94 protein-coding genes, 1 tRNA gene and 7 pseudogenes (2 of these 102 cut by a window edge) are annotated in these 115,343 nt (G+C 33.1%); 28 read left to right on the top strand and 74 right to left on the bottom strand.

Annotation, left to right across the window (positions count from 1 at the left end; all coding sequences use genetic code 11):
• The 3 genes from AC0L5U_RS18190 to AC0L5U_RS18180 all read left to right on the top strand — a co-directional run.
• Positions 1 to 304, top strand: the final stretch of a protein-coding gene (locus AC0L5U_RS18190) for a hypothetical protein (protein WP_473417854.1). The gene continues 1,196 nt to the left of window position 1, outside the view; the window shows 304 of its 1,500 coding nt (coding positions 1,197-1,500); the start codon falls outside the window, past its left edge; the stop codon is at positions 302 to 304.
• A gap of 42 nt (positions 305 to 346) precedes the next feature.
• Positions 347 to 1,546, top strand: coding sequence for a hypothetical protein (locus AC0L5U_RS18185; protein WP_473417853.1), 1,200 nt, complete (start codon positions 347 to 349; stop codon positions 1,544 to 1,546).
• A gap of 98 nt (positions 1,547 to 1,644) precedes the next feature.
• Positions 1,645 to 2,091 carry a hypothetical protein gene (locus AC0L5U_RS18180; protein ID WP_473417852.1) on the top strand — a complete coding sequence of 149 codons (447 nt, stop codon included), beginning with the start codon at positions 1,645 to 1,647 and terminating at the stop codon, positions 2,089 to 2,091.
• Between the two features lie 83 nt (positions 2,092 to 2,174).
• Here the strand turns inward: AC0L5U_RS18180 and hemL are convergent, their stop codons facing one another.
• Genes hemL through AC0L5U_RS18160 form a run of 4 tightly spaced genes read right to left on the bottom strand, consistent with a single transcriptional unit; the run spans position 2,175 to position 5,504 of the window.
• Positions 2,175 to 3,461: a glutamate-1-semialdehyde 2,1-aminomutase gene (gene hemL / locus AC0L5U_RS18175; protein WP_473417851.1), complete on the bottom strand. Its 1,287-nt coding sequence runs from the start codon at positions 3,459 to 3,461 to the stop codon at positions 2,175 to 2,177.
• Positions 3,462 to 3,469: 8 nt separating this feature from the next.
• A complete protein-coding gene (locus tag AC0L5U_RS18170) occupies positions 3,470 to 4,261 on the bottom strand; it encodes a glucosaminidase domain-containing protein (RefSeq protein WP_473417850.1) in 792 nt (263 codons plus the stop codon).
• On the bottom strand, positions 4,261 to 5,175 hold the full coding sequence (locus AC0L5U_RS18165) for a 1-aminocyclopropane-1-carboxylate deaminase/D-cysteine desulfhydrase (protein WP_473417849.1): 915 nt from the start codon (positions 5,173 to 5,175) through the stop codon (positions 4,261 to 4,263). Before AC0L5U_RS18165 ends, AC0L5U_RS18170 begins: the two co-directional genes overlap by 1 nt.
• A complete protein-coding gene (locus AC0L5U_RS18160; protein ID WP_473417848.1) occupies positions 5,175 to 5,504 on the bottom strand; it encodes a hypothetical protein in 330 nt (109 codons plus the stop codon). Before AC0L5U_RS18160 ends, AC0L5U_RS18165 begins: the two co-directional genes overlap by 1 nt.
• Positions 5,505 to 5,568: 64 nt before the next feature.
• Here AC0L5U_RS18160 and AC0L5U_RS18155 point away from each other — a divergent pair, with 64 nt between their 5' ends.
• Positions 5,569 to 5,733: a DUF5522 domain-containing protein gene (locus AC0L5U_RS18155; RefSeq protein WP_473417847.1), complete on the top strand. Its 165-nt coding sequence runs from the start codon at positions 5,569 to 5,571 to the stop codon at positions 5,731 to 5,733.
• 95 nt (positions 5,734 to 5,828) lie between these two features.
• Positions 5,829 to 6,395 (top strand): DUF4136 domain-containing protein, encoded by a 567-nt coding sequence (locus AC0L5U_RS18150; RefSeq protein ID WP_473417846.1) that lies wholly within the window; start codon positions 5,829 to 5,831, stop codon positions 6,393 to 6,395.
• Positions 6,396 to 6,452: 57 nt separating this feature from the next.
• On the opposite strand, the gene AC0L5U_RS18145 is transcribed toward AC0L5U_RS18150, so the two are convergent.
• Entirely contained in the window at positions 6,453 to 6,812 is a 360-nt protein-coding gene (locus AC0L5U_RS18145; protein WP_473417845.1) for a hypothetical protein, read from the bottom strand.
• Positions 6,813 to 7,133: 321 nt separating this feature from the next.
• On the bottom strand, positions 7,134 to 8,237 hold the full coding sequence (locus AC0L5U_RS18140; protein ID WP_473417844.1) for a bestrophin family protein: 1,104 nt from the start codon (positions 8,235 to 8,237) through the stop codon (positions 7,134 to 7,136).
• A gap of 163 nt (positions 8,238 to 8,400) precedes the next feature.
• Here AC0L5U_RS18140 and AC0L5U_RS18135 point away from each other — a divergent pair, with 163 nt between their 5' ends.
• Positions 8,401 to 10,161, top strand: coding sequence for an aromatic amino acid hydroxylase (locus tag AC0L5U_RS18135; protein WP_473417843.1), 1,761 nt, complete (start codon positions 8,401 to 8,403; stop codon positions 10,159 to 10,161).
• On the opposite strand, the gene AC0L5U_RS18130 is transcribed toward AC0L5U_RS18135, so the two are convergent.
• The 7 genes and pseudogenes from AC0L5U_RS18130 to AC0L5U_RS18100 all read right to left on the bottom strand — a co-directional run bounded on the left by AC0L5U_RS18130 (position 10,148) and on the right by AC0L5U_RS18100 (position 14,803).
• Complete coding sequence (locus tag AC0L5U_RS18130) at positions 10,148 to 10,684, bottom strand: RNA 2'-phosphotransferase (protein WP_473417842.1); 537 nt, start codon at positions 10,682 to 10,684, stop codon at positions 10,148 to 10,150. The genes AC0L5U_RS18135 and AC0L5U_RS18130 overlap by 14 nt on opposite strands.
• Before the next feature lie 2 nt (positions 10,685 to 10,686).
• Positions 10,687 to 11,445 (bottom strand): phosphoribosyltransferase family protein, encoded by a 759-nt coding sequence (locus tag AC0L5U_RS18125; RefSeq protein WP_473417841.1) that lies wholly within the window; start codon positions 11,443 to 11,445, stop codon positions 10,687 to 10,689.
• The gene (locus AC0L5U_RS18120; RefSeq protein ID WP_473417840.1) at positions 11,420 to 11,809 is read right to left on the bottom strand and encodes a hypothetical protein; all 390 of its coding nucleotides are present in this window, start codon (positions 11,807 to 11,809) and stop codon (positions 11,420 to 11,422) included. Before AC0L5U_RS18120 ends, AC0L5U_RS18125 begins: the two co-directional genes overlap by 26 nt.
• Entirely contained in the window at positions 11,796 to 13,007 is a 1,212-nt protein-coding gene (locus AC0L5U_RS18115; RefSeq protein WP_473417839.1) for a nicotinate phosphoribosyltransferase, read from the bottom strand. The genes AC0L5U_RS18120 and AC0L5U_RS18115 overlap by 14 nt, the downstream gene beginning before the upstream one ends.
• The gene (locus tag AC0L5U_RS18110) at positions 12,998 to 13,249 is read right to left on the bottom strand and encodes a nicotinamide phosphoribosyltransferase domain-containing protein (RefSeq protein WP_473417838.1); all 252 of its coding nucleotides are present in this window, start codon (positions 13,247 to 13,249) and stop codon (positions 12,998 to 13,000) included. Before AC0L5U_RS18110 ends, AC0L5U_RS18115 begins: the two co-directional genes overlap by 10 nt.
• 113 nt (positions 13,250 to 13,362) lie before the next feature.
• Positions 13,363 to 14,040: an NUDIX hydrolase gene (locus AC0L5U_RS18105; protein ID WP_473417837.1), complete on the bottom strand. Its 678-nt coding sequence runs from the start codon at positions 14,038 to 14,040 to the stop codon at positions 13,363 to 13,365.
• Positions 14,041 to 14,055: 15 nt separating this feature from the next.
• Positions 14,056 to 14,803, bottom strand: a pseudogene (locus AC0L5U_RS18100) (enoyl-CoA hydratase/isomerase family protein).
• Between the two features lie 108 nt (positions 14,804 to 14,911).
• Here AC0L5U_RS18100 and AC0L5U_RS18095 point away from each other — a divergent pair.
• A complete protein-coding gene (locus tag AC0L5U_RS18095; protein WP_473417836.1) occupies positions 14,912 to 15,220 on the top strand; it encodes a rhodanese-like domain-containing protein in 309 nt (102 codons plus the stop codon).
• Here the strand turns inward: AC0L5U_RS18095 and AC0L5U_RS18090 are convergent.
• The 12 genes from AC0L5U_RS18090 to alaS form a co-directional block, all read right to left on the bottom strand.
• Positions 15,210 to 15,824, bottom strand: a complete 615-nt coding sequence (locus AC0L5U_RS18090; RefSeq protein WP_473417835.1) for a DUF4230 domain-containing protein — start codon at positions 15,822 to 15,824, stop codon at positions 15,210 to 15,212. The genes AC0L5U_RS18095 and AC0L5U_RS18090 overlap by 11 nt on opposite strands.
• Positions 15,825 to 16,001: 177 nt before the next feature.
• Positions 16,002 to 16,565 (bottom strand): response regulator, encoded by a 564-nt coding sequence (locus tag AC0L5U_RS18085; protein WP_473417834.1) that lies wholly within the window; start codon positions 16,563 to 16,565, stop codon positions 16,002 to 16,004.
• A gap of 154 nt (positions 16,566 to 16,719) precedes the next feature.
• Positions 16,720 to 17,910 (bottom strand): sensor histidine kinase, encoded by a 1,191-nt coding sequence (locus AC0L5U_RS18080; protein ID WP_473417833.1) that lies wholly within the window; start codon positions 17,908 to 17,910, stop codon positions 16,720 to 16,722.
• Positions 17,883 to 18,542 (bottom strand): 7TMR-DISMED2 domain-containing protein, encoded by a 660-nt coding sequence (locus AC0L5U_RS18075; protein ID WP_473417832.1) that lies wholly within the window; start codon positions 18,540 to 18,542, stop codon positions 17,883 to 17,885. Before AC0L5U_RS18075 ends, AC0L5U_RS18080 begins: the two co-directional genes overlap by 28 nt.
• Positions 18,543 to 18,592: 50 nt before the next feature.
• The gene (locus AC0L5U_RS18070; protein WP_473417831.1) at positions 18,593 to 19,207 is read right to left on the bottom strand and encodes a sensor histidine kinase; all 615 of its coding nucleotides are present in this window, start codon (positions 19,205 to 19,207) and stop codon (positions 18,593 to 18,595) included.
• A gap of 179 nt (positions 19,208 to 19,386) precedes the next feature.
• Positions 19,387 to 20,400 (bottom strand): tetratricopeptide repeat protein, encoded by a 1,014-nt coding sequence (locus AC0L5U_RS18065; RefSeq protein WP_473417830.1) that lies wholly within the window; start codon positions 20,398 to 20,400, stop codon positions 19,387 to 19,389.
• A gap of 615 nt (positions 20,401 to 21,015) precedes the next feature.
• Positions 21,016 to 22,881 carry an outer membrane protein assembly factor BamB family protein gene (locus AC0L5U_RS18060; RefSeq protein ID WP_473417829.1) on the bottom strand — a complete coding sequence of 622 codons (1,866 nt, stop codon included), beginning with the start codon at positions 22,879 to 22,881 and terminating at the stop codon, positions 21,016 to 21,018.
• Between the two features lie 63 nt (positions 22,882 to 22,944).
• On the bottom strand, positions 22,945 to 23,472 hold the full coding sequence (locus tag AC0L5U_RS18055) for a DUF6252 domain-containing protein (RefSeq protein WP_473417828.1): 528 nt from the start codon (positions 23,470 to 23,472) through the stop codon (positions 22,945 to 22,947).
• A gap of 138 nt (positions 23,473 to 23,610) precedes the next feature.
• Entirely contained in the window at positions 23,611 to 24,111 is a 501-nt protein-coding gene (locus AC0L5U_RS18050) for a DUF6252 domain-containing protein (protein ID WP_473417827.1), read from the bottom strand.
• Positions 24,112 to 24,154: 43 nt separating this feature from the next.
• Positions 24,155 to 25,120: a GSCFA domain-containing protein gene (locus AC0L5U_RS18045; protein ID WP_473417826.1), complete on the bottom strand. Its 966-nt coding sequence runs from the start codon at positions 25,118 to 25,120 to the stop codon at positions 24,155 to 24,157.
• Positions 25,121 to 25,200: 80 nt separating this feature from the next.
• Positions 25,201 to 25,578: a GxxExxY protein gene (locus AC0L5U_RS18040; RefSeq protein ID WP_473417825.1), complete on the bottom strand. Its 378-nt coding sequence runs from the start codon at positions 25,576 to 25,578 to the stop codon at positions 25,201 to 25,203.
• 148 nt (positions 25,579 to 25,726) lie between these two features.
• Complete coding sequence (gene alaS, locus AC0L5U_RS18035; protein ID WP_473417824.1) at positions 25,727 to 28,378, bottom strand: alanine--tRNA ligase; 2,652 nt, start codon at positions 28,376 to 28,378, stop codon at positions 25,727 to 25,729.
• A 210-nt stretch (positions 28,379 to 28,588) separates the two neighbouring features.
• On the opposite strand from alaS, the gene AC0L5U_RS18030 reads away from it, so the two are divergent.
• From AC0L5U_RS18030 to AC0L5U_RS18010, 5 genes and pseudogenes are all read left to right on the top strand, one after another.
• Positions 28,589 to 29,560, top strand: a complete 972-nt coding sequence (locus AC0L5U_RS18030) for a M23 family metallopeptidase (RefSeq protein WP_473417823.1) — start codon at positions 28,589 to 28,591, stop codon at positions 29,558 to 29,560.
• A complete protein-coding gene (locus tag AC0L5U_RS18025; protein ID WP_473417822.1) occupies positions 29,560 to 29,889 on the top strand; it encodes a MerR family transcriptional regulator in 330 nt (109 codons plus the stop codon). The genes AC0L5U_RS18030 and AC0L5U_RS18025 overlap by 1 nt, the downstream gene beginning before the upstream one ends.
• 81 nt (positions 29,890 to 29,970) lie before the next feature.
• Entirely contained in the window at positions 29,971 to 30,558 is a 588-nt protein-coding gene (locus tag AC0L5U_RS18020; protein ID WP_473417821.1) for a LemA family protein, read from the top strand.
• 24 nt (positions 30,559 to 30,582) lie between these two features.
• Positions 30,583 to 31,023, top strand: a complete 441-nt coding sequence (locus AC0L5U_RS18015) for a TPM domain-containing protein (protein WP_473417820.1) — start codon at positions 30,583 to 30,585, stop codon at positions 31,021 to 31,023.
• Between the two features lie 9 nt (positions 31,024 to 31,032).
• Positions 31,033 to 31,883, top strand: a pseudogene (locus AC0L5U_RS18010) (TPM domain-containing protein).
• A 5-nt stretch (positions 31,884 to 31,888) separates the two neighbouring features.
• Here AC0L5U_RS18010 and AC0L5U_RS18005 read toward each other — a convergent pair.
• Both AC0L5U_RS18005 and der read right to left on the bottom strand, forming a co-directional pair.
• Positions 31,889 to 32,512, bottom strand: coding sequence for a hypothetical protein (locus tag AC0L5U_RS18005; protein WP_473417819.1), 624 nt, complete (start codon positions 32,510 to 32,512; stop codon positions 31,889 to 31,891).
• Between the two features lie 2 nt (positions 32,513 to 32,514).
• Positions 32,515 to 33,819: a ribosome biogenesis GTPase Der gene (gene der / locus AC0L5U_RS18000; RefSeq protein WP_473417818.1), complete on the bottom strand. Its 1,305-nt coding sequence runs from the start codon at positions 33,817 to 33,819 to the stop codon at positions 32,515 to 32,517.
• Between the two features lie 142 nt (positions 33,820 to 33,961).
• On the opposite strand from der, the gene AC0L5U_RS17995 reads away from it, so the two are divergent.
• A complete protein-coding gene (locus tag AC0L5U_RS17995; RefSeq protein WP_473417817.1) occupies positions 33,962 to 34,468 on the top strand; it encodes a GTP-binding protein in 507 nt (168 codons plus the stop codon).
• Between the two features lie 168 nt (positions 34,469 to 34,636).
• On the opposite strand, the gene AC0L5U_RS17990 is transcribed toward AC0L5U_RS17995, so the two are convergent.
• The 3 genes and pseudogenes from AC0L5U_RS17990 to AC0L5U_RS17980 all read right to left on the bottom strand — a co-directional run bounded on the left by AC0L5U_RS17990 (position 34,637) and on the right by AC0L5U_RS17980 (position 38,023).
• Positions 34,637 to 36,205, bottom strand: a complete 1,569-nt coding sequence (locus AC0L5U_RS17990; protein WP_473417816.1) for a choice-of-anchor I family protein — start codon at positions 36,203 to 36,205, stop codon at positions 34,637 to 34,639.
• Between the two features lie 85 nt (positions 36,206 to 36,290).
• A pseudogene (gene era, locus AC0L5U_RS17985) lies at positions 36,291 to 37,174 on the bottom strand (GTPase Era).
• A 120-nt stretch (positions 37,175 to 37,294) separates the two neighbouring features.
• A complete protein-coding gene (locus AC0L5U_RS17980; RefSeq protein WP_473417815.1) occupies positions 37,295 to 38,023 on the bottom strand; it encodes an FKBP-type peptidyl-prolyl cis-trans isomerase in 729 nt (242 codons plus the stop codon).
• A gap of 518 nt (positions 38,024 to 38,541) precedes the next feature.
• Between AC0L5U_RS17980 and AC0L5U_RS17975 the strand changes: the two genes are divergently transcribed.
• From AC0L5U_RS17975 to AC0L5U_RS17940, 8 genes are all read left to right on the top strand, one after another.
• Complete coding sequence (locus AC0L5U_RS17975; protein ID WP_473417814.1) at positions 38,542 to 41,685, top strand: glycoside hydrolase family 2 TIM barrel-domain containing protein; 3,144 nt, start codon at positions 38,542 to 38,544, stop codon at positions 41,683 to 41,685.
• 13 nt (positions 41,686 to 41,698) lie between these two features.
• On the top strand, positions 41,699 to 42,823 hold the full coding sequence (locus AC0L5U_RS17970) for a glycoside hydrolase family protein (RefSeq protein WP_473417813.1): 1,125 nt from the start codon (positions 41,699 to 41,701) through the stop codon (positions 42,821 to 42,823).
• Between the two features lie 6 nt (positions 42,824 to 42,829).
• Positions 42,830 to 43,975 (top strand): family 16 glycosylhydrolase, encoded by a 1,146-nt coding sequence (locus AC0L5U_RS17965; protein ID WP_473417812.1) that lies wholly within the window; start codon positions 42,830 to 42,832, stop codon positions 43,973 to 43,975.
• A 127-nt stretch (positions 43,976 to 44,102) separates the two neighbouring features.
• Positions 44,103 to 45,383 carry a glycoside hydrolase family 117 protein gene (locus AC0L5U_RS17960; protein ID WP_473417811.1) on the top strand — a complete coding sequence of 427 codons (1,281 nt, stop codon included), beginning with the start codon at positions 44,103 to 44,105 and terminating at the stop codon, positions 45,381 to 45,383.
• 279 nt (positions 45,384 to 45,662) lie between these two features.
• Entirely contained in the window at positions 45,663 to 46,346 is a 684-nt protein-coding gene (locus AC0L5U_RS17955; RefSeq protein WP_473417810.1) for a family 16 glycosylhydrolase, read from the top strand.
• 43 nt (positions 46,347 to 46,389) lie between these two features.
• A complete protein-coding gene (locus AC0L5U_RS17950; RefSeq protein ID WP_473417809.1) occupies positions 46,390 to 47,685 on the top strand; it encodes a glycoside hydrolase family 117 protein in 1,296 nt (431 codons plus the stop codon).
• A 187-nt stretch (positions 47,686 to 47,872) separates the two neighbouring features.
• Positions 47,873 to 48,229 (top strand): alpha-L-fucosidase, encoded by a 357-nt coding sequence (locus AC0L5U_RS17945; protein WP_473417808.1) that lies wholly within the window; start codon positions 47,873 to 47,875, stop codon positions 48,227 to 48,229.
• Positions 48,126 to 49,433, top strand: a complete 1,308-nt coding sequence (locus AC0L5U_RS17940) for an alpha-L-fucosidase (RefSeq protein ID WP_473417807.1) — start codon at positions 48,126 to 48,128, stop codon at positions 49,431 to 49,433. Before AC0L5U_RS17945 ends, AC0L5U_RS17940 begins: the two co-directional genes overlap by 104 nt.
• Before the next feature lie 80 nt (positions 49,434 to 49,513).
• Here AC0L5U_RS17940 and AC0L5U_RS17935 read toward each other — a convergent pair whose 3' ends face one another.
• The 3 genes from AC0L5U_RS17935 to AC0L5U_RS17925 form a co-directional block, all read right to left on the bottom strand.
• Entirely contained in the window at positions 49,514 to 49,804 is a 291-nt protein-coding gene (locus AC0L5U_RS17935; protein ID WP_473417806.1) for a hypothetical protein, read from the bottom strand.
• A 113-nt stretch (positions 49,805 to 49,917) separates the two neighbouring features.
• Positions 49,918 to 52,401, bottom strand: coding sequence for a DUF5060 domain-containing protein (locus AC0L5U_RS17930; protein WP_473417805.1), 2,484 nt, complete (start codon positions 52,399 to 52,401; stop codon positions 49,918 to 49,920).
• Positions 52,402 to 52,481: 80 nt separating this feature from the next.
• Complete coding sequence (locus AC0L5U_RS17925) at positions 52,482 to 53,348, bottom strand: hypothetical protein (protein WP_473417804.1); 867 nt, start codon at positions 53,346 to 53,348, stop codon at positions 52,482 to 52,484.
• Between the two features lie 147 nt (positions 53,349 to 53,495).
• Here AC0L5U_RS17925 and AC0L5U_RS17920 point away from each other — a divergent pair, with 147 nt between their 5' ends.
• Positions 53,496 to 54,776 (top strand): Kelch repeat-containing protein, encoded by a 1,281-nt coding sequence (locus AC0L5U_RS17920; protein WP_473417803.1) that lies wholly within the window; start codon positions 53,496 to 53,498, stop codon positions 54,774 to 54,776.
• Positions 54,777 to 54,976: 200 nt separating this feature from the next.
• Here AC0L5U_RS17920 and AC0L5U_RS17915 read toward each other — a convergent pair whose 3' ends face one another.
• The 23 genes and pseudogenes from AC0L5U_RS17915 to AC0L5U_RS17805 all read right to left on the bottom strand — a co-directional run bounded on the left by AC0L5U_RS17915 (position 54,977) and on the right by AC0L5U_RS17805 (position 78,227).
• The gene (locus tag AC0L5U_RS17915) at positions 54,977 to 56,140 is read right to left on the bottom strand and encodes a glycoside hydrolase family 117 protein (RefSeq protein WP_473417802.1); all 1,164 of its coding nucleotides are present in this window, start codon (positions 56,138 to 56,140) and stop codon (positions 54,977 to 54,979) included.
• A 113-nt stretch (positions 56,141 to 56,253) separates the two neighbouring features.
• A complete protein-coding gene (locus AC0L5U_RS17910) occupies positions 56,254 to 56,577 on the bottom strand; it encodes a hypothetical protein (protein ID WP_473417801.1) in 324 nt (107 codons plus the stop codon).
• Complete coding sequence (locus tag AC0L5U_RS17905; protein WP_473417800.1) at positions 56,508 to 56,768, bottom strand: hypothetical protein; 261 nt, start codon at positions 56,766 to 56,768, stop codon at positions 56,508 to 56,510. Before AC0L5U_RS17905 ends, AC0L5U_RS17910 begins: the two co-directional genes overlap by 70 nt.
• A gap of 32 nt (positions 56,769 to 56,800) precedes the next feature.
• The gene (locus AC0L5U_RS17900) at positions 56,801 to 57,166 is read right to left on the bottom strand and encodes an L-rhamnose/proton symporter RhaT (protein ID WP_473417799.1); all 366 of its coding nucleotides are present in this window, start codon (positions 57,164 to 57,166) and stop codon (positions 56,801 to 56,803) included.
• 233 nt (positions 57,167 to 57,399) lie between these two features.
• Complete coding sequence (locus AC0L5U_RS17895) at positions 57,400 to 57,756, bottom strand: aldose epimerase family protein (RefSeq protein WP_473417798.1); 357 nt, start codon at positions 57,754 to 57,756, stop codon at positions 57,400 to 57,402.
• On the bottom strand, positions 57,731 to 58,342 hold the full coding sequence (locus AC0L5U_RS17890) for an aldose epimerase family protein (RefSeq protein ID WP_473417797.1): 612 nt from the start codon (positions 58,340 to 58,342) through the stop codon (positions 57,731 to 57,733). The genes AC0L5U_RS17895 and AC0L5U_RS17890 overlap by 26 nt, the downstream gene beginning before the upstream one ends.
• A 22-nt stretch (positions 58,343 to 58,364) precedes the next feature.
• Positions 58,365 to 59,460: pseudogene (locus AC0L5U_RS17885) on the bottom strand (mandelate racemase/muconate lactonizing enzyme family protein).
• A 3-nt stretch (positions 59,461 to 59,463) separates the two neighbouring features.
• The gene (gene aldA, locus AC0L5U_RS17880) at positions 59,464 to 60,918 is read right to left on the bottom strand and encodes an aldehyde dehydrogenase (RefSeq protein WP_473417796.1); all 1,455 of its coding nucleotides are present in this window, start codon (positions 60,916 to 60,918) and stop codon (positions 59,464 to 59,466) included.
• Between the two features lie 95 nt (positions 60,919 to 61,013).
• Positions 61,014 to 61,775 (bottom strand): SDR family NAD(P)-dependent oxidoreductase, encoded by a 762-nt coding sequence (locus AC0L5U_RS17875; protein ID WP_473418329.1) that lies wholly within the window; start codon positions 61,773 to 61,775, stop codon positions 61,014 to 61,016.
• 30 nt (positions 61,776 to 61,805) lie between these two features.
• Positions 61,806 to 62,045, bottom strand: a complete 240-nt coding sequence (locus AC0L5U_RS17870) for a hypothetical protein (RefSeq protein ID WP_473417795.1) — start codon at positions 62,043 to 62,045, stop codon at positions 61,806 to 61,808.
• Positions 62,032 to 62,823, bottom strand: coding sequence for a zinc-dependent alcohol dehydrogenase (locus AC0L5U_RS17865; protein WP_473417794.1), 792 nt, complete (start codon positions 62,821 to 62,823; stop codon positions 62,032 to 62,034). Before AC0L5U_RS17865 ends, AC0L5U_RS17870 begins: the two co-directional genes overlap by 14 nt.
• Before the next feature lie 175 nt (positions 62,824 to 62,998).
• Positions 62,999 to 63,727, bottom strand: coding sequence for an IclR family transcriptional regulator (locus AC0L5U_RS17860; RefSeq protein ID WP_473417793.1), 729 nt, complete (start codon positions 63,725 to 63,727; stop codon positions 62,999 to 63,001).
• A gap of 437 nt (positions 63,728 to 64,164) precedes the next feature.
• Positions 64,165 to 64,308, bottom strand: a complete 144-nt coding sequence (locus tag AC0L5U_RS17855) for a hypothetical protein (protein WP_473417792.1) — start codon at positions 64,306 to 64,308, stop codon at positions 64,165 to 64,167.
• Between the two features lie 88 nt (positions 64,309 to 64,396).
• The gene (locus AC0L5U_RS17850) at positions 64,397 to 64,960 is read right to left on the bottom strand and encodes a hypothetical protein (RefSeq protein WP_473417791.1); all 564 of its coding nucleotides are present in this window, start codon (positions 64,958 to 64,960) and stop codon (positions 64,397 to 64,399) included.
• Positions 64,911 to 65,423: an alpha-amylase family glycosyl hydrolase gene (locus AC0L5U_RS17845; protein WP_473417790.1), complete on the bottom strand. Its 513-nt coding sequence runs from the start codon at positions 65,421 to 65,423 to the stop codon at positions 64,911 to 64,913. Before AC0L5U_RS17845 ends, AC0L5U_RS17850 begins: the two co-directional genes overlap by 50 nt.
• 97 nt (positions 65,424 to 65,520) lie before the next feature.
• Entirely contained in the window at positions 65,521 to 67,398 is a 1,878-nt protein-coding gene (locus tag AC0L5U_RS17840) for an alpha-amylase family protein (RefSeq protein ID WP_473417789.1), read from the bottom strand.
• A 1-nt stretch (position 67,399) separates the two neighbouring features.
• Positions 67,400 to 68,362, bottom strand: coding sequence for an alpha/beta hydrolase (locus tag AC0L5U_RS17835; protein WP_473417788.1), 963 nt, complete (start codon positions 68,360 to 68,362; stop codon positions 67,400 to 67,402).
• Positions 68,363 to 68,449: 87 nt separating this feature from the next.
• Positions 68,450 to 70,322, bottom strand: a pseudogene (locus tag AC0L5U_RS17830) (glycoside hydrolase family 13 protein).
• A gap of 118 nt (positions 70,323 to 70,440) precedes the next feature.
• A pseudogene (locus tag AC0L5U_RS17825) lies at positions 70,441 to 72,557 on the bottom strand (glycoside hydrolase family 97 protein).
• 19 nt (positions 72,558 to 72,576) lie between these two features.
• Positions 72,577 to 74,886, bottom strand: coding sequence for a glycoside hydrolase family 65 protein (locus tag AC0L5U_RS17820; protein WP_473417787.1), 2,310 nt, complete (start codon positions 74,884 to 74,886; stop codon positions 72,577 to 72,579).
• A gap of 65 nt (positions 74,887 to 74,951) precedes the next feature.
• Positions 74,952 to 75,635: a beta-phosphoglucomutase gene (gene pgmB, locus AC0L5U_RS17815; RefSeq protein WP_473417786.1), complete on the bottom strand. Its 684-nt coding sequence runs from the start codon at positions 75,633 to 75,635 to the stop codon at positions 74,952 to 74,954.
• Between the two features lie 2 nt (positions 75,636 to 75,637).
• Positions 75,638 to 76,999: an MFS transporter gene (locus tag AC0L5U_RS17810; protein ID WP_473417785.1), complete on the bottom strand. Its 1,362-nt coding sequence runs from the start codon at positions 76,997 to 76,999 to the stop codon at positions 75,638 to 75,640.
• Between the two features lie 154 nt (positions 77,000 to 77,153).
• Positions 77,154 to 78,227 (bottom strand): annotated as a pseudogene (locus AC0L5U_RS17805) (LacI family DNA-binding transcriptional regulator).
• A 248-nt stretch (positions 78,228 to 78,475) separates the two neighbouring features.
• Here AC0L5U_RS17805 and AC0L5U_RS17800 point away from each other — a divergent pair.
• The 6 genes from AC0L5U_RS17800 (at position 78,476) to AC0L5U_RS17775 (ending at position 89,865) form a co-directional block, all read left to right on the top strand.
• Entirely contained in the window at positions 78,476 to 81,421 is a 2,946-nt protein-coding gene (locus AC0L5U_RS17800) for a SusC/RagA family TonB-linked outer membrane protein (protein WP_473417784.1), read from the top strand.
• 11 nt (positions 81,422 to 81,432) lie between these two features.
• Positions 81,433 to 83,034 carry a RagB/SusD family nutrient uptake outer membrane protein gene (locus AC0L5U_RS17795; protein ID WP_473417783.1) on the top strand — a complete coding sequence of 534 codons (1,602 nt, stop codon included), beginning with the start codon at positions 81,433 to 81,435 and terminating at the stop codon, positions 83,032 to 83,034.
• Between the two features lie 19 nt (positions 83,035 to 83,053).
• Positions 83,054 to 84,157 (top strand): SusE domain-containing protein, encoded by a 1,104-nt coding sequence (locus tag AC0L5U_RS17790; RefSeq protein ID WP_473417782.1) that lies wholly within the window; start codon positions 83,054 to 83,056, stop codon positions 84,155 to 84,157.
• Between the two features lie 24 nt (positions 84,158 to 84,181).
• Entirely contained in the window at positions 84,182 to 85,858 is a 1,677-nt protein-coding gene (locus AC0L5U_RS17785; RefSeq protein WP_473417780.1) for a SusE domain-containing protein, read from the top strand.
• A 73-nt stretch (positions 85,859 to 85,931) separates the two neighbouring features.
• On the top strand, positions 85,932 to 89,252 hold the full coding sequence (locus AC0L5U_RS17780) for an alpha-amylase family glycosyl hydrolase (RefSeq protein ID WP_473417779.1): 3,321 nt from the start codon (positions 85,932 to 85,934) through the stop codon (positions 89,250 to 89,252).
• Between the two features lie 130 nt (positions 89,253 to 89,382).
• Positions 89,383 to 89,865 carry a hypothetical protein gene (locus AC0L5U_RS17775; protein WP_473417778.1) on the top strand — a complete coding sequence of 161 codons (483 nt, stop codon included), beginning with the start codon at positions 89,383 to 89,385 and terminating at the stop codon, positions 89,863 to 89,865.
• A 332-nt stretch (positions 89,866 to 90,197) separates the two neighbouring features.
• Here the strand turns inward: AC0L5U_RS17775 and AC0L5U_RS17770 are convergent, their stop codons facing one another.
• The 18 genes from AC0L5U_RS17770 to AC0L5U_RS17685 all read right to left on the bottom strand — a co-directional run.
• A complete protein-coding gene (locus AC0L5U_RS17770; RefSeq protein WP_473417777.1) occupies positions 90,198 to 92,054 on the bottom strand; it encodes a family 43 glycosylhydrolase in 1,857 nt (618 codons plus the stop codon).
• Positions 92,044 to 93,708 (bottom strand): sulfatase family protein, encoded by a 1,665-nt coding sequence (locus tag AC0L5U_RS17765; protein ID WP_473417776.1) that lies wholly within the window; start codon positions 93,706 to 93,708, stop codon positions 92,044 to 92,046. The genes AC0L5U_RS17770 and AC0L5U_RS17765 overlap by 11 nt, the downstream gene beginning before the upstream one ends.
• Entirely contained in the window at positions 93,705 to 94,592 is an 888-nt protein-coding gene (locus AC0L5U_RS17760) for an alpha/beta hydrolase (RefSeq protein WP_473417775.1), read from the bottom strand. The genes AC0L5U_RS17765 and AC0L5U_RS17760 overlap by 4 nt, the downstream gene beginning before the upstream one ends.
• Positions 94,592 to 96,946, bottom strand: coding sequence for a glycoside hydrolase family 2 TIM barrel-domain containing protein (locus AC0L5U_RS17755; RefSeq protein ID WP_473417774.1), 2,355 nt, complete (start codon positions 96,944 to 96,946; stop codon positions 94,592 to 94,594). The genes AC0L5U_RS17760 and AC0L5U_RS17755 overlap by 1 nt, the downstream gene beginning before the upstream one ends.
• Before the next feature lie 8 nt (positions 96,947 to 96,954).
• Positions 96,955 to 97,215, bottom strand: coding sequence for a hypothetical protein (locus AC0L5U_RS17750; protein ID WP_473417773.1), 261 nt, complete (start codon positions 97,213 to 97,215; stop codon positions 96,955 to 96,957).
• A gap of 112 nt (positions 97,216 to 97,327) precedes the next feature.
• Positions 97,328 to 99,577, bottom strand: a complete 2,250-nt coding sequence (gene bglX / locus AC0L5U_RS17745; RefSeq protein ID WP_473417772.1) for a beta-glucosidase BglX — start codon at positions 99,575 to 99,577, stop codon at positions 97,328 to 97,330.
• 3 nt (positions 99,578 to 99,580) lie between these two features.
• Positions 99,581 to 100,375, bottom strand: coding sequence for a carboxylesterase family protein (locus AC0L5U_RS17740; protein ID WP_473417771.1), 795 nt, complete (start codon positions 100,373 to 100,375; stop codon positions 99,581 to 99,583).
• Between the two features lie 10 nt (positions 100,376 to 100,385).
• The gene (locus AC0L5U_RS17735; RefSeq protein ID WP_473417770.1) at positions 100,386 to 101,759 is read right to left on the bottom strand and encodes a glucoamylase family protein; all 1,374 of its coding nucleotides are present in this window, start codon (positions 101,757 to 101,759) and stop codon (positions 100,386 to 100,388) included.
• A gap of 5 nt (positions 101,760 to 101,764) precedes the next feature.
• Complete coding sequence (locus AC0L5U_RS17730) at positions 101,765 to 103,093, bottom strand: glucoamylase family protein (RefSeq protein WP_473417769.1); 1,329 nt, start codon at positions 103,091 to 103,093, stop codon at positions 101,765 to 101,767.
• 142 nt (positions 103,094 to 103,235) lie between these two features.
• Complete coding sequence (locus AC0L5U_RS17725) at positions 103,236 to 105,014, bottom strand: LamG domain-containing protein (protein WP_473417768.1); 1,779 nt, start codon at positions 105,012 to 105,014, stop codon at positions 103,236 to 103,238.
• Positions 105,015 to 105,027: 13 nt separating this feature from the next.
• Positions 105,028 to 106,575, bottom strand: coding sequence for a RagB/SusD family nutrient uptake outer membrane protein (locus tag AC0L5U_RS17720; protein ID WP_473417767.1), 1,548 nt, complete (start codon positions 106,573 to 106,575; stop codon positions 105,028 to 105,030).
• Positions 106,576 to 106,587: 12 nt separating this feature from the next.
• A complete protein-coding gene (locus tag AC0L5U_RS17715) occupies positions 106,588 to 108,162 on the bottom strand; it encodes a SusC/RagA family TonB-linked outer membrane protein (RefSeq protein WP_473417766.1) in 1,575 nt (524 codons plus the stop codon).
• A complete protein-coding gene (locus AC0L5U_RS17710; protein ID WP_473417765.1) occupies positions 108,159 to 109,619 on the bottom strand; it encodes a SusC/RagA family TonB-linked outer membrane protein in 1,461 nt (486 codons plus the stop codon). The genes AC0L5U_RS17715 and AC0L5U_RS17710 overlap by 4 nt, the downstream gene beginning before the upstream one ends.
• 222 nt (positions 109,620 to 109,841) lie before the next feature.
• Positions 109,842 to 112,640, bottom strand: a complete 2,799-nt coding sequence (locus AC0L5U_RS17705) for a helix-turn-helix and ligand-binding sensor domain-containing protein (protein WP_473417764.1) — start codon at positions 112,638 to 112,640, stop codon at positions 109,842 to 109,844.
• A gap of 171 nt (positions 112,641 to 112,811) precedes the next feature.
• Positions 112,812 to 112,884: transfer RNA gene (locus tag AC0L5U_RS17700), tRNA-Met, on the bottom strand.
• 120 nt (positions 112,885 to 113,004) lie between these two features.
• Complete coding sequence (locus tag AC0L5U_RS17695) at positions 113,005 to 113,187, bottom strand: CPXCG motif-containing cysteine-rich protein (RefSeq protein ID WP_473417763.1); 183 nt, start codon at positions 113,185 to 113,187, stop codon at positions 113,005 to 113,007.
• 76 nt (positions 113,188 to 113,263) lie between these two features.
• Positions 113,264 to 114,088 carry a Two component regulator three Y domain protein gene (locus AC0L5U_RS17690; RefSeq protein ID WP_473417762.1) on the bottom strand — a complete coding sequence of 275 codons (825 nt, stop codon included), beginning with the start codon at positions 114,086 to 114,088 and terminating at the stop codon, positions 113,264 to 113,266.
• A gap of 98 nt (positions 114,089 to 114,186) precedes the next feature.
• Positions 114,187 to 115,343 carry the 3' portion of an ABC-F family ATP-binding cassette domain-containing protein gene (locus AC0L5U_RS17685; RefSeq protein ID WP_473417761.1) on the bottom strand. It continues 754 nt past the right edge of the window, so only the last 1,157 of its 1,911 coding nucleotides appear in the window; its start codon lies off the right edge, out of view; it ends in the stop codon at positions 114,187 to 114,189.

The following is a 115,343-nucleotide window of genomic DNA, read 5'->3' as shown; positions in this document are numbered from 1 at the left end:
TGTGAACTTGGTAGAATCTAAACTTTTAAGTTTTAAAAGACAGTATTATGAGTATCTAAAATCTATTGGCCAACAACGGGTTATGACCTACCTAGAACTCGTAACAATGTATTACAAAAATCCTGAAAACATAACTTCAAATAAATTCAAAAACTTAGTTGAAAACTCTTTTGACTGGATTGAACCGCAACAAGAAGATATTTTTGTAATGAGTTTTTATGCTTGGTTAAAAAGTAAAATGGATAAAGAATCTATTTATAATACTACTATGGAACTTGTAAAACGTGCACAACTTGAAAATTAAAAATAGTATATATTTGCCACATGCCTAAAAACGCCCTATTTTTTGCTATCCCTTTGCTTTCTTACTTTTTGTAATGCACAAGAAAAAGACAGTATTGTATTTAAAAACGGAATTGATAGACCTAGCATTCTGGCAACACACCACTTTGGTATTTTTAGTGCTAGAATTAATCAGAATTTTAAAATAACACCTCCGAAAACCAAAACATTTTCTTTTAATTACACGAGCGGCAATAATTTCCATCCATTTGTTGAAGCTTATTTCCCCAAAGACCCCTCTGTTAGGGAAGAGCTAAGTAAAGTCATTTGGTACGCTAGAAATTACACTTTTATTAACCAAGAAACTACACCTGCCGATTATATGAATATTGTGATTGATGCAGTTATTAAAGAGTTTCGTTTTAATTACAACATACCTATCTCAAAAGAGCATGAATTAGGTTTTACATTACGCTCCTATCTTATTACTAAAGGAAAGCACCCTTTTTCCTTTTTCACAAGTGATGAAAGCATTGAATGGTTTCACAGTAATATTGCTGGAGGCGAAGACCCCTATGGCAGACGCTATTACGGACTTAATCAAGTAAACTTTAGATATAATGATAGAAACGGGAGAACTCTGGAATTGAATCAAAATGACTTTTTTATTGGTGGTTTTGAGTTCAATCACTTTTATTATCCTTCGTTTTTAAGAAATGAAGACCGACGTATTTATGCAAACTTTGGAAGTCATCTAGGAATCAATACGTCAAAATTCAACAAGTCACTAGATTACGGCGTCTCACTTAATGCTGTAAAACGCATCATCCTTAAAAATAAAAACGAATTCAATTTTGGACTAGGCACAAGCGTACTTCACAAGAATTTTATCGCTTCTAAAAATAATATTGATTTAGGTACTAATGAATATTTAGGAACTTTTGAAGTCGCATTAGAATTTACAAAATACACTCAAAAAGGTAATTACCATGCATTTGGCATTAACTATCATTCACAAACACGTTATAACAAAAAAGCAGAAGCAGACTACTTTAAACTTTTAGGTAAATGGCAAGAAATAAATGGTGGTTGGCAAAATGGTGTCGCTACTTTATCTGCCACATTAACCGATTGGAACTTTATTTACACCTACGGTAGACGCAACTACAAAATTTCTCTGTTTTTCAAAGAAGATTTTACTGTTAACAATGCCCCCGATTTCCAAACAGGAATAAATTTTGAAATTCCCGTTTTCAAGAAATAAACGCTCCTCTACTTGTTAACTTTCCGTTAAAAATAATTGCATTTTTAAACCTTTCTTTTTTTACTAGTCCAAGCATTAACAACTTAAAATTTTATACCATGAAGAAACTGTTTATAATTACAATGGCAATTTTTGCAATGCAAATTACATCTGCTCAAGCCAATAAAAGAGGTTCAAAAGCTATGAATTTAGCTCCTGAAGAAATGGCAACCTTACAGACTAAAAAAATGACTTTGTTTTTAGACTTAAACAAATCGCAACAAGATGATATATATGCAATTAGTTTAGAAAATGCTAAAATGAGAAAAACGAGGATGACAGAAAGAAAAGCTAAAAAAGAAAGTGGAGAAGCCACAAAACCTACAAAAGAACAACGCTTTGAAATGGTAAATAAAATGCTAGATCACAAAATTGCTATGAAAGCAAAGATGAAAAAAATATTAAATGATGAGCAATATGCCAAATGGGAAAAAGCTCAAGCCAAAAGACATGCTAAAATGAAAGGTAAAGCCAAGAAAAAGTATGCTGGCAGAAAGAATAAATAAATTGAGTTTTATTTAGTTTAGTGATTTTTATTTAGTTAAAGTGAAAACATCTCCAAAATTGGAGATGTTTTTTGTTGAACTTATTATCTTGATTTTGCAAACCTATGTACTGCATTAATAGTAAAATCTAAATCCTCATAGGTTAAAGCATCTGTGATAAACCATGTTTCAAAAGCACTTGGTGCAATGTAAACACCATTGTTTAGCATACTATGAAAAAATGCTTTAAACGTATCGTTATTGCCTTTTGCTGCGGTTTCAAAATCTACAACATCTCCATCATCAAAATGTACAGATATCATTGAGCCAACTCGATTTATGGTGTGAGTCACATCATTTTCAACCAAAACTTTTGAAATTCCTTTGTGTAAATATTCTGTTTTTTCAGCTAAACGTTTAAACACATCAGCATCATTATTTAACTCAGTTAACATTGCTAAACCAGCTGCCATTGCTAACGGGTTTCCACTTAAAGTACCTGCTTGGTATACTGGTCCTAATGGCGCTAAATGGTTCATGATTTCATTTCTTGCTGCAAAAGCACCAACTGGTAATCCGCCACCAATAACTTTTCCAAAGCACACAATATCAGCATTAACACCATACAATTCTTGCGCACCGCCTTTTGCAAGTCTAAAACCAGTCATTACCTCATCAAAAACAAGCAATATGTTATTGGCATCACACAAAACCCTTAAGTTTTCTAAAAAACCTTCTTTTGGAGGAATACACCCCATATTACCTGCAACTGGCTCTATGATAACACATGCTATTTCATTTTTATTTGCCTCAATAAGTGTTTTTACATTTTCAATATCATTGTAGTTTGCTAGCAAAGTATCCTTAGCAGTTCCTTTTGTGACACCAGGACTATTAGGTGTTCCAAACGTACTAGCACCACTTCCCGCTTGAATTAAAAAAGAATCCGAGTGTCCGTGATAACACCCGGCAAACTTTACGATTTTATCTCTCCCTGTAAAACCACGTGCTAAACGTACCGCACTCATACATGCTTCAGTACCGGAATTTACAAAACGAATTTTATCTATATTTGGCACCATTGAAACAGCTAATTCGGCAATTTGAGTTTCAATTTCTGTTGGCATTCCAAAAGATGTGCCTTTTTTAGCTTTTTCGATAACAGCTTTTACAACCGGCTCATGAGCATGCCCTAAAATCATTGGCCCCCAAGAGTTAATGTAATCTATCAAGCGGTTTCCATCTTCATCATACAAATAGGCGCCTTTGGCTTCTTTTACAAAAATCGGGGTCCCTCCTACACCTTTAAACGCTCTTACTGGCGAATTTACGCCTCCCGGAATTACTTTTTCAGCATCTGCAAATAATGCACTACTTCGTTTATAAATCATTGTGAAATTTAATCAGTTTTTATTTTTAAAATTTGGCCTATGGAAATAGTAGTACCCTCTATATCATTTTGCGCTTTCAAGTCATCAACACTAACATTATGCAGCCTAGATATGGAATACAAAGTATCTCCTTTAGCAACAATATGAGTTATTTCGTCTTTAGAAAAATTTCTACTTGAAGAATTTACACCTAAAACTTCATCATCATATTTATACAATTGATAGCGCTCAATTAAAGCTATTAATTTTTGAGGATATTTTCTATCGGTTGCATAACCCGCAGCTTTTAAACCTTTAGCCCAACCTTTATAATTACTAATTTTTAAATCAAAAAGATTAGCATATCGCTTTCTGGAAGTTAGAAATAATGAATGATCTCTAAACGAATATTTTGCATTATTGTATTTCCTGAAACATTCCCCTTTTTTATCATCATCGTGATAAATTTTTGCGCCAGACCAAGTATGACATTTTATTCCGAAGTGATTATTTGCTTCAACTGAAAGTCGTCCTTTTCCAGAAGCAGATTCCAAAATTCCTTGAGCCAAAGTAATACTTGCAGGAATATTATAAAGCGTCATTTCTTTTTGAGCAACTGCCTTATAGGTCTCAATGTATGCCTCTGTAGTAGTTAAAATCGATTTTGGAGTTTCAGTTTCTACTTCCCTTTTAGGTTCTACTTTTTTTGAAACAACTTGTTCAGTCTTTTTGGTTTTTGATTTTTTGGTAACTACGCTCTTTTTAGTACCACAACTAAACACAAAAACACCTAAAACTAATAAAATCAATATTCGCTTCATCAAACTTCTATTAAGGGTAAACTTTTCTTTTTTAACATCACGTTCATACCTCTTATTCCTTGTAAACCTCCAGTATGAATTACTAGTACTTTTGAACCTTTTGGGAAATAATCTTTTACTATCAAATCTAAAACTCCAAATAACATTTTACCTGTATAAACAGGATCTAGTTGGATATTATTTTCGGATTTAAATTGATTTATAAAACGAATTAATTCTGAATTAATTTTAGCATAACCACCAAAATGATAATCCGTTATTAAATCCCAATTGGTTTTAGTTACAAATTTACTAATATCTTGATGTAAAAACGAACCTTTTAAAGCAGGAAAACCTAAAACTTGTTGACTAGGTTTTGAACAATTTATTAATCCAGAAATAGTGCCGCCTGTTCCAACAGGGCAACATATATAATTAAAATCAGCATCATTTTTAGCCAATATCTCTTGGCAACCTTTTACAGCCAGAATATTTGTCCCACCTTCTGGAATCATATAAAACGCATTAAATTCATCTTTTAAAGTTTTTAAAAAAGTTTCGGAATTTTTGACTCTATAATCTTCTCGAGAAACAAACTTAAATTGCATACCATTTTCTTTTGCAAATTTTAAAGTAGGATTGGTTTCAATCTTATTTTGTAATTCTTCGCCTCTTATTATGCCAATAGTTTTAAAACCAAGAATATGTCCTGCGGAAGCTACTGCGGCTATATGGTTTGAAAACGCACCACCAAAAGTAAGCAAGGTATCGAAACCCTGCGTTTCAGCCTCTTTAAGATTGTATTTTAGTTTTCGGTATTTGTTACCTGAAACAAAGGCATGTAATTCGTCTTCACGTTTTATGAATAGCTTTATATCCTTTCCCTTTGGAAGTTTTATTTGTGTATTTCTAGTATTTTCAAACTCAAAATTCATTACTCGCGAAGATACTTTAAAAAGCTCCAAAAACGCCTATGTTTTAAATACTTCAAATCAGATTCATTATGGTATGCTTCGCGTTCAAAAGAAATATTACGATACGCTTTTTGCCAATTTTTATATTGAATAAGTCTTACCAGAAATTCTATAGAATACCATAAATAAAATGGAATTACTAGTAATTCTAATTGCTGTCCTAAATGTATTTTTTCATGATTAATTAAGGTTTTACTGAACTTTAATTCCTTCTTGCTCAAAAAGATAAAAGGAAAAATTGAAATGCCAGTATACCCCTTTGGCACTATATATTTTGAAATGAAAATCATACTTAAATCGGTTCAAAAACCAAACCACAAATTAATTCTTTAAAATTAAATATCTTTGTAAGACATGAAAAAGATTATCCCTATTGAAGAAGACGACTTTTACCTCACACCCGAAGGTTACCGCTGTTTTACAGAACAATACCATTTAAAACGTGGTTATTGTTGTGAAAGCGGATGCAGACATTGCCCATATGGCTATGATAAAAGTACCAATACCGTAAAACGTTGAATATTACAGCTATGTGGTACGATTATTGATGCTTTTACGATTATTAAGAGAAATTTAAACACTACGTAAAAAAGAAAAATTAAAATATTGTAACTATGAAAAAATTATTTAAAACTTTGCCCATTATCGCGCTACTAATTGTAGCAACATCTTGCTCATCAGTTAGAGTATCTACTGATTACGACAAAAAAGCCAATTTTGATACTCATAAAACGTTTGCTTTTTTTAAAACGGGCATTGATAAAGCAGAGATAAACGATATTGACAAACGCCGTATTCTACGTGCTATTGAAGCAGAACTTTTAGCAAAAGGTTTTACAAAATCTGAAGACCCAGATTTACTAGTAAGTATTTTTACAAAATCTAACCAACGTGTTGATGTTTACAATAATGCTTGGGGCATGGGTGCCTGGGGCTGGGGTGGTTTTGGTCCTTGGGGCGGCGGTTTTGGTCCTGGTTGGGGCTGGGGTTGGAATCAACAACCAGCAGTTTCCACAAGTACGCAAGGTGTACTTTTTGTAGACTTAATTAATGCCAAGAAAAAAGAATTGATATGGCAAGGTATGGGTACAGGTATATTAAGTAGAAATGTGGATAAAAAAGAAGAACGTATTAAGGAATTTGTTTCTAAAATCTTAGAACAATATCCTCCTGGGGTTTAGAAATAAAAATAAAAAAAGCGACTCAATTGAGTCGCTTTTTTTATTTACGAACTATTTTTAATTAAATTTAATTTTTAAGGCATCATAAGAATTAGATTTAATTCCAATTAACCCAGATTTAGTTTCTCCTTTTTTAATAACAGTCCCATAAATACTATTATCAACCATTTCTGTTTTAAATTTTGTGTTTGCTGAACCAGCAGCAATCATATTACCCGCAGCCAAACCAGGTCCTAAAATCAAACCTATAGGTGTTGAGCTTGTTGTTTCTTGAAAACCATTTCTGGTTTCAGTTGTATAAAGATTTACTGGCGTAAGCAGTAAATAAAACAAATGAGTTGCTGGACTTTGCTTAAGTGTTTTAAACGTTTTTTCTAAATCCATAACATGAACATCACTTTCATTTGCATAAGCCAAACTAAAATCTTTTCCAAAAGTTAAATCTCTATCAGTATTATTAGTGATTTTTATAGCAACTAATTTAACACCTTTTTTTCTTCTTTTTTAGCATATTTCTTATCAAGTAAATCATATTTATACTCTAATTTAATTTGCTTATTCTCATTTTGTGACAAATAATTTAAAGTATTAGGTTTAATATTTCTGTACGATGACGCACAACTAAACATTGACATAATGATGACTAGTAGTATAGCCATTTTAATAATTCTCATAAGTTTCGGTTTAAATTCGTAGCAAAAGTATTAATTATTTGAAATAAAAATATGACAAATATCATTACATCACAATATCATTTTTCCACTCGTAAGGTTTAGGAATATCTGTATCATCAATAAGTTGTCTGATATCAATTTCAATACCTCTACTCATATCAGTAATCGGGATATCATTGGGGCCGCCTTCAAACGGATTTTCTGTATTTTCCCCTATGGCTTCCATAGTATGAAACACCCAAGCAATTAATGCACTAAAGGGTATAGAAAACCAAACAAAATGTTTCGCAATAAACTCCTGTATTAAATGACCTATAGAAGTATGGGATTCATGATTTGCCAAATCTTCTAAAATATGATCTCCAATAGATTCAAAACCTTCCATAATACCAAAAGGTAATAGAATAATAAAAATCCATACAAAAAGATAGTTTAAAGTTGCAAATTGCCTAGGATAAGGAAAGTTTTTAATACGTTCACTTTTACCCTGTAAGGTATAGAATTCAACAAGTATGTTTGCCATTTCCATGTGCCGGAAATCTTCAATCAAACCTTCATCCATCAACTCTTTTAATCGCCTGGATTGCACACCTAAAATTTGAGATGGCTTATTCCCTTTTACAAATACTTCTTTAAAATCAGCATCAGATAAATAGGGTTTTATTTCGTCTTCAAGCATTATTTCATCTTCACAAACTCTAAAGTAATTTTCCCTAAATTCTCTATTAGATTTTGTTGCTTTTAAATGCATTTCCCAGGGCTTGTCTTCTCGCAATTGATAACGCAACGCCGTTAACCACGCTACATGCCTGTGTACCAATTCCCGTTTTATAGTTTGCAACTCAACATCTGTTCTTTTTTGTTTAGCATGTGTATTATCTATAAAATCTTTTACCATAATAGTCCAAGATCGAGATGAGTTTACAATTCCTCCCCAAATTTTTCGGGCTTCCCATAAACGGTCATAAGACGCATTATTTTTAAAACTCACAATAAAAGCCACAGCAGTACCTAAAACACCTAAAGGCAACCATGGCACATGCAGCCATTTTAAGCCAACAACATCAAATAACACAACGGGTATTAGTGCAATTAATAAGAATAAAAAAATGTGTCTTCGGGTCCATTTTAAAACACCTTTTACTGGAAATATCCGTCTGGTATACATGTAATTTAATTATGAAATTTAGAAATCTAAATATATGGAAATCTTTATTGTTATCTTATTTAGAATTCATTTATAGATTCAAACATTGAAATAAAACTTAAAATATATGTCATTTAATGAATAATTCGTATTTTTATAAAGGTTTTACATGTAAAAATTAGCAATGTCGGAATTATTTGAATCTAACGAAATACTTCAAAAGCTTCCAAAGCATTTGAAGCAGTTTATAAAACCTCAAAATTATGAGGATTACTCTGCTATTGATCAAGCCGTTTGGCGCTATGTGATGCGAAAAAATGTAGATTTTTTAAGTCATGTTGCGCATAGTTCTTATTTGGAAGGCTTAAAACAAACTGGCATTTCGATTGACAGTATCCCTAATATGTATGGCATGAACCGTATCTTAAAAGATATTGGTTGGGCAGCTGTTGCGGTTGATGGTTTTATTCCCCCCAATGCGTTTATGGAATTTCAAGCTTATAATGTTTTAGTTATTGCAAGTGATATCCGTCAATTAGAACATATTGAATACACGCCTGCTCCAGATATTATTCATGAAGGCGCAGGGCACGCCCCTATTATCGCAAATCCTGAATACGCAGAATACTTAAGACGTTTTGGAGAAATTGGATGTAAAGCTATTTCTTCAGCTAAGGATTATGAGTTATATGAAGCTGTTAGGCATTTATCTATAATTAAAGAAGCTCTTAATTCAAATGATGATGATATCGCCTCCGCTGAAGCAAAAGTTGAAACATTACAAAAGAATATGGGCAAGCCCAGCGAAATGGCTTTAATTAGAAATTTACATTGGTGGACCGTTGAATATGGTTTAATTGGAAGTATTGAAAACCCAAAAATATATGGTGCTGGTTTATTATCATCCATTGGAGAAAGTGCTTGGTGCATGACAAATGAAGTTAAAAAACTACCATATGACATAAATGCTACCTATAAAGATTTTGATATTACAAAACCCCAACCTCAGCTTTACTTCACACCCGATTTTGCGCATTTAAGCTTGATTTTAGAAGAGTTTGCAAATACCATGGCATTACGCAAAGGTGGACTTTCTGGAGTCAATAAATTAATTGCTTCAAAAGCTTTAGGGACTATAGAACTGAGTACAGGCCTTCAAATTTCTGGAATTTTCAATTCGATCATTGAACATGAAGGCAAACCCATTTATACTCAAACTGAAAGCAAAACTGCTTTAGCGTATCGCGAAAAAGAATTGGTTGGTCATGGTACAACTACGCATTTAGAGGGTTTTGGTTCTCCTATCGGAAAACTCAAAGGCATTAATCTGGCTATCGAAGATATGAGTCCGCGTGATTTAGCTGCATACAATATTTATGAAAAACGTATTGTAAATCTTGAATTTGAAGGAGGTATTAAAGTTTCAGGAGAAATCATCACAGGAAAACGCAATCTTCAAGGTAAAATTATTTTAATCAGTTTTAAAAATTGTACTGTAACACATAATGTTACTATTTTATTTAAACCAGAATGGGGTGTTTATGATATGGCTGTAGGGAAAGATATTGTTTCAGCTTTTTCGGGGCCTGCAGATTTGCATAGTTTTGATTTAATTACCCATAAAACGTCATCAAACACCATTCATATTAAAAAATCAAAAGAGCGATTAATACTTGAAAGCTTATATCAACAGGTTAGAGATTATAGGGATGGCGTTAACAAAACCATTTCTAGAACTAAAGTTTTAGAACAACTTATTGAAGAGTATCCAAATGATTGGTTATTATCTGTAGAACTTTATGAATTAGCGTATCTTGGAAATGAAACTGAATTGTGTAAAAAGATTTTAAATCATTTAGAAAACATCAAACAAAACAATCCTAAAGTTGGACATTTAATTGATGATGGGTTAGAGATTGTGAAGAAGGACACTATTTTGAAATAAATTCTTTCGGAACTAAATCTATTAACCAAACTCCATTTTCAGACTTAAAAAATATTAAACCAGAATTATACATATCCAATGCCCTAACTTTTAAAATAATAGCTTTTCCTCTTCGACTTCCAACTCTGCTCGCTGTCTCAACTTCTTCACTTAAATGAACATACTGTCTATTCATCTTTTGTAAACCATTTTTCATAATAGAATCAATAAATTTTGAAACCGTACCGTGGTATAATATTTCTGGAGGCATCTGTTGTTTTAATTCTAAATCAATAGTATCTGTCGAATGCCCTTGATTTGCTCGAATCTTGCTTTTATCTTCACTAAACGAAAATCTTTGTTTATCATTAGTTACAACAACTTCTTCTAAGTCGTCCATTGAAAATTTCAATTTTGTATTAGATAAAATTTCCATCACATTTGCCCAACCATTCTCATCTAAATTCAATCCGATTGTTTCTGGCTTATGCCTTAATATCAGGCTTAAAAACTTACTAATTTGTTTTTTGTTTTGTTCTTTCATTTTTAAATAACTTTAAACTGAGTTACAAAATCATTTTCAATATCCCTATAACTATTTGTACAATATATATGGTTTATTGTTTCTTTTAACTCATCAAATCCATAATTAAATTGTCCATGAGTTACATACAGAAACACTTTGCTTGCACCTTGATTTTTTAAAGTTTCAGCTAAAATTTTAAAGGTTCTTCCGCCATCTGCTAAATCATCTACTATCAAACACTCTTTTCCTTCAACATTACCTTGAATTGAAATTTTTGGGACACCATTAACCCTTACTTTATTTGAAGGAATCAAATCTGCATTCAATCTTTCAGCTATATAATGTGTGGTTTTATATGCGCCAGCATCTGGACTTACCAATACAGGACTTCCAATGTCTTGATACACTCTATTCACATAATCTAAACTACTCAAAGCAATTGAATTGTTGATTAAAGCTAAAGCCACACTACTATGCGGGCTTAATATTTCAACTTTATCAAAGTTCATAGCATTTATAAAATTTGCTATTACTTTTAAATCAAATGATTCTCCTTCTTTAAATCTTCTATCAGATCGTTGACCTATAAGACAGAAAATAGTTAGAAAAGTATTTAAATTTTTATTAGTAGAATTTTCATTGTCCCAAACTTCTTTTATTGATGCTATTTTAAATAAATCTTCATAACTGTTCCCTCTAATTTTAATATGTAAATCACCTGATTTTATTATTTTAGCAGAAACTTGTCCGTCTTTAAATTTGTTTATCTCGTATTTCATCTGTCAGTTTTTTTAAATAATTATATGATTCTACCAAACCAGCCCTGTCATCTAATAAAATATTATAATAAGGCTTTCTAGTTTTCATAATCGGGTTTTCGTTTATTAAGTCGAAAGGGATATTTCTATTTTTTAAATCTAATTTAATAGTATTCAATTTTTTATTTTCATTTCCTGTGAATAGTATTAAAGTAAAACCTAGCGATTTACATGTTCGCAATAAGCTTATTATCTTATTGTAACTAATACCTTGATTGTGATAATCAAAAACTGTATTATCATAATCATAAGCTACAAAAAGGCTTTTATGCTGTTGGTAATCTTGTTTCAATCTTTCGTAAAAGTTAAAATTAAATACATCCATCGATTTGTTTTCTTATTTGTTCTAAATTAGTCATATTGAAAAAGGTTCCGTTTTCATAAATTAATTGTAATTCGCCTTCGGCTTCTTCTGTTTCTGAAACCCCATCAACCAATTTATATTCTCCGTCTTCCAAAGTTACTTTTATTAATCCTTTAGCAGATTTTTTAACACCATCATCAGTTACAGGGTTTTTGAAAATCTCCCTTCTTTCTCCTTTAACTACAACAGATGTTGCCTTCATAGCAAAACCAAATGTATCCCTTGTATTAAATTGATACGTAAAAGAGCCAATCCCTAAAACCACATTTGTAGTTGCAAAACCTTTATCGTGTAATCTTTGGCATATTTGTTCTGCTCTTTCCGTAGTAATACTATCTCCGTAAATTGCTCCAATATGCGAATCTAAAACCTTGAATCCTTGTTCATTTATTTCTCCTCCAAAAATATCCCAAAGTAGCTCAACAACACCTTTCTCTTGTGGAGAACCATTACCTAGTTCTCTATTTTTACCGCATATAATTTCTACTGGATCTCCGCTATCTGGTCTAATTACCAATTTTCCATCTCTTTCTAAAATCTCATTCTTTAATTTTGGTAAATAATCTGTTAATACTTTCCACAAATCCCAAGTATCACTTACTACTGACAGAATACCTGATGGATAAGTTTCCATTAAATTTATAAATGTACCTATTTCATCATCTTTCGTTCCCGCACACATAACAGAGTGTTCGGTTGCATTTACAGAACCTACCACAAAACCTTTAGCATCATAATACTCTCTTAAACCACTAATTACTGGAAGCGTATCAGAACCTAAAAATACACTTGCATGACCCATTCCTGAAGATAAAGCACTTTGAAGCCCTCCCATACCTCGCATTGAAAAATCATGTCCTTGAAAATCGATAAAAGCAAGATTTTCTTTATCCGTAATTACTGCCCATTTTTTAAAAATTCGTTTGTATAATAATGCAATAGAAGCAGATGTCATAGGTTGCCAAAGCATTGTAGATAAAATGGTTTCTAAAAAATTTGTAATCCAATAAAACTCTTGTTTAGTATTTACAACTGTCAACATTGGAATCCTAATTGGTACTTCCACACCCTCCGGTAACGATTTTATTTTTATTGGTAAATATTGTAAATCGTGTAGCGCCTCTAAATGTGAAATATCATATGAAGTACCTAGGTACAATGAAAGTTCTTCTTTAATATAATTACAAACGTCTTCTTTTGATTTTGAAAAAAGTTATCTTCAAAATAATCGTGCAACCATTTTATAACATATTGCTGACCGAAAGATAGAACTTTTTCACACCCATCAGGCGCATACTTATTACTTCTAGGAGTCCAATTTGAATAAACCTCTTCAGTTCCTTTTGGGTATTGTTGATGATGTCCTGTTTTGTATCCGTCTGTTAAAAGTAATGCGTTCATAAATATATGTATTTGCGTAATTATTACACAAATATACATTTCAATATTTATATTCACAAATTTGTTTTGCGTTATTTTTACGTATACTAATTAAAATATTGATTTTCAGTATTTTAAATCTCAAATATTATTCCTTCTTTTTTCAATTGGAAGTAACGTTTTTGATTAAATTGGAATAAATTAGCAGGTCTTCCTGAACCTTTAGATACTTTTTCATTTAGTTCATCTAGAACATTTAGGCTGATTATTTTCTTTCTAAAGTTTCGTCGATCAATCGACCTACCTAACAAAGTTGTGTATAATTTTTCTAAATCTGAAAAAGGAAATTTTTTATCTAAAAGCTCAAATCCAATGGGTTCATAAGTTATTTTCCCTCTAAGTCTATCTATTGCAATATTTAATATCTTTTCATGGTCGAACGATAATTCTGGCAGTTGCTCTATATTAAACCATTGTACTTGTTCTGCATCTGTAGATGCAAATATTTTAAAAGCATCAGGTCTTACCAAACCAAAATACGCAATAGAAACTACCCTGCCCCTTGGATCTCTAGTTGGTGCTCCAAATGTATAAAGTTGTTCTAAATAATTAATTTTAACTCCTGTTTCTTCATGAAGTTCTCTTTCTACAGCACCTTCTAAAGATTCTTCATTTAAAACGAATCCACCTGGTATTGCCCATTTCCCTTTAAATGGAGCATATTTTCTTTTTATTAATAATACAGAAATAACCTCTTGTTCATATCCAAAGACAACTGCATCAACCGAAATTTTTATAGATTGTTTGTCCATTACAATACTTAATTACTATCTAAACCGCTTCAAAGTATTCTTAGTAAATTCACTCAACACCAATTTCCCACTCATTTCAGCGCGTTCTTCTAAAAGCGTATCCCAATCGTCCGTGCCTGTCCAAAACACTTTTTTTATTTCCTTGAGTGCTTCAGGATTGTAACTTGCTAATTTTTCGGCCAAAGATTTTACAGCATAATCTAACGCTTCAACCGTATCAAAAACATCAGCATATAAACCTTTTTCTTTTGCAAATTGAGTAGAAAAAAGTTTCAGCATCAATCGTCATTTGAGACATGGCAATTTTACCAATTTTACGAGATACTACTGGCTCAATTACAAAAGGACCAATACCTATACTTAATTCGCTTAAACGAATTGAAGCATATTTAGTTGCCAAACAATAATCGGTTGCAGCTGCAAGACCTATACCACCACCAACGGTTTTTCCTTGAACACGACCAATGATTAATTTTGGACATTTTCGCATGGCGTTAATAACGTTGGCAAAACCTAAAAAGAAGGCTTTTCCTGTAGTTTCATCTTCTATGGCAATAACTTCGTTGAAACTCGCTCCAGCACAAAAAGTTCTATCTCCACCACTTTTTAAAACTATTACTTTAACTTCATCATTAGTTCCCGCATCAATAATAGTTTGTTCTAGTTTTGATAAAGTATCACTTGGCATAGAGTTTCTATTGGGATGAAAAAACTCTATAAATCCGACACTATTTTCAATAGTAAGTGTAACGTAAGGCTGCATAAAAACGATTGTTATTAAGGGATGAATATACACAAAAATTTACGGAATTGTATGCTTTAAAATTGCCCTTTTGTTTAAATAATGATTAATTTTAATGAAAAATAAAGTATGGGGATTTTAAGTCGGTTATTCAAAAATAAAGCTCAAAATATCAAAGAATTTTTAAACCGTGATGCTGTAATTCTTGATGTAAGAACAGAGCGCGAATGGAACGAAGGGCATTTACCAAATGCAATTCACATCCCACTAAGTGATTTAAAAAACCATGTTGATGCCATTAAAAAAATGAATAAACCTATCATTGCACATTGTAAAAGTGGTGTTAGATCTGCTAGAGCAGCAAAACTTTTAAAGTTTTATAAGATTGAAGCTATTAATGGTGGTGGTATTGGAGATTTACAGAAACTTATAGTTTAATATGTTGTAAATCTTCCTGATTTCCAATTGGGGTTTCATTGTATTGCAACGTCCAACCCAAAGAATTTGTGAGGATATAAAATTTAGCTAATTCGCTAATCAATCTATTTTTTGCATTCGATTTTAAATCTGAAGCTTCTATCTTTTTTGTTAAAGATTGTTTTACTGTTTTCTTTATATCGTTATAATCATCAGCTTCAAACGGATTTAAATAATCAGCTTGCACATCATAATATTCCAAATCTGGATTAATCTTTATTTCTTCTTCAGGAATACTAACAATCGTTAAAGTTTTACTTGCTTCATCTACATTATACTCAATTTTACTTAAATCATAAGCAATAGTAACTTCAGCATTTACAACAACAAGTGCTTTCTTTTTAACAGAAATTAAATCACCAAATATATCTTTTGAGTTTTTGTAATTGAATACCTCGCTAAAATGACCTTCGGTAACAATCAGTTTTCCAACATTATTAATTTGTTGTTGAATTAAGGCTGAACTTTCTTGAAGCACAATTTTATCTTCATGCTTATCTCCACAATATTTGAAAGTAAATAGAACTACAAGTGTAATTATAACACCGAATAGAATTTTTCGCATGTACTAATTTAGAAATAATTTAAGACAACAGCGTATTAATATGCTAAATTTAGCGCAAAAAAACATCAGTTTCCTTCGACATAAGAAGTCTAAACCAATGTAATTAATCAACTATACTAACACTACAAATGTATAAACTTTCTGTATTTACTATGTTACTTTAAAGTTAAACCTAGTTTAAATTAAGTTATTCTTTTTTGCTTTTTGGACAGCTTCTAGCTTATTATGTACTTGTAGTTTTTTATAAATATTCTCGATATGCTTTCTGATAGTTCCTGTTGACAAAATTAAGTTATCTGCAATGGCATTGTAACTCAATCCTTTGCTTAAATGTTCTAAAACTTCGGTTTCTCTATTTGTTAACGTGATATCTTCTTTATCTTGCGGACTTTGAATTTGAATAGGATTTCGTAGTAATTTAAGCGTTTTCATTGCAATTGAAGGATTCATTGCCGCACCACCGTTTAGGGTTTCAATAATACCATCATGTAAATCTTTAGGGTTTACTTCTTTTAGTAAATAACCATCAGCTCCAGCTTTTATAGCATTGAAAATATTCTCATCGTTATCAAAAACCGTCAACATTATGATTTTAATATGCGGATATTTTTGTTTGACAACTTCGGTAGTTTCTATACCATTTAAAACCGGCATTTCAATATCCATTAAAATAATATCTAGATTGTGATTATCTTCTAACTGATCCAATAAATCGGAACCATTTATTGCAGAAAACTTCACATTAATATCTTCAAAAATGACAATTTCTCTTTTACTGCTGTTATTAAAAAAGAATTATCGTCTACTATGGCAGTTTTAATATTCATATGTTTTATAAATCTACGTAAAAATCGGCATTCTTTATCTCAAATTCAATACGTAAAGTATCGTAGTTTTAAACAGTAGATGTGAGTTTTACAGATGTGCCTTTATTCAATTCACTTTCAATTTCTAACATAGCACCAATATCTTTGGCTCGTTTTTTCATATTATTTAAGCCATTTCCTCTCTCAATAGTTTGAAAATCAAACCCCTTTCCATTATCTTCTATAACTACCAAAAGTTCAGAATTAATATTTGAAATACTAACGGTTACTTGGGTTGCTTCGGCATATTTAAATGCATTATTTATAGCTTCTTGAATGATGCGATACATATTCATCCCTTTTATAGAACTAAATTCAATTGTTTTCGAAATTGATGTACCAACATTAAATGTAAACGTTGTTCGTTCAGAATGTGCGTTAGCCTTTTCAACAAAATTTGAAATTCTAACTTGCAAATCTTCCAAAGATATTTTACTCTTATTCATAGCCCAAATAGTATCTCGAAGCTCGTAAATGGTAGATTTAGTAAAAGCACTTATACTCTGTAACTTGCTAGTCAGTTTTTCATTGGTAATATTAAAACCGTAAGGTAAATTTTCTATTGAAGAAATAATAAAAGTGAGTTGTGCTCCAATATTATCATGCAAATCTCTTGAGATTTTTAAACGCTGTTCATATAGTTTTTTCTGGTAAGCAATATTTTCTTGAATTAATAAATAATAGCGATGTGCCATTGCTATTGTTAACACGAAAATCTCAAAAAAGATAACAAACTCCCACTCTAATGGACTATAACCTGAAGTTAATTTCAAAGCGGTTAATATATAATGAACCACAACAAACATTAATGGAAAATAGGCGATTACGAAATAATATGCCATTATTTCCTTTTTAAAACAGAGCTTAATGGCAATGGTATAAAAACCGACTGTTACTATTAGCAATAATAACTTAGCAGAATAATAAGATACCGCATAAAACCATTCGAATTGTCTTAAAAACAAGGCTGCAATAAAAAATACTAGAGTAAATAAAGCCGCGCGTTCTATAACTACAAACAACTTTGGGTAATAGGTTTTAATTGAAAAGAAATACTTTAAATACTGCATCACAAAAAAGGCTTGTAATAGCGTAAACATTTCTAAAAAATTATTTCCAAAAAACAGGTATTTCTCAAAATGAATGGGAGACACAAAATAGCGTAAACCTAAAAGATTCAAGAAGATAACTGTTACAAAACCTGCATAGTATATGTACAAGCGTTGTCTCGAAAAAAGAACATGGCAATAGAAATTATAACCACTAAAACCGTAAAACCTCCAAAGAATATAAGATATGAACTCCTAATTTTAATATCTTTTTCTCTTTGCTGATATCCAGAAGTTGTCCATATTTTATTCATAGCTCTAAAAGCGCCATCATTTACCACAGCATTAATATAAAAACTTACTGTATCATTTTTAGGGATGTTAACTGGGTAAGTATAAGCATACTTATTAGCCAAGTATGAAGGATTATTATTAGTTTCAAAATACATTCCCTTTTTAGGAAAGGCTTTAATTATCTTTCTACCTTTTACGATGTAAAATTCTAGAGAATCAATGTAAGTTTGGTTGAATTCAAAAATAAAATCGGACTCTTTAGAATTATTGCAAACCCTAATTTTTGACCAATTATAGGAATTAAATATCCCAGAATTTAAAAACGATTTTTCTTCAAATTTAAAAAGGGTCTCATTTTCTAAAACCCCTTGAATATCTCGCGCATTTGTATTGCTATTGTAGGTATAATGTTTTGAAACTGTAAATTCATTAAAATCATTTTGAAGCACATTAATTTTTGAATTACTCTGAGCTAAAAGGCACCAAGTAATATTCAAGCAAAAAAACAAATAAATGATGTTTTTAAAATGAAACATATTAATTACAACTCTCTTAAAAATTAGTTTAAATCTATGTTTAACTTTATAGATGTTCCTGATTCTATTTTAGATTCTATATTAAATTCTGCGCCAATTTCTTGAGCTCTTTTTTTCATGTTATTAAGCCCATTTCCAAGTTTAACTTCATCTTTGATAAAACCCTTCCCATCGTCATTAATGGCAACTAAAAGCACCTCATCTTTTTGGCTTATTTGCACAGAAATATCTTTAGCTTCTGAATATTTAATAGCATTATTAATCGCTTCTTGAACTATTCTGTAAATATTCATTCCTTCAACCGAAGTGAATTTAATCGTGTCTGGTATCGATTCATCAGCTTCAAATTTAAAGCTTGTATTTTCTGAATGAATATTGGCTTTTTTAACAAAATTTGAAATACGAACTTCTAAATCATCCAATGAAATCTCATTCTTATTCATTGCCCAAATGGTATCACGCAACTCATAAATAGTTTCTTTTGTAAATGCACTAATGCCTAGTAGTTTACTATTTAACTTATCATTCTTAATTTTAAAACCATATTGTAAATTTTCGACTGAAGAAATAATAAAAGTTAATTGTGCACCAATATTATCGTGTAAATCTCTTGAAATTCTTAAACGCTGCTCTTGCAATCTATTCTGGGTTTCTATTTTAACTAGAGCCTCACTTAATTCTTTTTCTTTTTGAAGTTGACGGTTTTTTAATTTTTGTTGATTGTAAAGTAGATAACCTAAAATAGTTAACAGTAGAGCAACTAAGCTTAAACCTATTAACTGAGTGTTTTTTTTATTTAAGTTTAATTCCTTTTCGGCTATTTCTGCACGTTGCGTAAGAATTTCTTTTTCTTTTTTTCTGTTTGATATTCTACTTCTAATTCTGCAATTTTACTATTAGTTTCAATATTGAGTGTACTATCTCTAAGTTTAGTATATTCTTTGTAATATTCAAAAGCAGATTTATCGTTTCCTTTTGCTGAGTAATAATCTGAATAATTTAAAAGAGCTGTTTCAATATTATAAACCGCTTTAGCTCCTTTAGCATAAAAAAAGGCACTATCTATATAAGTTTTAGCTTCAGAAACTCTTTTGTTTTCAATTAAAACTTGAGCTATATTGTTATAACTCTCACCCACTCCTACATGATTACCTATTGATTTCTCGACTCTAACAGATTCATTAAAATAATAAAGGGCAGAATCGATTTCTTTGAGGTAATAATAAACCGCACCCATATTATTCGCAGATTCAGCTATACCTTTTCTGTCATTTAGTTCTTCTTCTATATCTAAGGAATATTTAAAATAGCTCTTGGCTTTTTCTAATTCTCCATCATTAGCATATATCATGGCTATATTGTTATAAACCTTTGATATGCCTTTTTTATCATTAACTTTCTCAAAAATTTCTTTAGCCTCTAAATGGTATTTTATAGCTTTATCTACAAAACCCAAAGCATTATAAACTACCCCCATATTATCTAATGTAATAGCTATACGTTCATCAAAATTCTGAGCTTCATAAATAGCCAAAGCTTTAAGGTAATATTGTAATGCATCTTCAAAAAGCCCTATTTGTCTATTAACCGCTCCTATATTATTGTAAGCACTTGCTATAGATGAAGAATCTTTAGCGATAGAAAGCGCCTCTTCGGATAGTTTTTTGGATTTCTCGAATTCACCTAAGTCTCTATAAATAATACCTAAGTAATTTTTAGAAACAGCATATTCTTCATTTTGACTTTTGTTTAATTCTAAACAGCGCTCTAGGATTTCTATAGCTCTATTTGGATCTGACTTGTAAATAGCCATTGCTGAATCATTGAGCATTTTGACTTTTTGTTGAGAATATGAGTATAAACCACATAAAAAGAGAAAAAATATAAACACAACCCTTCATAAATAACCTTTAAAAAAACTAAAAAACTTTATATTTTATTGAGACTTACTCTCAAATATAAGTTTTTGCAATGAAAGTAATTCTTTTATAATTTTGAAGTTAGTTTTTAAGAGTTGTGAATTGAGATTATTTATAATTTTCGCCTTCTCTATTTTAGGATTAAAAATTAACTTCTCAGAGTTTAATCTGTTTTGAAGTGTAATCACAGATTCTTTTCCTTCCTTTTTTATTTTTATTGTATTAATGATGGTGTATGTAATAGCCAGTAATAAAATAAAAAAAGAACTTTCAATAAAACATCAACAAATAGCTTCCAGTCCATTTTTAAATTTTTAAAAAATTTATCAAAACCTTAATGATGAAAAATAAAAAACACCAATCACTTATGTTTTCTAACGAAGCAAGCGACTGATGTTTTCTGTATGAACTGATTAATAGCATTTTAAATCTACAATTAAAAGTGATATGTTAGTTAAATTTTCGACCAAATGTTAGAAAAAAAGATTAAGCGCAATAATTAAATTACCACGCCCAATCAACAAATCTCAACAACAAGATTTATTTTTAAGGTCGTAGGCATAAATAGTTTTGTCATTTGGTCTGTAATATAACATGCCTCCAAACTCATCAACTTCATATTCTGGCTTCTTATCTTTTAATAAAATTTCCTTTTCTACAGCTCCTGTATCTTTATTTAATTTCATTAAGCCAACACCATCGTCTAGTTTTGTTAAAACAAATTGTGCGTTTTTTGTAGCTGATGTAGCCGTAAATCGTTTTAACATTTCAGCTACAGATGCACCAGAAGCATTAGCCATTCCTTGAGCTAAATTATTTAAACGCTCTCCTCTTGCTGTGTACTGACCAATATAATTACGCTCTCCACCAGCTTCATAAGCTGCAGAAGCTGATGCAGCTGCCGTAGCTAATGCCATAGCTCCAGCCAAGGCTGCTCCTAAAGCACTTTTTCCTGGTGCTCTTTTATACTCATGCCATTTTTCCTCACCATCCCTATCTAAAAGCATCATATTTTGATCTGATGATAATAATATTCCAGTATCTCTAACTTCTATATCTGTTGGATCTTCTTTTCCATCAAAATCTGCTTCAATCAATAATTCTGAAGTGCCTGAGTTAGCATCTATACTAAATAGTTTTTCGTCTGCAAGAATTAAATATTTATCACTTTTTGCATCATAATCAGAACTTACCCTTTTTGCCCTTTTAAACTTGAGAGGCTTTTTCCATATTTGATCTCCTGTATTTAGATTAACAATATTTGCATCTTCTGAAGTAATATAAATCAACCCTTGAGGTGTTGTTGCCATAGTCAAAATATTTTCTCCAGTTTTTAAGGGCTTTTTAAATAAGGTAGTACCATCATAAGCTACTTTATTAATACCTCCTTCTCTAATTCCGAAGAGAATACCATCATCCATAATATAAAAATGCTGGACATAACCTTTAGTTTTAGGAGCTTTTTCCCAAAGATCTGCACCATTAGACGCACTAAACATAGTAATTCTAGATTCTGCTTTTGCAGCAGCTAATTTCCCAATACCTTTATTTGCAGAAGGCGCTACATCACTAACAACAGCAATACCTTGTGGTACAATTTCAAAATTAGATATTTGACCTTTTACTTTTCGCTCTTCTGACCAAGTAGATGCACCATTAGCCCCGATTTTGAAGATTTTTGTATTTTTTCTATTTGCAGTTTCCGCGAAAGCGTAAATTTCTTTTTCTGTTTTATCAGCAACCATCCAGCCAATATTTTTTAGCTCATTCTCCCAAATAACTTTCCCTGAATCCATATCAACCTTCATTAAACCTTTAGTTGTTGGAATAATAATCCCATCTGAAAGCACTAGAGGTGTTCCCATTACTGCTTTGGTTCCCTTAAAAATATATTGACTCAATTCTTTACCTGAAGCCAAATCGTATATTGCTAAAGCCTGAGGAAACAACATACCAACTTTTCGCTGCCCTGTTACCATAAGTCTATTTTGAGATAATAACAATTTAGTTCGACTTATAGATTTCCATCTATTTTCTTCAGCATTAAAAATTGTTTTACCAGACATATAATCAATTATAGATCTTTTCTTTACAAGCCCTACACCAAAACCGGCCTTACTCACAATTACATAAGGTGCTCCTGAAACAATCTCTAATTCTGTTTCTGGGTTTATTTTTCCGTAGTCTGTAAAATTGAATAGCAAGCCTTCCTGTCCTGGTTTTATTGCTGCTAAGCCATCATTGGTAGTAACAATTACTGTACCTCCATCTGTAATGGTCATTTCTCCTATTTTAGCTCCCAAATCATAATTCTGGTCTGGTGTTTCTGCTTTTTGTGCGTTTAACATTAGCGATCCTGCTAATAGAAAAACAAATAATTTTAAATTTCTCATTGTTGAATTTGTTTAAAAAACTATCACATCATTTAAGAGCACAATGTGATAGTTTAAGGTTGGTTACTTATCTATTGATGCTTTAAATTTTCCTTCTGAAAATGTTTTTGTTGACTTATCATCCGGATTATAGCCTTTAAAAGAAAAACTACCCTCTACTGTAGAACCATCGTCTGATGTTATTGTTATAGTTCCCGTAGCAGAAGGCTCGCCTAAAGCTATGATACCACTACTTGTCCAAGCTACTAAAGGGCTAATTTTGCCGTATGAAATTGAATTATTATTCTGAAGATTATCTCCTGTTTTATAGGTACCATTTCCGTTATAGCCAATTATATTAAACCTAATATAATCTCCACTATTTGTACTGCCTTGAACGTTTAGCACATCCCCTACAGCACTACTGGCCTTTGAAGCACCTACTAGTGATGCTAAATCTGTTGAAGCGGCAAAGTCTGCTCCATCAATTTTTGCAGATAAGAACTCATCTCCTCCTCCTGTTTCTGAATTGTCATCGTCTTTAGAACATGATGATAATGTTAGTAATGATCCCACCATTACGAATAACATAATTTGTTTTAAATTTCTCATTGTTGATATTTTTATTGATTAATAGTTCAACAAAACTGCAACAAAAGAGAAGTGGAATCAATACGATGAATTACGTATATTAATTATTCACTTACTATAAAATGATTTGAAATACTGAAAAAAGAAGTGTTCTTAGATTTAGAAATCGGCTTCAATCTTAAATTTACCATTAGTAACCGAAGTAATTTGTTGGATACTGGAGTAGTTAAACGCTTCAAAAGAAAAAGTGCCTTCTACAGTTTTACCATCATCATAGGTTATATCAACAATACCAATTTGATGAAAGTTTTCCCCTAAAGACGGTGTTGTTTTATTAACACTCCAAGAGTCTACAATTAAATTCCCATCAGTCAAAACGTAATTCAAATGACTCTCATTATTTTTTGAATCTCCAACATAATAAACACCAACACCTTTATAATTTCTAAGATTAACACTTATTGCTTTATCTCTAGTTATATCTTTTCCAGATACTGTTAATCTATTTGTTTGATGAAAAGCCTTAAGATCATTTGCAACAAAACTTACATTATCAACTTCAGCTATAAAAAAATAATTTTCTGAGTTAGAGTCATCATTTGAACATGATAAAACTATTATTATCATGAATAACGATGTAAACTTTAAAATATGATTCATGTCTAGCGCATTAATATAATTGTAATAAAAGTAATAAAAAAAACTAAAATTCTATATGATGATAATGTGCTTTAACATTCTTAATTTTAACATCTAGAGATTGAAGAAATTTTTTGTGTTCTAAAGAATTTGCATTAAAAGGCTTATGCTCAAGCCCTTTTTGAATTGCATCTACTTCATCCATAACATTAAAAGATTTATCAGAAATCCAAACAGTTTTAAACTTTTCCCATATATAATTAACAGCTAATTGATTGGGATGAATCATATCTTCCTTATAAAAACGATAATCACGAAGTTCATCCATCATGATTTCATAAGATGGAAAATAAAATGAATTATGATTAACGACTAACGGTTTTTGATTTAAGAACTGATGGATAGCTGAAATTAGATGTGATTTACTTTGTGTGTTTTCTACAAATCCATCTTTTATATGGCGTACTGGAGAAACTGTAAAAATTAATGATGAATTGGGATTTATACCTTTTATTAAATCTGAAATACTTTGTAATGCATTTGAAATAGCTTCAACTGACAACAACTCTTTTTTAAATTGTTTTTGGGATACTTTATGGCAATTTGCAACAATACTATCGGTATTTACATCACTATATACCCAAGCAGTCCCTAAAGTGATAATAATATGAGATGCTGTTTTTAATTTTGAAGCTGTTAAATCAATTTGTGTATTTAGTTGATTTATTAAGTGGTCTTTTGAAACATTACTTAATTTTGAATGTGCATCAAAACAATGCCATTGTTCATTATGAAGAAAAACATCTTTTTTAGTATAATATTTTCCTTCAATTGCATTTGTAATTAATATTTCTATAGCTTTTGGATGGAACAATATCCCGAATGGGTTTTGCAGATTTTGAAACTTGAAATAATCGAGTTTATTTCCAATGTTTTCTGAAAAACAAGAACCAATTAAAAGGATGCTAGATGTGTAGTCTATTTTATTTTTAGACTGTTTTTTTAATGATATTTTCGTTTGAAGTTTCATAATTAATCTTGCAAATATTTCTCGCAAAGGCGCGAAGTCGCAAAGAGTTTCTGCTTAATTTTAAAATAAGGTAATTTATTTTATAATTTATTTACAATTCTTGTGATGCCATTTTTTATTAATACTCGATTGAAGTTAATAAGTAACCCTAATTTCAAATCTGTGATTTTTAAATAAGTTAGCAATTGTTTTTGATGAACTGGTGCTATTCTTTCAACCGATTTCAACTCAATAATCACTTTATTTTCAACTATTAAATCTGCCCGAAAGCCAACATTCATAACTAAGTCTTTATAAAATACTGGCAGATTCTGCTGGCGTTTTACATTTAAGCCTTCTTGAGTAAGCTCATAATAAAGAACTTCTTCATATACAGATTCCAATAACCCAGGACCAAGTGCTACATGAATTTGGTAACATTTATCGACTATTATTTTAGAAATTTCATTTTCATCCATGAGCCTTTGTGTCTTTAACTACTTTTCGAGACTATTTCAAGCACTCTTGCTTTCAAGCGACATTTATAAACAACTGTCCAAGCAATTTCATTTTTAGCTAAAATCCTTTGCGACTCTGCGCCTTTGCGAGACCATTTATTCAGCAACACTATTTCAAATACCCATGCGCCTTCAACAAAGCCTCATCAATCCCAGCAGGATTCTTCCCCCCAGCAGTAGCAAAAAATGGCTGTCCACCACCACCACCTTGGATGTATTTACCAAGTTCACGAACTACTTGTCCTGCATTTAAACCTTTACTAGCTACCAATTCTTTTGAGATATAGCATGATAATAAAGCTTTACCGTTTTGCTCTGTAGCAAATAGTAAAAATAGATTATCAAACTGACTTCCCAATTCAAAAGCGACATCTTTTAAACCTCCAGCATCTAAATCTAGCTTTTTTGCTAAAAACTGAACACCATTAATGTCCTGCAATTCGTTTTTAAGTTCGCCTTTTATGTTTTTAGCTTTGTCTTTAAGTAAAACTTCAACTTGCTTTTTTAGGCTTGTGTTTTCTTCTTGAAGATTTTGTAATGCTTTTACTGGTTCTTTTGCATTATTTAATAAATCTCGCATTTCAAAATAAGCTCTGTTATTTTCAAAATAGAAATCTTTTACAGCATCATTAGTAATCGCCTCGATTCTTCTAATACCAGAAGCAACTGCGCCTTCCGAAACTATTTTAAAATGCCATATATCAGAAGTGTTTTTAACATGTGTACCACCACAAAGCTCTATGGATTTTCCAAATCGGATGGCACGAACTGTATCACCGTATTTTTCACCAAATAAGCTCATAGCACCTTCAGCAATGGCCTCTTCTTTGGGAATATTTCTTTTTTCAATTAACGGGAGCTTACCATCAATTCTTCGGTTTACAAAATTTTCAACATCTCTTAATTCTTCAACTGTTAGTTTAGAAAAATGAGAAAAATCGAAACGTAAATATTTTGAATGTACTGCAGATCCTTTTTGCTCCACATGAGTTCCTAAAACTTCACGCAATGCTTGATGCAATAGGTGTGTTGCAGTATGGTTACATTCGGTTCTGTGTCGTTGTTTTGAATCCACAACTGCTTTAAACGATTCATTAATATGCTTTGGCAAATTCTTAGCCAAATGAATAATAACGTTGTTTTCCTTTTTTGTATCTAAAATATAAACCACGTCACCATGAGCATCTTCTAAATAGCCTTTATCACCTACTTGTCCTCCACCTTCGGGGTAAAACGGTGTTAAATTAAATACCAATTGATACATATCTCCATCTTTTTTAGAAGTCACTTTTCTGTATCGTGTTAGTTTTACGTTGGCCTCCAAAGTGTCATAGCCTACAAACTCTTCCTCTACATCATCAACTAAAATTGTCCAATCATCTGTAGACATTTCACTTGCAGCTCGGGAACGATTTTTTTGTCTCTCCATTAAACTTTTAAAGCCTTCAACATCAATTTCAAAATCATTCTCTTTTGCAATAAGTTGCGTTAAGTCTAGAGGAAAACCATATGTATCGTACAATTCGAATGCAGTTGTTCCGGAAACTACTTTATCAACCTTATTCAAAGTAATCATTTTTTCTCTTACTAATTTATTGACACCCATGTATTGCTCAAGCATCTCAATTCCTTTATCCAAAGTTCTTAAAAACGACTGTTCTTCTTCTTTAATTACATTTTCAATCAATTGCTTTTGAGCTTTCAATTCAGGAAATGCTTTTCCTATTCTTTTACTCAATACATCAACTAATCTATAAATGAAAGGTTCTTTTTTATCTAAAAATGTGAAGCCATAACGCACCGCACGACGCAAAATTCTTCTAATAACATACCCAGCACCAGTATTACTTGGTAATTGGCCATCTGCAATTGAAAATGCAACAGCACGAACATGATCTGAAATTACACGAATAGCAATATCAACTTTCTCATCTTTACCATAGTTTTTATTGGTAATCGTCTCAATTTCACGAATTATTGGTGTAAAAACATCAGTATCATAATTAGACTGAACACCTTGTAATACCATACAAAGCCTTTCAAACCCCATACCTGTATCAATATGTTTATTCGGTAAATTTTCAAGTGAACCATTGGCTTTACGGTTGTATTGCATGAATACCAAATTCCAAATTTCAACCACTTGTGGATGATCTTCATTAACCAAATCCTTACCAGAAACTTTGGATTTTTCTTCCGCAGAGCGAATATCAACATGTATTTCACTACAAGGTCCACATGGTCCTTGATCCCCCATTTCCCAAAAATTATCCTTTTTATTGCCTTTTAAAATTCGGTCTTCAGAAATATACTGCTTCCAAATGTCATAAGCTTCCGTATCCATTTCTAAATCATCAGCATCATCACTTCCTTCAAAAACAGTAACGTACAAAATATTTTTATCTATCCCGTAAACTTCAGTTAACAACTCCCAAGCCCAAGCAATAGCTTCTTTCTTAAAGTAATCTCCAAAACTCCAATTCCCCAACATTTCAAAAAGGGTATGATGGTATGTATCGTAACCAACTTCTTCCAAATCGTTATGCTTTCCAGAAACACGTAAACATTTTTGAGAATCGGCAATTCGATTATTTTTGGGTGTACCATTTCCTAAAAAATATTCTTTAAAAGGTACCATGCCTGCGTTAACAAACATAAGTGTTGGATCGTCTTTTAAAACCATTGGTGCAGACGCCACAATGCTATGTTTTTTATCTTCAAAAAAACTTAAAAATTTAGATCTTACGTCTTGAGATTTCATGTATTAAAATATTCTCTTATTCTTTAAATTATAGTATTTGCAAAACAATCTTTATATTTACTCTCCAATTTTATTTTTTATATCTATAAACCTAATTTTTATTGGTATTCATATAAAGATTAAAATATTTAGAAGCCTTTAATCGTTTAGCATAAAAGTCAATATTTAATATTGAATTTTATTAGCTGCAAAAATAGTATAATTTAACTAATGAGTAAGGTAAAATATTATTACGATCCTGTATCGCTTTCTTACCGAAAAATTGAGCGCAAAAAACGAAATACGTTTAAGTTTATTTCTGTCTTTTTGTTAGCCTCAGCCCTTTTTGCTTTTATATTTGTTTTTATTGCTGGTCATTATTTTGAATCGCCTAATGAGAAAGCGCTTAAAAGAGAACTGACCAACATGCAATTGCAATTTGACTTACTAAATAAAAAAATGCAAGAAGCCGAAACTGTTTTGGCTAATATAGAAGATAGAGACAATAATATTTATAGAGTTTATTTTGAAGCAAACCCAATACCTGAAGAGCAAAGACGTGCTGGTTTTGGTGGTATAAATCGCTATAAAAACCTCGAGGGGTATGACAACACATCTTTGATAGTTAATACAAGTAAAAGATTAGATGTGTTGCAAAAGCAAATAGTAGTACAATCTAAATCTCTAGATGAGATTACTGTTTTAGCCGAAGAAAAGGAAAAACTCCTTACAGCAATACCTGCCATACAACCTGTTAGTAATGAAGACTTAACACGAATGGCTTCTGGTTACGGTATGCGAACCGATCCGTTTACCAAAGCAAGAAAAATGCACCGAGGCATGGATTTTACAGCCCCTAGAGGCACACCAGTTTATGCTAGTGGCGATGGTGTTGTAGTGCGTGCAGACTCTGGCTCTAGTGGTTATGGAAAACACATTAGAATCGATCATGGCTTTGGTTACATAAGTTTGTATGCGCATTTATACAAGTATAACGTTAGAAAAAACCAAAAGGTAAAACGGGGCGATTTAATAGGCTTTGTAGGTAGTACCGGGCGTTCTGAAGCACCACATTTACACTACGAAATATTTAAAAACGGAGAACGAATTAATCCAATAAATTTCTATTACGGAAGTTTAACTTCAGAAGAATTTAGTAAGCTTTTAGAGCACGCGACTTTAGAAAATCAATCCCTCGATTAATGCATATAGACTTACCAGAAAAAAGATATTACGGTATTGGCGAAGTTGCCAAGGCATTTGGTGTAAACACCTCTTTAATTCGTTTTTGGGAAAAGGAATTTGATGTACTTAAGCCTAAAAAAAATGCCAAAGGCAATAGAAAATTCACTCCAGAAGACATTAAAAACCTTAAGTTTATTTATCATTTAGTTAAAGAACGTGGCTTTACTTTAGAAGGTGCAAAAATTCACTTAAAAGAAGAAAAGCAGGAAGCTTTAAGTAATTTTGAAATTGTAAGTAAATTAGAGGATATTAAAAGTCAATTAATTAAGATAAAAGAACATCTTTAATTTTAAAATACTTAAAAAAGTAACTTTTTTGTAAGTTTTGAGTCTAACAAATAACACTAACATTTTATTAAAACTATTATCATGAAAAAATGGATTATACCAATTATAATTATCGCTATTTTAGCACTTTTTGGAATTAAAAGCTACAATTCGATGGTTGGATTAGATGAAGACGTCTCAGAAGCTTGGGGTAAAGTAGAAAGTTCTTATCAAAGACGTGCAGACTTAATCGACAATCTAGTAAGTACAGTTAAAGGTGCAGCCGATTATGAAAAGGGAACTCTTGAAGCCGTTATAAATGCTAGAGCAAAAGCTACTTCTGTAAATATTGACCCATCTAACATTACTCCAGAACAATTGGCTAAATTTAATGAAGTTCAGGGTGGTTTATCCGGTGCTTTAAAAAGTTTATTAGTTACTGTTGAGCGTTATCCAGAATTGAAGGCAAATAAAAACTTTTTGGAATTACAATCGCAATTAGAAGGTACTGAAAACAGGATTAATGTGGTGCGAGACCGTTTTAATGAAGCTGTAAAACCATACAATGAAGTTGTAAGGTCATTTCCAAATAATCTATTTGCTAGTATAATGGGATTTGATAAAAAAGCATATTTTGAAGCTGAAGCAGGTTCAGAAAAAGCTCCTGATGTTAATTTCGATTTTAAGTAACATTAGATAAGAAAACGCATTTCGATGTCTAACAAAATTGAAGATTTTCTTACTACTGATGAAGAACAAGAAATTGTTGAAGCTATTCGTATAGCAGAATTAAATACATCAGGGGAAATCAGAGTGCATATTGAAAAAACGTCCAACAAAGCTGCTCCCAATAGGGCTTTAGAATTGTTTCACACTTTAAAAATGGACAACACAAAACTCCAAAATGCTGTATTGATTTATGTTGCGGTAGAAGACAAAAATTTTGTGATTTATGGAGACGAAGGTATCAATAAAGTGGTAGGAACTAACTTTTGGAACAGCACTAAAGATATCATACAGTCTCATTTTAAAAATGGAAATTTTAAACAAGGCTTGGTAGAAGGTATCTTAAAATCTGGTGAGCAACTCAAAAAACACTTTCCCTATTCTGATTTAGATAAGAATGAGTTAACTAACGAGATTTCAAAAGGATAGGTTTTTAGTATGCAGTTTTCAGTTTTCAGTCTTAAATCGCAGATTAACTTACAAAAAGTACTTTTTGCTGTACTGCTTGCACTTTTTTCTTTTAGCTTTTCTTTTGCGCAGTATCAAATTCCGGAAAAACCAAGCTTCCAGACAAGTGTTTATGATTATTATAATTTATTAAACGCTTCTCAAAAAAAGGGATTAGAGCAAAAACTGATAAAATATTCAGATACTACATCAACTCAAATTGTAGTTACCATAATTCCTTCCACCAAAGGTGAAAACATTAATTATCTAGGTGCCAAATGGGGTCAGAAATGGGGAATTGGCCAAGCTAAAGAAGATAATGGTATTCTTATATTATTAGCACGAGATGACAGACGCATTGCTATAAACACAGGCTACGGTGTAGAGCACTTGTTAACCGACGCCATGTCTAAACGCATTATAGAACGCGACATTATCCCTTATTTTAAACAGAATGATTATTACGGCGGACTAAATAGAGGGGCTGATGCTATTTTTGAAGTAATGAATGGCGAATACAAAGGCTCGCGACAATCAAACAACAATGACTTCCCAATCGGTGTTGTTTTTTTATGATATTTATTTTTATCATTATACTCATCTCAATTTCTAAAAATCGTCGAGGTGGAGGTGGTAGAAATAGAGGTGACAGATCTAATAGCTCAGATTTATTAGAAGCCATTATTTTAAGCAACATGGGGCGCGGAAATTACCGAAGAGGCTCTTCCAGTTGGGGAGGAAGCTCTGGAGGTGGAGGATGGTCTTCTGGAGGCGGTGGCGGTTTTGGCGGCGGCTTCGGTGGTGGTGGCTTTGGTGGTGGCGGTGCTTCGGGGGGTTGGTAAAATTCTTAGTTATTAGAATTTTCCAAAATAGACAGTAAAATTTCTTTTTCAACCTGTTTAATATCTGCTTGTATCTGTGTAAGTTTAGTCAAAGTAGCAACTAAAGGAAATCCTTTAAAATTATAGACCAACCAATCATCAATATCTTTGCGTTTGTTGAACTTATTGGCAATATGTTTTTTAATTTCAGGAAATTCATTTTGAAATAGTTTTTCTACTTCAATTTGATAGTCATCAATATTTTTAACAAATACCTTTCCTTTTTCAGAATAGCCATTATCACTAAAAAATAATTCATCTGCCTTAGACGAATTATCCATTTCACTATAATTGGTTGGATCACTAATATTGGATGCCAGTTCCTGTTTCAATGAAGCAATATGATTGATTAAATTGGTAGAAATTGTATCAAGAGCTAATACTTTATCTGAATAATTTGTATTTCTAGCAACTGTTTTGAGCGAATCTAATCTTGTACTTGCAATTCTATTACTTTCAATTAGCTTTTCATTCATAATTTGAAAAGCACCTGTAACTTCTTTATTCAAACTTAACATAAACGTCCAAATAAAATAAAGCCCTAAAAGAGATAATACTATAATTAATAGAATGATACGTTTCTTACTCACAACTACTTCTTACGCATATAAACACTAATAGGTACTCCAGTAAATCCAAAATTATCACGTAATTTATTTTCTAAATAACGTTTATAAGAATCTTGTACATACTGTGGTAAATTACAGAAAAATGCAAATTGTGGTGTTGGTGTAGGTAATTGCATAATGTATTTAATTTTTACAAATTTACCTTTATATGCTGGTGGCGGATAATGTTCTATAAGTGGCAACAACACGTCATTTAACTTACTAGTTTTTATCTTTTTTGAACGATTTTTATACACTTCAACCGCTGTTTCAATTGCTTTAAAAATACGCTGTTTGGTTAATGCTGAAATAAAAACAACTGGCACGTCTGTAAAAGGTTCCATTTGCTTTTTAATCGCTTTTTCAAACTCTTTTACAGATTTATGGTCTTTTTCAACTAGATCCCATTTATTAACTAAAACTACTATACCTTTTTTGTTACGCTCAGCTAACCAAAAAATATTTTGAACTTGTCCGTCAAAACCTCTATTTGCATCTAAAACTAACAAACACACGTCACTATATTCAATAGCACGAACACTTCGCATTACAGAATAAAATTCTAAATCTTCTTTTACTTTAGATTTTCTTCTAATTCCTGCGGTGTCAACTAAATTGAATTCAAAACCAAAACGGTTGTATTTAGTATCTATGGAATCTCTGGTTGTGCCGGCTATATCGGTTACAATATATCTATCTTCGCCAATAAGCGCATTTATAAATGACGATTTACCTGCGTTAGGTCTTCCCACTACGGCAAACCTTGGTAAATCCTCTTCAATAACTTCTTCCTTTTCTGGAAGTGCTTCAACTAAAGCATCTAAAAGCTCTCCCGTTCCACTACCGTTAATACTTGCCACGGTGTAATAATCGCCTAAACCTAATGCATAAAACTCTACAGCATCTTCAGCACGCTTACCGTTATCTACTTTGTTAACTACTAAAAAAACAGGTTTAGAAACTTTTCGAAGTAATTTAGCAACATCTTCATCCATTCCTGTTACACCTGTTTCAACATCAACCATAAAAATTATAGCATCTGCTTCATCGATAGCCAACTCAACTTGTTTATCAATTTCAGCTTCAAAAACATCGTCGCTACCCTTAACGTACCCACCTGTATCAATTAATGAAAACTCTCTACCATTCCAATCGGTTTTACCATAATGGCGGTCTCTTGTAACCCCACTTACAGCATCAACAATTGCTTCTCGTTTTTGTATTAAACGGTTAAAAAACGTTGATTTCCCAACATTTGGTCTTCCTACAATGGCTACTATATTACTCATAATCTTAAAATTGTCTGCAAAGGTAGTAAACTCATCTTGACTTTTTGTTTTTAAGCGAAAATGAGTTTGAAATTTGTTTAGATGTATTCAAAATTTAGTATTGGAGAAAAAATAGTAATTTAACTAAGTAAATATTAAAGACATGCCTAGTAAAAATGATATTGTATTAAGACCTCGTTTTAAGATTGAATTAAACGAAAATAATGCGTCAATTTTAAAACGTTTTGAGGATTTAAAAACATCGCAATCTGATTTTAATGTAACAAGATTGGACAATCACGTTTTTATTAAATACCCAAAGAAAGAGCAACATTTTTGGTCGCCACAATTGCATTTGGAAATTGATGAAGTTAATGAAGACTCTAGTTTACTTCATGGCCTATTTGGTCCAAATCCAACAGTTTGGACTATGTTTATGTTCTTTCACTTTATAGTAGCTTCACTTTTTATTGCTTTTGGTATTTGGGCATATACCAATTGGAGTTTAAAAAATGATTATGCCATTCAATTAAGCCTGATGGTTTTAATGATTGTTATTTGGTTTGGGTTGTATTTTGCCGGAAGAATTGGTAGAGATTCTAGTAAAAAAGAAATGATGCAACTCCATGAGGTTATGGAAAACACCATTAATACAAAAAGCTCCAGTTAAAATAGGTACAACCGAAGCTTTTAAACTAACTAACTCAAATTCAACTAAATTTGTAGAGATGTACAAATATTGATTTACTAATCAAGAAGGTATCATTAAGTTTTGCTATTATCAAAAAACAAAGCATATTTAATTACTCTGGTTTTGAAATTAATTCATAATATACTTTTACTTTGAATAGATATTCAATGTAGCATCAACAGGAAACTCGTTTGACACCACCAATAAGATTCTTCCATTAGGACTATCAGTTGCCTCGATTACCAATAGTCCCTCAGGAGATGTATTTCTAAGTCTTTGGATAAAAACTGGATTATAGATATCATTCACATTATAAACCAACACATCCCCACTTCTTTCCAAACCTATTACTGCATAGGTATTATCCTCCTCTACAAAAGTAGTAACAGCCTCTGGCTCTGAACCTTTATCGTCTGATCTGTTTTCTGGATAATTTCCAAAATCAAAAAGCCCTTTAAACGTAAATTCGTTACCCGAATCGAACATTAACTCACCTGAAGTACTCCAAATGGAAAATGAACGCGCACCAAAACCATAAATTTGATCGATATCCCCGTCATTATCCGTATCGCCATTTGCAGTTGTAATTTTTAAACGCCCTAAGTTTTCCTTTTTTTGCAATTCTGTAGCATTGGGATATGCTGTTGCATCTAAGGTTAAATCTTCAACTCTTTCTTCTTCAGAATACCCATCATAATCCCTAGCATCTCCTTCATTGGCAGTTATAATATAACCCATACCGTTTACTTCAAAATAATCTATAGCGTCTGGTTGATAAAAACTCAAAACTGGCCAGTTGTTTAAGTTTCCAACCATATCGTCTTTATCACTAACATCGAAAAGAATTTCAGAATAATCTTTGGTACCTAATGGATAAATATCTGTAATGGTCTTGGAAGTTATGTCCAATTTTGCAATACCATTATTTTCCTGTAAGGCAATGTATGCTGTCTTAGAATCAGAGGATACAGTAACATATTCTGGCTCAACATCTTTATTTAAATCTGCTCCAGGGCCAAAAACTCTAAACCCTTTAGCTTCTAGAGTTGCTTCTTGAGTATTAAAACTGTCAAAATAAATTTGAGTTGCAGTTTTAGTTTCTACTTCAATTAAGGTTATAGAACCTTTTGGGTCTATAGTATAATCATCATTAGGTTCTCCTTCATTAGCAGCTATAATATATTTAGCATCTGGTGTAAAAGCAACCATATCTGGCAGAGCACCAGCAGTAATTTGCGCATATGGTGTTGTTAAATCGTCAGTTTTAAAAATAACAACTTTCCCATCATTTGTTTTAGTTGCAGCTTCGATAGCAATAGCTAAATAACCATTTTTACAAGCAACACTATTAACATTTCCGCCATAAGCAGTAATATCAATTGCTACTTTAACTTGCGGGTTGTCAAGATTAGAAATATCCACAACCTCCACCTCTTTTGCTTCAGCATTGGTAGAAAAAATAGTTTTGGTTACAGCATCATACGCTGAAATTTCAGGTACTCCATCTCCATAATTAATTTTGGCAGCGGTTGCGAAAAATGTAACATCCTGTCCATCTTTACCGTCCTGTCCATCGATACCATCTTGTCCATCTGTCCCATCGACACCGTCTACTCCATCTTTACCATCCACTCCTTCTTCGGCACAAGATGTTAATGTGATTAAAGTTCCTAAAAGAACAATACTAAATAATTTAAATGTGTTTTTGAATTCCATATTTTTTGGTTTGATTAATTAATCAACAAATATGAAACTCGTTATTAAAGCGAACGTTACGAAATTAAAAAGTTAAAGTTAGTATTTACTTCTTATTGTAACCAAAACGTTTCAGCTGGTTTTGATTACTGCGCCAGTTTTTATTTACTTTAACATACAATTCCAAATGAATTTTTTTATCAAAGAAGATTTCTAAATCTTTTCTAGCCTCTACTCCTACTCGTTTTAAGGCGCTACCTTTATGACCAATAATAATACCTTTTTGGGTTTCGCGTTCTACCATAATTACCGAACGAATTCTGATAATATTCTCTTCTTCAAAAAATTCTTCAGTTTCTATTTCAACAGCATATGGAATTTCTTTTTGTAATGAAGTAAAATCTTTTCTCTTATTTTTTCGTTGATAAAAAAGCGTTCTGGTTTATCAGTTAATTGATCTTTAGGGTAAAACGGAGGCGACTTTGGTAATAGATCAATAATACGATTAAAAACTTCTTTTACATTAAATCCTTCTAAAGCAGATATTGGAAAAATCTCTGCATTTGGTACTTTCTCTGTCCAAAGTTGCACTTGACTTTCTAATTGTTCTTGATTAGAGGTATCTATTTTATTTAAAAGCAGTAAAACAGGAATTTTAGAATTAGTTATTTTCTTGAAGAAGTTTTCATCTTTTAAAGCTTGCTCACCAATTTCAACCATGTAAATTAAAATATCGGCATCCTCGAAAGCAGATTTCACAAAATCCATCATAGAGGCCTGTAATTCATATGCTGGCTTGATAATTCCGGGTGTATCACTTAAAACAACCTGAAAATTCTCTCCATTTACTATCCCTAAAATTCTATGTCTTGTAGTTTGTGCTTTTGAAGTGATAATAGACAATTTTTCACCTACAAAAGCATTCATTAATGTAGATTTCCCAACATTAGGGTTACCAATTATATTTACAAAACCTGCTTTATGATTCATGTTGATTACGTCTTTAATAGTGCAAAGTTACAATCTTAAGGATTAGTGTAACTTTTTTAAACAAAAAAAACAGGAAGCATTATATACTTCCTGTTTTTTAATATTTAGAGAATTCTATTTTTATTTTACTATATCTAATAATTCTACTTCAAAAATTAACATAGAAAATGGTTTGATAGAACCACCTCTTGGTGTTGCTCCGTAAGCTAATTCCTGAGGTACAAAGAATTTATATTTAGAACCAACAGACATTAATTGTAAACCTTCTGTCCATCCTGAAATAACTTGAGTTACACCAAACTCAGCTGGTGTACCTCTATCTACAGAGCTATCAAAAACAGTTCCATCAATTAATGTACCATGGTAATGCACTTTAACTTTATCAGCTGGAGTTGGTTTTGCACCATCACCTTCTTTAAGTACAATGTATTGCAATCCACTATCTGTAGTCATTACTCCTTCGTTAGCAACGTTTTCTTTTAAGAATTTTTCGCCTTCCTCCTTAATTGGTGCAAATTTCTTTTCAGCTTCTTTTGCAGCTAATTCTTGCTGTCTCTTCATGATTTTTTCACGATTCTTTTGAAAGTATGCTTGTACTAATCCTGAAGCTGCTGTTTTATCCATTAACACAGTAGAAGAATCAACTGTATTTAGATAACCTGCCATAAACAAATCGTTATTGATATCTTCAAAGTTAGCACCAACGCTATTTCCAACATCCATACCAATTGCATAACTTACTGAGTCTATTTCAGTTTTTAATGCATCTTTAGAAACTGCTCCTGGATTTTTTTGACATGAAGCAAAACTTACTAAAATTGCCAATATTGATAATTTAATTAATTTCATAGTTATATGTCTTATTTTTAATTGTCGCCAAAAGTAACGAAATTAAGCACATAAAAAAAGAGGCAATTCTACATTTATGATAAATTTTAGAATTAGCGGTATTAAGCCATTTTTTGATTTCTCATTTTAATATAATTTAATCCTCTAGCAAAAACATAGAAAAAGAATAGCGTATTAACTTAATTGTTTTTTAAAATTCTTTATAGTTAAATTGAATTATATTAAAATGAGAAATCAAATCTACTAAACTAGGGCAAAAAATCGCTAAAAATAAAAATTACGGAAACGTTTCCGTAATTAAAGTTCTTTTCGGAAACGTTTCCGAGAATACATTTCCGTAATTTGGTTGTTTTAACAACTAATTTCAGGTTACTTTATGATCTAATTACATCAGTTTAATTTTTATTTAAAAAAAGAAAACTGTAACATTTTAAAATGAAAATATCTTTTGACCGTTTTAGTTGGATTAGAAAATCTTATGAAATGAAAACTACAGCCCTTTTAATTATAGCTTTTTTTTGATTGGTTGCCAATCTGAACGAGATGTTTTAGAAAGCAATGTTTTATCATTAAACGGAAACTGGAAATTCCACACTATCTATGGAGAAGGCTCAAATTACCTGAATATCAAAGTTTCAAAAAACGATTTGGTAATTGATAATAACGACGCTAGTGTTAAAACCCATGGCAAATGGAAATCTTTAAAAACTGGTGCCCGAAATTCAAAGTTTTATGGCGAAGATTATTTAAAACACAATTACACAATTACAGATCTTAATGGAAGCAATAAGGCAGATAGTTCGTATGTTAGGTTTTATCCAAACTTTAAAACTTCTGGGTATTATGAAGTATTTACAAAGTTTCCGTTTGCTTCTCATCTTACAGCTCAATACAATATTAGGCACACAGAGGTTATTACTACTAAATATGTAAGCCAAAGAACTATTTGTGGGGAATGGATTAGTTTAGGCGTCTATAACTTTAATAACAAAGACCAAAACTATGTTGAGCTTACTGCCATTGTTAGTGGAACTGTTGCTGCAGATGCTGTGATGTTTAGGAAAATTTCTAAAGGAAAATATTTAACAGCAAAAGAAGAACCAAATCAAGTATTTAAATCCAATTTTGATGATTCTAACTGGTATGATTTAAAAGTACCAGGGCATTGGGGCATGATTAATGATTTTTCCAACTATACAGGAAAAGCTTGGTATCGTAAAAATATTGACCTTCCAAAACATTGGAAAAAAGCATCAGATAACAGGTATTATTTAAAGTTTGATGGCGTGTATCATCTTTCTAAAATTTACCTCAACGGGAAATTTATTGGAAAAAACAGAGGTGGTTTTACCCCTTTTGAATTTGATGTTACCAATGATTTAAATTTCGACGGAAAAAATATAATTGCTGTACAAGCAGATAATAGTGCCATTGTTGGAGCAACTTGGAACTGGGGTGGTATTATTAGAGATGTGAAAGTAACAAAAAACAAAGATGTTAGAATAGACTATCAATACATACATGCAAACCCTAATTTAAAAACTGGCACGGCACAACTAAAACTAAGGGTTAAAATTGAAAATAATTCATCTAAAAAAAGAACAATTGATGTCAATTCTAAAATATTTGATAAAAATAAAATAGGAGCTTTAAATGGTACTGTTGAAATTGAACCAAACACCACAAAAAGTATTCATTTAAAGTCCGAATTAAAATCTGATGATGTAAAATTATGGCATTTTGACAATCCGAAGTTATATCAAATACAAACGATTATTTCTGAAAAAGGGACTATTTTAAACGAAAGGAAAGACAACTTTGGAATTCGGAAAATTGAACTTACAGATTCCAAAGTTTTACTAAATGGCGAACCTGTACGTTTAGCGGGTTTTAACCGTGTAAGTGAACATCGTTTTTGGGGCTCTTCTGAACCTTTGGAAGTTTTAGATAAAGATGTTGACCTGATGAAAGAAGCTGGTGCTAATTTTATGAGAATTATGCACGGGACACAAAATGAAAAATTGATTGAGTTATGTGATAAAAGAGGGATTCTTATTTTTGAAGAGATTAATGTAAGAGATTTAGATAACGATGAATTTAGATCAAATTATTATCCGCTTTCAAAATTCGAAAAAAAAACAAGCTTAAACATAAACCCAGAAAATGAAGAAATTTTAATGTTAGACGAACCTTATATTAAAGTTACTAAAGCACATGATTTTAAAATCTCAGAAAACAACTATTTCCTGTCCAAATATTGGTTAAAAGGTATGATAGAACGGGATTTAAACCACCCAAGTATTATTGGCTGGAGTGTTGGTAACGAGTTAAATAATCATATGGCATATGGCAAAGCGGCTATGGATTATGTGAAAAAAGAGCTAGACCCTTATCGATTGGTAACTTGTGTGAGCAATTCTGGTCAAAAAGATTATACACCAGAAACAGACCCTAATACTTATGCAGATGTAATTATGCATAATATGTACCGTTGGCAAGGAGAGCCACAAAAAATCTTAAATACTTTAAGAACCAAATGGCCAGATAAACCCATTTTTATATCAGAATTTGGTTTTGATCCTTTCCCTTCAACGGAGCTAGATGGAGACAAAGAAATATTTTCAGAATGGATTAATAACTTCAGATATAAAAATGAGTTTGTTATCGGAACTTCAATGTGGACATTTAACGATTACAGAAGTAGTTATGCAGGTACTACCGCTGAAGAAAATAGAGTTTGGGGTATTATTAATTCATGGCGACAAAAACGTACTCTATTTAATCGCATTAAAAAAGAACATGCGCCTGTTAAAGCTATTGAAGTATCTAACATAGATTTTAATGAGAACACAGCCAATATAAAAATACAAATTCGTGACTTAAAAGATTACCCAAATTATGCAATGAATAATTATAAGTTGGTCTATGAATTTAGAAATTTAAAAGGAGAATCAGTAGTTTCTGAAAGTTTAAACCTTCCAAGATTGAGCCCCGAAGATGGAGAGTGGTCAGGCAAAATTACTTGGAAACAACTACCAATATGGGAGCCGTTACCAAAAAACATTTTAGATTTTACTGTTAAACTAGTTAGTCCTAATAATTATGTGCGTTTTGAAAAAATAATGTCTTACAACACACCTCCTACTTCAAGTATTACTCAGATTTTGTCGGGCAATAATAGAGTAAGAGTTCTTTTTGATCATGTAATAGGAGCTACTGAATATTTTGTGACTTATAAAAATTCAAACGGAAAAGAAATAAAATCGGTTAAAACCATTTCAAACTATATCGATATCGATAATTTAAATAATCACACAACTTACAATTTCAAAGTATTTGCAACAAACGATAAAGGCTTAAGTGAAGCATCAAAAACTGTTGAAGGCAAACCTAACGGAAATCTTTTACCACCTATTATTTGGGATAGTTTTATAACAGATAGTAAATTAGTAATTGGTTATTCTTCTGATTTTGAAGATGGCAATTATATTGTGAGATATGGAGCTTCAAAAGATAACTTAGATATTGAATTTATATCCAATGTTAGAGGTATGATGACTATTGATTTAAATGGAGAAGACGAAGTTTTTGTACAAATAATGAGAATTACAACCAAGGGAGAAAGTAATTGGTCTCAAATCATTAAATCAACTAAAACCTAAAATTTATTTTAAGATGAAAAATTATATTTTTTTCACATTTGTATTATTAACTTTATTTGTAGCATGCTCAGGCAAAAAGGACAAAAAAGAAAGCATTTCAAATTCAGAGATAATTGAAAACTTTAAAATAGAACTAGGTAAAGTATCACAAAAATCTATTTTTAAAAGTGACACTATGAGTATTTGGGGTGGTTCGCTAGTTAAAGGAGAAGATGGTTTGTACCATATGTTTTATGCACAATGGCCAAAAAAAATAGGTTGGGAATGGGTAAACTATTCTATAATCTCTCATGCTGTTTCAGAATCCCCATTTGGACCTTTTAAACATAAAGATGATGCCTTACCTGATCGTGGGTCAGAATTTTGGGATGGTTCTACAACGCACAATCCAACCGTCCATAAATTCAACGGGAAATATTATTTGTATTATATGGGAAATACTGGTGACAAGAAAATTGTTAGTGTTCCTGGAAAAGCAAAAATTAATTGGGTGCATAGAAACAATCAACGTATTGGTGTTGCTGTAGCTAATTCCCCTAATGGTCCTTGGCGACGATTTGACAAACCTGTTTTGGATATTTCTTCAGATGAAAATGCTCACGATGCATTAATGACATCAAACCCATCCGTTTGCCAAATGGATGATGGAAAAATACTTATGGTGTATAAAGCCGTAGGTAAAAAAAGTAAATTACCTAACGGCGGCCCAGTTATACATATGGTTGCAATTGCAGATAACCCGACAGGACCATTTAAAAAATATCCCAATCCTATTTTCACTTTTGAAGGAGAAACATTCCCAGCAGAAGACCCATACATATGGTATCAAGACGGAAAATATCGTGCTATTGTAAAACGTATTAAACACGAAGGAAAACAACGCCTTTTCTCTTTAGTACATTATGAATCTTTAGATGGTATCAAATGGAATCAAGGAAAATATTTTGAAATTTCAGATAGAACGGTAACATGGGAAGATGGGAGTTCACACAAATTCGATCATCTTGAACGTCCACAAGTTTTCATTGAAAATGAAGAGCCAATAGCATTGTTATGCGCTGCTGATAGTATAGATATCAATAATATTCGCCATTCGTTTAATATTCAAATTCCTTTGAAGATCATTAAAGAAAAATAGAATTCAATGGCTAAATATATTTATTTCCTTTTAATACCATCTTTATTACATTCAGGTATCATAATAGCTCAATTACCTTCAGAAATTAAAGACAATTATAAATTGGTATGGCAAGATGATTTTAATTATTCAAACGAAGCACTTGATATAAACTGGGAATCGCAAAATAGTTCTAGCGGACATATTCTCTGTAGCCGATGGCGGGAAAATGCCATTGTTGAGAATGGTGTTTTGCGTTTAGAAAACAGAAAAGAAAAAAGAGGCGGACAAAATTGGACATCAGGAAGTATTTGGACCAAGCAAAAATTCAAATACGGTTATTTTGAATGTCGGTATAGGTATGCTTCAGCCGGAGCTACAAATAATTCTTTCTGGCTCATGACACGAGGTGGGGAACCAAAAAAAGGCAAAAAATTTGAACTCGACATTAATGAAGGACATTTTCCAAATGAGGTAAACACCAACATTCATCAATGGACTGATGTTACAATTGATAAAAAAGGTAAAAGAAAACATTTTTCTAGTCATAAAGGATTTTCATTTGGAGCAAAACCAGATTATTCAATTCAGCTAGAAATTCCTATTGAAACAAAAAAAGTGAGGTTAATTTCCAACAACCAATCAAGATTCAATCTAAGGGAGTTTAGAATTTATGGCGTAAATAAAAATGGGAATTACCCAAAAGTGTTATCGAAAACTGCCGATTCTGATGTTGAAGGTTTAATAAATTATACTAGAAGCGAAAATGTAACTATCACTACAAGCGGTTCATTTAAAAATAAAGATTCATCCACTAATTTAACCGATGGTAATCCATTCAGTTATTGGACAACACAAAACGATAATCAAAAATGGGTGGAATTTGAATGGAAAAAAGACATTACAGTAGGTTGCATTCAATTTATTAATGGTTGGAAAGACACCCACGGGAATTGGAATAGCTTAATTTCAGACTATAAAATTCAATATCTAAAAGACGATAAATGGATTGACATCTCTGTACTTGATGTTACAAAAGATTACAATTTTGCAGACAATTATCATACCTACGGATTAGAATGGACCGAAAAAGAACTTGTTTTTTATTTTGATGGAAAAGAATTAAGACGAGAAAAAACGACTTTTGTTACAGCGAAGTTCCTATTTTCTTGAGTCTTGCTATTATAAAATGGAGCGGCACTATAACTGATGCTATTGATGGTACTAGTATGAAAGTAGATTATGTTAAGTATTATCAAAAAAAGTAAAACGATTACACACAAATAAAAAACTAATTATTATGAAATGTCTTGAAATAAGTCTGGTAATATTCCTTTCAATTATATTTTTCTCATGTACTGAAAACATTAAAAAAGAAGATGTGATAACTCAGGAAATTTCAAACACGTTAAGTGGTTACCCTTGGGATATTCCTCAAACAAAACCTAATCGCCCTTTAAGTAAAGCCATGGAACGCTTGTATGATAATTACATGGCTCCTCGCCCCCAAGATAATGAGTTGTTTTCCGCATTTAAATACACTCGATTAAAAGGTTTCAATTATAATAATGGAGATGGTACTATTTCAAGAAGAGATCCTTCAAAAATCATCAAAGAAAACGGAAAATACTATGTTTGGTATACAAAGCGAGATACCGAATTTCCCCCGGTTGGATTTTCAAATGCACATTTATCTACAGATGTAATTCCATCAGCCGATTGGGATTTATGCGATATATGGTATGCCACCTCTGATGATGGGTTTACTTGGAAAGAACAAGGAGTAGCTATAAACAGACCAAAAAAACCAGCTGTTGGTTGGCGTTCTGTAACAACCACAGATATTTTAAAATGGAAAGGTAAATATTATTTATACTATCAGGCATTTATGGAGGCTAGTGGCACTAAAGGGGACCATTGTCCTGTAGCTGCTGCGTATGCAGATTCTCCTGATGGCCCTTGGACAAAAGTGAATAAGGTCATTATCGAAAACGGAGCATCTGGTACTTGGGATCAACACTCAATTCATGACCCTTACCCATTGGTTTACAATGGATTTATATACGTGTATTATAAAGCTGCATACGGGGATCGTCCTGATTATTTAGTAGGAAATGGATTGGCTATTGCAGACAATCCTCTAGGTCCTTTCAAAAAACATCCATTAAATCCATTATTTAATTCTGGACATGAAACGGCATTATTCCCTTTTAAGGAAGGTGTTGCCGCATTAATCACTAGAGATGGAAACGAAAATAACACCATCCAATACGCATCTGATGGTGTAAATTTTGATATCGCTTCTGTAACGCATTTAATGCCTTTTGCTGCAGGCTCTTATGTGCCAGATGCCTTTAACAGCAACGGAAACGGCAGAGGAATTACTTGGGGACTTTCACATTTTACAAACATGGGAGAACGAGGGAAAAACTATGGAATTTTGGCACGTTTTGATTGTGACTTAAGCCTTGACCTTCATGATCCTCAAATGAAAGAACCCCGACTTTATTTAGACCCAGAGATTTATTTTTCAAAACCATTAAGTAAAAAACAGTTAGAGCGCATTAAGTATAAAAAATAAAAACGTTTTGTTATACAAATAAAAACATGCCTTTCCTTTATCAAGCTTGTATTGAGTTAATTTTACTTCATAGAATTATTCCAAATAAAACATGAAACTAAAATCTCATCAGTTACCCTTTTCATTATTATTTTTCTCTTTATTTTTAATCTCGGTAATTCTCAAGATTTAACAATTCCCAAGAAAAACTATACCGATTCTGTAAATCTGAATAATGCAATTGCGAGACAAAATAATAAATTCCCACTTTCTGATCAACAAGATTCAAAAAACTGGAAATTGTTAAAACAGTTTTCAGATGAATTTGAATCTAACAAATTAAACGAAGTAAAATGGTATCCCAACAACCCTAAATGGAAAGGTAGACCACCAACTTATTTTCATGGTTCTAACGTGAGTTTAGAAAAAGGAGAATTAGTTATTAGAGTAAATAAACATGGAGAAGAAAAGCTACCTGAAAGCTTCACACATTCAACAGGCTTTATAAAAAGTAAAAACAAGTTCTTATATGGCTACTTTGAAGCTGAAGCAAAATTAATGGATGCCCCATGGGTTTCAGGGTTTTGGATGACTAATGTTTCAAAAAATTGGTGGACAGAAATTGATATATGTGAAAATGCACCTGGATTATCATATAACAGACATGATTTAAATTCTAACATACACGTTTTCAAAGCTCCAGAAGACAAAGGCAATGTAAAAAAACATTTTTCTAGAAATAAAAAATATTATTTTTCTAAAGAGTTACAAGCAGATTATCATGTTTGGGGATTGGAATGGACGAAAGATTATATTCGATTTTATATAGATGGCATCCTGTTTAGAGAAGCAAAAAACACGCATTGGCACCAACCGTTAGAAGTTAATTTCAACTGTGAATCTAACAAATGGTTTGGAGCACTTCCTGATGATAACCGCTTAAATGGCGAGTATCATGTAAAATACTTCAGGGTTTGGAAGTAAAAATATTTTATATTAGTATCAATTCTATAACACACCAAATAATATGTCTTTTAAACTGAGTATTTTAACCTTAATTTTTCCTTTATTTCTATTTAACTGTGAAACAAACTCTAAAGAAAAAGAACCAACAAAAGAGATAATACAATCAGATAAAAAATTTCCATATAAACTCCCAATGGAAAAACCTGACATACCCTTAAGTCGTGCTTTAGAAAGAAATTACGATGCCTATATGGGGCCAACACCCCAAGATAATGAATTGTATTCTCAGTTCAAATATACAGAGCTAAAGGGCTTTGATTATAACAATCATGATGGTACTATTTCAAGAAGAGACCCTTCTAAAGTTATATTTCATAATGGAAAATATTATGTGTATTACACGTACAGAAATACAAAAACACCACCAATAGGTCTTAGCAATGCAGATAAAGCAACAGATATAATACCATCTGCTGATTGGGATTTATCTGAAATTTGGTATGCCACTTCAAAAGATGGTTTTACATGGGAAGAGCAAGGCGTAGCTGTTCCAAGACCTCCTAAACCTAATGTAGGTTGGCGTTCTGTAACTACCACAGATGTTTTAGAATGGAAAGGTAAATGGTATATTTACTACCAAGGCTTTATGGAAGTGAGTGGTAAACGAGGAGACGACTGCCCTGTTGCAGTTTCTTATGCCGATTCTCCTGATGGTCCTTGGACACCTTATAATAAAATTGTAATTCCCAATGGAGGAAAAGGCGAATGGGATCAATTTTCTATACATGACCCTTATCCATTAGTTTACAAAGGAAAAATATATTTATATTATAAATCCGATTTTAATGGTAGACCAAACAATATAAGAATGCAAGGGTTAGCTACTGCTAATAACCCTCTAGGACCATTTACGAAGCACCCATTAAACCCCATTATGAATTCTGGGCATGAAACAACAATGTTCCCTTTTAAAAATGGCATTGCAGCTTTAGTTATTCGTGATGGTAATGAACATAATACTATTCAATTTGCTGAAGATGGTGTAAACTTTGAAATTGCTGCGATTAGTAACTTATTACCTAACGCTGGTGGCCCATTTATTCCTGACGCATTTACTAATACTAAAGATGGACGAGGCATTACTTGGGGTATTTCACATTTTACAGCGGTAAACGGATGGAGCACAAATCATGCTGTATTGGCTCGTTTTGATTGTGATTTAAGTCAGGATATAAACGACCCTAATATGAAAAAGAATCATGTTTATTATAAACCAGAACACTATTACAAGCACGGTTTAAATAAAGCTCAAAAAGATAGAATTAATGCCAATAACAAAGCTTTCATTGGAAATTAAATTCGAATAAATTTATATGATTTAAGGTCTGCCCTAGTTTTTTAAAGCAGACTTTTTATATTTCTTAATCACAGTATTTTGAACATATGTTGTGCTTTTTACACCTTCTGAACCTGTAAAAACCCAATAATACGTTTAATTTGGCTATCATAATAAGCTTACATGAGCTAACCATAATTCTTTTAAAATGAAATTTATCAGTTTGCGTTTATTTCTCTCATTCATCTTAATATTAATTGTTATTACCCCTATCGATGGTCAAGAAAAAGAAACCTATAATAAATCATGGGAATCTATTGAGAAAGTAAATCCAGCTCCAGATTGGTTTAAAGATGCTAAATTAGGTATTTATGCACATTGGGGACCTGTTTCTTCAGCCTTTGAAGGTGCAGATCCTAATAAATGGTACGCAGGTTGGCACGGAATGAAAATGTATGTTGATGGTAAAATTGTGGAAAGTAATAACGGAAAACCTTCAACAAATTTCACGCATCACAAAAAAATACGGTCACCCAAAAAAGTTTGGTTACAAACATATTATTGAACAATTTGATACCTCAGGTTTCGACGCTAAGAAATGGGCAGATTTATTTGCAAAATCGGGAGCTAAATTTGCTGGCCCAGTAGCAATGCATCACGATAATTTTGCAATGTGGGATAGTAAAGCTACACGATGGAATTCAATGAATTATGGAGGAATTGATCCTTCAGCAGCACTCAAAAAAGAAATTGAAGCAAAAGGCATGAAATTTATGGGTTCTTTCCATCATGCGTTTACTTGGAAATACTTTGCTCCTGCACATGCTCATGGAGGTATAAAATCAAAAGATTATGATTTATATACTAATCCACATTCGTTAGATTCTGATACTCCAGATGAACAATTTTATAAAGATTGGTGGGCAAAATTAAAAGAGTTTATTGATGTGTATCAACCAGATTTAATTTGGTTTGATTGGTGGCTGGAGAATATGACTGAAGAATCACGTTTGAAATTCTTATCATATTACTACAATAAAGGTTTAGAGTGGAACAAGGACGTTGCTGTATGTTATAAAGAAACAACCTTTACTGAAACAACCGCGGTTAAAGATTATGAACGTGGACGTCCAAATCAACCAAAAGAGAATCTTTGGTTAACCGACACCTCTCCAGGTGCTTGGTTTTATCGTCCCGGAGCAAAATTTAAAACGCCAAATGAGTTAATTGATATATTGGTAGATATTGTTTCTAAAAACGGATTAATGTTACTAAATGTACCGCCAAACCCTGATGGTTCAATTCCTAAAGTCATGGAAGATTTACTAATTAACATGGGTGCTTGGTTAGCAGTTAATGGCGATGCTATTTATGGGACCAGACCATGGACTATTTTTGGCGAAGGTCCTACAAGATTACCAGAAGGTGGACATAAAGTGGAAGAAAAAATAAAAATTGAGTATAAGAATACAGACATACGTTTTACAAAGAAATCTGATAAAGAGTTTTACGCCATCGTTATGGATAAACCTGAGGATGAAATAGTAATTAAATCTTTAACTACTCAAATTGGTCTTTTAAATTCTAAAATTATAAACATAGAATTATTAGGAAGTACTGAAACTATAAAATGGGAACGTAATAAAAAAGGTTTGATTATTCAAACACCTAAAGAATTACCAACTGATTACGCACATGCATTCAAGATAGTTTTAGAAGGTTACACAGAAAACAATATTGGTGGTGATGTTAACGCACATACGGAATAAAAGGTTAATATTATTATTACTCAGAAAAAAGGCTTGTAATTCAAAAATCACAAGCCTTTCTTTATTATACTTAAATAAACTTATTCTGGTATATATTCTAAATCTGTAGTCAAAATAAACTTATCGAATTCAAAACCATCTTCTCGCATTGAGAAAGAAATAATATGATTTCCAGCTTCTTTTACGTCTAGATATATATTTTGTGGCACACCACAATGTTCCTCTTGAGTGCGTTGCGCTGAAGACCATGTCCATTTATTTTTACCTTTACACCATTGCATTCTTGCACCACTTTCTGGCCATTCTCCGTCAATTCCAACATGTAGACCGTTATCCTCACTTCCGGTGGAAAATGCTTTTACTCCATACATAATATTTCCCTGGTGTGGTAAAATTTATTTTATAGGAAACCATACCTCCAACCCCAGGCTTTGGGAAAAAATTCTCTTCTACTACAAGGTCATCGTCATGTGTGACACGAGTATCAGGTAACGCTTCCAAATATGCATATCCACTCAGCTGTACTCGAATGGTTTGTATAAGTAGCTTCTTGAAAAGGCATACGCTCTGTTTTAGATATCACATACCATTCTCGTGGAGAATCATTAGCAGATTTATAATGAAATGCTTCTGCCTCTATCTCAACCTTTCCTGATTTCTCTTCAAATGAATTCTTATCTTTTAAGAATGCTTTCAGTTGCTCTTTAGAATTTGATAACAAACCATTTGGAGCTAATTCCAAACTACTCCAACGCCCTCTAGACCAAGCTGTTTCATCATTTTCAGGAATTTTTCCATTTGTTACGGCTTTAGATTGCACTTCAATTATATCTTTTGTATTTAATACTAATGCACCTATTTTGTGTGTAACATTTTCAAAACTAGCTTCAGTTTTTGGATTTTCAATGCGCGCAACCACTTCTCCATTAATAAGAATTCTATAGATAGATTCCCCATCATTTTCTGTCATGGTTTTTAACAATCCATTGTATACACCTGATTTCCCTTCAAATATAGTTCTCGCTGAAGCAAAAACATCTCTTTGCATCTTATCAGCAGCATTTATTGCTAATGCGCCATTTCCTTTATCTGTATAGTATATAGCTTTTGACACATTAAGTATTTCAAAATCTTTAATAGCTTTCAACTTCCATAGCTTAGATACTTTAGTCTCATTTTGAGACGCTTTACTTTTTGAGACTAATAATGCTACCCAGTCTTTAGAATTATCGGGAGGCAAACCTATAGAACGCATACCACCGCCTTTAACGCCGCTCACACTACCCTTATGCATCTTTCCTCCTGTTCTAGGGTTGTACCATTTTATACTAAACTTAGCATTAGTATTCAACAAATTAATTTTAGTATCTTTTACTTCAGGTAAGTATACAATATAGGTTTTACCGTGGTCTGCCAAAACATAATCATTTTTTGTGTCGGTTAATCCATTCGCATTAAACATATTTTCAAAAGGCACATTGGCTTTAAAAAACTCCAAAGCATATCGTGTCTGATTCCAAAGTATATCTCTAGAACGCCAATCTTCACATTTTAAATCATTGTGCGCAAACTTATAGCCAAAATACCATTCTACTCCAGCACCACCTGCCATTAAATTCCCCCATAATACATGATGACGGATATAATCATGATCTGGATCATCTACATCAGGTTTTGCTCCAGTATCTGCTGGTCCAATTTCATCTTGACAAACCACCCATTGTTTGTCTGATTTTTTTGAATTATTAATCCATTTTACAATAAGGTGATGCACATCGTGAGGGTTGGCCGTTTGCATTGATGGACCATCTAAAAACTCATACCCAACTAATGGATTTAAAAACTCATCCTGAGAATGGGTAGTGGCATGGGTATGTAATACAATTAAATTCTCATAAGGATCATTCGTTTTAATATATTTAGCCATTGCCTTTCTATCATCGTCCGATTGCCCTTTTGGAGTCCAATGTAAAGGACCATTCTCTTCTCCTAAATTCCATGTTACACCAAGATGATGCGAAAATCTAGCTATCAACTCCCTATAATACAGTTTTCGTTGTGTACCAAGTTCTCCTATATCTAAAAGTAATTCGTTTTCAGTTTCTTGTGTTACTATATGTAGCATTAAGCCTAAATCATCCATATGATCAAAAACTACCTCCCATTGGTCTAGTTTACTACAATCAAAACGATAGCGCTCATTAATATTAATCCACGGCCAAACATCATTACCATCCCCTTGTACATTCATGGTTAAAAAATATACTGAGTTCATTCCCTTAGATGCTAAATAATTTAGCGCGCCTATTATGTTTTTTCCCTTATTATCTTGCCATACAGGATCTCCAGTTTTCCAATCTTGAGCATGAGGTTCGTATTTATGAGAATCTTTGGTGCCATCAAATTCATAATAACCCAGAAAATTCTCAGGACTATCAGCTCCACCTTTCAGAAACGCTTCGTTAGTATCAGCATATTTCAGATACCTTGTTCCATCATATTTAAGACGACCTTTAACTTGAAAATCAGATCCATTACCATCATTTTCTTCAATAGTGAATTGACCTGTTACCCCATCAAAAGCTAATGGTTTACCTGCGTTCACATCATTACTTACAGCTACATTATCCCCTTTTCTAAAAGATACTTCATATTGCCATTCACCAATTTCATCTGGTGTAAATCGTACTTGCCAAATTTTACCCGAAGTTGCACCTGTTTCCGAAGCATTTCCATCAGCTGCATAAAACCCTGGAATTGTAATAACTTTACCTTTATTTTTAAACTTTACATTCAAACGGTAATTCAAAAAGGGGTTGTCCGCATCGTTTTCGCTTAGTGCTTCTCCTTGAAAACTTAAAGTTACTTTATGCCATTTTTTTAGTTTACCACTTATTTTAGTTGTAACGTCTTGAGCAAAAACAAGGGTCGAACTAATAATGGATATTCCTAAAAAAAATAATTTCACACTCTTAATTTTAAACATTTTATGGATAATATTAGTTATTAATAATTAAAATTCTATTTAGAAAGATTGGGTTAAATCTATTAGTTTAAAATACCATTTCCGATAAATTTTTCAAACTTCGAAGGACTTCCGTTATCATCCCCAACTAAAAGATAATAAAACATACCACAGTCTGAAATGTCCGCATCACCACCTGAATGAGCCTGAAGTCTTGTGTACATCCATTTGATGTTTTTATCCTCATGATCTCTCATCCAAAACCAAACTGAAAAATCTTTTCCTGAGTGCCATAAATCATTTGGAACCGTTTTATTATTCTGATCTTTAATTTTTTTATACTTAATACGATTACCTGCTAAATCTTGAACATCTTTCCAAGTATGGTGGTATTCACGTCTCTTTTCATTCTCATTAAAACCACTATGAGACAAAAGATAAACATAATTTAAAGACTCTATATTACCTTGTTTAATGACTTCTTCAACAACTTGATATAAAAACTCAGACAATCCTGCATGCATAAAATATAAAGGATTATTTTTAGTAGACTTGCCCATTTCTGATGCTAAATTAAATAACGCTTGATTTTTCTGAGTGGTAACGTCAAATATCACGTCTTGGTTAAAACGCCATCTTTTTGCAGCGCCTTCACAACTTATCTTTAATTGATTTTCATGATCTGGACCAGCTGGTGCATCTATAAAATTATTGTAAGAACAATGTACTAGTTTTTTTTGCAAATTTAATTTAGCCATAATAGCGAACGAAGCTGCTGCTGCTCCCCAATCGTCCGGATCACCTGTTGGCCACTTATAATCATTATCTGGAGCGCTATTACCATCAAAACTTACTGCAATTCTGTTGTTATTATAAACCCATGGTTGGGCGTAAGTATTACAAGAATAAATATTGAGTAAAACAACAGAAAACACAATCAACTTTAACATCTAAAAAATCATTTAATCTAGTGGAAAAAACAAATATAACAATAGTTTTGTATTTTGTATACAAAATACAATATATTTAATTATTTTGCATACCTAATGCATCATTTCCAAAATTTTCGGAAATTGACACAAACATTAATTATAAAAATGAAATCACTTTTAATTTTATTACTATTCTTATCACCAATATTATCTATTGCCCAAGTAGATAATTGGATTGATAAAAATGAAAACGAAAATTATACAGCACGCCATGAATGTTCTTTTGTTCAGGCAGGCGACAAATTCATTATGTTTGGAGGCAGAGAGAACGCGCAGCAACTAGACACTTATGACTTTAAAAGTAATACTTGGAGCATGGGTGGAAAAGCTCCAAAAGAATTCAATCACTTTCAAGCGACATTTTATGAAGGGTTTGTTTGGGTAATAGGTAGTTTTAAAACAAATAAATTCCCAAAAGAAATTCCTGCCGGTTATATTTGGTTATACTTCCCTCCTACCAAAACTTGGATAAAAGGCCCTAAAATACCAGAAAACAGAAGACGTGGTGGTGCAGGACTTGTAGTTTACAACAACACGTTTTATTTAATTGGTGGAAATACAATTGGGCACAACGGAGGTTATGTTAATTGGTTTGATTCCTATAACCCCCGCACAAACACATGGACAGTTTTAGACAATGCTCCCAATGCCAGAGACCATTTTAGTGCAGTAGTTACAAATAATAAACTATACGCTATTGGCGGAAGACATTCTGGTGGAGAAGGTGGTGTATTTGGACCTCTAATTGCTGATGTTGATGTTTATGATTTTGAAACCAAACAATGGCATTCATTAAAAAACCCATTACCAACACCACGTGCAGCTCCTGGAGTTGCTTTATTTAATAACGAGTTATTTGTTATGGGTGGAGAAGGAGAAAAAGGTCCTGCTTATAAAAAAGTTGAAGCTTATAATTTAAAAACTAATAGTTGGGAAACGAAAACTGACATGAATTATGCTAGACATGGTACTCAAGCTATTGTTTCTGGAAATGGTATTTATATTGCTGGAGGTTCGCCTATGAGAGGTGGTGGAAGACAATTACATATGGAAGTTTACAATGAAGATAAACCCGAAGGTAAAAGATTGATTGCTTCTGAATTGAATACTCCTAAAAAAGTTTGTTTAAAAAGGGGGAGTTCAAAATCTATAAAAATTAAAATTGAATCAGGAAATACAGGTTGTTTTATTACTTCGGTATCTTTAGAAGGAGAAGCTAAAGATCAATTTAAGATTAATTCCACAGTTGATTTAACCTTATTAAATACCAACGAAAGTATCTTTTTAGGAATTAAACATCTGGGAGATAAAAAATACACTATGGCTGAACTTCATATTATCTATAACGGAACAGTTAAAAAGGTTATAAATCTAGAATCTAGATAAGCGATTTTTTAATAGTACATGAGAAAAGTTTATTCACACAAATTAAGACACTAATAACAAACCTATAAAAATCAGACCTACAAGGTTTTTAAAACCTCTCAGGTAATTGCCATTTTAAAAGCCCTTTTACAAAACAAAATATTAACTAATTAAAAATGCCATCTAAAAAAATTAGATGGCATTTAGGGATAAAGTTTAGTTTAATATTTAGTTATCCGTTTGAACATCTTTCTTTTTTCTCCATCTGGAGTTGCTTCACCTTTAGCGGCATGTGATGTTTTACGTTCTGAATCAAAACGCATGATACTTTGGTAATTATAATTATTATAAACATGAGACAATCCCCAATCAAAAATCTGAGTTGGGTTGTTATCTGTGGATTCTAGAGTTCTATTTAACCCAATTGCATGTAGCATATTAGCACCTTTAACAGCTCCTCTAATTTCAAAATTGATACCATCTGGAGACCATTGAAAAGTGTTTCTTTCAGGACCATCTGTAGTTATCAAAGAAGCTATACCACCTTGAGTTTTCCAAACTACTACTTCATGACCTGAATTTGAAATAGGGTTGAATTTAGATTTAACGTAAGGCCCTTTTGGATTATCAGCAATCGCTACACCATGACGAATTTGACGACCTCCAAATAAAATTTCTTCTCCCATTTGTTCTCCTTTATAGTATAAATAGAATTTTCCCTTAAAAGGAATAATACAAGGATCGTGTACTTTATGGGAATCAAAATCACCTTTTTTCTCAACTGCAAAACGGTTTTGCGCTTCCCCTTTCCAAATTCCATTATCAGCTGGACTTAAAATAGGTTCTTCACTTTTTGTCCAAGGACCATTAGGTGAGTTAGACCATGCTAAACCTACTTGATTTTTAACACGAACAGTATATGGCGATTTTACTGTTTGATAGCATAGATAATACGTATCCTCATGCTTCATAATTTCAACTGTAAACACAGAACGATCATCATAAGCTCCTTTTTCTCCTCTAAGAACCGCTGGCCCTTCTTCTTTCCATGTCCAACCATCTTCTGAAGTTGCGTACCAAATATCACAACGATCCCATGGGAATACTTTAGTAGTTTCTATATCTCCAGCAAAACCATCAGTTTCTCCAGTACTCCTAGAATACCAAACATAATATTTTCCGTTTTCTTTAATCATTGCAGAAGGATCACGACGTACAACTCCTTCTTCATAGGCTAAATCACCCTTAAGAGGTTGCATTGGATTGAATATACGATACCAATCATTCTCAACATAATTCCATTTTAGAGCCCTTTTCGAAGCCGCACTCAAATAATCTCTATTTGTAATGCCAAAACGGTCTAATTTTTCATCAGGTATTTCCATGATTTGATTTTGGTCTTTATGATTGCAGTCTTTAGTTTCGCTAATACATCCAAAAGATGCAAAACAAATACTTATTACAAAAATTTTACTAATTTATTCATAATTAATTTCTTTTATTTTAAACTATTACTATAAGCTACAATTAGAATCCCTAAAACCATACAGGTTAATCCAAAATACAAAAACCCCTTAGCTTTTCCTGATGCTTTAACCCATTCTTTTGTTATTATTCCACTAACAATTGCAGTTACTACGCAAGCTGTATTAAAAATAGCATATCCAACGGTGTTTCCACTCTCTCCAAGTTTGAAAGCTGCATAGGCAAACAATGCAGATGCAGCATAATGAAATACTGCCATTATTAAAATTAGGATAAAGTTTTTACCAAATGCTGGCGTTTTAAAATCTCCCATGCCTTTTTCTGCGATAATTGCCATAAAAAATATGCTGTCATAACAATACCACCACTTATAAATATAGGAAACATTACAGCTACTGCGGTTACCCATTCTGGGTTTCCTGCTGCTTGAGAAGCTTCGTGTAAATATGGTCTTCCAGCAGCGTTTGCATAACTAAAACCTGTAGCCAACAAGCCACCAATTACAGCAATTAAAATCCCTGTAACCATGGAGCCTTTGCCCTCTTTATTATCACCAGATTCTATTTCGTTTTTTCTCTAATAAGTCCCGCTTTTCCGTTGGCAAAAACACCAATTAATACGACTACCAGACCAATTAAAATAGTTGTAAAAACATTTGAAGCTGGCAAATCCTCTTCTAAATAAGGCAACAATGAACCTACTAAAATAATGGTCCCGATAAACAATGAAAAGCCTAGTGATAATCCAATATGGTTTATAGCCTTACCCCACATCATCACTCCTATTCCCCAAAGGAAACTTGTTAAACCCATTTTAATCCAAATATCTGTTGGCATGTTGCCGAAAATATCTCCAAAACCACTTATTAGTGCCACAGAAGCAATAATTGGTACAACAAACATGGTAAGTAGAAAAATAAACTCCAAGTATTTTCATATTTGAAATCCTTTGTAAACTTTTCAGGAAGCGCATAAAGCCCTAACATTAATCCAGCAAAAATCGCTAGTAATACACCTTCAATCATAATTATTTAATTTAGTTAGTATAAATTTTTACCAGTTGACATTTAAACTGGGTGGTACTTTTAAATGTGTCGCCAGCCTTGGTTATGGACTTTGGCGAGTTTTCAATATTTGGTCCGTTTGGATAACGGTGTGTTTCACAACAAAAACCCCCTATATTTCCCATACTGCTCACCGTTTTCACGCTTTATCGCATCTGAAGTATACTTTCCTGTGTATAACAACATACAAGGTTCAGTAGTTGATACCGTTAAAGAACGCCCAGAATCTGGGCATGTGATTTTTGCGGCTTCAATGAAATCTGCTTTTTCATTATCAAGAATATAGAAATTCTCAAAACCATCACCCATGCCTTGGTGCGCATCACCTATCTTCTTAGACTGGCGCATATCATCAGCAGCTCCTTCAACATTTACAACTTTTCCAGTTGCAGCCCCTGTATCATCACATTCCAATTTCTTATTGGCGTTAACCTTGGGCTTTATGACATTCAATATTTGAATGAAAAGCGTTCAAGTTAAAATAGGTGTGATTTGTTAAAGACAAAGGCGTGTCTTGATCTGACATAGCCGAATAATCAATAGTCAATGTGTTATCATCGTTCAATGTAAAACTTACCTCTACATCAACATTACCAGGAAAACCTTCTTCCAAATGGTTGCTTTTAAGAGACATTTTAACTCCTGAACCATTTGAGTTTTCGAATGTTTTAGCAGTCCATATTTTTTTATCAAACCCAAGAGCACCACCATGTAAATTGTTAGGCCCGCAGTTATCTGCCAATTGATATTCTTTACCGTTTAAGGAAAACTTAGCATCTTTAATTTGTGAACAATAACGACCAACAGTACCTCCAAAATAAGGAGCGTTTTCAACATAATCCTTTCCAAAATAACCATCAAGGGTATCAAATCCACAAGCTATATTTTCAATAACACCTTTACTATTTGGGACTTTTAAAGTAGTTATTGTTGCACCATAATTTGAAATTTTAACTTCAACACCATTGGCGTTTTTTAAAGCATATTCTTTAATTACTTGACCTGATAGTTTTCCGAAATCTAAAATCTGTATACTCATTTTAAATCGTGTTAAGATTAATTTATTTTTCCTCGTAAGGTGCTAATTTTTTCCAATTAAAAATCACGCCAACACCCGGATAATCTGGAGCAACTGCTCTGTAATTTTCAACTACTAAAGGTCTTGTTGTATATTCATCTATAGGAAAACTGTGTACTTCTAGCCAACCAGAGTTAGGTTGTGAAGACACTACAGCTTACGTGTAATTCTTGCATCCCGTGAGAACATGCTGGAATTCCGTGTTTATTTGCTAATCTTGCTGCAGCTAACCAACCTGTAACACCTCCACAATTGGAAGCATCTGGTTGTACAAAGGATAGTTTTGCTTGATCGAATGCATATTCAAATTCATGAATGGTATGTAAGTTTTCGCCCATTGCTAATGGAAAACCTGTAGCATCTACTATCTCTCCAAAACCTTTGTAATTATCAGGAATGATTGGTTCTTCAAACCATGTAATATCGTATTGTTTGAAACCTTCTATGGCTTTAATTGCTTTTTCAACAGTCATAGAATAATTGGCATCTACCATAAAAGTAACATCTGGACCAATATATTCCCTAACCGCTTTAATACGGTCTAAATCTTCTTGAAGATTTTCTCGACCAATTTTAATTTTTACAGCATTAAAACCTCTTTCAAGGTAGCCTTTCATATTGTTCAATAATTTCTCAATTGGATACATCAAATCAATGCCTCCACAATAGGCTTTACATGTGTTACCTTGTCCACCAGCCATTTTCCAAAGCGGTTGACCTGCTTTTTTACAACGAATATCCCACAAAGCGATGTCAACAGCAGAAATTGCAAAAGATGCAATTCCTCCTCTTCCAACGTAATGTACATGCCATTCTAAGAAATCATAAATCCCTTCAATATCAGTACCATCTTTACCAACTAAAACATCGGCAAAGTCATGTTCTACCATAGCCTTGATGGAAAAACCACCTTTACCACCAGTATAAGTGTAACCAGTACCCTCGCTACCATCTTCAAGGGTTATGGTTACTGTGACTAATTCAAAATGATAGTGATCTCCATGTTTTGCATCGGACATAACTTCTGGTAGTGGCACAGTAAAAAGTCGTGTCTCTACTTTTGAAATTTTTGTACTCATTTTTTATGCTTTATGTCTTATATAAAAAGTCTTCTTTTCTAAATATTGCTCAAAACCGTATTTTCCATCTTCACCACCAGAACCTGATAATTTATAACCGTTATGGAATCCTTGATGTTGTTCTCCATGACCTCTATTTACATAGATTTCACCATATTCTAATTCATCATTACACTTCATGATGGTATTCATATCATTTGTAAATACCATGGCAGCTAATCCATACTCACAATCATTTGCAAATCCGATAACCTCTTCAAAAGTTTTAAATTTTAAGACAGGTAAAATAGGGCCGAAAGATTCTTCATGAACAATGGTCATATCCTGAGTTACATTAGTTAAAACTGTTGGCTCAAACCAGTATCCTTTTTCGAATTGAGCACCCTCTGGACGTTTTCCTCCTGTAGCCAATGTTGCGCCTTCTTTAAGACTAACTGCTACTAAGTGTTCCATATGTTTTAATTCTGAAGCATTTACTTTAGGTCCCATATCGGTTTCTTCTAACATTGGATCACCTACTTTAATGCCTTTTGTTGCGGCAATAAATTTCTCCATAAACACATCATAAATACCTTCATGCACGTACATACGTTCATTACAAGTACAAACCTGTCCGCAGTTATCAAAACGAGAATGTAAAGCAGATTCTACTGCCGCATCAATATCAGCATCTTCAAATACAATAAAAGGTGCTTTTCCTCCTAATTCTAATTGAACATGTGTTAAATTTTGTGCTGCATTTCTAGCAATTTGTTGCCCTACTGGCGTAGAACCTGTCATGGTTACCATTTTACAAAGTGGACTTTCAACTAAGGCATTACCCATAGCACGACCTGGCCCTGTTAAAATATTGATAACTCCGGCAGGAATCCCTACTTTGTTAGCTAAATTCCCTAACTCTAAAGTTGCTAGTGGCGTTTCAGAAGTTGGTTTAATTACAATTGTATTTCCTGCAACTAAAGCTGGCCCTAATTTGCGACCTGCTAAAGCTAACGGGAAGTTCCAAGCTGTAATAGCTACTACAACACCACGTGGAACTTTTTGAATCCAAATTTGTTCATTTGGATTATCTGAAGGAATAATATCTCCTTCAATTCGTCTAGCACCTTCTGCTGCATACCTAATGAATGAAGCGGTAACAGCAACTTCAAAACGAGCTACCTTTAAAAGTTTACCTTGTTCTTTAGTTAATAATTCAGCTAAATATTCTGTGTTTGCATCAATTTCATCAGCTAATTTGTATAACAAATCTGCACGTTCACGAGCAGGTAATTTTTTCCACTCTTTTTGAGCTTTATCAGCATGCTCTAAAGTTTCTAATGCTTCTTCCGCTGTTCCGTTTTGAACTCTTGCAACTATTTTTTCAGTAGAAGGACTAACAATATCAATAGTTTCACCAGATGTTGACGTTATCCATTTCCCATTAATAAATAATTGGTATTCTTTTATTTCTGCCATTTTATTTAGTTTTTTTATACCTACAAAGTTTTTGAAACCTTGCAAGAGATTTATTCTCAAACTTTATAACTACTCCCTTTAAGGGTTAGGGGCTTTTATCTCCCCATCCAACCACCGTCTACAAGAACGATAGCACCATTCATATAAGCTGCAGCTTCTGATGCCAAAAACACAGTTGGTCCTGCAAAGTCTGTTGGTTTTCCCCAACGTGCTGCCGGAATTCTCGATAAGATAGATTCTGAACGAGCTGGATCATTTCTTAAAGCTTCAGTATTATCTGTTGCGATATATCCAGGAGCAATGGCATTTACATTTACACCTTTGCTTGCCCATTCGTTAGCAAATGCCATAGTCATTTGTCCAATCGCACCTTTACTTGCAGCGTACCCTGGAACAGTAATACCTCCTTGAAATGTTAACAATGATGCGGTAAAAATGATTTTACCATTACCTCTATTTACCATTTCTTTACCAATCTCTCTAGTTAAGATAAATTGTGCGTTTTGATTTACTTCAATCACTTTATCCCACATTTCGTCAGGATGTTCAGCTACAGGTGTTCTTAAAATTGTACCTGCATTATTTACTAAAATATCAATTTGACGATGGTCTGCTTTTACAGCTTCAATGAATTTGTACAATGATTTTCTATCTGAAAAATCACATTGATAAGCACTAAAGTTTTTACCTCTTGCTTTCACTTCTTTTTCAACCTCGCTTCCACTTTCTAAAGATGCCGAAACACCGATAATATTAGCTCCTGCTTCAGCTAAACCAATAGCCATAGCTTTTCCAATGCCTCTTTTACAACCTGTAACTAAAGCTGTTTTTCCTTCTACACTAAATGTGTTTAAAATACTCATTCTTTATCTTTTTAATAGTTTAATTTATAATGAACAATCCATAAGTACCTTCATACCATCAGGATTATTATCTATATTTTCAAATACGCTTTGAATATTACTTAAAGGTTGCACATCGGTTATCATATCTTCAAATGGCAACTCGTTTGCTGTAATTAGTTGAATTGATTTTTCATAATCTTCTTCTTCATATACACGAGCACCAATTAATTTTAATTCTTTCCAGAAGAATTTAAATAAATTAACTGGTTTAGGGTTCTCCATGTATAGCTACCATTAAAATCCTGCCTCTAATGCCCGCAACTTCAGTCATCACATCTAATGCCGGTTGCACACCTGCAACTTCAAAAACAACATCAGCTAAACGTCCTTCGGTTTGCTCACGAACATATTCAACCAGATCCACTTTTAATGGACTAACAGCATTTAATCCCATCTCTTTTGCTTTTGCAATTCTGATTTCATTTACTTCAGAAATAATCACATTTGCACCTGCATCTTTAGCAACCATTGCCACCAAAAGCCCGATAGGGCCACCTCCCAAAACAACAGCAGTTTCACCTGCAATTAATCCACTTAAACGTACATCGTGTGTTGCTACTGATAACGGCTCTATTAATGCAGCCAATTTTAAATCAGTATCTTCTTTTAACTTATGAAGTGTGAACGCTGGCACATTCCAATACTCTTGCATTGCACCAGGACTATCAATTCCAATAAATTTTAATTCTTCACAGATATGATTAAATCCTTTATCAGAAGGCTTAACTTTTCTATCATCTAAAGGACGAACTACAACTTTATCTCCTACAGAATAACCTGAAACCCCTTCACCTACTGCATCTATTACACCAGACATTTCATGCCCAATAGTTTCCGGAATATTAACTCGCTTATCCATCATACCGTGATAAATATGGACATCTGTTCCACAAACACCAACATAAGCTACTTTAATTCTAACCTCTCCTTTTGCTGGAGATTCAACGCTTTTTTCTAATACTTTGAAGGTTTTATTTCCTTCATACTGGGTTGCTTTCATTTTATTATTTTAGTTTCAAATGATAAACTTGTTTCTTATATGGAACAAATATACAAATATTTTATATTCAATTTTAAAAAATCGCATTATTATCTCGTTATGAACGATTTATACGAAAATCAAACTCAAAATATTTAAAATCTGAAAGAACAAAATACTATTAGGTAAGTAGGAATTAATTCTTTAAATACCCTAATTTAGATGAAATCTTCAGAGCATACTGAACTATTTCCTTGCCTTTCTTATCAAATTCACTATGTGGTAACCTTCCATGTGGAGCGGTAATCCATAAAGCTGCTACTGGATACCCATATTCATTAAAAATAGGAGCTCCAATACAATGAATACCTTGAATATCTTCACCATTATCAATAGCAAAGCCTTTTTTCTTGACTTCACCTAATTCTTCCCTAAATACATTTTTTGAAATAATAGTATTAGCAGTTAATCGTTTTAAAACGATTTTTTTCATTAGTTTATTTAATTCATCTTTTGGAAGAAATGCCATAATAGACTTTCCGCCAACAGAACTAAACAAATTAAAATGTGTACCCTGTTCTACATAAAGCTTAACCGGGTAAGATGAAGACACCTGTTCTAGAATAGCGCCTTTATTATCAATAAGCACCCCAAGCATTACAGATTCTTTCAAATCATCCCTAAGTGCTCTCATTACATCTATAGATAATTCTACAATACTTTGCTCGTTCATAGATGAAATACCAAGAGTGAGTAATTTTCTCGAAAGTGTTATTTTTTTAGTGGTTTCGTTTTTTTGAAGATAACTTTTAAATATTAAAGTACTAGTTATTCTGAATGCACTTGATTTGGAGATGTTTAAAGATTCAATAATTTCTGAAAGTGTTAAACCTTGCTTTTGATCGGCAAGTAACTCAATAATCAAAAGACCAGTTCCAAATTTGGAACATTGTAATTTGATTTTAAATCTAAGTTTTCTTTAGCTATTGGTTAGATGTTGCCAACAAAAATAACAATATTTAGTTAAGAGCAAAGATTATGTTGCCAAATCTGAAATCGACATTATTTTTCCAAAAGCATTATACTGTATTTTGAATTAAGATTAATCTTTCCATCTATGACTTTACAGAAATACCAGAATAAGCAACAACTAACTCTTCCCCATTTTCAAATACTTCAGAGACACCTGAACACTTTTTCCTTTTGTGGCAAGTCCAGGACCAACAACTACTAAATCTTTAAAGTTATTCCTTTTAGAAAAGCTTCTGTAAAATAAATAAGGTTTTTCTGTTATTATTTGATGAATACCTGCCCCAATAGCTGGATGATTTGCTCGAAACTGACCTATTTTCTGCCAATGTTTTAAGATTTCTTTTGTTTTGATGTTATTTTTATTGCATCCCAGTTCATAAAAGAACGCAATGTAGCATCTCCTTCTGTTCCCTCTATTATAAGAGAACGTGCTGATTCATCACCATAATACACTTGAGATACTCCTGGACACAACAACAATTTAGTTGCAGTTTCAAATGGTTTTTCTCTAGCTGGATCAAACGGTTGACCGTCGTCGTGGGAGCTTAAATAGTTTAAAACACTAAAGCCTTTTAAGTCTGAATTTAAAATATCTGGAATATTTTCTGAAATGCTCTTCTGTTGTCATTTGAGCTGCATTCCATTTGGCTTCAAAATTGATTAAGCCATCAAAAGCATTATCAAAATAATTCACTTTTTTATCTCCAAAATCGAACGCTTTAGTAGCTGAAATACCATAGTTATAAACCTCACCTACTAGATAAAAACTATTATCATCTAAAACTTTACTAGGATTGTTTTGTTTGAACTCCGCGAAAGCAAAATCACAAACTGACTTAAACTCTTGCCAAACATAAGATTCAGTATGTTTTACTGTATCTACACGATAGCCATCAATTCCAAAATCTGAAATGTAATCAGAAAGCCACTTCATAATGTAAAAACGAGGTGCTCTTGGATATTTTGTTCTTTCAAAAAACGCATTTAATTCAGCTACTTCTTGCTCATACCTACCTTCTACTTTCCATTTTTCAACTAATTGAGGAGGTAAATCAACGTTTTCATTATTTTCCGTTTTAATATCTGGTAAATTTTTTAACCAAGGTACATGCAACAGTACTTTCAAAAGATTGATAATCGCATTGTGGCTCAGTTCTAACCCATTCATCAGGCCACTTTACATCTTTATCAGTTACTGGTCCCGTGTGATTTATTACAGCATCTAACAAAACACGAATGCCATACTTATGAGCAACGTTTACCAATTCTCTTAAATCTTCTTCTGTTCCAAAATTAGAATCTATCGCAGTCCAATCACTAGTCCAATAACCATGAAACCCGTAACTCAATCCTGTGCCTTCATCTGTTCCACCATGAATTTGTTCTACAATAGGTGTCATCCAAATGGCATTAATACCCAAATTGGTAAAATACCCTTCTTTAATTTTTTGAATCACCCCTTTTATATCACCACCTTCAAAACCACGAAGTTTTCCTGTTTTTAGTGTTCTATCAAAATTTATATCATTAGACCTATCACCATTATTAAATCTATCGGTTAGTAAAAAATAAACGTTGCTGCTTCCCAAACAAAAGGTGTTTTTGGTTTTTCTGGAAGAACTTTCTTTTTGCCTTCGCAATTAAAAAAACAGAGTTGTTATTAGGATGATTATATACTTCATGATTCTATTTAATTTTTAAAATGAAAGATTCCAATACATCTAACTTTATTTTAATAGTTCCAATACCATTTTCAACCATTAGAGTTGAAACAAATTGTTTATACAATTGGTCTTCAAATTTATAACTCCTCTCTGATAATTTCCAATTAGAGATTACACTCTCAGGGATTTCTAGTTTAAATTCATACTTATTTTCAGCATCAAAATTTGAAACAATAATGAGTTTTTCATTATCACTCCATCGAACAAACGATAACATTTTATCATTATACCCTTTAGTATTTTTTCGGTTATACAAATGGACATCTTGATAGTTGCCAACCAAAGCGCTACTGCTTATTGTGAAATTTAAAAGTCGTTTATAAAAGTCTCTTAATTCTTTTTCCTCACTTGTTAATTGCCCTCCATCAAATTGTTTGTTATTTACCCAACGCTGATGTGCTGGCACACCTACATAATCAAAAATAGAAGTTCTTGTAGGCAAACCAAAACCTGCATGTTCTGAACCATCTTCTCCTACTTCTTGCCCGAAATAAATCATAGTTGGCGCAGTTGTAGACGTTGCTGAAACTACCATAGCAGGTTTACCTTTTTTTGGACTTCCTGCAAAATCTGGACTTGCCAAACGTTGCTCGTCATGGTTCTCTAAGAAGTGTAGCATGTGATGCTCAATATCTTTTAAATTATCAAGAATTGGTGGAATATGATCCGTTTTTCCTTCTCCTTGCATTACACTTTTTATGGTATCATACAACTGAACTTTATCATATAGATAATCCATTTTGCCTTTCTTTATATAATCCCTGTAAAGAGCTGGATTATAAACTTCTGCCATTAAAAAAGCCTCTGGGTTTTTCATTTTGATACTTGAGTTCAGATAACTCCAAAACTCAACAGGTACCATTTCTGCCATATCATAACGAAAACCATCAACACCTTTATCCAACCAAAACATGGCTATATCTCTAAACTTCACCCAAGAATTTGGAATAGCTTTATCTTTCCAAAAGTCAAAATGCATTTTATAATTTTCATTTTTAAAACCAATTGGAAGTTCGTCAAAATCTTTTTTTCCTTCAGGTGATATGCCATAATTCACCTTTACAGTTTCGTACCAATCATTCATATCTGGTTGTGATAACCTGGAGCCATTTCCGGTCCATTTTGCAGGTACCTCAGGAAATTCATTATCTTCCAAAAGGGGTTTTTCATCTCCAAGCGGTGTATAGCCATTTTTCCAAACAGGGACTTTAAACGCTTCATTGGGGTTATAATAAAAATTATTATTTATATGATAAACAACCGAAGTATCATCCTCTTCTCCAAAATCCTTAGCACCTTCTGGCTTAGAAATACTTTTATAATTTCTAGCCACATGATTGGGAACAATATCAATAATCACTTTTAAACCGGCGTCGTGGGTACGTTTAATGAGCGCTTCAAATTCTTCCAAACGATTTTTCACATTTACAGCCAAGTCAGGATTGACGTTATAATAATCCTTTACCGCATACGGTGAACCTGCACGCCCTTTTACCACATCTGGGTCGTCGTTTGAAATACCATATTCCGTATAATCATTGATAACAGCATGATGAGGCACACCCGTGTACCAAATATAGCTGACGCCCAAATCCTTGATTTCCTTTAGGGCTGTTTCAGTAAAATCATTGAATTTACCAACGCCATTTTCGGCAATAGTGCCCCAAGGTTTATTGGTGGTATTGGTGTTTCCGAACAATCTGGTAAACACTTGGTAAACCACCTCTTTTTTCTTGGCTATCTTCACATCAGTAACCTTTTCTTTAACTTCCTTTTTTTCTTTAGTGCAACTTAAGCCAGTCATTATTAAAGCTATTAATATGTATTGTATCGTTTTCATTTTAGTCATGTCCTAATAAAAATATGAAAGGCACATCCAACCTTTGGTTCCAGGCGTTTTCAGAATGGTCCGTTCCAGAAAACGCAATATTCTTTGTATGACCTTTCTCTTTAATTATTTTATCCGCTTTGTCTTGATAAGGCAAATACTTTTCATCCAAGGTTTCTGTGCCATAATCAAAATATATCTTATGGTTTTTGCTCTCAGGTAAATGTAATTTCATGTAGTCAAAGAAGGCATCAGGAATACCGTTATCAATATTGTCGTATGTACCAATCCAATGTGTTGACAGACAAGCGGCACCTCCAAAGACCTCCGGGTATTCACTAACGGCATACATAGAAATAAGTCCACCTCTGCTGGACCCCATCACAAAAGTGTTGTCTTTATCCGTCAAACAACTAAAACGAGTATCTATAATAGGTTTCAACTCTTTAACAATAAACTTTAGGTAATCATCAGAATTAATGGTGTTAATCCATTTATGTCTTTTACCCACCTCCAATAAAGAATCCTTGTCCTTTTGGTGCATTGCATTGAAAACCTTTTCGGGAAAATAATTGGAATTCCTTAATTCCCTGATATTCCAAATGCCAACAACAATAAAGTCCTTAACCTTCTTCTCCTCCATCAATTTGGTGGCCCATTCATCCACTTTCCATTCCTGTTTGTTCCAAGTCGTTGTTGAATCGAATAACATTTGACCATCGTGCATGTAAACTCCGGCGTATTTTTTCTCTTTTGAATAATCCTTTGGCAACCAAACATCAACAGGCCTTGGTGTTATATATTTTGATGGAAAACTATCTAAACGCATTAATTTTCCGCTAGATAATTGAACCTTAGAGTAATTTTTAAAAAAAACGGGGTTTTCTGTTTTGATATCTTGAGAACCGACTACTTTTGATTCTTGTTTACAAGAAATCATAAAGAAAAGCGTCAATATAAACACACTCCATTTCATACTTTTAGTTTTTAAATTCTGCTAACTAGAACCTGTTTTCAACAAGTCTAAATAATTGATTTTCTATTTTTAAAGAATAAAACTGTTTTAGTTCAGTTTAGTAGTCAAAATGATACTTCCTTTTTCTTCCAGCATAAAATTATCTCCCCAGAAAAACTGATAGTTAGTCATAATATTTTTAACAGCTTTTCCTTTTAAACCTAATTCTTCAAATCTTTTTAAGTCTAAAATAACAGTATCATCATTTTTATTCATAATATGAACCACGACTTCATCATCATGGGTTCTAAAGAGTACATAAACACCATTTTCGGGAGCAAAATGGATAGTTTTGCCATTATGGATAGCCTTACTATTTTTTCGGTAATTCAAAAGTTTTTTAACAAACAACTGCATATCTTTTTGTGCATCGTTTAATCCTTCTCCTGTAAAAGCATTAATCTTATCACCTTCCCAACCACCTGGAAAATCGGTACGAATTAAACCATGGTCTCCAGGTTTATCAAAGTCGTTCATCAAAATTTCTGTACCGTAATATATTTGAGGAATTCGAGGTAATACAGAAATATAACTTATAGCCATTTTTGTATCTGCAATATCTCCATTTAGCTGTGTAAAAATGCGACTCATATCATGATTATCAGGAAAAACCATGATATCCTTTGGAGTTACATAAGCAAAATCGTTTGCTAAAGCTCGGTAAATTTTAATAAAACCAGACCCCCAATCTTCGTCTTCTTTTAGCCCTTTTACTATTTCCTTCTTGCATTGCAAAATCCATAGGGGATTTTAAATTAGAATTATAGCCATCTTTATTGGGGTTTCCTTGTTGCCAATACGCAATAAGTAATGGATTATTAGTCCATTCTTCACCAACAATACTAAAATTAGGGTATTCATTCATGATTTCTCCAGCCCAACGACTCATAAAATCTTTATCAGGATACGGATATGTATCTTGACGTATTCCGCCTAAATTGGCTGTTTCAATCCACCAGATACTATTTTGAATTGTATATCGCGCCATAAACGGGTTTCGTTGATTTAAATCTGGCATTGCTGAAACAAACCATCCTTCGCTCATACTCTTTTTATCAATCTCAGAAGCATACATATCTTGATTTGTAGTACGACGATGATTAGTTGTTATGCTCTTACTACCATCCCAATTATCAATATGATCCAAATAATTATCTTGGTGATTTATCCAATCTTTAAATGGTAAATCTTTCATCCACCAATGCTCAACACCACAATGATTTGCTACTTGATCCATGATGAGTTTCATGCCTTTTTCAGATAGTTTTGAAGACAAGTTTTTATACTCATCTAATGTTCCAAAACGAGGATCAATTTTATAAAAATCGGTCATTGCATACCCATGATAAGACCCTTGAGGCATATCATTTATAAGAAGCGGACATGGCCATACAGCCGTAAACCCTAAGTCTTCTATATAATCTAAATGATTGGCAATCCCTTGAATATCGCCTCCATGACGTGCATAATTATCATTTCTGTCAATTGTTTTTTCTTTAAGAGTTTCAATAATATCATTTTCAGGGTTTCCGTTTGCAAATCGGTCTGGTGTAATTAAATAAATAGCATCAGAGCTATCAAAACCAATATAATCTTCAGAAGGTTTCACCCTTGATTTAAACTCGTAAGTATGCTCTAAATCGCCTTTACCTTCTTCTTTAAAAACAATATTGAATTTTCCTGCCTTAGTAGATTCAGAAATATCTAAATCTATAAAAAGATAGTTTGGACTATCTGCACTATGAACCTTTTTAATAGAAACACCATGATAAGAAATTTCAGGAACCTTTTTTGAGATATTAGGATGATGCACAAGGAGTTGGAGTTTAGAATTTTTAAATCCAACCCACCAATTTAATGGCTCGATACGTGTGATATCTTTGTGTTCTATTATTGAAGAATTACCAACAACCTCATCCATTTTTGTATCACTTTCTTGTTTGCAAGATAAATTTAAAGCAAATACGCATAAAACAATAGCTCCTACAAAAAGATTATTGATTTTTTGATTTTTTGAATCATTCGTTGTCATATCATAATTATTTAACTGGTAAAATACTAATAGCATAACCTCCACCTGGAACAGATAACAGAGACAGCTTAGAATTACTTGACACTTTTTTAGTTTTAATGCTATATGCTTGCGGATTGGTTTTATAATGCGCATCCTTAGCATCAGCATAAATAGTTGCTATATATTTTTTGCCTTTTTCAAGGAAATCTAATTTAATTGTTGAAGTTCTTGGCGTAGTTCCATTTACATTCCCAACAAACCAATTATCGCTTCCCTTTTCTTTTCGTGCTACGGTAATATAATCTCCTGGTTCTGCTTCCAAACAGATGCTTTCTTCCCAATCTATTGCTACATCTTTTATAAATTGAAAAGCATCAATAAACTGCTCGTAGTGTTCTGGTAAATCTGCTGCCATTTGTAAGGGGCTATACATGGTAACATATAATGCCAATTGATTTGCGATGGTGCTATTTACATGAGAGTTATTATTTGGATTCAATTTGCTAATATCCATTTCAAAAATACCAGGTGTGTAATCCATAGGCCCTCCAATGAGTCTTGTAAAAGGTAAAACGGTAACATGATTTGGTTTTGAACCACCAAACGCCTGAAACTCTGTTCCTCTTGCAGATTCATTACCAATTAAATTTGGGTAAGTTCTACAAATCCCTGTTGGACGAACAGCCTCATGAGCGTTTACCATCACCTCATATTCAGCTGCTTTTTCAATGGCGTATTGATAATGATTCACAATCCATTGGCTATAATGATGCTCGCCTCTTGCAAAATATTACCAACATAACCACTCTTAACAGCATCATAACCATGATCTTTCATAAACTGATACGCTTTATCCATGTGGCGTCCATAATTTCTTGTTGACCCCGAAGTTTCGTGATGCATAATCATTTTAACTCCTTTTGATTTGGCGTAATTATGAATGTCTTCAACATCAAAATCTGGATAGGGTGTTACAAAATCGAACACATAATCTTTCGATTTCCCAAACCAATCTTCCCAACCTTCATTCCAACCTTCAACTAAAACACCATCAAAACCGTGTTCTGACGCAAAATCGATATAACGTTTTACTTTTGTATTATTTGCGGCATGCGTATCGTTTGGTTTTACTTTAGAGTAATCTGTAACTCCTAATTGAATTGCTGGTAATTCATTAGTATAAGCCCAAGAACTTTTCCCTGTTATCATTTCCCACCATACACCTATATATTTTACTGGTTTTATCCATGATGTGTCTTCAATAGCACATGGTTCATTTAAATTCAATGTCATTCTAGACTCTAAAATATCTATTGCATCATCACTTACCATAATGGTTCTCCAAGGCGAATTACATGGCGCTTGCATATAACCTTTATCTCCATTTACGTCAGGTGTTAAATGCGATTCAAAAACCATGTTTTCATCATCTAAATTTAGATGCATACAAGAGTAATTGATTAATGCAGCTTCATGCAAATTAATATATAAACCTTCAACGGTTTTCATCATTAAGGCCGTTTGAACACCTGTTTTAGAGAATTGTTCTTGTGATGCATTTCCTGTTACAGCGTTTTCAAATTTTGTGCTTATTTCTGATAGTTTTGATTCGGTATAATCATACTCTTGAGTATCATAATCTCCAGGAATCCAAATTGCAGTATGGTCACCCGTCATAGCGAATTGTGACTTCTCTTCTTTAATTATAAAATACACTAAATTTTCTTGCTGTGGAAATTCATATCGAAATCCTAAGCCTTCATTAAACAATCTAAAACGAAGAATTACAATTCTATTAGTTTCATTTTGTTTTAAGCTTACAGCCAGTTCATTATAATGATTCCTTATTTGTTTTTCCTCTCCCCAAACTGGTTTCCAAGTATCATCAAAAGTTGAATTTTCGGTATTAAGAATTGTAAAATCATTTAACAAAGATTTCTCATCATCTTTTAACTCCAAACCTAAGTGACTTGGCTTAATAACATCTTGGTTTTTATAGGATAATTTGTAAGTAGGCACACCATTATTTTCTAAATAAAAATTCATTGCCAATTCACCATTCGGCGATTTCAACTCTTGACAATTTATTAGATTAAAAGCTGATAAAAAGATTGTTAAACTTAAAATTAATAACTTTTTCATTTCTTTAAAATATTACTGATTAGCTTACTGCTTTTAGTACATTATTCTTAAGTAATAATGATTTTTTATTTACTAGAATTTCTAAATTCTCACCATAAATCATTTCAAAATTTGTTTGCTTTTGAGTGACATTAACCTTTATGATATGATTTCTAAAATTTACTTTAAATGAATACTCTTTCCATTGTTTAGGGATTTTTGGATTGAACGAGAGCTTATTATCTTTAATTCGCATACCTCCAAAACCCTCAACAATACTCATCCAAGTTCCTGCCATGGATGTTATATGCAAGCCTTCATGTACTTCATGATTATAATCATCCAAATCTAACCTTGACGTTTGTAAATAGAAAGCATACGCTTGCTCCATTCTATCTAATTTTGCGGCTTGAATACTATGCACGCAAGGAGATAATGAACTTTCGTGAACTGTAAGTGGTTCGTAAAAATCAAAATGACGTTCTAAAGCTTCATCAGAAAATTGATCTTCAAAAAAGTAAAAACCCTGTAAAATATCTGCTTGCTTAATATATGGTGAACGTAAAATTCTATCCCAACTCCATTTTTGATTTATCGGTCTTTCTGATTTTGGTAAATCTTCAACTGAAATTAATTCTTTATCTAAAAACCCATCTTGTTGTAAATACACTTGGTGCTTTTCAGAATAAGGAAAATACATATTATCGGCAACGGTCTTCCATAAGGCTAACTCTTTTTTAGACAGCTTTACTTTTTTAGCTATTCTTAAAAAATCTGAAGCAAACTCCGATTCTACTTTTTCAATTTGATCTAAAGTATAATCGAGACACCACTTAGCTAAATAGTTTGTATACCAGTTGTTATTAACGTTATTTTCATATTCGTTCGGACCAGTAACTCCTAGTATAACATATTTATTTTTATCTGATGAAAAATTTGCACGCTGTTGCCAAAAACGAGCAATTCCTATTAAAACTTCCAAGCCTTTTTCAGGAATATAACTATAATCTCCTGTGTAACGATGATAGTTGTAAATGGCAAATGCTATTGCCCCATTTCTATGGATTTCTTCAAAAGTGATTTCCCATTCGTTATGACACTCTTCACCATTCATAGTTACCATTGGATATAAAGCTGCTCCGTTTTTAAAACCTAATTTTTCAGCATTTTCAATGGCTTTATCTAAATGATGATAACGATATTCTAATAATGTTCTGGCTACTTTTTGATCTTTGGTGGCCATATAAAATGGAATGCAATAAGCCTCGGTATCCCAATAGGTACTTCCGCCATATTTTTCACCAGTAAAACCTTTAGGTCCAATATTCAATTTGGAATCTTTACCTAAATAAGTTTGATTTAATTGAAAAATATTAAAACGAATACCTTGTTGTGCTTTTACATCACCTTCAATAGTAATATCTGCCATTTCCCAGATAGTTTTCCAAGCATGTTTTTGATCTTCAAGTAATTGATTAAAACCTTTTTCTGTAGCGGTTTTTAAAACTTGCTTAGCAACTTTAACTAATTGTGATTTATTATGATTTCTATCTACAATATAGCCTCCAAATTTCTGAACACTATAAGTCTCACCCTTTTTTACTGGATATGCATAACTAAAAGACACATGATTTGAATCTGCTTTTGTATTATGCTCAACCAAAATAGGCTTTCCAGAAATATAAACTTTTGATTCCATAAACGTACAAGTATGGAAATCCGTTTTCATGGTTTTTGCCTCAATAAAAGCTTGATTATTTTTATGGCTTATACCAGTTGTATCCCAGAATTTATCATCCCAATTGGTATCCTCATTTGTAATTCCTGAATCTAAGTAAGGTTGAAATATGATTTCGACATCAGCATTCAAAGGTGTAATTTCATAATTGATAGCCCCTATTTCATCTAAACCTAAACTTAAAAAGCGTTTTACAAATACCTCAACTTGAATATCATTTGGCAATGTAGCTTTGAAACTTCTTGACAACCAACCTTCTTTCATATTCAATTCTCTGCGGAAATTGTCAACTGATTTACAAGTATTTAAATCTAATTGTTCTCCGTTAACAGATACATTAATCCCTATCCAATTCGGTGCATTTAGCACTTTAGCAAAATACTCAGGATACCCATTTTTCCACCAGCCTACACGTGTTTTATCAGGATAATATACACCTGCTATATAACTGCCTTGAAAGGTGTCGCCTGAGTACTGTTCTTCAAAATTGGCACGTTGCCCCATGGCACCATTACCAATGCTAAATAAACTTTCAGAAGATTTTACGCGTTTTGCATCAAAACCTTCTTCTATGATGGACCAATTATCTGGTTTTATATAATCTTGATTCATTTTTATTAAGATGATAGAGCATAGACTTTAGAAAATAAACGGGTTAATATTCACCGTTGTTTTTCTTATCTATACACTTTGTTCTTTTTCTCTTTTGTTTCACTTAATGCTTTGATAAAACTTGAAGTAATTCCAGTTAAATCCTTAAAATTATAATCGGCTTCATGGAGTGTTTTTTCATCCCCAATTCCGATAGATATCATATTTGCTTTGTTTGCAGCTTCTACACCAGCAATAGCATCTTCAAAAACGATGCATTGCTCTGGTTTTAAATTCAGTTTTTTAGCACCTATTAAAAACACTTCTGGATCTGGTTTTGCTTTTGAAACGCTGTTTCCATCAACAATACCAACAAACCTTTCAAATAGATTTACCTGTTTTAAAATTAATGGTGCATTTTTACTTGCTGAGCCTAACACATATTGAATACCTAATTCATCTAGTTTATCCAATAATTCACTTGCTCCTGGGAGAATCTCTTCTGGCCCCATTTTAGTAATGTATTTAAGATACTCTTCGTTCTTACTGATTAAAAATTGTTGTTTTTTATCTTCTGAAAGCTTAACGTTTCCTATATCTAAAAGAATTTCTAATGATCTTACACGACTCACGCCTTTTAATAGTTCGTTATGTACTTCAGTAAACTCAAATCCTAAATCATCTGCTAGCTCTTTCCAAGCCAGAAAATGGTATTTTGCTGTATCGACGATTACGCCGTCTAAATCGAATATGACTCCTATTTTATTCATTATTATGATTGAATTACATCGTCAACATCTTTAACTTTATATACTAAAGACGCTGCAATTAAAAAACTAATACCACTCATCATTAAAGCGAATATGGCTTGATTACCATAAGCATATTTTACAAGCGGACCGCCAATTAAGGCATTGATTATTTGAGGAATTACAATGAAGAAATTAAATATCCCCATATAAACCCCCATTTTCTTTGGAGAGATTGAGCCTGCAAGAATAGCATAAGGCATAGCTAAAATACTTGCCCAAGCAATTCCTACACCAATCATAGAAACAATAAGCCAATTTTTATCTGGCATTATATAGATAGACAATAACCCTAAACCTCCAATAATTAATGATAATGAATGTGTTTTTTTACGCCCCATTTTTTTAGCTATATAAGGCAATGCAAATGCATAAAACGCAGAAACTAAATTGTAAACACCAAAAAGTATCCCTATCCAATCTCCTGCATCTTGATAAGCAGAACTGCTACTATCAGTATGAGGTAATCCGTAAATATGTTGCGCAATGGCTGGTGTAGCAAAAACCCACATACCAAAAAGACCAAACCATGAAAAGAATTGCACCCAACTTAATTGACGCATAGTTGTTGGCATCTTTTTGAAGTCTTCAAAAATATCCAACAAACTAGATTTTGTTTCTTCACCATCCTTAATTACGGTTTCAGCGTGTGCTTTTTCATCTTCAAAACTTGCTAATTCTTCAGGAGAATATTCCTTGGTTGTAAAAACTGTAATTAAAATTGAAACAATTAAAATAATCGCACCAATAATGAAAGATAAAATCAAATTAAAAGGTACTGTGCCTTCTGTAGTTTCGTTTGATATACCAAACCAATTTGTTAACGCGTAAGGTAACCATGAGCCAATAACTGCCCCAAAACCAATTAATGCTGTTTGAACACTAAAACCTAACGTGCGTTGGTCTGTTCTTAAATTATCCCCAACTAATGCTCGGAATGGCTCCATAGCAATATTGAACGAAGCATCCATAATCATAAGCATTCCTGCTCCAACCCATAAGGCTGGTAAAAATGCAATAAATATATCTGCCTGTGGCATTAGTACTAAACCAATGGAAGCTAAAATAGCTCCTACCAAAAAATATGGTTTTCGTCTTCCAAATCGCCCCCAAGTTTTATCGCTGTAATGTCCAATAATTGGCTGAACAATTAAACCCATTAAAGGTGCAATTATCCAAAACCATGATAGTTCATGAACATCAGCTCCAAAAATTTGAAGTATTCTACTTGCGTTGGCATTTTGGAGTGCAAACCCCATTTGTATCCCCAGAAACCCGAAACTCATGTTCCAAATTTGCCAGAAACTTAATCTACGCTTTTCCATTAATAGTATGTTTAAATGAATACTATTTGATAAGCGATATACTTATCAAAACTTATGTGAGAAGTGAAAATATAAGTTTTGATTTCGAATCAAAAGATAAAAAAGAATTTTAGTTTTCCTAATACCTTCTTTTTTTCAATATTGTTTTACGAAACTATTTAGTAGACTCTCTTTCTATAATTTCGGTCTCTATTACCATCTTTATAAAATCACGTTTCTTTTCATTATTTGTAAAGTATTGCTCGGTTGAGACGTCTTCAGCCTCTAACCTATCAATCAGTAAATTAGCAGATTGTTCACCTATTTTTTGACCATGTTGACTCACCGTTGTTAAACTAGGCGTAGCATGCTTTGAAAGGACACCATCAGTAAACCCAATAACTTGAATATCATCTGGAATTTTCATACCTAACTTACTAGCTACTTTCATAGCAGAAACGGCATACAATTCATTCACAGCAAACACCGCATCTATATTTTGATTTGACTTAAAAAAATGAGCTATTTCTGTTTCTAAAACTTCAAGGTTATTTTCTACATCAAGACTATCGTCAATTTTTAAAATCAAATTAGAATCTGCTTCTATCCCACTATTCTGTAATGCTTCTAAATAGCCCTGAGTTCTAAGCCTTCCAACACTAACATAGTCCATTGTTGTAATTAAAGCTATATTTTTACAATTGTTTTCTACAAGCTTTTTTACAGCTTTAACCGCACCATTAAAATCATCAACAATCACCTTATCACAATCCACTTCGTTTACAACTCTATCAAACATTACAATAGGCATCCCTTGATTGATAGTGGCATTAAAATGATGATAATCTTGCTTTAATAATGTTTCTTTTGAAATAGATAGAATAAACCCGTCAATACTACCATTGGCAAGCATTTCCATATTAATAATTTCCTTAGTAAAAGATTCATTAGACAACCCAACAATAACATTATAACCGCGCCTATTCGCTACGCGCTCTATACCCTAATAACTGTTGAAAAGAAATGATGTACAATTTCTGGAATTAAAATCCCAATAGTCTTGGTTTTTCTATTCTTTAAACTAAGTGCAATATTGTTAGGCTTGTAGTTATAAAGTTTGGCAAATGCTTGGATTTTTTGGGTAGTATCTTCACTAATCTCTTTACTATTACTTAAAGCTTTTGAAACCGTTGACACTCGAGACATCTAACTCCTTAGCTATTTGCTTTAATGTGATCTTTCTTTTCATAATATATAAATGCACTCTAAAATAGCAATTATTCTCTTGTTTTCAGAAACTTATCAAATTATTATTTAGCAATTTTAAATATCATTTTCTCATAAAATCAATAAAAAACTAAAAAGTTGTCAACACGAAAACGTTTTCGTTAAATATTTCGTAATCAATAATTATTTCTTAACAATTTGTTTACATAGTTTTGAAGTGAGAAGTGAAAATATAACTGACTAATTATTACATTAATTTAACAAAACTGTATGAAAACAAATACTCAAAAATTACTGTTCTTTATGTTGATTTTGCCCGTATTTTTATTTGGACAAAATATAATAAAAGGAACAGTAACCGAACAATCAACTTCCATCCCTCTTCCAGGAGTAAATGTTGTTATAAAAGGCACATCAACTGGAACCGCTACGGATTTTGATGGCAATTATCAGATTGAAGTAAATAATGGAGATATAATTATATTCTCTTATGTTGGCTACTTATCTCAAGAAATTGCATATGCTGGTCAATCTACTTTAAATGTACAATTAACCGAAGATGCTGCTCAATTAGAAGAAGTTGTTGTCATTGGATATGGTTCAACAACCAAAAAAGATGCAACAGGTTCAGTAGAAGCAATTACTTCTGAAGATTTCACAAAAGGTAACATTGTAACTGCTGAAAACCTTTTTAACGGTCGTGTTTCTGGTGTCAGCGTAAATACAAGTGGCGCACCTGGTTCTGGTTCTCAAATTAGAATTAGAGGTGGTTCTTCTATTAATGCATCAAATGATCCGCTTATTATTATTGATGGTTTACCAATTGACAATAATAGTGTTACCGGATCTAGAGGTGTTTTAGCTTCTATAAACCCGAATGATATTGATTCTTTTTCGGTTTTAAAAGATGCTTCAGCTACAGCCATTTATGGTTCTCGTGCTGCAAATGGTGTAATTATTATTGTAACTAAAAAAGGTAAATCAACTTTTAGCGCTAGTTACGATGCACAATATAGCTTTGGAGAAGTTACTAATACAATAGATGTTTTTTCTGCCGATGCTTATAGACAACTTATAGCCTCTCAACCAATTAATGGTACAACTATAGACGAAAGTTTATTAGGAAATGCCAGCACAAATTGGCAAGATGAAATTTTTAGAAGTACACTATCAACACAACACAATGTTTCTATGCAAGGTGCTTTGTTTAAAGTATTGCCTGCAAGATTTTCTTTTGGTGTTGTAGATCAAGAGGGTGCCTTAAAGACTTCAAAATTTGAAAGAAGAACTTTAAGTTTAGCATTAAACCCAACGTTTTTTGATAGTCATTTAAAAGTAAGTTTAAATGCTAATCTTGCTTTTGAGGATAATAGATTTGGTGATGCAGGGCAAATTGGTGCTGCAATGAGATACGATCCAACGCAGCCAGTTTTTGATCCATCTTCACCATTTGGTGGCTATTACCAACATAGAACTGGAACTTTAATTGCTAACGGAACTACAAATCCAGTAGCATCTTTATTACAAAGAACTAACTTAGGTGATTCTAATAGAACTTATGGGAATTTAAATTTTGATTATAAATTTCATTTCTTACCGGAGTTAAGAGCTGTCATTAATTTAGGTATTGACAGAACAGAAGCTAAAGGTTTTGATTCTTCAGACCGAGATGTTGCAACTACAGACGCTGATCAACTTTTTAAAGGCTCTTTTAAAGAGAACACTCAAAAAAGAACCAATGAGCTATTAGATGGTTATTTAACTTACAAAAAGGACTTCGATAAATTTGGAACAGAGTTTACTGCTGGATATTCTTATCAAAAATTCACAAATAGCGGTAAAAATGGTAGAAATACTACTGACGAACTAAGTGTTAATGATTTTTATACAGATCCTGATGTTGTTTTAGTAGGATTCTTTGGTAGAGCTAATGTTAGCTTTTTAGACAAATACATGTTAACATTAACTTACAGGCGTGATGGTACTTCTCGTTTTAGCGAGGAAAACAGATGGGGTAATTTCCCTGCTGCTGCTTTTGCTTGGAACATGAGCGATGAAAATTTCTTAAAAGATTCTAAAGTGATTTCAAACTTAAAGTTAAGAGCTGGTTATGGTATTACAGGACAGCAATCTGTAACTGAAAAAGATATTTTCTTAAACAGATATAGAGGTGGACGTGGCGATTCTCAATTTCAATTTGGCAACCAAATTATTGAATCTTTAATTGCTTCTGAAATAAACCCAGATTTAAAATGGGAAGAAACTACAACTATTGAATTAGGCATAGATTATGGTTTATTTGATAACAGAGTTTCAGGTTCGTTAAACTTCTTCCAGAAAAACTCAACAGATTTATTATTTGCAGCAGCAGTTGCCGATGGTACTAACTTTTCTAATAGTGTAATTCAAAACATTGGAGAATTACAAATTCAAGGTGTAGAGTTTTCCGTAAATACTGATGTTATTAAAAAAGAGGATTTTAAAGTAGACTTTAACTTTAATGCTACTTTTTTAGATAGAGAAGTTACAGAATTGGCTTTAGGACAAGATGTGAGAACAGGTGGAATTAGTGGTGGAACGGGAAACAATATTCAAATTCATAGAGAAGGTGAAGCACCAAATTCGTTTTACGTTTTTAAACAATTATATAACAACTCTGGAAACCCAATTGAAGGTGCTTACGCAGATTTAAATGGCGATAACGTTATAAATGATAACGACCGCTATGTAAAAGAAAACCCAGGAGCTAATGCCATTTTCGGTTTTCAATCTAACGTATTTTACAAAAATCTAGATTTATCATTTAATTTAAGAGCTAACCTAGGAAATTATGTTTATAATAATGTGAATTCTTCAAAAGCTCAATATGAATTACTACTGGACAATGCCGTATTAGGTAACGTTCCTACAACCGTTTTAGACACAGATTTCCAAAGAACTTCAGATGCCATTATTTCAGATATATTTATTGAAAATGCATCTTTCTTAAGAATGGACAACATTACATTAGGTTATACTTTTAATGATGTTTCAAAAGCATTAAAAAGCGTAAGAGTTTGGGGTGGTGTACAAAATGTATTTACCATTACAAATTACAGCGGCTTAGATCCTGAAGTAACCGATAACGATTCAGACCTAACATTAACATTAGGTATTGATAATGTAGTTTACCCGAGACCAAGAACTGTATTGGTTGGAGCTAACATTAAATTTTAAAAAAAACAACTATGAATACAAAATTTAAACTACGCAAAACAATTGGGGTAATATGCCTTTTTATCTTGACACTAGTATCGTGTACCGATGATTTGAATATCATACCTAACGACGACCAAACTGTTTTAAGCGAAGATTTATTTGATGATGAATCGGCTTATAAACAAGTTTTAGCTGGTATTTATGCAAATTTAGCATTAACCGGAACAGATGGAGCAGAAAGTTCTAACTTAAAAAATATTGATGCTGGCACCAGTCAATTTGGGCGTGTACTTTTATATACTCAAACTCTTTCTGCAGATCAAATGATTTGGTCTTATGAAAATGATCCTGGCACTAGAGAAATTCAAAGAAACATATGGACCGCACAAAATCCTTTGTTATTAGGAATGTTCAGTAGAGCCCATTTATCGATAGCACTAGCAAATAACTTTTTGCGTGAAACGACTGAAGACAAATTGAACTCTAGAAACGTATCTGATGCAACAAAAGATGACATTGTAGAATATAGAGCAGAAGCCAGGTTAATGAGAGCTATGGCTTATTATTATATGATGGATTTGTTTGGAAAAGCAAATTTTGCAGATGAAACTACACCTATAAACTCTCAACCTGAAGTTTATGACAGAGCTCAATTATTCACTTTTGTGGAGTCTGAATTATTAGCAATTGAAAATGATTTAGTTGCCGCAAGACAGAACGAATATGGCAGAGCTGATAGAGGTGTTGCTCAAATGATTTTAGCAAAAATATATTTAAATGCTGAAGTTTATATCAACGAAAATAAATATAGCGACTGTATTTCATATTGCGAAAAAATAATCGGTGGTGGCTATGAATTAGCTGATAGCTATTTACATAACTTCATGGCTGATAACAATACAAATTCAGCGACCAAGGAAATTATTTTTCCAATAGTATCTGATGGCGCTTCTACACAAAACTATGGCCCTACAACAGTAATGATTAACGGTTCGGTAGGAAGTTTAGAGAAAAATGGTGTTGAAGTTGGTGTTGGTGCAGACGGATGGGGAGGAGCCCTTAGAGTTAGAAAACAATTTGCCAATCTTTTTGATGGTTCTTTTTCTGGTGACGATAGAAATACAATTATATCTGCTGATAGACCAATTGATATTCCAGATATATCAGACAAAGATACTGGGTATGTGATTCAAAAATACTCTAATGCGACTTCAACTGGTGGATTTGGTGTTGATAAAACATTTGTTGATACTGATTTCCCTTTATACAGACTTGCAGATGTTTATTTAATGTATGCTGAAGCTCACCTTAGAGGTGGTGGTGGCAACCTTTCTACAGCTCTAGGGTACATTAACGATTTAAGAACAAGAGCAAACAATCCTAATACAATTTCTTCTGGAAATTTAACATTAGATTTTATTCTAGACGAAAGAGCTCGAGAATTACATTGGGAAGCACACAGAAGACAAGATTTAATTAGATACGGTAGGTTTACTGGTGGAAATTATAATTGGGCTTGGAAAGGAAACGGAAGTAATGGTATTTCACTTCCTGAACACTTCAACTTGTATCCTATTCCTGTTGGAAGTATGGCTGCAAATCCTAACTTAACTCAAAACACAGGATACTAAAAAATAAAACACAAATAAGATGATGAAAACATATAAACGAATTTCAGCTTTTAGCTTTATTGGGTTGGTTTTACTATTCCTTAGTTCATGCGACGATGATTCTGAATTATTCACGATATCGACACCTAGCGCACCTGTTTTAGAAGCTATTAATGTTTCTCAAATAGAACTAGATGCTGCAAATACTGGAAATCCAGCAGTTGCATTCAATTGGTCTGAGTCTGATTACGGACAACAAACTGCCATAAACTATGCTGTTCAATTTTCTAGTGATGAAACATTCTCAGCACCTGTTGTAGCTGCAAACGTTACAGGACGTAGTACCATTACTTTATCAGTAGGCGAAATAAATTCTGCTGCAGGAAATGCAGGATTAAATCCTTTCGAATGGGCAACTATTTACACGCGTGTAGTAGCGTCTCTAGGTTCTCAACAGAGTGAAACCATAGCGTCTAATACATTACAATTTGATGTTTACCCTTATTTCAACTACGTATTTAATGATTATTATTTAGTTGGGGATGCAACTGCTCCAGGTTGGAATAACAATAACAACAATCCAGCTTTATTTAGAGATGAAAATAATCCAAACGTCTATTATTATACTGGACGATGGGCAGATAATGGGCATTTTAAAGTGCTTTCAACAAAAGGGCTATGGCAACCACAATGGGGAACTGACGATGGAATAACCGTAGGCAACAACCCTGGAGGCGGTAGTGATCCTGAAAGATTTCCTTATGGAGGAGGCGATGGAATTCCTGAAGGCTTTTACACATTTACAATAAATTTTGGAAGTGACACATTTACTTTCGAACCATTTAATGGCGCTGGTATTACTAGTCCAGCATCTCTATCTCTTGAAGGATCAAGTGTTGCAGTTTCAACTGCTATGACTCCTTTAGCTTTTGATGGTCATATTTGGTATGCTACAGCTATAAGGTTAACACCAGGAGAGGCAAATTTCATGACTGGTTCAGGCACATCATGGGGAAGTACATCTAGTTTTTCAGGAGTTGCAACCGCAGGTGGCGGATCAATACCAGTAATTGTTGAAGACGATTATGATGTATGGTTTAACGACTTAACAGGAAGATATATCCTAATCCCATTAAACTTATAAGACTAACTTAATAATTTAAGACAAATGAAATTAATTATAAATAAAATAGGCTTTCTTTTGCTAGCAGCAACCTTACTGTTTGCATCTTGCGAAATAGAAGAAACCTTAGAAATTACAACTCCAGATGCAGAGTTTGTATTAAATACACCTGGTATAAGTAATATATTTTTAAATTTTGCTTTACCTGATAACCCAGCATTTACAATTTCTTGGAATGATGAAGTTACTGGAAGCAGTTCGTATGCTGTAGAAATGTCAACAGATGCTGAATTCTCATCACCTATTGTTTTGGGTAATACGGAGAACACTAACTTCTCAATGACTGTAAGAGAATTAAATGACTTATTACAGAGTACTGGAATCAAATCATTTTCAGATGCGCCTATTTACATAAGATTAAATACTGGTAACGAATTATCAAATGTGATTTTAATGCAAGTTTCAAAATATGCAGAAACACCTCCTATGATTTCAAATCCAGCGAATGGTTCTAGCATTGTATTATCAGATCAAAACCCAGAAGATACTGCACTAACATTATCATGGATTGATTCAGAAATTGATGAAACAAGCACAGTTACTGTGGCTTATGAAATTGAAATGGCTCCTGCTGGAACTAATTTTGATTCTTCAGTAATAATGACCACAACTAATGACACTACATTTGAGATTTCTCATGAAGACTTAAACGATTTAGTTCTTGCTAATGGCGGCGCTCCAGAAGAAGCAGCAAATTTTGACATTAGAATTAACGCTATAGTTAACTCTACCGCTGGAGATTTAGTAAGAGTTTCTGATGCTATTGAAATAGCATTAACAGCTTTTAAAGGAGCTATCCCTGATAATTTATTTATGGTTGGAGCACATAACGGATGGAACAATGCCGATGCTACTCAACAATTCTATAATGATGGTAATGGCACCTTTGTAAAAGTACAAGCGTTTAGTGCTGGTGATGAATTTAAAATGATACCAACTTCTGGTGACTGGGCTGGTGATTGGGGTGAAGATCCTGTTAATGCTGGCAAAATAGTGCAAGATGGAGAAAACAACATTAAAGTAACCGATGCTGGCAACTATGTAGTCATAGTAAATTTCAACACATTAAGTTTCTCATTAGCTAAAATAGATAACCTATACATGGTTGGAGCTCACAATGGATGGAATAATGTCGACGCTACACAACAATTTAACACATCAGGAAATGGCATTTTCGCAAGAATACAAACATTTAGTGCTGGTGACGAATTTAAAATGCTGCCTACTTCTGGTGATTGGGCTGGTGATTGGGGAGAAAATCCTGATAGTAGCGGTAACATAGTTCAAGATGGCGAAAATAACATTAAGGTAGCTGATGCAGGTACGTATATGGTTACCGTTAATTTCAACGATTTATCATATTCAGTATTAGAAGTGCCTGAAAACCTATATTTAGTAGGCTCTCCAAATGGCTGGGATAACACAACAGCTCCTGCTTTTACAAAAATATCTGAAGGGTTATTTGAAATCAGCCAAGCTTTAACAGCTTCTGATGAATTTAAATTCTTGCCTGTGCAAGGTTCTTGGAATAATGATTGGGGAGAAAATGGAGCTTACCCAGGTACTTTAGTTAGAGATAACGAACAGAACGTAAAATCCCCTGGAGCTGGCACGTACACTATTACAGTTGATTTCAATAAAGGAACAGTAACTGTAAATTAAAATTAAGTTCAATTTAAGTGTTATTAAAAAGGCTGGTGTAAACATATCAGCCTTTTTTTCCAAAAAAGTTACTATGAAAAAAATAGTTTCAATACTCATGTTGATGTTTGCAGTATGTTCTTATTCGCAAACAGTTTCAACAATACCTGCAATACCCACAGCTTCTACTGCTATTACAATTACTTTTGATGCCACAGGATCAGAATTAGATAATTACACGGGTGATATTTATGCTCATACTGGAGTTTTAACCTCTGCATCTACAGGTAATTCTGATTGGAAACATGTTATTGGCGCATGGGGAAATAATACAACACAACCAAAATTAACAAGAAAGAGTACAAATATTTATGAACTGGTAATCACACCAGATATTTTAACCTTTTACAATACAGATGTTGGTGCAACGATTACTAATATTGCTATAGTTTTTAGAAGTGCTGATGGTAGCCAACAATCTAGACCAGATATTTTTATACCTATTTTTGAAGACGGCTTAAACGTTACCATTACCAATCCTTCAAACAATGCTGTATTCAATTTAAACGATAATATTACAATAAGTGCAGAATCTAGTGTATCTACAGATTTAGAATTGAAAGTGAATACGGCTTCAATTCAAACGGCTACTAGTGCAACTTCTATTTCATCAGCTTACACATTTACTACAACAGGTGCATATACAATTAATGCAACTGCGATTCAAGGTAGTGAAACTAAAGATGAAACTATTTCAGTATATGTAAAAACACCAACTATAAATGAAACACTTCCAAGTGGTTTAGAAAACGGGGTAAATAAAAACAATGATGGTTCTGTAACTTTCGTACTTCAAGCACCTTTAAAAACAGATGTTTTTCTAATAGGAAGTTTCAATAATTGGGAATTAAACCCGATGTATCAAATGAAAAAAGATAATGATACATTCTGGTTAACCTTAAATGGTTTAGACGCCAACACAGAATATGCGTATCAGTACTACGTGGATTACAGTTTAACAGTCGCTGATCCTTATTCTAAAAAAATACTAGACCCGAATAACGATCAATTTATTCCTGACACTACTTACCCAAACCTTATGGCTTATCCATCAGGGAAAACATCAGGAAATGTATCTACTTTTCAAATAAACGAAACGCCTTATACATGGCAAACAAATTCATTTGTAAAACCTAATAAAGAAAATCTCATCATTTATGAAATGCTGATTCGAGATTTTACAGAATCTGATTCATTTTTAGAGGCTATGACACATCTTGATTACTTAGAAAATCTTGGTGTAAATACCATAGAATTAATGCCAATTAATGAGTTTGAAGGTAATGATAGTTGGGGTTACAACCCATCTTTTCATGGTGCTTTAGATAAAGCTTATGGCACTCAAAATCATTTTAAGTCTTTTGTAGATGCTTGTCACGAAAAAGGGATTGCAGTTGTTATAGATGTGGTTTACAATCATGCCTTTAGCCAAAGTCCGTTAGCACAATTATACTGGGATAGCGCCAATGCAAAACCCGCTGTTGATAATCCTTGGTTAAATCCAGATGCAAAACATCCTTTTAATGTAGGTTACGATTTTAATCATGAGAGTGAATACACAAAAACTTATGTAAAACAAACTTTAAAATATTGGATTGATGAATTTAGAGTAGACGGATTTCGTTTTGATTTATCAAAAGGATTTACACAAACCAACAATCCGAGTAATGTGGGAGCTTGGGGAAACTACGATGCTTCTAGAGTAGCTATTTTACAAGACTATGCCGATTATATTACAAACAATGTATCGTCTGACGCTTATTTAATTTTAGAACATTTAGCAGATAATTCAGAAGAAAAAGTTCTAGCCGATTACGGTTTTATGCTTTGGGGAAATCTTAACCATAATTTCAATCAAAACACCATGGGTTATACTTCTGACACAGATGTATCTTGGTTATCTTATACTGAAAGAAATTGGAACAATCCTCATATTGTTGGTTATATGGAAAGTCATGATGAGGAGCGCTTAATGGTAAGAAACCTAAACAACGGTAATTCTAATGCTGAACTTGATACCAAAAATTTTGAAACTGCTTTAGATAGAATAGAAGCAGCAACCGTTATTTTTTATGGCGTTCCTGGACCAAAAATGCTTTGGCAATTTGGAGAACTTGGTTATGATAAAAGTATTAACTGTGAAAACGATATTACAAATGGTAACTGTAGATTAGACAGAAAACCTGTGGCGTGGACTTTAAATTATGACGAAGATGCAGACCGTTTAGATTTGTATGGCGTAACGTCGAAAATAATGCTACTAAAAAAAGAATATCCTTCAACATTCAATACAACTGATTTTTCATATAGTTTGAATGGCTTAGTAAAACGCATCAATTTAAATGATAATGCGGGAGATTTCGATGTAACTATTATCGCTAATTTTGATATTGTTAATAAATCTATAGTCCCTGAATTCTCAAAAACTGGAACTTGGTACAATTTATTAAATAACAATACTCCCCTAGAAGTATTTAATGTTTCATCATCAATGACATTAGCTCCAGGAGAATATAGAGTTTACGCAACACAACCTGTGATTGACCCAAATGATTTAGATAGTGATAGCATATTAAACGCAGATGATGCTTGTGCCAATACACCATTGGGAGCAACTGTAGATGCTAACGGATGTGAAATATTCGTATTACCTGTTACTAATTTTAAATTACAATTAGCTAGTGAAACTTGCAGGAGTAGTAATAACGGAATTATAGATATTGCTGCTGTAAAAAATTTAAATTATACAGCAACAATAACTGGTAATGGTTTAAATACATCGGATGCTTTTACAACTTCTTTTATAAAATCCAATTTAGAAGCTGGAGATTACAAAGTTTGTATTACAGTTGAAGGGCAAGCAGATTATGAACAATGTTTTAATATAACAATTAATGAACCCGAAGATTTATCTGTAACCTCAAAAATTAGCAATACAAAGAACTCCATTGCACTAAACATGGATGGTAGTGATTCTTATAAAGTAACCCTAAATGGTGTTACCACGGAAACCTCAGCCTCCCAAATAGAACTTCAATTACGAGTGGGAGAGAACAAAATTAGTGTTGAGACTGATAAAACATGTCAAGGTAAATTTGAAAAAACCATTTTTTATGGTAATGAAATTGCTGCATTCCCTAATCCAATTACAGACAACTTAACTGTCTATTTAGGCGAATTAAACTCTGGTATTGCAACAGTAGAAATATATTCTGTTTTAGGTAACAAAGTCTACAATACGAGTAGCCCAACACCTAATTTAAGAATTGATACCTCTAGTTTCTCTAAAGGAATTTACATCTTAAAAGTTGCAACTAAAATAAATAGTAAAAGCTTTAAAATTATTAAGAACTAATGAAAACATCACTTATATATATTATCGGAAGCTTCGCTTTGTGTCTTTTTTGTTTCAATTGCAGTAGTGGCGGTGGCGATGATACTCCAGATCCTGGACCTGAAAAAAAGACCCGCCGAGCCCAGCAACCTTGGTATTCCCCAACAATAATTCGGAATGTACCGAAGGTTCCAATTTAACAAGTACAGAAAGTACAATTGTTTTCAATTGGAATGATGCCAACAATACAGACTCATACCAGTTATTTATAAAAAATCTAGAGACACAAACTACAGCAAATTATACAGCAACGGTTTCAGAAAAAAGCGTGAAAATTTTAAGAGGCACACCTTATTCTTGGTATGTAGTCTCAAAAAACTCAATAACGCAAACTGCCCAAAGCGGCACCTGGAAATTTTATAATGCAGGAGAAGCAGTTTCATCATATGCACCATTTCCAGCAGAATTGGTTGCCCCTGCTTTATCAGCTAAGTTGGCTGCATCTACTACAAGCACTCAATTACAATGGTCTGGAGCAGATGTAGATAATGATATTAAGGACTATGATCTGTTTTTTGGAACAACAACCCCACCAAGTAACAAGACGACTACAACCACCAATTCAAATTTTTAGTTACTGTAAGTTCTGGGAATACCTATTACTGGAGAATTGTTACAAAAGACGATCAAAACAATAGTTCGGAATCTCAAATATTTCGATTTAGTGTGGAATAGAAAAGTAACTAAAACTCTTTTATGTTGAAGAAGTTTTACAAATGAAATTGTTTAGTTTAGTTTAGTTTAGTTTGGTTATTGGTTAAAAACTAATAACGATGAAAAGGCTCCTCCTCAGGGGCTTTTTCTATTCTGAATTCTAAAACACCAAAAGGAATAATATAAAAAAAGGTCAATGTACCGTCCCAAAATCTTTCGGAACTAATCATAAATTCCCAAAATAAACCCTAATTATTCAGCAAATAAAACAGCACTTTTTTCTGAAATCCCATTTTCATTAAATGCTTCTATTGTAAAATAATATGAAGTATCTCGATCCAAACACCGCATAAAATGTTCATTGGTATCGTAAACCAACCACGACTGGTAAAGTTTGTCTGGAGCAATTCCCCAACGAATGTTATAACCCTGAGCACCTTTTACAGGATTCCAAGTAAATGCTATATCTCTTCGGTCGGTTTTGCGTTTTACCCTGAACTCTTTTACACTTGTTGGTATTTCGCCATTACCCATACCAAACACCCTGAACTCAGACATAGCAAAATTTGCTCCAGACACTTCTACATTGTTATAGCGCACATACTTCGCATGAACTGGGGTATCTAATACGACATAAGCGTTAGGCGCATCAATATCACTTTTGCTTCTATCAACTACAGTTTTCCAATTTTTACCATCTTCTGATGTTTCTATACTGAAACGATGTCTCAATCCTTCGGTTCGGGTATAGATACCTGATTCGTGGTCATGAAAATTCAACTGAAACGCATAAATCTTTCCTGGGTTTTGCATTTCAATTTTTAGCCATTGTTTATCATTATTGGCTTCGGCCACCCAAAATGTTTTCGGGTTTTCATCAGTCAATACTTTCGATATAATTTCTTCGCTTGCGGTTTTTTCGAGAGGTAATTCTGTGACCTGCACATCATCGTCATTCGATGTGAATTTCATAATCTGTTTTAATGATGATGACACCGTAGTACTTCCTTTATAAGAAAGCAACATCCAGCCATTATGATGTCCTGCTTTTGTAGGATGGCTTGGAGCAAAACGCGGATAATCGCCATAATCTGTAGTGCAGTACATTAAGCCTTCATCGTCAAAATAAGTTGGAAACATACACAAACGACGTTCCCATTGCGCATTAGAGGCCAATGCCATTGTTCCAAAATGCCAATATTGTCCGTTGGTTTGCTTAACGGTAATACCATGTCCTGCACCATTGGTAAACCCTCCCGGCTTAAAACTCATTGGATTATTTTTCATACACTTAAATGGCCCTAGAGGTGTATCTCCAATATATGCACCATCTGCATACACATTAAACTGAGTCCCAGGAGCGGCATACTGTAAATAATATTTCCCTTTGTGCTTTGTCATTGAAGCGCCTTCCATATAACCTTCCTCCAAAGTGGGATGAAAATTATTTTCGCCAAAGCGTTCCCATCCATATTTCTCCTCAACAAGATTGATCAATTCTTTTTTAACACCTGTTTCGAGAAAACGGTCGTCTTTATTCAGCATTTTTACGCGGATAGGGTGTACATTGGACGATCCCCAATATAAATACGTCTTGCCGTCGTCATCAATAAACAATTCTGAATCTTGAATATTTTTTGAAATAGAAGCTGTTGGTGTCCATTTTCCTTCTTTTGGATTATCTGTGTAAAGAATGCTTCCATAGCCCGCTGGATCGCCAGCAAAATAAACTAATGAATCTTTATAATTAAAAGCAGTAGGTGCGTTGCATCCTTCAAAAAACCATTGTTGGGGCTTAATGAATTTCCAGTTTACCAAATCTGTAGAATGCCAATAGCCAAAAGAACGCGTGACGAACATGTAATATTCTCCACGGAATTCGATTACAGCAGGGTCTGCGCCTGAGCGATAGGATAAGTTTCTGCTTGAATTGTAAACCATGTAGGTATAGTCTATATCCAATGGATTACAATACGTATTAGAATTATTTTTATATTCTAAAGTAGTTTTAGAAGTCTCTTGTTTTTCTATATTACCTGCATCCTTACAGGCCTGAAACCCAATAAGAATCAAAAAAGCAATTGCTATATTAAATTGTTTAGTGCTCATAAGCTTCCATTGGTTGTCCTCTTAATCGTTCAAAACCTTTATAGGCTCTTTGAATTTGTTTTTTGTTAGCTTGTTTTAATTCTTTATTAGTAACATTATATTCTTCTTGTAATTCTGCTAATCGTTGTCGCAAAATTTGTTCAATTTCATTATAAGCATCATCATTTATCACATTATTAACTTCTGAAGGATCTTCTTTTAAATCGTATAATTCCCATTCATTAATATCATCATACACATGAATTAATTTAAAGCGATCTGTACGCACTCCATACATTTTCTTAACCATATGAAATGCCGGAAAATCGTAATAGTGGTAATAAATGGCATCTCTAAAATCCTCATCCTTTATTTTTTTAGTAACCAAAGGCTTTAATGATTTTCCTTGCATATCTTCAGGGATATCAACATTTGCAAAGTCTAAAAAGGTTTCAGCAAAATCCAGATTTTGGGTTAATGCGGTAATTTCAGTACCCGCCTTAATCACTTTTGGATATTTCATTAGCATTGGCATTTCCAACGATTCTTCATACATAAAACGCTTATCGAACCAGCCTTTTTCGCCTAAATAAAACCCTTGGTCTGTGGTGTAAATTACGATGGTATTTTCTTCTAAATTATTCGCTTTTAAATAATCTAAAATTCTACCAACACCTTCATCTACCGCAGCAATAGTTGCCAAATAATCTTGTAAATAGCGTTGTAATTTCCATAAGTCTAAATCTTTTCCTTTTAAATTGGAATCATGAAATGCGTCATTTTTTGGTTGATAGGCTTTATCCCAAACGGCACGTTGTTCTGGAGTCATTCGATTAAAATCCGTTTTCCACGGATTGTGTGCCAATTCTGGACTCCCTTTCTTTTTTGTCATTTTCAAATCATGACCTTCATACATGTCCCTGTAAATAGTTTGGTATTGCTCTTTTGAAGCCGTAGAGTTTTTATGGTCTGCAAAATACGTGTCTGGTATGGGGAACTTTATATTATCATATTTATTAACGTGTCGTAATGCTGGCATCCAGTTTCTATGTGGTGCTTTATGTTGCACCATCATCATGAATGGTTGCTGACTGTCTTTAATTTTATCTAAATATCTAATGGCATCATCAGTTACAATATCGGTGGCATAGCCTTGAACCATAGTAGTATCAATGGTTTTAGTTTCTGGGTTTACTGAGATAAAATTAGGGTTGTAATAATTACCTTGGTCTTGAAGAATGTTCCAATAATCAAAACCTTCCGGTGCACCATGTAAATGCCATTTACCAAACACAGCAGTTTTATAACCCGCTTTTTGTAACAGTTTCGGATACGTTTGTTGGCTACCATCAAAACGATTGCCATTCATCCTGAATCCGTTTACATGGCTATGTTTTCCTGTTAAAATTACAGCGCGACTCGGGCCACAAATAGAGTTGGTACAGAAATTATTTTTGAAGATTGCGCCTTCGTTAGCAATTCTATCAATATTTGGAGTTGGCGCCAATTGGCTTATGGGGTGGCCGTAGGCACTTATAGCTTGTGTAGCGTGGTCGTCTGCCATGATAAAAATGATGTTGGGCCTTTTTGAGTTTACGGCAACTTCTTCCTTTTTATCTTCTTTACAAGATTGAAAAGCTACGATTACAAAAAGCACATAGATTAAGTTTTTCATGGTGTATTGATTATAGTTTTTGTTGTTTGAATGGTTTCATTCTGCTGAATGGTTCGCTTAAAAAAATCGAATATATCATCTAAATGATTGAAAGGAATTTGATTCAATTCGTGTCTACCTCCGACTACTTTATGTAAATAAAATGAAGTTTCTAAATCATTCAATTTATCAGCAATAATTTCAGAACCTTCTAAAATCATATAACCCAATCTATCAGATGCGCAGTAATGATGTGGCGCTTTACCAAAAGGCACGAGGTTATCATCAGTCCCATGAAATAAAACTGTTGGAACAGTATTATCTTTAGAGATATAATCTGAATTTACCAAAGCTCCTGCCAACGCTATTACGCCCGCAAAATTCACATCTTTATATATAGAAACATCATCTACAAAAAAGTTTTTTAGGTACACCGCATTTAGCACACCCTCTGCTCCGGCGCTACTGCCTCCAGCGATGATTTTTGAAGCATCTATTTGAAGTTCTTTTTTATGTTCAACCACATATTTCGCAGCATCCAGATAATCAATGGCTGCTTGTCTAAAAACATCGAGCTTAAAGGTTTTTGGGCAGTCGCAACCAGAACCTGTTTTTGAACCTTTTAATAATAATCTGTACGATATTGAAATACCAATGTAGCCATTGGCATTAAGGTATTTCATAAATTTTACCTCATCTGGATTATCTCTATTACCACCTGCAAAGCCACCACCGTGCATCCATAAAACTACTGGTAAACTGTCGCTCTTTTTTAAATTTTTTGGAGTGTAAACATCTAACTTTAAATCTTCAGAACCCTTTTTAGCGTAGGTATACGTGGTTTTGTTTTGCGAGAATACAAAAGCACTAATACTAAAAAAGAATACTAAAATTCTATATTTCATTAATTCAGTTTTTCAATTAAAACACCACTTATCACGGGCTTCCCTTCTACAGGCCTTAAAGAAATATTTAAACCTTGATTATTATTAATATGAACAACTACCGATTTTTCAACACCATATTTTTCAGGATATTCTTCTGCCATATTGAACTGCTTTTCTATGCAAACATCATTCAAATAAACATCAAAAATGCGTTGTTCTTTTTCGCTTTCTAGAAGTTCTACTGTAGCATTTAGATTATAAATATTTTCAGTAGGCTTTATTTTAGGTTCTACAAAAAACAAAGTTACTTTGTATGCTCCATCAGGAACATCCAATTTATAACGTGTACAACCTTCCAACATAGTTTGGAATAATGGGTCTGAATCTGTATTTCTGATACTATATGGAATGCCTTGGTGTTTTTCTTTACTCACATTATACACCTCTCCGTTTTCATACCCAAAAAACCCTTTTTTATACGGTTGATCTGGAACGAAAGTTAATTGACGCTCATCATCCTTAAAATAAAAATGGGAGCCAATATTGATTCCTATTCTAGAAAATGTTTCAAAATTTAAAACATTGATTTTTATGATGTTAATAGTTTTTTCTTCGGAAGTCGTCCCTAAAATTACTTTAATAGTATTATCTCCATTTTGAAATGGCAGGTCAACAGTTACAACTCCATTTACAAACGTCACATCTTGAATTTTTTTACCATTCAAAAATACTTCTCCATTCTTTTGATTTGAAAATATTTGAACAGGATAAGCCTCATCATTAAATAAAGTCAATCCATCTAAATACCCTGAAGCAATATGAGTAAAAGGCGCATTCTTATCTAAAACCGATTTGTACCAATAGTAAATTTCCTTTGGTGTTCTATCATACTGAATCAATCCTTTTTGATTAACATGTGGTATGGCATCGCCACGGAATTCAGAACCAAAATCTGCAAAATTCCACGCCGTCATTCCAGTCATGTAAGGTCTCTCGGTAATTTGCTGGTAATAGGATTGATGCAATTTTGCTTGATACTCTGTTGAAAAATCGAACTTTTTGGGAGTCTTCGTAAAAATTCTAGCATCTGCTCCGGGACCATATTCTGATAGCAATAAAGACCGATTTGGATAACGTTTGTGCTGTTCATCCAAAAAGATTCCCAAATCTGGAATGTCTTTATCATACCAACCAAAGTATAAGTTCCAACCGAATAACATGGGCAAATCTGCTATTCCAGTTTCATTGTATAATTCGTTTAAATGCCCCGCCATTACCGTGATGTGATTTGGTGCTAATTCTCGGGTTAATTTTTCTAATTGTTTGGCTAAATCTAAAGCTGCGTTTTTCTGATTTTCTTTTTCAGTTTCAGTCGATTTACCATCAAAAGCCAGTCGCAAATAAATTTCGTTCATGTAACCAAACATCACTACAGAAGGGTGGTTATAATATTGTTTTACATGTTCTTTTTGCATGTTTATACACACATCAAAAAACGTTTTTGTACTCGTTACCTTGTTGACTACGGGAATTTCTGTCCACACTAGAATCCCGAGTTTATCACACATATCATACAATTCTCGTGACTGTGGATAGTGGGCATTTCTAAGCACATTTGCACCCATATCTTTTATAAGTTGAATGTCTTTTTTTTGAAGTTCCATAGGGACTGCATTTCCATAACCTTCATAATCTTGATGCCGATTGACGCCAATTAATTTAATCGGTTTCCCATTTAAAAAGAATCCTTTTTCAGGATCTACGCTAGCCCAACGAAAACCAATATTTTGATTTTTTTCATCTAAAACAGTTCCGCTGTCATCGGATAATTGAAGTTTCAACTTATATAAATACGGAGATTCGGGCGACCAGAGTTTGGGATTGTATATTTCTGAAAATTTAATATCTAAAGCTTCCGAAGCTTCAGCACTACTTTTAAAATTCAGGTTTTTAGAAAAAATGATTTTATTTTCAGCATCTAGAATAACTGCTTTTAGTTTATTATCTGAAGAGCTCTTACTAAAATTATCCATCAATACTTTAACTTCTAAACCCGCTTTTTCTTCAGAAACCGAATAATAGTTCACATAAAAACCATCCGACGCAAAATCGGATAATGAAAAATGTTGTTTAGGTTTTGAAATGAGTTGCACGTCTCGATACATACCGCCATAGAATGTAAAATCTGCATCTAATGGCGGTATGTTTTCGTTGTGACTGTTATCTACTTTAACTTCAATTAAATTATAAGCATTAAATTTCAGATGCTTTGAAATATTAAAATTGAATGCCGTATAGCCGCCTTTATGATTACCTACATGATTACCATTTACATAAACATCCGCTTCTTGATTCACACCTTTAAAATGCAAATAGTGAATTAAATTTTCACTTTCAACAGAAAAAAAAGTTGTTTTTTATACCATCCAACACCTCTGTAGTAACCTTTTAAATCATCAAAAGCATCGTCTTTATTCCAAGTATGTGGAATGTTTATGGTTTCCCAATTTTCAGAATTTCTATTTCCTAAAACAAACTGCCAGCCCGAATTTATGGTAACGGTTTGGGCTTCTATTTTAAACAGAAAGATGTTGCATACTAAAATGCAAATGCTAAAGATTGTTTTGTATGAACTATTCAAATTCAATGTTTTTATGAGTTTTAGACCTGTCGATTTTGAAAACCTGACAGGCCTTTTTTAGGTGATATTAAACCTACAAAGTTTTGAAAACCTCTCAGGTTCTTGCTATTAACTATTCTAATGTAAAGGTATGTTCAAAGTCGAAATCTGAAGTGCCTTTAATGGAAATTTCAAATTCTCCTGGCTCTACATCAAATTTCATTTCGGCATTATAAAACTTTAAATCTTCAGCGGTTATGTCAAAATTCACGGTTTTACTTTCGTCCTTTTTAAGGAATATTTTTTGGAACCCTTTGAGTTCTTTTACTGGTCTTGTAATACTTCCCACTTTATCATGAACATACAACTGAACCACCTCATATCCATCATAATCTCCTGTATTTGTAATAGTTGCAGAAACTGATAAGGTATCTGAAAACCCAATTGTATTTGATGACAATTTAACATCAGAATACCCAAAAGTGGTATAACTCAACCCATGACCAAAAGGATACAATGGCGTATTTGGAGCATCTAGATAATGAGATTTATAATCCTCATGTGGGTTACTAGCTGGAACTGGACGTCCCGTATTTTTCATATTGTAATAAATAGGTACCTGTCCTAAAGTTCTTGGAAATGTAACCGGTAATTTTGCAGATGGATTGTATGTACCAAAAAGCACATCTGCAACACCATAACCCCCACTAGTTCCTGGAAACCAAGTTTCTAGAATCGCATCGACCAAAATATCTTCTTCAGACAAATCTAATGGGCGACCATTCATCAATACCAAAATGATTTTTTTGTTTGGTACCGCTTTTCGTATCGCTTTAATTAAATCGGTTTGGCGGCCTGGTAATTTTATATTAGTTCTGCAAGCTGCTTCTCCACTCATATCATAATCTTCTCCCATAACCATCACTATTTTGTCGGCTCTTTTTGCTGCGGAAATAGCGTTTCTGAAATCGCTTTCGTCTTCGCCTTCAATCTCACATCCTTTTGCGAAACTAATTTTTGAATCGCTTAAATACTCTTGAACACCTTGATGTACACTAATGGCTTTTCCTCTTCTATCGCCTGCTGCTGCCCAATTTCCAATAATGTTTTCTTTGTCTTTTACCAAAGGCCCGATTAAGGCAATGGTTTGATTTTTATCTAAAGGCAATGCGTTTTCATCATTCTTTAATAGTACAGAACACATGGCAGCAGATTTTCGCGCTGCTTCCAAAAATTCTGGTTTGTAAATCACTTCCTTTTCACGTTGCTCATTACAATATTTATAAGGGTCATCAAACAACCCTAATTTGTATTTTGTTAAGAGAATTCTTCTGCAAGCATCGTTAACCAATGCAACATCAACTTCGCCTTCGTTTACTAATCCCTCAAGATATAAGCGGTTTGCACTACTCATCATATCTTGGTCTATACCAGCTTCAATTGCTAATTTTGTGGCGTGTTTTTCATCTTTAGCAAAACCGTGTTCAACCAATTCGTTTATAGCCGTATAATCTGTAACCACAAAACCATTGAAGTGCCATTCGTCTCTTAAAACATCCTTAAAAATGAATTTATTAGCAGTTGCTGGAACGCCGTTCAACTCATTAAAAGCCGTCATAAATGTTTCAACACCAGCATCAACAGCTGCTTTAAATGGTGGTAAATAGACGTTTCTCAATTCATCATGCCCCATGTTTACGGTATGATAATCACGACCTGCCTGAGCAGCACCATAACCTACAAAATGTTTTGCGCATGCTAAAATGGTGTTGTCTTTTGATAGGTTATCGCCTTGAAACCCTTTTACATAAGCCTTTGCTATTTTGCTACCTAAGTATACATCTTCTCCTGCGCCTTCAGAAATTCGCCCCCAACGCGGATCCCTTCCTATATCAACCATTGGGGCAAACGTCCAATGGATACCTACTGCGGAGGCTTCTTCAGCCGCAATACGTGTACCTTTTTCAATATCTTCTAGATCCCAACTTGCTGCAAGTCCTAAATTGATTGGAAAAATGGTTCTAAAACCATGAATGACATCATAACCAAACAACAACGGAATTCCCAAACGGGTTTCTTCAACTGCCAATTTTTGCAAATCTCTAGTTGCTTTAGCAGAATATACATTTAGCATAGCACCTACTTCAGCACCTTTAATATAGGTTCTGAAATTTTTATTTACTGTTGGCCCTGTAACCGCTCCACTACCACTATACATAACGGTTTGTCCTATTTTTTCTTGCAACGTCATTAAACTCATTATGGAGTCTACTTTAGCATCAAAAGATGTTTCTTTTTTAGAAGTGGTATTAGAATCTGTTTTACAACTAAAAACAGTTATTATGAGTAAAAAAATACAAGTTTTGGTTAGTGTTTTAATCATTTTTTAATGTTTTAAATTTGAAAATAGCCATGGTAACAATTCTGGTTCGGCAAAAGCAGAATCCCAACTATTATGGTTGTCCTTGGCATATAATGTGAAACTTGGTTTGCCGCCGTGCTTCAAAATACCATCCACCATTTTTACAGATAATTGAGGGTTTACGACATCATCATTGGCGCCATGAAACACCCAAAACGGTGTGGTTTTCGCATACACTTTTGTAGCTTCTGGATTTCCTGCGCCACAAATTGAAAACGCCGCAGCAAATAATTCTGGCTTTCGGTAAACAATTTCAAAAGCACCAATGCCACCCATGGATAAACCACCTACGTAAACTTGATGTTTATTTACATAAGGTTTTGAAACCATATCTTCCATTAATTGCATGACCAATTTTAGAGGTGCTGTAGGTTTTATATCCAACGGGAACTCTAATTTTATGGGTCTTGAAGTCCTATCTACCGTTGCATTTGCCCAATAGGAATTCTTAGGACATTGTGGAAAGACAACGATTGCAGGAAAATTAATTCTGTTTTCTTCGGAAGCAAATAATTTACTACCGTGAACTAATTGTGATTGATTATTATTTCCACGTTCTCCAGCGCCATGTAAAAACAAAACGACTGGATATTTTTTTGATGTGTCGAAGTCTTTTGGCATCATCATGCGATATTGCATAGTATCAGATTGATTAATAAAATATTCTTCTGAATACAATTCTTGATGTTGCGCCATCAAAATATTTGATACGCTTATCAAAAACATTATTAATGAATATTTTATTGACTTTTGAATCATTTTTTAAATTTCAATAATTGAATCCTAATTTATCCAATCCTTTTTTAACATCTTCATTTTGCATGAATAAATTCCAAAGTAAACCTGTTCTGTGGTTTTCAATCATGACAATTTGAGGGCCTTGGTCTATCGCTAAATAAGTTTCGGTTACCCAAAAGTTATAATGTGGACTAAAGGCATCGTAAAACCCTGCAGGCCCAAGCATTTTATCTTTTTTCTGATAGAGATAATGCATCACTTTTAAGGATTCATTAGGCGTATAAGGTATTGAACTAATTGCTGCTGTTGGAGACACAACCCCTTTATCGTTTGATGGACTGTGAGCTGAATAGCCTCGTGTTCCATCAGTATTTCTGGAATAACTAGCGGTTAAACCCCAACAATCCGCTCCGTAATCAACATAGTTTTTTGGATTCGCAATACAATATTGACGATTGATTTTGGTATGATTTACGGCAAGATTCCAGTAATTTCCGTATTGGTCGGTTAAATTTTTCGGATTTAATCCTAAGAATGAATAATGGCTGAAAAATAATGGTCCGCCAAAGTTTGAACCACCAGCATGTCTCAACACCAACGGAAAACCATATTGTGCTGCAGATGATTTAATGCCACCGCTGCTTGCCCACCCTTTTTCATAAGCGACTTTGCTGATAGAATAATCTGGGGATGCAGCTCCTAAAACATAAGTAACCAAAACCTCGTTATAACCTGTGAGTTTTAAGTTTTTTTCAAATCCAAAATTCGGGCTCCAATGCCAATACAAAACATCTTGATTTTGTGTGTACCAATTCCATTCAACACCTTTCCAAAGTACATCTGCCTTTTGAGCCAAGGCTTTTTCTGTATCTGAACCATTCTTAAAATATTCTTTTATGCAAATTAGCCCTTGAACCAAAAAAGCGGTTTCAACTAAATCGCCACCATCATCTTTTGGGCTAAAAGGCAAAACATTTCCAGAGTTGCCATCTATCCAATGTGACCATGCACCATGAAATCTATCTGCATTTTCTAAAAATGTTAGAATTTTGTTTAATCTAGAAACAGCTTCTGTTCTGGTAACGTAACCTCGTTCTATGCCTACCAAAATACTCATAAATCCGAAACCAGTTCCACCTGTGGTAACCACATTTTGATTTAAAGCTGGTTCTTTAGGATGGTAACGCTCCTTTGCTGCTCCGGAATTTAAATTGGCAAAATCCCAAAAATACTTGAAAGTTTCTTTTTGGGTTAAATCCATCATTTCTTCATCACTTAACGGTACGATTACAACAGGGTCATCATCAGATTTATTTGGATCATATGGTTCTTGATATCCAGGTCCGTTATCTTTTCCACAGGAAAAAACAACTAAACAACATACTATCAAAACACATCGAATCATAGAATCTATTCGCTTTTCTTATACGTGAATTCTAGTTTATCTAAACCTTTTTGAACGTCTTGATTTGCCATAAACAAATCCCATATCATACCTGATCGATGATTTTCTATCATTACAGGAATTGGCCCTTGATCAATCGCTAAATATCTTGGATTGTACCAATTATGTTCAAAACTGAACGCATCGTATGGACCATAATCTCCAATTAGGCTGTCATGGTCTTTATACAATTTTTTCAACATTTGCATGCTTTCAGTTGGGGTGTATGGAAATGAGGATAGTGCTGCTGTAGGTGCTACAACACCTAAATCTTTATCTGGCCTGTGTCCTTTGTAACCTTTTACCGAATAACTCGATGTTAAACCCCAAATACTATCGCTATAGCCTTTGTAATTATGCGGATTCTTAACTGCATGTTTGTAATGTATTTTCGCTTGATTTTGAACTAATTTCCAATAGTCTGCATATTTATCAGATAAACCATTAGGGTTTAAACCTGTATAAGAATAATGCGCCCAAAACATTGGACCTACAGGAGATTCGTCATGCTCGTAATAATCTAGAACTAAATCCTCTCCATAATATTTTTCATTTGAAACTATATTTCCATTTCTAGCCCATCCTTTATGATAGACCGAAGGCTTTACAGAATGTGTTGGAGATGACGCAGCTAGAACATACATAATTAAACATTCGTTATAACCACCAACGGGAAAATCTTTTTCCCATTTATATTTTGGAGACCAATGCCAATATAATACGTCTTCGCCTTTAGTGTACCAATCCCATTCTACTTCTTTCCAAAGTTTATCAATTTTTGCTGCCAGTTTTTGTTCTTCTGTGTTGCCATCTTTAAAGTATTCTGCAACGGTTAACATCCCTTGAATTAAAAATGCGGTTTCAACTAAATCGCCACCATCATCTTTTTTACTGAAGGGCATTGCTTTACCTGTTTGTCCATCTATCCAATGTGACCATGCACCATGAAATCTATCTGCTTTTTCAAGAAAATCTATCATTTTTACAAAACGATTAAATGCTTGATCTCTTGTAATAAACCCTCTTTTTACACCTACTAAAATAGCCATCATACCAAAACCTGTTCCGCCAGTAGTTACGGTGTGCTTTGGAGAGGTTGGATAAATATCATCCATGTGTAAACGCTCTGGAGCCAGACCTGAATTAGGTTCTGCGCCATCCCAAAAATAGTTGAAGGTTTGTTTTTGAATGGTATCTAATAAAGCTTCATCATCCAAAATGAATTGATGCTTATTAGATACTATATTTGAAACTTCATCTTTTTTTGTTGTTTTTACAACTTGTAAAAATAGCACATAGAGTTACTAAAAAAAGTAATTTATACTTCATACAAAATCTTTAAAAAGTGATTAAATTAATTTTAGCTGCATTAATAAAAATGCAGCTAAAATTTTCAACTAAATAAACTAAACAATGTAAGTCAACTAAACTAATATTTTACATACTTGCTTGTATCTCAGCTTGTGTAAGTTCTTTATTGTAAAGATGTAATTCATCTAAGTAACTTGAATCAGATTTATGGTTCCAGCCTGTAAAACGTGGCGCCCCAGACATAATTGATAAAATATCACAACCTGTCCAATCTACTCCGGTAATATCACTTTCTTTGGCTAACTCGCCATTAATATAAACCTTTGCCTTAGACCCAGAAATAGTAAATGCTAGGTGTACCCATTCGTTTGCAGCTGCATCTACATCAGCAGCAGAACCACCATCAACCCAAACATTAGCTGCGCCAGTACCAACATTTAATTTAAAACGTTGCATACCACCAGCATTTTCCCTGAAGAGTCTGAACCCTGCATTTCTGTTATTTTGTTTTACTGGGTATTCCGCATTTTCTGTGTCTTCTGGACCAATAACTAATACTCCTGCACGATCAGGGGTTGCATTTACTTTATGCCACATAGTTGCACTAAATTCGTCTGCTAACAACCCTGTTGTTGGGAAAGTTAAATATGAATCTTCAGCACCAGCATAGGCATCAGCTCCTAATTTACTTTCTCCTGCAAAACTTGGTGTACCAACTGCTGTTGCTGTTGCTCCAGTTACCCAGTTTTTATAAGTACCATCAAAAGCCATATACATTGTTTCTCCATCATCTGGTGTGTAAGGGTTTGTTACTCCTAAAATATTTTGAATTTCAGCTTGTGATAAAGCCGTACTAAAAAAGCGTAATTCATCCATAAAACTACTATCAGATTTATGATTCCAACCTGTAAAGCGTGGCGCACCAGACATGATTGATAATATATCAGTACCTGTCCAATCTACAGGACTTTCTAAAGCACTTTCTTTTGCTAATATTCCATTAATGTAAACACGAGCTTCGGTTGCAGATATTGTAAATGCAACACTAGCCCATTCGTTTTTAGTTGGATCTATATCAGCTGCATCACCACCATCAACCCAAACATTTTTTGTACCTATACCAACATTTAGTTTAATACGTTGATCTCCTCCAGCGTTTTCTCTAAATAACCTGAACCCACTATTTCTATTATTTTGCTTAACTGGATAATCTGCATTATTAGGGTCTTCTGGACCTATAACTAATATACCTGCTCTATCTGGAGACGCATTCACTTTATACCAAAATATTGCAGAAATTTCATTTCCTAATTGCATTGGAGCAGTTGGCAATGTTAAATAAGAGTCTGCTGCACCTGCATAGGCATTATTACTTGCTAAACCTTCGCCAGCAAAACCAGGTGTTCCTACTTCTGTAGCTCTGGTAACAGTAATGAATTCAGTATAATCAGTTTCAAAATCCATGTAAATTGTTTCATTTGCAAAAAGAGGTACGTAAGGTGGCTCTTTTTCAAAATTAGCAGTTGCTGTTGTACTATTTCCATTGATATCGGTTGCTACAATTTTCAATTCATGTTGTCCAGTAGTTACATTATCAAAAGGTACTTCCGCAAGAACACGTCTGTAGTCTTTAAAATCTGCCATTGACGTTATTTGAGTATTGTTGATTAATACTGCGATAGTTTCTACTTCGATATCATCAGTAACTTCAAACTCAATGTTTATAGCTACTACTGGATCATTCACTTTTAATTTTGTCCCATCTGTTGGGTATTTTAAAGTAATTTGAGGTGCTCCAGCATCTGGACCTGGATCTACCGCTGTAATGGGGTCTATACCATCATCACAAGAAAAAACCAGTAATAATGCGACTAACACAATGAATTTATTTTTAAATGTTTTCATTTTCTTTATTTTTTTAATTAGATATTTCACCCAAAATTGGAAACTCGTCAATTTGGTCTTGGTGGTAGGTCACAAAAGCTTTATCTGCTGTAAATGTTCTACCCTCATAACTTAATTCATCATATTTTTCTAATCTTACCATATCAAAAAATCGTTTCCCCCACTCCATAGCAAGTTCAGCATATTTTTCATCTGCTACTTGATCTAAAGTTATACTGTTTAAAGGATCGAGGCCTGCCCTTGCTCTAACTGTATTTACAGCTTGATTTGCGGTCATTGCCGAATTTGAAGCACCTTGTAATAAAGCTTCCGCATACATTAAGAGTGTTTCTCCATAACGGTGAACGATATAATGTTTATTACTTCCGTATGATGTTCTTCCTGGAATTAATTGATTTGATGGCAAATAATGTTTCCCGCTTGAAAATATAGTTCTTGAGCTATTATTTAACTTATCTCCATCTCTCGTTGTAGACCTTACAAAATTAGGCAAAGTAACTGCCGTATAATCAGTAGTTGCTATGATACTATCAATACCTTTATCTGTAAACAATACCGAAGTTTCTAAGCGGTCACTTTCACCTCTATCAAGCATAAACTCAACATATTTCATACTAGGCTCAAAGAAACCCCATCCGCCTCCAGCACCAGCAACCGCAGGCGTCCAACCTTGAGGCCCATAAGGAGCGTATAAATGACTTTTTCTGTCCCCTTCTCCAACTCCAAAATCTGAAAACTGCATCTCAAAAAGGCTTTCGTTGCTTAATTTTCCAGGCGTTTTAAATAGCTCATAAAAATCTGGAAAAAGACTGAATTTCCCCGAACTGATGATTTCGCCTGCTGCATCTGCCACAGCTTGATAATTTTTTAGTTCTTGATTCGCAAGCGCTTTTATATGTAAGGCTGTATATCTCGTTACTCCTCCATTTAAATCTGTACGTTCATTTGGTCGCATATCTAATAAAAATGGAAGCGCTTCATCCATTTGGTCTGAGATATGCTGCATTACTTCATCCTTAGTTGGTACTGAAGTTACGCTTGCAAAATCATTAAGATTTGATGATTCTGGAATAAATACGGCTCCATAAACTTGGGAAAGCTGTAACAATAAAATAGATCTAAGCACTTTTGCCTCGGCTAAATACTGTTCTCCCAAAGCAATACCTTGATCATCAGCTAATTCCATGTACCTTTGAATCTGTTCCATTGCTGTGTGTGAAGTAATTATTGTTCCATAATACCCTTCCCATAGTGTTCTAGAGCCAAAGAATGAGTTATCATATACATAACGATCTTGATTCTTAAGTCCTTGTTGGTCACCAGCAGCGTTAACATCATCTCCTCTGGTAGAAACCACTAAAGGTCTTTCCCAGTTTCTATAAGACACCTCTCCATAAAGTCCTATAAGAGAAAATACCATATCGTCAGTTTTCGAAAAATCTGTACCGCCAGCGAAATTGTTATTGAGCTCTGGTTGGTCCAATTCACTTGAACAGCCAGAGAATAAAATCACCAACAATACTAAAAGTATCGGCAATTTGTTTGTTTTAATATATATCATAGCTATTGTTTTTTAAATTTTAATATTAACACCTAATGTGTACACCCCAGGAATTGGATATGTTTGTTGATCTCTACCATTTGCTACTTCTGGATTAAATCCATTATAATCAAATAGCGTTAAAGGACGCTCTGCTGTAATATAAAATCTTACATCTGGACTAAAATTTCCTTTTGATTTAGGTAGTGTATATCCAAGAGTTACATTTTGAAGTCGAATAAAATCTCCATCCTCAACAAAGAAACTATTCAAAAATTGGTTACTCCAAGAGTTTCTTATCCCTCTTGCTGAAGGATAGGTATTAGATGTACCTTCGCCCCTCCATCTGTTAACTGCAAAATCTCTATCAATATTTGGATCTGGGGATTGTCTTATTGCAAAACGTTTAATATTCGCTATTACATTCCCGCCTTGACCAATTATGTTTAGAGAAAAATCGAACGCTTTATAATTAAACCCTAGATTAAACCCGAAATAATATGATGGTAAGAAAGACCCTAAATCAACCCTATCTTGTGCATCTATCTCCATATCTCCATTATGATCTACAAATCTAAAATCTCCAGGTTCTACGGTTAGCCCATTACCTCTTGCTGTAACCGCAGCTGGATCGGCTAAAATTTCATCTTCATTTTGATATACTCCATCAACTTCTAATCCGAAAAATGAATTAATAGAACCACCAACAACCGAACGTTGTGCTGTATCTCCACCTGTAGTTAAATTTTCTTGTCCTGCTAGATCGAGTATTTCATTTTTTAAAGTTGAAAAATTTGCTCCAATAGAATAACTAAAATCTTCTGAAACACGTTTATTCCAATTTAAAACCAGTTCAAAGCCAGAATTTTTAATTCTACCTATGTTCTGTCTTGTTTCACCTGGCACCAAAAGCCTAGAGACTGGAATAATTGCATCCTTTGTTTCTCTATCAAAGTAATCTGCTTCAATTGACAATTGACTATTAAATAATCTAGCAGTAAGACCAATATTTGTTTCCGCTGTAACTTCCCATTTTAAAGCTTCAAAATCGCTACTTGTCACCAAACCTGGAAAACGCACGTCTCCGAAAGCAACATCGATTTCTTCAGAAGTAATTCCACCAGAACTTGCATTAACATTGGCATTTCCCAGTTCACCCCAACTTGCTCTTAATTTCAAGAAATCAAAAACACCATTATCTTTCATAAAGGATTCTTCAGAAATCACCCAACCAGCACCTATAGTAGGGAAATAGCCCCATTTTTCTTGATATTTACTTGTACCATCTGCTCTGAATGTTCCATACAATAAATATTTGTCATCAAAATTGTAGGCTACTCTACTGAAATATGAAAAGAAATATTGTCTTACTCCATTATCTCCTACACCATCTATATCTATTGTTTTCGATAAATCTAAGAAATATGATTCATCACCAATTCCTGGACCATTGGGAAAATTCAATCCTTTAGCCTCCAATTGTTCAAAAGATCTATCCCTGAAAGATGTCCCTAGTAAAACAGTTAAACCATGTTTTCCAAACTCATTATTGTAGGTTAAGGTATTATCCCAAGTTTGCTCAGAAAATGTTTCATTTCTTTTTATCAACTCAGCATTCTCTCTAAATGCATTACCGTTACCAAAGAAAAAGGCAATCTTACTTCTCTAGTTTCTGTAGTCTCGTAATTATGGAAATACGCTGTTTTAAAGTTTAATTTATCTGGTATGACTTCATATTGCAAATCGAATGTCATTAATGTATTTCTAATTTTATTTCTATTTTCTGTATTTTCTATTAAAGGAAATGGATTTTGTGTACCTCGATACCCTAAATCTTGAGCGTTTGCATAAGGTCTAGGAAATGCATCGGTTTTAGAAGGGTCTAAAACTGGCATTACTGGAACAGCAAAATAAGCTAATGCAAAAGCACCTTCTTCAGGACGATATCTTGTGGCATTACTCAAGAGTGTAGAAACTCCAACTTTTAAACGATCGCTTATATCTGCATTTAATTTTGCTCTAATATTAAAACGCTCATAATCATTTCTTGTTCGTAAAATACCTTCTTGCTCAAATTGACTTAAACCCACAGAATAAGTAACATTTTCAGCACCACCTACAACACTTAAACTATGATTTTGTATTAATGCATCTCGTAAAATCAAATCATACCAATCTGTATTAACATTAGGTATATTTGGGTTAATTCTACTCCTTCCATAACGTTGCATCGCATTATCTATAAAATCTGCTTCGGCAGTAGAACCAGACTCTCTAGCCAAGGTTGCAAACTGCTCAGAATTTGATAATTTTACAACATTGTGTGCGCGTTGAACACCTTGATAACCGTTATAGGAAATTTGAGGTTTTTGATTCTTTTTACCAGAATGAGTTTCAATTAATATGACACCATTTGCAGCTCTTACACCATAAATAGCAGAAGCAGAAGCATCTTTTAAAACGGAAATAGTTTTAATATCTTCATTATTTAAAAACCCTATATCATCATAAAATGCACCATCAACGACATAAAGTGGATTAGATGCGCCACCTCCAGTATAGGATCCAAGCCCTCTAAGTCTTACAGTTGGAGATGTTCCTGGCGCACCACTACTTACAACTTGTAAACCTGCAACTTTCCCTTGTAAGGATTGCATGGCAGCACTAGATGGAGTTCTTGTGATATCTTCAGATTTAATCGTGGTAATAGAACCTGTTAAATCAGCTTTCTTTTGTGTACCATAACCAATAACTACAACTTCATCTAATGAAGCTACGTCTTGTTCGAGGGAAACATTTAAAGTAGTTTGGTTTTGAATGAGCACCTCCATAGTTTTAAATCCAAGAAAGCTAAACTCTAAAGTTTCTCCCTTGTTGACATTGATAGAATAATTACCATCAAAATCAGTGCTTACACCCCTAGTTGTTCCTTTTACTATTACATTAACTCCAGGGACAGGAATATTATCTTCGGCACCTACAATAGTGCCGCTTATTAATATGTCTTGTGCAAAGGCATGTAATGAAAATAGAAAAATTAACAATAAAGTAAATCTTGTTTTCATATAGTCTTATTTTGAATGTTAGTTTGTACTAAATTATAAACTATGAGAGTGTTTATCAAAAAATGAATTACACATAAATTACGTCATCACTAAAAAAAGTAGAGTTCAGTACTTGACGTAGGCTATCAAGGTAAGAAATAACGAAAAACAAAGGACTTTAACTACACATGACGTACTAATGACGTACTAAAAAAACAATGAAATCAATAATTTAAAGTGTGTTTATTTGAAATTTCGTAAATAATCATTGAGAGATTTATCATTTTCTAAATTTAGCTTACGTTTTAATCTATATCTGTGCGTTTCTAAGCCTCTAATTGACACATTCATTAATGGCGCAATCTCTTTGGTCAATAAATTCATTTTGATGTAGGCACAAATCTTTAAATCCTTATGTGTTAATTTAGGGTGTTCAGTTTTTAGTTGATTAAAAAAGGCTTCATGTACTTGATTAAAGTTATATTCGAATAATTCCCATTCGTCTTCATGCCCAATAGAATTATCGATTTTACGAAGTAACCGTTTGTAAGCCGTTGGGTTATCAAAACCACTTTTATTGTTTTCAAGTTCATTTTTTATTTCAAGCATAGATTCATTCTTTTTAACCAATGCCATTGCTGTATTCGCTAATTGCTTACTCTTTAGTTTAATTTCGCTCTTTAAGGATTGATTTTTAAGCTGCACTATTTTCTTATCATTCTCAATAGCCTTTTCTTTTAATAAAACCTCTTGTTCCTTAAAAAGTTTTTCTTGTAGTGCTCTTTGTTCTTTTCCTATTTTTCGTTTGTGCAACCAGAAAAACAATGTGCCAGAAAGTAAAAGCACCATTAAATAAAACCAGATGTTTTTATACCATGGTGGCAAAATTTTTATTTTAATGATTTTTTCTCTAGATACGCCTCCAGAAAAATTTGCTGTCCTAAAATGAACACTATAATCACCATTATTGAGGTTAGATAACTCTAATTTTTCATTGTCCATTTTATACCAATTCAATATATCTGAAGTAGCAATTGCATACTCAAAAAAATGATTATTGGACAATGGAGAGGACAATGAAAGACTTATGTTTTTATTGAAAGGAAATTCATAAACTGCTTCACTATTAATATTCGTCAATTCTTTAGCAACTTCAATATTTTCAATTACAGGAGATTGAAGTGTGTCAACATTTTGTTCTATGGTTTTATTTATTAGCATAAAGCCATCATACAAGTTGAAAGTGTAAATTGAATCGTTTAATTTTGATACACTTTCTGCATCTACTACCAACCTTTTTTGAAGTAATTGATTTGGAAGGTTCAATATTTTTTTATCTTCTTCCAAAGACAAAAAACTAATTTTATCGCTACTACTTTTGGTAACAATGACATCCGTATCAGATTCTGAAATAATATCTGTATCAGCACCAAAAGAACTATTTAGCAACTTATGAGGAATAATACTATCAATTAATACTTCATACTTTTGCCAACCTTCATTAGTTTTAAAACATATTTGATTCTTGATTTTATGAACCTTCACATTAAAATCAGACAACAAGCCTTTGTCTTTATAATTTTTAAAACTTACAATACGATCATGCCTCTCATTAAATTTAACTCTATAAAGGCCTTTATAAGCATGTGCTACCCAAGCTGTATGAGTATCTTCAAATACTAGATATTTTATTGGAATGGTCTTGTCCCCTAAGTGCTCTGTATTCCATTCTCCATTTTGAAAATAAAATTTTACTAATCCTCCGTATGTACCTTGAATAAAGATATTATTCAATTCTGGAACTTTTTTAAGAACCCAACCACCTGTGAAATCTGATATTTTTTTAAGCCGATTGTTTTCAACCAAGTACGTACCATTATTATGTCCACATAATAATTGCTCATTTATTAGTTTTAAGTCCCATACTTGTCCTTGAGAGCCTTCAATAAATTTTAACTTACTATCTCCATCATCTAAATAAAACAAGCCTGTATTACTCCCCAAGTATAATTTATTATCATAATGTATCACATCATAAACTGCTCCTAGTTTTCCTGAATTATCATTATACAAAACATGGTTATAATTTAAATCTATTCGAGCTATTCCATTATCTAAACCAAGCCATAACTCATCAGATTTACCTAGCTCATGACACAACACAGTATTATTAAACAGACCATTTTCTTTATTTATATGATATTTTACATCTCCAGAATTGTTAGTGATATAAACACCATTTTTTATGGTACCAAAAACCATATCTTTACTTTTCAATATTCTAAATGTATTGAGCTGTTGTTCTTTTATAATATTAGAAATTTCAGATTGCCAAGATGCTAATTCATCCTTTTTATTATCATAAACAAAACAGCCATTTAGGGCGGTTGAGATCAATAACTTTTCTTGGTAACTTGAAATTGAAACCACCTTTGCATTATATAATTCATCCTTATTAAGAAAGGGCTGTAAAGTATTATTGTTCAAAATAAAAATACCATCTCTTACTGTTGACACATACAATTCACCATTAACTATATCACAAGACAAAATGGTTGATTCTGGCTGTATTCTGGTAACTTCTCCGTTTTGGTAACGATACAGACTAGAAAAGGATCTAAAAAATATAGCTTCATCGTAGTTTAATATTTGCCAAAACTCTTCATCCAAAGAGGTGTTTTTAGCTTTAAAATCACTTAATGATGTATATGTAAGCTTTCCTTTTATATTTTTCTCCCAATACCCAAATTCCTCATATGAACCTGTGTAAATAACATCTTTAAAAGCCAGTACGGATCGGATAATCGTTTTATTAGGTAGTTGATAAAAACCCCATTTTAAGCCATCAAACTCAACTAAACCACTATCATTAGCTACATATAATTTTCCATTTTCAGCTTGCGAAACACCCCAATTTTGATTTCCTGCATTAAATTCAGTTAATGCATAATTCCTGAAGAATGGCGTGTATTGAGCATTTAATAAAGCGTTGTAAATGCAAAAAACAAATAGAACATGTAAACATTTAATCTTCGTAAACATTATAAATAGAGTTTCTTTATTAAAGAAATTTAAAGGTAATGTATTTATCGTTCTTTGAACTGTTTGAAATTATACTAAAGGTAAAAAAGTGAATTCTAAATTAAATACACTATTTTTTGGTAAGTGAAGAAAATAAAAAACCCCTACTTTTTCAAGTAAAGGTTTTGGTAGTAGCGGGAACTGGACTCGAACCAGTGACCTTCGGGTTATGAGCCCGACGAGCTACCTACTGCTCTATCCCGCGATATAATCTCAAAAATGATTGACTTAGCTTTTAACTTTCGGTTCATAATGCCGACCAAATCATTTCGGATTGCAAATATACAATCCTTTTTAATTTCTGCAATAATAAAATTAGAAAATATTACTGCTCGATGCTAGTAGCTTGAAATTCTGATAATTCTGAATTTGAAAATTTCGCTGTTACCTGAATAGGATTACAGCATACCTCACAATCCTCAATATAAACTTGACTTAATACAGAATTATCAAGTAACATAGAAATAGATTCCCAGCAATAAGGACATGTAAAAAAATGTTCATTCATAAATAAATATAAAAAAATAGGCACACTTTTGTGTACCTATTTTACCATTAACTATTTTTTAAATATATTTCTATAATTATTCTTTTTCAATATCTACTGTTGCTGTTGCACTTTGAGTTTCTAAACGCATTAAAGTTGGTGGATTTTTTCCTGATACACTAATGTACTCTTGGTTTAAATTGTTATCACTTACCATAATGGTATTAAGCTTTGTTAAGTTAATAAACTCCATTGGTAATTCTCCAGTAAATTGATTACTTGAAAGCAATAATTCTTCCAAATTTGTTAATTGTGCAATTTCAACAGGAATTTCTCCATCCATTTTATTATCCATTACGCTAAACTTTTTAAGCTTAGATAAAGCATAAATTTCATTTGGTATGTTACCAGTTAAATAGTTGCTCCCAAGTAACAATTCTTCTAAATTTGTTAATCCCATTAATGAAGATGGAATATTACCAGATAGTTTGTTACTATATAATTTTAATGACTTTAAGTTTTTAAGACTTGCTAATGAAGTTGGAATCTCTCCTTCTAACTTATTCATGAATAATTCAAGAGATTCTAATTTAGCTAGATTGCTAAAGGCTGTTGGAATTTCTCCAGTTAAACCATTAAAACCAAGGTTTAATTTTTTTAGGTTTAACAAATTACCTATTTGAGCAGGTAATTCTCCACTTAAGTTATTAAAAGGTAAATTAATCTCGGTAACTTGTCCGTTTTCGATTTTAACGCCGTTCCATGTATCAATTGAAGCTGTAGTATCCCAAGTGGTATTCCATTGAGCACCATTTGTGCTATTATATAAGGCTATTAAGGCTTCTTTTTCACTATTAGAAACATTAGCAAATGCCGATAGTGACAGTAAAATACTAAGTATTGTAAGTTTAAAAGTTTTCATCTTTAGGTTGATTTTAGGACTAATTTCTTAACGAAAGTAGCAATGAAACAGACTAAAACCTATTTTTATCGATGAAATACACTAAATTTTAACATTTTTTAATCGACAAACTGCTCAATTTCTAGCTGAATGTCCTCCCATTTTTGCATAAATTCTTGCAAATCAAATTTCATTTTTTGATAATTTTCAAAAAAATCAGGCTTTGCTGTTACCTCTTGGTAATTAATTTCAAGTTCTAAATCTATTACTTTTATATCCTTTTCTAACTGGTTTATCTTAGATTCAACATTACTCAACTTATTATTTAAAGATTTAAGCTTCTTCTGGTCTTGATATGAATGTTGCTTTTTTTCTTTTGGAGTTGCTTTAATAACTGTACGCCTCTCTACTTCTCTTAAGTTTTCTACTTGACGTTGTTCTAAATAATAATCAATATCGCCTAAATACTCTTTTAATTTATGGTCTTTAAACTCATATACCATATTGGTTAAACCTTGAAGGAAATCACGATCGTGAGATACTAATATTAAGGTGCCTTCAAATCGTTTTAAAGCTTCTTTAAGCACATTTTTAGATTTTATATCTAAGTGATTAGTTGGCTCATCCATGATAAGCACATTAAAGGGCTGCAACATTAATTTTGCTAATGCTAAGCGGTTTCGTTCTCCTCCAGATAATACTTTAACGTATTTTTCTACCTCATCGCCTCTAAATAAAAACGAGCCTAAAATATCTCTTACCTTACTTCTATTAGTTTCATTGGCAGCATCAATCATGGTATCTAAAACAGTTTTATTACCATCTAAATACTCAGCTTGATTTTGCGCGAAATAACCAATTTGTACATTATGACCTAGTTTTAAGTGTCCATCGTATTTTATATCTCCAACAATAATTTTAGCTAATGTGGATTTTCCTTGTCCGTTTTGCCCAACAAAAGCTGTTTTACTATCACGTTCAATTAACAAGTCAATAGCTTTTAAAACTTGATTATCCCCGTAATTTTTGGACACATCTTCAGCCTCAACAACCACTTTACCTGGGGTTATGGAGATTGGAAAATTTAATGTCATCACGCTATTATCATCTTCATCTACTTCAATCCTATCAATCTTATCCAACTTTTTAATAAGTGATTGTGCCATCGTAGCCTTTGATGCCTTGGCTCTAAACTTTTCAATTAGTTTTTCTGTTTGCTCTATCTGCTTTTGTTGATTTTTTTGAGATGCTAGTTGTTGTTCTTTTAATTCATTCC

The sequence above is a fragment of the Jejuia sp. G7-7 genome (assembly GCF_055808955.1).
The sequence above is the reverse complement of the archived record's forward strand: the minus strand, read 5'-3'. Positions and strand labels throughout refer to the sequence as shown.

Excerpts from the sequence above, each read along its gene's own strand:
- AC0L5U_RS18105 (WP_473417837.1), bottom strand. The coding sequence starts at position 14,040 with ATGGACAAACAATCTATAAAAATTTCGGTTGATGCAGTTGTCTTTGGA.
- der (WP_473417818.1), bottom strand. The coding sequence starts at position 33,819 with ATGAGTAATATAGTAGCCATTGTAGGAAGACCAAATGTTGGGAAATCA.
- AC0L5U_RS17820 (WP_473417787.1), bottom strand. The coding sequence starts at position 74,886 with ATGAATCAAGATTATATAAAACCAGATAATTGGTCCATCATAGAAGAA.
- AC0L5U_RS18140 (WP_473417844.1), bottom strand. The coding sequence starts at position 8,237 with ATGTATACCAGACGGATATTTCCAGTAAAAGGTGTTTTAAAATGGACC.
- AC0L5U_RS18135 (WP_473417843.1), top strand. The coding sequence starts at position 8,401 with ATGTCGGAATTATTTGAATCTAACGAAATACTTCAAAAGCTTCCAAAG.
- AC0L5U_RS18065 (WP_473417830.1), bottom strand. The coding sequence starts at position 20,400 with ATGCTCAATGATTCAGCAATGGCTATTTACAAGTCAGATCCAAATAGA.
- AC0L5U_RS17995 (WP_473417817.1), top strand. The coding sequence starts at position 33,962 with ATGCCTAGTAAAAATGATATTGTATTAAGACCTCGTTTTAAGATTGAA.
- AC0L5U_RS17990 (WP_473417816.1), bottom strand. The coding sequence starts at position 36,205 with ATGGAATTCAAAAACACATTTAAATTATTTAGTATTGTTCTTTTAGGA.
- AC0L5U_RS18045 (WP_473417826.1), bottom strand. The coding sequence starts at position 25,120 with ATGAAACTTCAAACGAAAATATCATTAAAAAAACAGTCTAAAAATAAA.
- AC0L5U_RS17940 (WP_473417807.1), top strand. The coding sequence starts at position 48,126 with ATGGTAAAATTGTGGAAAGTAATAACGGAAAACCTTCAACAAATTTCA.
- AC0L5U_RS18055 (WP_473417828.1), bottom strand. The coding sequence starts at position 23,472 with ATGAGAAATTTAAAACAAATTATGTTATTCGTAATGGTGGGATCATTA.
- AC0L5U_RS17920 (WP_473417803.1), top strand. The coding sequence starts at position 53,496 with ATGAAATCACTTTTAATTTTATTACTATTCTTATCACCAATATTATCT.
- AC0L5U_RS18030 (WP_473417823.1), top strand. The coding sequence starts at position 28,589 with ATGAGTAAGGTAAAATATTATTACGATCCTGTATCGCTTTCTTACCGA.
- AC0L5U_RS18170 (WP_473417850.1), bottom strand. The coding sequence starts at position 4,261 with ATGAAGCGAATATTGATTTTATTAGTTTTAGGTGTTTTTGTGTTTAGT.
- AC0L5U_RS17780 (WP_473417779.1), top strand. The coding sequence starts at position 85,932 with ATGAAAAAAATAGTTTCAATACTCATGTTGATGTTTGCAGTATGTTCT.
- AC0L5U_RS18125 (WP_473417841.1), bottom strand. The coding sequence starts at position 11,445 with ATGAAATACGAGATAAACAAATTTAAAGACGGACAAGTTTCTGCTAAA.
- AC0L5U_RS18090 (WP_473417835.1), bottom strand. The coding sequence starts at position 15,824 with ATGCGAAAAATTCTATTCGGTGTTATAATTACACTTGTAGTTCTATTT.
- AC0L5U_RS18165 (WP_473417849.1), bottom strand. The coding sequence starts at position 5,175 with ATGAATTTTGAGTTTGAAAATACTAGAAATACACAAATAAAACTTCCA.
- AC0L5U_RS17950 (WP_473417809.1), top strand. The coding sequence starts at position 46,390 with ATGTCTTTTAAACTGAGTATTTTAACCTTAATTTTTCCTTTATTTCTA.
- AC0L5U_RS17800 (WP_473417784.1), top strand. The coding sequence starts at position 78,476 with ATGAAAACAAATACTCAAAAATTACTGTTCTTTATGTTGATTTTGCCC.
- AC0L5U_RS17945 (WP_473417808.1), top strand. The coding sequence starts at position 47,873 with ATGAAATTTATCAGTTTGCGTTTATTTCTCTCATTCATCTTAATATTA.
- AC0L5U_RS17870 (WP_473417795.1), bottom strand. The coding sequence starts at position 62,045 with ATGGAGAACCCTAAACCAGTTAATTTATTTAAATTCTTCTGGAAAGAA.
- bglX (WP_473417772.1), bottom strand. The coding sequence starts at position 99,577 with ATGATTAAAACACTAACCAAAACTTGTATTTTTTTACTCATAATAACT.
- AC0L5U_RS17890 (WP_473417797.1), bottom strand. The coding sequence starts at position 58,342 with ATGAGTATACAGATTTTAGATTTCGGAAAACTATCAGGTCAAGTAATT.
- AC0L5U_RS17740 (WP_473417771.1), bottom strand. The coding sequence starts at position 100,375 with ATGATTCAAAAGTCAATAAAATATTCATTAATAATGTTTTTGATAAGC.
- AC0L5U_RS17960 (WP_473417811.1), top strand. The coding sequence starts at position 44,103 with ATGAAATGTCTTGAAATAAGTCTGGTAATATTCCTTTCAATTATATTT.
- pgmB (WP_473417786.1), bottom strand. The coding sequence starts at position 75,635 with ATGAATAAAATAGGAGTCATATTCGATTTAGACGGCGTAATCGTCGAT.
- AC0L5U_RS17915 (WP_473417802.1), bottom strand. The coding sequence starts at position 56,140 with ATGGAAATACCTGATGAAAAATTAGACCGTTTTGGCATTACAAATAGA.
- alaS (WP_473417824.1), bottom strand. The coding sequence starts at position 28,378 with ATGAAATCTCAAGACGTAAGATCTAAATTTTTAAGTTTTTTTGAAGAT.
- AC0L5U_RS17965 (WP_473417812.1), top strand. The coding sequence starts at position 42,830 with ATGGCTAAATATATTTATTTCCTTTTAATACCATCTTTATTACATTCA.
- AC0L5U_RS18040 (WP_473417825.1), bottom strand. The coding sequence starts at position 25,578 with ATGGATGAAAATGAAATTTCTAAAATAATAGTCGATAAATGTTACCAA.
- AC0L5U_RS17735 (WP_473417770.1), bottom strand. The coding sequence starts at position 101,759 with ATGATTCGATGTGTTTTGATAGTATGTTGTTTAGTTGTTTTTTCCTGT.
- AC0L5U_RS17690 (WP_473417762.1), bottom strand. The coding sequence starts at position 114,088 with ATGAAAACTTTTAAACTTACAATACTTAGTATTTTACTGTCACTATCG.
- hemL (WP_473417851.1), bottom strand. The coding sequence starts at position 3,461 with ATGATTTATAAACGAAGTAGTGCATTATTTGCAGATGCTGAAAAAGTA.
- aldA (WP_473417796.1), bottom strand. The coding sequence starts at position 60,918 with ATGGCAGAAATAAAAGAATACCAATTATTTATTAATGGGAAATGGATA.
- AC0L5U_RS17760 (WP_473417775.1), bottom strand. The coding sequence starts at position 94,592 with ATGAAATATAGAATTTTAGTATTCTTTTTTAGTATTAGTGCTTTTGTA.
- AC0L5U_RS17905 (WP_473417800.1), bottom strand. The coding sequence starts at position 56,768 with ATGGTTACAGGGATTTTAATTGCTGTAATTGGTGGCTTGTTGGCTACA.
- AC0L5U_RS17840 (WP_473417789.1), bottom strand. The coding sequence starts at position 67,398 with ATGAAAACGATACAATACATATTAATAGCTTTAATAATGACTGGCTTA.
- AC0L5U_RS18155 (WP_473417847.1), top strand. The coding sequence starts at position 5,569 with ATGAAAAAGATTATCCCTATTGAAGAAGACGACTTTTACCTCACACCC.
- AC0L5U_RS17695 (WP_473417763.1), bottom strand. The coding sequence starts at position 113,187 with ATGAATGAACATTTTTTTACATGTCCTTATTGCTGGGAATCTATTTCT.
- AC0L5U_RS17980 (WP_473417815.1), bottom strand. The coding sequence starts at position 38,023 with ATGAAATTAATTAAATTATCAATATTGGCAATTTTAGTAAGTTTTGCT.
- AC0L5U_RS17810 (WP_473417785.1), bottom strand. The coding sequence starts at position 76,999 with ATGGAAAAGCGTAGATTAAGTTTCTGGCAAATTTGGAACATGAGTTTC.
- AC0L5U_RS17970 (WP_473417813.1), top strand. The coding sequence starts at position 41,699 with ATGAAAAATTATATTTTTTTCACATTTGTATTATTAACTTTATTTGTA.
- AC0L5U_RS18180 (WP_473417852.1), top strand. The coding sequence starts at position 1,645 with ATGAAGAAACTGTTTATAATTACAATGGCAATTTTTGCAATGCAAATT.
- AC0L5U_RS18150 (WP_473417846.1), top strand. The coding sequence starts at position 5,829 with ATGAAAAAATTATTTAAAACTTTGCCCATTATCGCGCTACTAATTGTA.
- AC0L5U_RS17935 (WP_473417806.1), bottom strand. The coding sequence starts at position 49,804 with ATGTATGGAGTAAAAGCATTTTCCACCGGAAGTGAGGATAACGGTCTA.
- AC0L5U_RS17770 (WP_473417777.1), bottom strand. The coding sequence starts at position 92,054 with ATGAGCACTAAACAATTTAATATAGCAATTGCTTTTTTGATTCTTATT.
- AC0L5U_RS17910 (WP_473417801.1), bottom strand. The coding sequence starts at position 56,577 with ATGGCAATTATCGCAGAAAAAGGCATGGGAGATTTTAAAACGCCAGCA.
- AC0L5U_RS17705 (WP_473417764.1), bottom strand. The coding sequence starts at position 112,640 with ATGTTTACGAAGATTAAATGTTTACATGTTCTATTTGTTTTTTGCATT.
- AC0L5U_RS18060 (WP_473417829.1), bottom strand. The coding sequence starts at position 22,881 with ATGAGAAATTTAAAATTATTTGTTTTTCTATTAGCAGGATCGCTAATG.
- AC0L5U_RS17765 (WP_473417776.1), bottom strand. The coding sequence starts at position 93,708 with ATGAAAAACTTAATCTATGTGCTTTTTGTAATCGTAGCTTTTCAATCT.
- AC0L5U_RS18050 (WP_473417827.1), bottom strand. The coding sequence starts at position 24,111 with ATGAATCATATTTTAAAGTTTACATCGTTATTCATGATAATAATAGTT.
- AC0L5U_RS18160 (WP_473417848.1), bottom strand. The coding sequence starts at position 5,504 with ATGATTTTCATTTCAAAATATATAGTGCCAAAGGGGTATACTGGCATT.
- AC0L5U_RS17725 (WP_473417768.1), bottom strand. The coding sequence starts at position 105,014 with ATGAAAACATTTAAAAATAAATTCATTGTGTTAGTCGCATTATTACTG.
- AC0L5U_RS18025 (WP_473417822.1), top strand. The coding sequence starts at position 29,560 with ATGCATATAGACTTACCAGAAAAAAGATATTACGGTATTGGCGAAGTT.
- AC0L5U_RS18110 (WP_473417838.1), bottom strand. The coding sequence starts at position 13,249 with ATGAACGCATTACTTTTAACAGACGGATACAAAACAGGACATCATCAA.
- AC0L5U_RS18120 (WP_473417840.1), bottom strand. The coding sequence starts at position 11,809 with ATGGATGTATTTAATTTTAACTTTTACGAAAGATTGAAACAAGATTAC.
- AC0L5U_RS17865 (WP_473417794.1), bottom strand. The coding sequence starts at position 62,823 with ATGAAAGCAACCCAGTATGAAGGAAATAAAACCTTCAAAGTATTAGAA.
- AC0L5U_RS18020 (WP_473417821.1), top strand. The coding sequence starts at position 29,971 with ATGAAAAAATGGATTATACCAATTATAATTATCGCTATTTTAGCACTT.
- AC0L5U_RS18095 (WP_473417836.1), top strand. The coding sequence starts at position 14,912 with ATGGGGATTTTAAGTCGGTTATTCAAAAATAAAGCTCAAAATATCAAA.
- AC0L5U_RS17925 (WP_473417804.1), bottom strand. The coding sequence starts at position 53,348 with ATGTTAAAGTTGATTGTGTTTTCTGTTGTTTTACTCAATATTTATTCT.
- AC0L5U_RS17720 (WP_473417767.1), bottom strand. The coding sequence starts at position 106,575 with ATGATATATATTAAAACAAACAAATTGCCGATACTTTTAGTATTGTTG.
- AC0L5U_RS18015 (WP_473417820.1), top strand. The coding sequence starts at position 30,583 with ATGTCTAACAAAATTGAAGATTTTCTTACTACTGATGAAGAACAAGAA.
- AC0L5U_RS17835 (WP_473417788.1), bottom strand. The coding sequence starts at position 68,362 with ATGAAATGGAGTGTGTTTATATTGACGCTTTTCTTTATGATTTCTTGT.
- AC0L5U_RS17795 (WP_473417783.1), top strand. The coding sequence starts at position 81,433 with ATGAATACAAAATTTAAACTACGCAAAACAATTGGGGTAATATGCCTT.
- AC0L5U_RS18130 (WP_473417842.1), bottom strand. The coding sequence starts at position 10,684 with ATGAAAGAACAAAACAAAAAACAAATTAGTAAGTTTTTAAGCCTGATA.
- AC0L5U_RS17710 (WP_473417765.1), bottom strand. The coding sequence starts at position 109,619 with ATGAAAACAAGATTTACTTTATTGTTAATTTTTCTATTTTCATTACAT.
- AC0L5U_RS17790 (WP_473417782.1), top strand. The coding sequence starts at position 83,054 with ATGATGAAAACATATAAACGAATTTCAGCTTTTAGCTTTATTGGGTTG.
- AC0L5U_RS17785 (WP_473417780.1), top strand. The coding sequence starts at position 84,182 with ATGAAATTAATTATAAATAAAATAGGCTTTCTTTTGCTAGCAGCAACC.